84 protein-coding genes, 9 tRNA genes, 3 rRNA genes and 1 pseudogene (2 of these 97 running past the window's edge) are annotated in these 115,343 nt (G+C 57.4%); 29 read left to right on the top strand and 68 right to left on the bottom strand.

What is annotated here, in order from left to right; all coding sequences use genetic code 11:
- The 19 genes from PREDE_RS01100 to PREDE_RS01005 all read right to left on the bottom strand — a co-directional run.
- Nucleotides 1–387, bottom strand: partial view of a DUF6261 family protein gene (locus PREDE_RS01100; protein WP_005844194.1) — the beginning only. The gene continues 570 nt to the left of window position 1, outside the view; only the first 387 of its 957 coding nucleotides appear in the window; the start codon lies at nt 385–387; the stop codon falls past the left edge of the window.
- A gap of 711 nt (nt 388–1,098) precedes the next feature.
- Entirely contained in the window at nt 1,099–5,433 is a 4,335-nt protein-coding gene (gene rpoC, locus PREDE_RS01090; RefSeq protein WP_005844196.1) for a DNA-directed RNA polymerase subunit beta', read from the bottom strand.
- A 24-nt stretch (nt 5,434–5,457) separates the two neighbouring features.
- Nucleotides 5,458–9,267 (bottom strand): DNA-directed RNA polymerase subunit beta, encoded by a 3,810-nt coding sequence (gene rpoB / locus PREDE_RS01085; protein ID WP_005844197.1) that lies wholly within the window; start codon nt 9,265–9,267, stop codon nt 5,458–5,460.
- 139 nt (nt 9,268–9,406) lie between these two features.
- Nucleotides 9,407–9,787 carry a 50S ribosomal protein L7/L12 gene (rplL, locus tag PREDE_RS01080; RefSeq protein ID WP_005844198.1) on the bottom strand — a complete coding sequence of 127 codons (381 nt, stop codon included), beginning with the start codon at nt 9,785–9,787 and terminating at the stop codon, nt 9,407–9,409.
- Nucleotides 9,788–9,841: 54 nt separating this feature from the next.
- Nucleotides 9,842–10,366 carry a 50S ribosomal protein L10 gene (gene rplJ, locus PREDE_RS01075; protein ID WP_005844199.1) on the bottom strand — a complete coding sequence of 175 codons (525 nt, stop codon included), beginning with the start codon at nt 10,364–10,366 and terminating at the stop codon, nt 9,842–9,844.
- Nucleotides 10,367–10,384: 18 nt separating this feature from the next.
- Nucleotides 10,385–11,077 (bottom strand): 50S ribosomal protein L1, encoded by a 693-nt coding sequence (gene rplA, locus PREDE_RS01070; protein ID WP_005844200.1) that lies wholly within the window; start codon nt 11,075–11,077, stop codon nt 10,385–10,387.
- A 27-nt stretch (nt 11,078–11,104) separates the two neighbouring features.
- A complete protein-coding gene (gene rplK / locus PREDE_RS01065) occupies nt 11,105–11,542 on the bottom strand; it encodes a 50S ribosomal protein L11 (RefSeq protein ID WP_005844201.1) in 438 nt (145 codons plus the stop codon).
- Nucleotides 11,543–11,598: 56 nt separating this feature from the next.
- Nucleotides 11,599–12,147: a transcription termination/antitermination protein NusG gene (gene nusG, locus PREDE_RS01060; protein ID WP_005844202.1), complete on the bottom strand. Its 549-nt coding sequence runs from the start codon at nt 12,145–12,147 to the stop codon at nt 11,599–11,601.
- A 12-nt stretch (nt 12,148–12,159) separates the two neighbouring features.
- Nucleotides 12,160–12,351, bottom strand: a complete 192-nt coding sequence (gene secE / locus PREDE_RS01055; protein WP_005844204.1) for a preprotein translocase subunit SecE — start codon at nt 12,349–12,351, stop codon at nt 12,160–12,162.
- Between the two features lie 12 nt (nt 12,352–12,363).
- A tRNA-Trp gene (locus PREDE_RS01050) sits at nt 12,364–12,439 on the bottom strand.
- A 72-nt stretch (nt 12,440–12,511) separates the two neighbouring features.
- Nucleotides 12,512–13,717 (bottom strand): elongation factor Tu, encoded by a 1,206-nt coding sequence (gene tuf / locus PREDE_RS01045; RefSeq protein ID WP_005844206.1) that lies wholly within the window; start codon nt 13,715–13,717, stop codon nt 12,512–12,514.
- A gap of 91 nt (nt 13,718–13,808) precedes the next feature.
- Nucleotides 13,809–13,880 (bottom strand) — tRNA-Thr (locus PREDE_RS01040).
- An 11-nt stretch (nt 13,881–13,891) separates the two neighbouring features.
- Nucleotides 13,892–13,964 (bottom strand) — tRNA-Gly (locus PREDE_RS01035).
- 25 nt (nt 13,965–13,989) lie between these two features.
- Nucleotides 13,990–14,072, bottom strand: a tRNA-Tyr gene (locus PREDE_RS01030).
- 31 nt (nt 14,073–14,103) lie between these two features.
- Nucleotides 14,104–14,177 (bottom strand) — tRNA-Thr (locus PREDE_RS01025).
- Between the two features lie 99 nt (nt 14,178–14,276).
- Nucleotides 14,277–14,579 (bottom strand): ribosome hibernation-promoting factor, HPF/YfiA family, encoded by a 303-nt coding sequence (gene hpf / locus PREDE_RS01020; RefSeq protein ID WP_005844208.1) that lies wholly within the window; start codon nt 14,577–14,579, stop codon nt 14,277–14,279.
- 29 nt (nt 14,580–14,608) lie between these two features.
- Nucleotides 14,609–15,490 (bottom strand): tyrosine recombinase XerC, encoded by an 882-nt coding sequence (locus tag PREDE_RS01015; RefSeq protein WP_044126884.1) that lies wholly within the window; start codon nt 15,488–15,490, stop codon nt 14,609–14,611.
- An 88-nt stretch (nt 15,491–15,578) separates the two neighbouring features.
- Nucleotides 15,579–15,770 (bottom strand): 30S ribosomal protein S21, encoded by a 192-nt coding sequence (gene rpsU / locus PREDE_RS01010; RefSeq protein WP_005844212.1) that lies wholly within the window; start codon nt 15,768–15,770, stop codon nt 15,579–15,581.
- A 220-nt stretch (nt 15,771–15,990) separates the two neighbouring features.
- Nucleotides 15,991–17,793 (bottom strand): aminopeptidase P family protein, encoded by a 1,803-nt coding sequence (locus PREDE_RS01005; protein ID WP_015298347.1) that lies wholly within the window; start codon nt 17,791–17,793, stop codon nt 15,991–15,993.
- A gap of 202 nt (nt 17,794–17,995) precedes the next feature.
- Here PREDE_RS01005 and PREDE_RS01000 point away from each other — a divergent pair, with 202 nt between their 5' ends.
- On the top strand, nt 17,996–18,988 hold the full coding sequence (locus PREDE_RS01000) for a malate dehydrogenase (RefSeq protein ID WP_005844216.1): 993 nt from the start codon (nt 17,996–17,998) through the stop codon (nt 18,986–18,988).
- 127 nt (nt 18,989–19,115) lie between these two features.
- Here the strand turns inward: PREDE_RS01000 and PREDE_RS00995 are convergent, their stop codons facing one another.
- The 4 genes from PREDE_RS00995 to PREDE_RS00980 are packed head-to-tail and all read right to left on the bottom strand — an operon-like array spanning nt 19,116 to nt 23,767.
- Complete coding sequence (locus tag PREDE_RS00995; protein ID WP_235777471.1) at nt 19,116–21,536, bottom strand: TonB-dependent receptor; 2,421 nt, start codon at nt 21,534–21,536, stop codon at nt 19,116–19,118.
- A gap of 55 nt (nt 21,537–21,591) precedes the next feature.
- Entirely contained in the window at nt 21,592–22,539 is a 948-nt protein-coding gene (locus PREDE_RS00990; protein WP_005844219.1) for a FecR family protein, read from the bottom strand.
- Nucleotides 22,536–23,117: an RNA polymerase sigma-70 factor gene (locus PREDE_RS00985; protein WP_005844220.1), complete on the bottom strand. Its 582-nt coding sequence runs from the start codon at nt 23,115–23,117 to the stop codon at nt 22,536–22,538. The genes PREDE_RS00990 and PREDE_RS00985 overlap by 4 nt, the downstream gene beginning before the upstream one ends.
- A 23-nt stretch (nt 23,118–23,140) precedes the next feature.
- Entirely contained in the window at nt 23,141–23,767 is a 627-nt protein-coding gene (locus tag PREDE_RS00980; protein WP_005844222.1) for a hypothetical protein, read from the bottom strand.
- A gap of 250 nt (nt 23,768–24,017) precedes the next feature.
- Here PREDE_RS00980 and PREDE_RS00975 point away from each other — a divergent pair, with 250 nt between their 5' ends.
- The gene (locus PREDE_RS00975) at nt 24,018–24,860 is read left to right on the top strand and encodes a DUF3737 family protein (RefSeq protein WP_044126768.1); all 843 of its coding nucleotides are present in this window, start codon (nt 24,018–24,020) and stop codon (nt 24,858–24,860) included.
- Between the two features lie 4 nt (nt 24,861–24,864).
- Nucleotides 24,865–26,031 carry a MalY/PatB family protein gene (locus PREDE_RS00970; protein WP_005844225.1) on the top strand — a complete coding sequence of 389 codons (1,167 nt, stop codon included), beginning with the start codon at nt 24,865–24,867 and terminating at the stop codon, nt 26,029–26,031.
- Between the two features lie 100 nt (nt 26,032–26,131).
- On the opposite strand, the gene PREDE_RS00965 is transcribed toward PREDE_RS00970, so the two are convergent.
- On the bottom strand, nt 26,132–27,361 hold the full coding sequence (locus tag PREDE_RS00965; RefSeq protein WP_005844226.1) for a 3-deoxy-D-manno-octulosonic acid transferase: 1,230 nt from the start codon (nt 27,359–27,361) through the stop codon (nt 26,132–26,134).
- Between the two features lies 1 nt (nt 27,362).
- Nucleotides 27,363–28,889 carry a glutamate--tRNA ligase gene (gene gltX / locus PREDE_RS00960; RefSeq protein ID WP_005844228.1) on the bottom strand — a complete coding sequence of 509 codons (1,527 nt, stop codon included), beginning with the start codon at nt 28,887–28,889 and terminating at the stop codon, nt 27,363–27,365.
- 98 nt (nt 28,890–28,987) lie between these two features.
- Between gltX and PREDE_RS00955 the strand changes: the two genes are divergently transcribed.
- Together PREDE_RS00955 and PREDE_RS00950 are read left to right on the top strand one after the other, a co-directional pair.
- Nucleotides 28,988–31,063, top strand: coding sequence for an HD family phosphohydrolase (locus tag PREDE_RS00955; RefSeq protein ID WP_005844229.1), 2,076 nt, complete (start codon nt 28,988–28,990; stop codon nt 31,061–31,063).
- A gap of 21 nt (nt 31,064–31,084) precedes the next feature.
- A pseudogene (locus PREDE_RS00950) lies at nt 31,085–32,223 on the top strand (PDDEXK nuclease domain-containing protein).
- A 19-nt stretch (nt 32,224–32,242) separates the two neighbouring features.
- Here PREDE_RS00950 and PREDE_RS00945 read toward each other — a convergent pair.
- On the bottom strand, nt 32,243–33,550 hold the full coding sequence (locus PREDE_RS00945; protein ID WP_015298345.1) for an ATP-binding protein: 1,308 nt from the start codon (nt 33,548–33,550) through the stop codon (nt 32,243–32,245).
- Between the two features lie 327 nt (nt 33,551–33,877).
- On the opposite strand from PREDE_RS00945, the gene PREDE_RS00935 reads away from it, so the two are divergent.
- The gene (locus PREDE_RS00935; RefSeq protein WP_005844236.1) at nt 33,878–35,404 is read left to right on the top strand and encodes an OmpP1/FadL family transporter; all 1,527 of its coding nucleotides are present in this window, start codon (nt 33,878–33,880) and stop codon (nt 35,402–35,404) included.
- A 344-nt stretch (nt 35,405–35,748) separates the two neighbouring features.
- Here PREDE_RS00935 and priA read toward each other — a convergent pair whose 3' ends face one another.
- The 15 genes from priA to PREDE_RS00860 form a co-directional block, all read right to left on the bottom strand.
- Entirely contained in the window at nt 35,749–38,025 is a 2,277-nt protein-coding gene (gene priA, locus PREDE_RS00930) for a replication restart helicase PriA (protein WP_005844237.1), read from the bottom strand.
- Nucleotides 38,026–38,313: 288 nt separating this feature from the next.
- Complete coding sequence (locus PREDE_RS00925) at nt 38,314–38,952, bottom strand: porin family protein (RefSeq protein WP_005844240.1); 639 nt, start codon at nt 38,950–38,952, stop codon at nt 38,314–38,316.
- 35 nt (nt 38,953–38,987) lie between these two features.
- Nucleotides 38,988–40,034, bottom strand: coding sequence for a type IX secretion system ring subunit PorN/GldN (gene porN, locus PREDE_RS00920; protein ID WP_044126885.1), 1,047 nt, complete (start codon nt 40,032–40,034; stop codon nt 38,988–38,990).
- 72 nt (nt 40,035–40,106) lie between these two features.
- Nucleotides 40,107–41,663 (bottom strand): type IX secretion system motor protein PorM/GldM, encoded by a 1,557-nt coding sequence (porM, locus tag PREDE_RS00915; RefSeq protein WP_005844243.1) that lies wholly within the window; start codon nt 41,661–41,663, stop codon nt 40,107–40,109.
- 12 nt (nt 41,664–41,675) lie between these two features.
- Nucleotides 41,676–42,515 carry a type IX secretion system motor protein PorL/GldL gene (gene porL / locus PREDE_RS00910; RefSeq protein WP_005844245.1) on the bottom strand — a complete coding sequence of 280 codons (840 nt, stop codon included), beginning with the start codon at nt 42,513–42,515 and terminating at the stop codon, nt 41,676–41,678.
- Nucleotides 42,516–42,520: 5 nt separating this feature from the next.
- The gene (gene porK / locus PREDE_RS00905; RefSeq protein WP_174264881.1) at nt 42,521–43,966 is read right to left on the bottom strand and encodes a T9SS ring complex lipoprotein PorK/GldK; all 1,446 of its coding nucleotides are present in this window, start codon (nt 43,964–43,966) and stop codon (nt 42,521–42,523) included.
- A 69-nt stretch (nt 43,967–44,035) separates the two neighbouring features.
- Complete coding sequence (locus tag PREDE_RS00900) at nt 44,036–44,968, bottom strand: PorP/SprF family type IX secretion system membrane protein (RefSeq protein WP_015298341.1); 933 nt, start codon at nt 44,966–44,968, stop codon at nt 44,036–44,038.
- Nucleotides 44,969–45,101: 133 nt separating this feature from the next.
- A complete protein-coding gene (locus PREDE_RS00895) occupies nt 45,102–45,323 on the bottom strand; it encodes a DUF2795 domain-containing protein (protein WP_005844250.1) in 222 nt (73 codons plus the stop codon).
- Between the two features lie 171 nt (nt 45,324–45,494).
- Nucleotides 45,495–45,914, bottom strand: a complete 420-nt coding sequence (locus tag PREDE_RS00890) for a hypothetical protein (RefSeq protein WP_005844252.1) — start codon at nt 45,912–45,914, stop codon at nt 45,495–45,497.
- A 464-nt stretch (nt 45,915–46,378) separates the two neighbouring features.
- Nucleotides 46,379–46,491, bottom strand: a 5S ribosomal RNA gene (gene rrf / locus PREDE_RS00885).
- Between the two features lie 111 nt (nt 46,492–46,602).
- Nucleotides 46,603–49,506: ribosomal RNA gene (locus PREDE_RS00880) — 23S ribosomal RNA — on the bottom strand.
- Between the two features lie 222 nt (nt 49,507–49,728).
- A tRNA-Ala gene (locus PREDE_RS00875) sits at nt 49,729–49,805 on the bottom strand.
- Nucleotides 49,806–50,002: 197 nt separating this feature from the next.
- A tRNA-Ile gene (locus tag PREDE_RS00870) sits at nt 50,003–50,076 on the bottom strand.
- A 258-nt stretch (nt 50,077–50,334) separates the two neighbouring features.
- A 16S ribosomal RNA gene (locus PREDE_RS00865) occupies nt 50,335–51,868 on the bottom strand.
- The 16S, 23S and 5S rRNA genes sit together here with 2 tRNA genes alongside, the layout of an rRNA operon.
- Nucleotides 51,869–52,343: 475 nt before the next feature.
- Complete coding sequence (locus tag PREDE_RS00860; RefSeq protein WP_005845859.1) at nt 52,344–55,223, bottom strand: M16 family metallopeptidase; 2,880 nt, start codon at nt 55,221–55,223, stop codon at nt 52,344–52,346.
- A gap of 193 nt (nt 55,224–55,416) precedes the next feature.
- Here PREDE_RS00860 and PREDE_RS00855 point away from each other — a divergent pair, with 193 nt between their 5' ends.
- The 3 genes from PREDE_RS00855 (at nt 55,417) to PREDE_RS00845 (ending at nt 60,348) form a co-directional block, all read left to right on the top strand.
- Entirely contained in the window at nt 55,417–56,376 is a 960-nt protein-coding gene (locus tag PREDE_RS00855; protein ID WP_005845855.1) for a C10 family peptidase, read from the top strand.
- A gap of 156 nt (nt 56,377–56,532) precedes the next feature.
- On the top strand, nt 56,533–57,246 hold the full coding sequence (locus PREDE_RS00850) for a Bax inhibitor-1/YccA family protein (protein ID WP_005845854.1): 714 nt from the start codon (nt 56,533–56,535) through the stop codon (nt 57,244–57,246).
- Between the two features lie 294 nt (nt 57,247–57,540).
- Entirely contained in the window at nt 57,541–60,348 is a 2,808-nt protein-coding gene (locus PREDE_RS00845; RefSeq protein ID WP_005845852.1) for a carboxypeptidase-like regulatory domain-containing protein, read from the top strand.
- Nucleotides 60,349–60,491: 143 nt separating this feature from the next.
- On the opposite strand, the gene PREDE_RS00840 is transcribed toward PREDE_RS00845, so the two are convergent.
- The 5 genes from PREDE_RS00840 to PREDE_RS00820 form a co-directional block, all read right to left on the bottom strand.
- Nucleotides 60,492–63,965 carry a GH92 family glycosyl hydrolase gene (locus PREDE_RS00840; RefSeq protein WP_015298338.1) on the bottom strand — a complete coding sequence of 1,158 codons (3,474 nt, stop codon included), beginning with the start codon at nt 63,963–63,965 and terminating at the stop codon, nt 60,492–60,494.
- Nucleotides 63,966–64,085: 120 nt separating this feature from the next.
- The gene (locus tag PREDE_RS00835; protein ID WP_015298337.1) at nt 64,086–67,409 is read right to left on the bottom strand and encodes a GH92 family glycosyl hydrolase; all 3,324 of its coding nucleotides are present in this window, start codon (nt 67,407–67,409) and stop codon (nt 64,086–64,088) included.
- 93 nt (nt 67,410–67,502) lie between these two features.
- Entirely contained in the window at nt 67,503–69,113 is a 1,611-nt protein-coding gene (locus PREDE_RS00830; protein ID WP_005845842.1) for a RagB/SusD family nutrient uptake outer membrane protein, read from the bottom strand.
- 21 nt (nt 69,114–69,134) lie between these two features.
- Entirely contained in the window at nt 69,135–72,128 is a 2,994-nt protein-coding gene (locus tag PREDE_RS00825) for a SusC/RagA family TonB-linked outer membrane protein (protein WP_005845840.1), read from the bottom strand.
- A gap of 374 nt (nt 72,129–72,502) precedes the next feature.
- Complete coding sequence (locus tag PREDE_RS00820; RefSeq protein ID WP_005845838.1) at nt 72,503–73,825, bottom strand: glycoside hydrolase family 28 protein; 1,323 nt, start codon at nt 73,823–73,825, stop codon at nt 72,503–72,505.
- A gap of 402 nt (nt 73,826–74,227) precedes the next feature.
- Between PREDE_RS00820 and argR the strand changes: the two genes are divergently transcribed.
- The 13 genes from argR to PREDE_RS00755 all read left to right on the top strand — a co-directional run bounded on the left by argR (nt 74,228) and on the right by PREDE_RS00755 (nt 86,856).
- Complete coding sequence (argR, locus tag PREDE_RS00815; RefSeq protein ID WP_005845836.1) at nt 74,228–74,704, top strand: arginine repressor; 477 nt, start codon at nt 74,228–74,230, stop codon at nt 74,702–74,704.
- A gap of 3 nt (nt 74,705–74,707) precedes the next feature.
- On the top strand, nt 74,708–75,310 hold the full coding sequence (locus tag PREDE_RS00810) for a GNAT family N-acetyltransferase (RefSeq protein WP_005845834.1): 603 nt from the start codon (nt 74,708–74,710) through the stop codon (nt 75,308–75,310).
- A 60-nt stretch (nt 75,311–75,370) separates the two neighbouring features.
- A complete protein-coding gene (locus tag PREDE_RS00805) occupies nt 75,371–76,576 on the top strand; it encodes an argininosuccinate synthase (protein WP_005845832.1) in 1,206 nt (401 codons plus the stop codon).
- An 83-nt stretch (nt 76,577–76,659) separates the two neighbouring features.
- Nucleotides 76,660–76,848, top strand: coding sequence for a PspC domain-containing protein (locus tag PREDE_RS00800; RefSeq protein WP_005845830.1), 189 nt, complete (start codon nt 76,660–76,662; stop codon nt 76,846–76,848).
- A gap of 6 nt (nt 76,849–76,854) precedes the next feature.
- Nucleotides 76,855–77,859 (top strand): N-acetyl-gamma-glutamyl-phosphate reductase, encoded by a 1,005-nt coding sequence (gene argC, locus PREDE_RS00795; RefSeq protein ID WP_005845828.1) that lies wholly within the window; start codon nt 76,855–76,857, stop codon nt 77,857–77,859.
- A gap of 12 nt (nt 77,860–77,871) precedes the next feature.
- Entirely contained in the window at nt 77,872–79,011 is a 1,140-nt protein-coding gene (locus tag PREDE_RS00790; protein ID WP_044126940.1) for an aspartate aminotransferase family protein, read from the top strand.
- Between the two features lie 225 nt (nt 79,012–79,236).
- On the top strand, nt 79,237–80,025 hold the full coding sequence (locus tag PREDE_RS00785; RefSeq protein ID WP_005845824.1) for a pyrroline-5-carboxylate reductase family protein: 789 nt from the start codon (nt 79,237–79,239) through the stop codon (nt 80,023–80,025).
- Nucleotides 80,026–80,165: 140 nt separating this feature from the next.
- Nucleotides 80,166–80,720 carry a helix-turn-helix domain-containing protein gene (locus tag PREDE_RS00780; RefSeq protein ID WP_005845822.1) on the top strand — a complete coding sequence of 185 codons (555 nt, stop codon included), beginning with the start codon at nt 80,166–80,168 and terminating at the stop codon, nt 80,718–80,720.
- Nucleotides 80,721–80,731: 11 nt separating this feature from the next.
- Nucleotides 80,732–82,396, top strand: a complete 1,665-nt coding sequence (locus PREDE_RS00775; RefSeq protein ID WP_044126939.1) for an AMP-binding protein — start codon at nt 80,732–80,734, stop codon at nt 82,394–82,396.
- Between the two features lie 34 nt (nt 82,397–82,430).
- A complete protein-coding gene (gene proB, locus PREDE_RS00770; protein WP_174264882.1) occupies nt 82,431–83,504 on the top strand; it encodes a glutamate 5-kinase in 1,074 nt (357 codons plus the stop codon).
- A 7-nt stretch (nt 83,505–83,511) separates the two neighbouring features.
- Nucleotides 83,512–84,762 (top strand): glutamate-5-semialdehyde dehydrogenase, encoded by a 1,251-nt coding sequence (locus tag PREDE_RS00765; protein WP_005845816.1) that lies wholly within the window; start codon nt 83,512–83,514, stop codon nt 84,760–84,762.
- 52 nt (nt 84,763–84,814) lie between these two features.
- Complete coding sequence (locus PREDE_RS00760) at nt 84,815–85,780, top strand: Rossmann-fold NAD(P)-binding domain-containing protein (protein ID WP_005845814.1); 966 nt, start codon at nt 84,815–84,817, stop codon at nt 85,778–85,780.
- A gap of 44 nt (nt 85,781–85,824) precedes the next feature.
- Nucleotides 85,825–86,856, top strand: a complete 1,032-nt coding sequence (locus tag PREDE_RS00755; RefSeq protein ID WP_005845812.1) for a threonine aldolase family protein — start codon at nt 85,825–85,827, stop codon at nt 86,854–86,856.
- Here PREDE_RS00755 and PREDE_RS00750 read toward each other — a convergent pair.
- From PREDE_RS00750 to rpmH, 6 genes are all read right to left on the bottom strand, one after another.
- Nucleotides 86,853–87,530, bottom strand: coding sequence for a NigD1/NigD2 family lipoprotein (locus tag PREDE_RS00750; protein ID WP_015298336.1), 678 nt, complete (start codon nt 87,528–87,530; stop codon nt 86,853–86,855). The genes PREDE_RS00755 and PREDE_RS00750 overlap by 4 nt on opposite strands.
- Nucleotides 87,493–88,644 carry a 1-acyl-sn-glycerol-3-phosphate acyltransferase gene (locus PREDE_RS00745; protein ID WP_005845808.1) on the bottom strand — a complete coding sequence of 384 codons (1,152 nt, stop codon included), beginning with the start codon at nt 88,642–88,644 and terminating at the stop codon, nt 87,493–87,495. Before PREDE_RS00745 ends, PREDE_RS00750 begins: the two co-directional genes overlap by 38 nt.
- A gap of 315 nt (nt 88,645–88,959) precedes the next feature.
- Nucleotides 88,960–89,961 carry a D-alanine--D-alanine ligase gene (locus tag PREDE_RS00740; protein WP_005845805.1) on the bottom strand — a complete coding sequence of 334 codons (1,002 nt, stop codon included), beginning with the start codon at nt 89,959–89,961 and terminating at the stop codon, nt 88,960–88,962.
- 53 nt (nt 89,962–90,014) lie between these two features.
- Nucleotides 90,015–91,118, bottom strand: a complete 1,104-nt coding sequence (locus tag PREDE_RS00735; protein ID WP_005845802.1) for an RluA family pseudouridine synthase — start codon at nt 91,116–91,118, stop codon at nt 90,015–90,017.
- Between the two features lie 22 nt (nt 91,119–91,140).
- Entirely contained in the window at nt 91,141–91,860 is a 720-nt protein-coding gene (locus PREDE_RS00730) for a PASTA domain-containing protein (RefSeq protein ID WP_005845801.1), read from the bottom strand.
- A gap of 434 nt (nt 91,861–92,294) precedes the next feature.
- Entirely contained in the window at nt 92,295–92,450 is a 156-nt protein-coding gene (rpmH, locus tag PREDE_RS00725) for a 50S ribosomal protein L34 (protein WP_004351099.1), read from the bottom strand.
- Between the two features lie 213 nt (nt 92,451–92,663).
- On the opposite strand from rpmH, the gene efp reads away from it, so the two are divergent.
- The 5 genes from efp to PREDE_RS00695 all read left to right on the top strand — a co-directional run bounded on the left by efp (nt 92,664) and on the right by PREDE_RS00695 (nt 96,827).
- A complete protein-coding gene (gene efp / locus PREDE_RS00720; RefSeq protein ID WP_005845791.1) occupies nt 92,664–93,233 on the top strand; it encodes an elongation factor P in 570 nt (189 codons plus the stop codon).
- A 207-nt stretch (nt 93,234–93,440) separates the two neighbouring features.
- Entirely contained in the window at nt 93,441–94,592 is a 1,152-nt protein-coding gene (locus PREDE_RS00710; protein WP_005845787.1) for a glycosyltransferase, read from the top strand.
- Nucleotides 94,593–94,756: 164 nt separating this feature from the next.
- Nucleotides 94,757–95,443 carry a RadC family protein gene (gene radC / locus PREDE_RS00705; protein WP_005845785.1) on the top strand — a complete coding sequence of 229 codons (687 nt, stop codon included), beginning with the start codon at nt 94,757–94,759 and terminating at the stop codon, nt 95,441–95,443.
- Nucleotides 95,444–95,706: 263 nt separating this feature from the next.
- Nucleotides 95,707–96,027 (top strand): metal-sulfur cluster assembly factor, encoded by a 321-nt coding sequence (locus PREDE_RS00700; protein ID WP_005845783.1) that lies wholly within the window; start codon nt 95,707–95,709, stop codon nt 96,025–96,027.
- A 35-nt stretch (nt 96,028–96,062) separates the two neighbouring features.
- Complete coding sequence (locus PREDE_RS00695) at nt 96,063–96,827, top strand: UDP-2,3-diacylglucosamine diphosphatase (protein WP_015298335.1); 765 nt, start codon at nt 96,063–96,065, stop codon at nt 96,825–96,827.
- Nucleotides 96,828–96,848: 21 nt separating this feature from the next.
- Here the strand turns inward: PREDE_RS00695 and PREDE_RS00690 are convergent, their stop codons facing one another.
- The 8 genes from PREDE_RS00690 to PREDE_RS00655 all read right to left on the bottom strand — a co-directional run bounded on the left by PREDE_RS00690 (nt 96,849) and on the right by PREDE_RS00655 (nt 106,147).
- Nucleotides 96,849–98,018 carry an anaerobic sulfatase maturase gene (locus tag PREDE_RS00690; protein ID WP_015298334.1) on the bottom strand — a complete coding sequence of 390 codons (1,170 nt, stop codon included), beginning with the start codon at nt 98,016–98,018 and terminating at the stop codon, nt 96,849–96,851.
- Nucleotides 98,019–98,029: 11 nt separating this feature from the next.
- Nucleotides 98,030–99,046 (bottom strand): sugar kinase, encoded by a 1,017-nt coding sequence (locus tag PREDE_RS00685; protein WP_005845779.1) that lies wholly within the window; start codon nt 99,044–99,046, stop codon nt 98,030–98,032.
- A gap of 73 nt (nt 99,047–99,119) precedes the next feature.
- Nucleotides 99,120–100,328 carry an acetate kinase gene (locus PREDE_RS00680; protein ID WP_005845778.1) on the bottom strand — a complete coding sequence of 403 codons (1,209 nt, stop codon included), beginning with the start codon at nt 100,326–100,328 and terminating at the stop codon, nt 99,120–99,122.
- Nucleotides 100,329–100,358: 30 nt separating this feature from the next.
- Entirely contained in the window at nt 100,359–101,408 is a 1,050-nt protein-coding gene (gene pta, locus PREDE_RS00675) for a phosphate acetyltransferase (RefSeq protein ID WP_005845777.1), read from the bottom strand.
- 114 nt (nt 101,409–101,522) lie between these two features.
- Entirely contained in the window at nt 101,523–102,302 is a 780-nt protein-coding gene (gene cdaA / locus PREDE_RS00670) for a diadenylate cyclase CdaA (protein ID WP_005845776.1), read from the bottom strand.
- A gap of 182 nt (nt 102,303–102,484) precedes the next feature.
- The gene (folP, locus tag PREDE_RS00665; RefSeq protein ID WP_005845775.1) at nt 102,485–103,342 is read right to left on the bottom strand and encodes a dihydropteroate synthase; all 858 of its coding nucleotides are present in this window, start codon (nt 103,340–103,342) and stop codon (nt 102,485–102,487) included.
- A 44-nt stretch (nt 103,343–103,386) separates the two neighbouring features.
- Nucleotides 103,387–104,505 carry an AAA family ATPase gene (locus PREDE_RS00660; RefSeq protein ID WP_005845774.1) on the bottom strand — a complete coding sequence of 373 codons (1,119 nt, stop codon included), beginning with the start codon at nt 104,503–104,505 and terminating at the stop codon, nt 103,387–103,389.
- A gap of 151 nt (nt 104,506–104,656) precedes the next feature.
- A complete protein-coding gene (locus PREDE_RS00655) occupies nt 104,657–106,147 on the bottom strand; it encodes a leucine-rich repeat protein (protein ID WP_005845773.1) in 1,491 nt (496 codons plus the stop codon).
- A gap of 297 nt (nt 106,148–106,444) precedes the next feature.
- Here PREDE_RS00655 and PREDE_RS00650 point away from each other — a divergent pair, with 297 nt between their 5' ends.
- On the top strand, nt 106,445–107,809 hold the full coding sequence (locus PREDE_RS00650) for a UDP-N-acetylmuramoyl-tripeptide--D-alanyl-D-alanine ligase (RefSeq protein ID WP_005845772.1): 1,365 nt from the start codon (nt 106,445–106,447) through the stop codon (nt 107,807–107,809).
- A gap of 390 nt (nt 107,810–108,199) precedes the next feature.
- On the opposite strand, the gene PREDE_RS00645 is transcribed toward PREDE_RS00650, so the two are convergent.
- A tRNA-Phe gene (locus tag PREDE_RS00645) sits at nt 108,200–108,272 on the bottom strand.
- 149 nt (nt 108,273–108,421) lie between these two features.
- Here PREDE_RS00645 and PREDE_RS00640 point away from each other — a divergent pair.
- A tRNA-Pro gene (locus tag PREDE_RS00640) sits at nt 108,422–108,497 on the top strand.
- Between the two features lie 48 nt (nt 108,498–108,545).
- Here PREDE_RS00640 and PREDE_RS00635 read toward each other — a convergent pair.
- The 7 genes from PREDE_RS00635 to PREDE_RS00605 form a co-directional block, all read right to left on the bottom strand.
- Nucleotides 108,546–109,460 (bottom strand): ComEA family DNA-binding protein, encoded by a 915-nt coding sequence (locus PREDE_RS00635; protein ID WP_005845770.1) that lies wholly within the window; start codon nt 109,458–109,460, stop codon nt 108,546–108,548.
- A gap of 26 nt (nt 109,461–109,486) precedes the next feature.
- Nucleotides 109,487–110,830, bottom strand: coding sequence for a sodium-dependent transporter (locus PREDE_RS00630; RefSeq protein WP_005845768.1), 1,344 nt, complete (start codon nt 110,828–110,830; stop codon nt 109,487–109,489).
- Nucleotides 110,831–110,887: 57 nt separating this feature from the next.
- A complete protein-coding gene (locus PREDE_RS00625) occupies nt 110,888–112,246 on the bottom strand; it encodes a sodium-dependent transporter (protein WP_005845766.1) in 1,359 nt (452 codons plus the stop codon).
- 159 nt (nt 112,247–112,405) lie between these two features.
- Nucleotides 112,406–112,906, bottom strand: a complete 501-nt coding sequence (locus PREDE_RS00620) for a CYTH domain-containing protein (protein ID WP_005845763.1) — start codon at nt 112,904–112,906, stop codon at nt 112,406–112,408.
- Complete coding sequence (locus PREDE_RS00615) at nt 112,903–113,094, bottom strand: hypothetical protein (RefSeq protein ID WP_005845762.1); 192 nt, start codon at nt 113,092–113,094, stop codon at nt 112,903–112,905. Before PREDE_RS00615 ends, PREDE_RS00620 begins: the two co-directional genes overlap by 4 nt.
- A 45-nt stretch (nt 113,095–113,139) precedes the next feature.
- Nucleotides 113,140–114,267, bottom strand: a complete 1,128-nt coding sequence (gene prfB, locus PREDE_RS00610; RefSeq protein WP_005845761.1) for a peptide chain release factor 2 — start codon at nt 114,265–114,267, stop codon at nt 113,140–113,142.
- Nucleotides 114,268–114,393: 126 nt separating this feature from the next.
- Nucleotides 114,394–115,343, bottom strand: the 3' portion of a protein-coding gene (locus tag PREDE_RS00605) for an AMP-dependent synthetase/ligase (protein WP_015298333.1). It continues 859 nt past the right edge of the window; only the last 950 of its 1,809 coding nucleotides appear in the window; its start codon lies beyond the right edge, outside the window — the gene reads right to left on this strand; the stop codon is at nt 114,394–114,396.

Raw genomic sequence — 115,343 nt, 5'->3', positions numbered from 1 at the left:
GGTGATGAGACCCGTCTCGCGCTCCAGCTGCATGTCGGGGTCTATCCTGTAGTCTTTCAGGTCTTGTAACAGCTCCTTGGCGGCCTTGGCCATGTCGGGCACGGGCATGTTCAGGAATCCTTTCACCGCCGCGCGGTAGCCCGAGAAGAGCGTGTCGCGCTCGCGGTCGGCAGTAGCGATGTCGTCGGTGAGCAGGCTCTTCTGCGAGAGGGCCAGGCAGCGGTCCTCCTCCTTGATGGCAGCCAGAAAGGCTTCGACCGCTTTCTTGGCCAGGTTGTTGTTGACAATGACATCCTCTTGCTCCACACGCGTGCCCACAGTCTTGACGAACTGGAAATGCGCGCCGTTGTTCATTCTCACCAATTCAATGCTTGCAATTTCTTTCATTTTCTCAGTAGTTTAAGTTATACATTCACCGGCGTTTGCCGATGCTTTCTTCCATTTGTCCGACGTGTCCCTTGTTGTGCCCACGAAAGCCTCTAACCATTCTTTTGGCGTTTAGTGGGGCCCACGAAAGCCTCCCGACTATTCCTTTGGCGTTTAGTGGGGCCCACGAAAGCCTCCCGACTATTCTTTTGGCGTTTAGTGGGGCCCACGAAGGCTTCCCGACCATTCCTTTGGCGTTTAGTGGGGCCCACGAAGGCCTCCCGGACATTCCTTTGGCGTTTAGTGGGGCCCACGAAGGCTTCCCGGACATTCCTTTGGCGTTTAGTGGGGCCCACGAAGGCTTCCCGGACATTCCTTTGGCGTTTAGTGGGCCCCACAAAGGCCTCCCGGCATCTTCCTACACGGTGTTGCGGAACCGCACGCACGCAAGCGGCATCGACACGGCAAATATAGCAAAAAATGTTTGCTTTTCCCCGCATGCTGAAAGAAAAATCGGGTTTTCGGGCCGTTTTCTTATGAACCACGGTCGTGTCCCATGGCCCATGCCTGTCCCAACGCCATGATGGGCAACATCGAGGAGGAGCGCCACGATGCCACCAAGGGCAACATTGGGGGGAGGCGGGCAAGAACGGGGTGCCGCCACGAAAAAACGAGAGGCCGCAACCCTCCACGGGGTTGCGGCCTCTCGCATTGAAATGTATGTCGAATCAATTACTCGGCTGCCACCGGGTCGGCATAGTCGAGCACATTCTTCTTGTTGGCCTCCATGCGCTCGTATTCCTCCTTGGAACCGACGATGAGCCGATCCCACTGGCGCATGCCCGTGCCGGCGGGGACGAGGTGGCCGCAAATCACGTTCTCCTTCATGCCCTCCAGATGGTCTATCTTGCCACGGATGGCAGCCTCGTTGAGCACCTTGGTGGTCTCCTGGAAGGAGGCGGCGCTCATGAAGCTCTTGGTGCCGAGGGCGGCACGCGTGATGCCCTGGAGAATCTGGGTGGACGTGGCGGGCACGGCCTCGCGCACCTGAACGGGCTTGAGGTCGCGGCGCTTCAGGCTGGAGTTCTCGTCGCGCAGCTTGCGGGCCGTCACGATCTGGCCTTTCTGGAGCGTGTCGGAATCGCCGGCGTCGATGACCACTTTCTTGCCCCAGATGCGGTCGTTCTCCTCGCCGAAGTCGAGCTTGTCGACGAGCTGCTGCTCCAGGAAGATGGTGTCGCCCGGGTCGTCGATGCGCACCTTGCGCATCATCTGGCGCACGATGATCTCGAAGTGCTTGTCGTTGATCTTCACACCCTGCAGTCGGTACACGTTCTGCACCTCGTTGACGATGTACTCCTGCACGGCCGTGGGGCCCTGGATGGCCAGGATGTCGCTCGGCGTGACCTCACCGTCGGAGAGTGCGGTGCCGGCCCGCACGGCGTCGTGCTCCTGCACCAGAATCTGGCGCGACAGGGGCACGAGATACTTGCGCTGCTCGGCCGTCTTGGAGGTGACGACAATCTCGCGGTTGCCACGCTTGAGCTTGCCCATGGACACCTCGCCGTCGATCTCGGAAACCACGGCGGGGTTGGACGGGTTGCGGGCCTCGAAGAGCTCGGTGACACGGGGCAGACCGCCGGTGATGCCGCCGGCGCTGAACACCGAACGGGAGATGCGCACCAGCGTGGTGCCGGTGGCGATGGTCTGGCCGTCCTCGATGTTGGCGATATGGCCGCCCACGGGGAAGTTGTAGGTGCCGAGCACCTCGCCCTTGGCATCGAGCACGTCGACCATGGGCACGGCGTTGTGGTCGCGCGACTCGATGATGATGCGCTCGGTCATGCCCGAGGTCTCGTCGGTCTCGGCCTTGTAGGTGGAGCCCTCGACCACGTTGCGGAAACGGAGCGTACCGGCATATTCACTGACAATCACGGCATTGAACGGGTCCCACTTGCACACCACGTCGCCCTTCTTCACCACGTCGTTGTTGCCGAAGAACAGGGAGCTGCCGTAGGGCACGTTGTGGGTGGCCATGGCGATGCCCGTGTTGGGGTCGATGAACTGGACCTCGGCCAGACGGCTCACCACCATCTGACAGTCCACCTCGGTCTCGCCCGACTTGTCCACATAGGGAACGGTGCGCAGACCGTCGAACTTCAGGCGGGCGTCGTACTTGGAACGGATGCTGGCATTGGCCGCGGCATTCTCGGCCACACCGCCGGAGTGGAAAGTGCGGAGCGTGAGCTGCGTGCCCGGCTCGCCGATGGCCTGGGCGGCAATGACGCCGACGGCCTCGCCCATCTGCACCATCTTCGAGGTGGCCAAGTTGCGGCCGTAGCACTTGCGGCAGACGCCTTTCTTGCTCTCGCAGGTGAGCACCGAGCGAATCTCGACCATCTCGATCTGTGCGTCTTCGATGGCCTGGGCCTTGGGCTCGGTAATCTCTTCGCCAGCCTGCACAATCACCTCGTTGGTGTGGGGATTGATCACGTCGTGGACGGAGACACGGCCGAGGATGCGCTCGGACAGCATGGAGATGACCTCGTCGCCATCCTTCAGGGCACGGCACTCCAGGCCACGCAGCGTGCCGCAGTCTTCCTCGTTGATGATGACGTCGTGCGACACGTCGACCAGACGGCGGGTGAGGTATCCGGCGTCGGCCGTCTTCATGGCGGTGTCGGCCAGACCCTTGCGGGCGCCATGAGAGGCGATGAAGTACTCCTGCACGGACATGCCCTCCTTGAGGTTGTTCAGAATGGGGTTCTCAATGATGGAGTTGCCCTCGGCACCGGCTTTCTGCGGCTTGGCCATCAGGCCGCGCATGCCGGCAAGCTGGGCAATCTGGTCGGCAGAGCCTCGGGCACCGGAGTCGAGCATCATGTACACGGCATTGAAGCCCTGGTCGGCCTCGGTCATGTGCTTCATGACGGCCTTCTTCAGCCTGTCGTTGACGTGGGTCCAGGCGTCGATGACCTGGTTGTAACGCTCCTTGTCGGTGATGAGACCCATGTCGAAGTTGGAGGTCACCTCGTCGACCTCGTCCTGACCTTTCTGCACAATCTCCGTCTTTTCTTCAGGCACGATGATGTCGTCGAGGTTGAACGAAAGGCCGGCCACATAAGACATGCGGTAACCCAGGTTCTTGATGCCGTCGAGGAACGAGCAGGCGCGGGCCATGCCCACGGAAGTGATCACACTGGCAATCAGGCCGCGGAGCGACTTCTTGGAGATAACCCCGTTGAAGAATCCTATCTCGGAGGGGATGATGCCGTTGACAATGATGCGGCCCACGGAGGTCTCGACCATGTGGCGGACGGGCTTGCCGTCGATCACGTCGTCGACCATGCACTTCACCTGGGCGTGCTCGTCGCAGCGTCCCTCGTTGTGGGCGATGATGGCTTCTTCGGGGCCGTAGAACGTGAGTCCCTCGCCCTTGGCGCCCGGACGAATCTTGGTGATGTAGTACAGACCGAGCACCATGTCCTGCGAAGGAACGGTGACGGGTGCGCCGTTGGCCGGGTTGAGGATGTTGTGGCTCTGGAGCATCAGCACCTGGGCCTCGAGCACAGCCTCGTTGCTCAAGGGCAGATGGACGGCCATCTGGTCGCCGTCGAAGTCGGCGTTGAACGGCGTGCAGGCCAGCGGATGAAGCTGGATGGCCTTGCCCTCGATGAGCTTGGGCTGGAACGCCATCACCGACAGACGGTGCAGCGTGGGGGCACGGTTGAGAAGCACGGGATGGCCTTTCATCACATTCTCCAGAATGTCCCAGATGACCGGTTCGCGACGGTCCACGATCTTCTTGGCGCTCTTCACGGTCTTCACAATGCCGCGCTCGATGAGCTTGCGGATGATGAACGGCTTGTAGAGCTCGGCTGCCATCAGCTTGGGCAGACCGCACTCGCCCATCTTCAGCTCGGGACCCACGACGATGACCGAACGGGCGGAATAGTCCACACGCTTGCCAAGCAGGTTCTGACGGAAACGTCCCTGCTTGCCCTTGAGAGAATCGGAGAGCGACTTGAGCGGACGGTTGGACTCGCTCTTCACGGCACTGGCCTTGCGGCTGTTGTCGAAGAGGGAATCAACGGCCTCCTGAAGCATGCGCTTCTCGTTGCGGAGAATGACCTCGGGGGCCTTGATCTCCATGAGGCGCTTCAGACGGTTGTTGCGGATGATGACGCGGCGATAGAGGTCGTTCAGGTCGGACGTGGCGAAACGGCCGCCGTCCAGCGGAACGAGCGGACGCAGTTCGGGCGGGATGACCGGAATAATCTTCATAATCATCCACTCGGGCTTGTTCACGGCCGTGGAGCTGCGGAATGCCTCGACCACTTGCAGACGCTTCAAGGCCTCGGTCTTGCGCATCTGGCTGGAGTCGTTGTTGGCGCGGTCGCGAAGCTCATAGCTCAGCGAGTCGAGGTCGAGGTCGCCCAGCAGGTCGAGCACCGCCTCGGCACCCATCTTGGCCACAAACTTGTTGGGGTCGGAATCCTCCAGCAAATCGTTGTTGGGGTCGAGCTTGTTGTCTATGATATCGATGTACTCGTCCTCGGACAGCAGGTCGAACTTGTGGGAACCGTTCAGGTCCTCCACGCCGTCTATATCCTTGGCACCAGCCAGCACACCCGGCCGGATGACGACGTACTTCTCATAATAGATGACGGAATCGAGCTTCTTGGTGGGCAAGCCCAGCAGATAGCCTATCTTGTTGGGCAAAGAACGGAAATACCAGATGTGGGCCACGGGCACGACCAGCTCGATATGTCCGCTGCGCTCGCGACGCACCTTTTTCTCTGTCACCTCCACACCGCAACGGTCGCAGACGATACCCTTGTAACGGATGCGCTTGTACTTGCCACAGGCGCACTCATAGTCCTTGGTGGGACCGAAAATCTTCTCGCAGAAGAGGCCGTCGCGCTCGGGCTTGTAAGTACGGTAGTTGATCGTCTCAGGCTTGGTGACCTCACCAAACGAATTTTCCTTAATCTCTTCCGGAGAGGCAAGAGTAATGGTAATCTTGGTGAAATTAGTCTTTACCTTTGTATCTTTTTTGAAAGCCATATTTCTAACTGTTCAATATTCTTATTAATCCAACTTCACGCTCAGTCCAAGGCCGCGGAGCTCATGGAGAAGCACATTGAGAGATTCGGGGATGCCGGGAGTGGGCATGGGGTCGCCCTTCACGATGGACTCGTAGGCCTTGGAACGGCCGGTCACGTCATCACTCTTGAGGGTGAGCATCTCCTGCAGCACATGGCTGGCACCGAAGCCTTCAAGGGCCCAGACCTCCATCTCTCCGAAACGCTGGCCGCCGAACTGCGCCTTACCGCCGAGCGGCTGCTGCGTGATGAGCGAGTACGGGCCGATGGAACGCGCGTGCATCTTGTCCTCCACCATGTGGCCGAGCTTCAGGAAGTAGGTGACACCCACCGTGGCCGGCTGGTCGAAACGCTCGCCCGTCTCACCATCGTAGATATAGGTGGAACAGAGATTGGGCAGGCCTGCCTTGGTGGTCCATTCTTTCAGGTCGTCGAGCTTGGCACCATCGAAAATCGGAGTGGCAAACTTCTTGCCGAGCCTACGGCCGGCGGCGCCAAGAATAGCCTCGAAGATCTGCCCGAGATTCATACGCGAAGGCACGCCCATGGGGTTAAGCACCAAGTCTACGGGACGGCCATCCTCCAGGAACGGCATGTCCTCCGCACGTACAATCTTGGACACAATGCCCTTGTTGCCATGGCGACCGGCGAGCTTGTCGCCCACCTGAATCTTGCGCTTCTTGGCAATGTACACCTTGGCCATCTTGAGCACGCCGGAGGGCAGCTCGTCGCCGATGGTGATTGCAAACTTGCGACGGTTCAGCTCGGCAGCCTGCTGCTTGGCCTTGTGGATATAGTTCATGATGAGCTTCTGTATCATGCCGTTGGTGTGGTCGTCGTCGGTCCATCCGTTGCTTTGGATGCCGTCGTACTCCAAGTTCTTGAGTGCAGCCACCGTGAATTTGCTGCCCTTGGTGATAATCTCGGCATCGGTGTAGTCCTTGACGCCCTGGCAAGTCTTGTCTTCGGTCAGGGTGAGCAGCTTGTCCACAAGCATGTTCTTCAGCTCGTCGCCCTTGGCCTCATACTCCTCGTCGATCTTCTGAAGCAACACCTTGTCCTGACGCTTCGACTCGCGGGTCTTCTCGGCACGTGCAAAGAGTTTCTTGTCGATAACGACACCGCTCAGTGACGGGTTGGCCTTGAGTGAAGAATCCTTCACGTCGCCGGCCTTGTCGCCGAAGATGGCGCGGAGCAACTTCTCCTCGGGCGAGGGGTCGCTCTCGCCCTTGGGCGAAATCTTGCCAATCATGATGTCGCCCGGTTCGACACGGGCTCCCACACGGATGATACCGTTGTCGTCAAGGTCCTTGGTGGCTTCCTCGCTCACATTGGGAATGTCGCTGGTGAACACTTCCACGCCGCGCTTGGTCTCGCGCACGTCGAGCGAATACTCGTCCACATGCACGGAGGTAAGCACGTCCTCACGTACCATGCGCTCTGAGATAACCACGGCATCCTCATAGTTGTAGCCCTTCCACGGCATGTAGGCCACGAGCAGGTTGCGGCCCAAGGCAAGCTCGCCGTTCTCGGTGGCATAGCCCTCGGTGAGAATGTCGCCCTTCTTCACACGCTGGCCTTTGCTGCAAATCGGACGCAGGTCGATGGTCATGTTCTGGTTGGTGCGACGGAATTTCGGTATGCGGTATTCTTTCAAGGCCGGCTCGAAGCTGACGAATTCATCTTCCTCGGTACGGTCGTACAAGATACGGATGGTTGTGGCGTCCACGTATTCGATGACACCTTCGCCCTCGGCCGTAATCATCGTGCGGCTGTCTTCGCAGACTTGTTTCTCCAGTCCGGTACCCACAATGGGGGCGTCATTGTGCAACAAAGGCACAGCCTGACGCATCATGTTGCATCCCATCAAGGCTCGGTGACCGTCGTCATGCTCCAGGAACGGAATCAAGCTGGCACTGACAGAAGCAATCTGCTGGGGCGACACGTCCATGAGATTCACCTCATCCGGATTCACCACAGGGAAGTCGGCTGCAAAACGGCAATGCACGAAACTACGGATGAAAGTACCGTCGGAATTCAGCGGTGCATTGCCCTGTGCAATCAACTTGCCCTCCTCTTCCTCGGCCGTGAGATAGACCACGTCGTCATTGTTCAAATCAACCGTGGAATCGGCGACTTTGCGGTATGGGGTCTCGATGAAGCCAAGTTCGTTGATGGTGGCATACACACAGAGCGAGGAAATCAAGCCGATGTTCGGGCCTTCGGGCGACTCGATGGGACACAGACGGCCGTAATGGGTGTAGTGCACATCACGCACCTCGAAGCCGGCACGCTCACGAGACAGACCACCGGGGCCCAAGGCGGAAAGACGACGCTTGTGTGTCACCTCTGCCAGCGGGTTGGTCTGATCCATGAACTGACTCAGCGGGTTGGTTCCGAAGAATGAGTTGATAACACTGGAGATGGTCTTGGCATTGATGAGGTCGGTCGGGGTGAACACCTCATTGTCGCGCACGTTCATACGCTCGCGAATGGTGCGGCTCATTCGGGCAAGTCCGATTGAGAACTGGTTGGCCAACTGCTCGCCCACCGTGCGGACACGGCGGTTGGACAGGTGGTCAATATCATCAACCGTTGCATTGGAGTTGATGAGCTTGATGAGATACTTGATAATCTCAATAATATCCTCCTTGGTCAGCACGCGCGTGTCCATGTCGATGTTCTCGCCCAACTTCCTGTTGATGCGATAACGTCCAACCTCACCGAGGTCGTAGCGCTTGTCCGAGAAAAACAGGTTCTGGAACACCTCGCGTGCGCTGGCATCATCTGCCGGGTCGGCATTGCGCAGTTGGCGATAGATGTAGTTCACTGCCTCACGCTCGGAGTTGCTGGTATCTTTCTTCAGAGTCTCGAAGATAATATCGAATTTGCTGGCAGCCTCGGCATCCTTGTGCACAAGCACGGTAGAGGTTCCACTCCCAAGGATTTCCTCGAAATTCTCCTCATTGATTTCCGTCTCACGCTCAAGAATCACCTCATTGCGCTCAACAGTCACCACCTCACCCGTGTCCTCGTCTACGAAATCTTCATTCCAGCTTTTCAGCACGCGTGCAGCAAGTTTGCGGCCGACAAGTTCCTTACGGTTTTTCTTGTTGACCTTAATTTCCTCTGCAAGATCGAAAATCTGAAGAATTTCCTTGTCGCTCTCATAACCGATGGCACGAAGAAGTGTTGTAACCGGCAACTTCTTCTTGCGATCGATGTAAGCATACATCACATTATTAATATCAGTGGCAAACTCTATCCAGGAACCCTTGAACGGAATAATGCGCGCACTGTAGAGCACGGTACCGTTGGCATGAACGCCTTGGCCGAAGAAAACACCCGGCGAGCGATGGAGCTGGGCCACAACGACACGCTCGGCACCATTGATGATAAAGGTGCCGTTGTCCGTCATGTACGGAATCGTTCCCAAGAAAACATCCTGAATGAACGTGCCGAAATCCTCATGCTCTGGATCCGTGCAGTAAAGTTTCATCTTGGCCTTCAAGGGTACGCTGTACGTCAGTCCGCGCTCCAAACACTCGTCGATAGTGTAGCGCGGCGGATCAATATAGTAATCCAAGAACTCAAGAACAAAATTATTACGCGTGTCGGTGATAGGGAAGTTCTCTGCGAACACCTTATACAGACCGTCATTCTTGCGTTCCTCAGGCGGAGTATCTAACTGCAGGAAATCTTTGAACGACTTCAGCTGAACATCCAAAAAATCCGGGTAGGGATACGGATTCTGAACGCTGGCAAAGTTTTCTCTGTTATTAATAATGTTTGACATAAATGATAATTATTGGTATAATACCTACTGCCCCTATCGGGCGTAAAAGAGAAAAAACTATAAAGACACAAAAAAGTTAGGACTTACCGACTGGGCAAATCCTAACTGTTTATGTGTATGAATCAGTACAGAGACTGAATTACTTAAGCTCTACCTTGGCACCAGCCTCTTCAATAGCCTTCTTCAGGCTCTCGGCCTCGTCCTTGGAAACGCCTTCCTTGATGGTAGCGGGAGCACCTTCAACGAGAGCCTTGGCCTCTTTCAGACCGAGACCACAAGCCTCCTTCACGGCTTTAACCACCTGAAGCTTTGTAGCACCGATGTCAGTGAGGACAACATCGAAAGATGTCTTCTCCTCGGCTGCGGCGGCAGCACCACCAGCAGCCGGACCGGCAGCCACAGCAACAGCTGCAGCGGCGGGCTCGATACCATACTCGTCCTTCAGGACTGTTGCCAACTCATTCACTTCCTTAACAGTAAGATTTACTAACTCTTCTGCAATAGCTTTTACGTCTGCCATTTTATTCTAAAATTTTATTATTTGCGTTAAAAACAATTTCGACTTTATAAGGATTTACTCAGGACGCTCGCCTAAAGTCTTCAGCACACCATGAATAGTGTTTGCGCCTGACTGGAGTGCAGAAACCACATTCTTTGTGGGAGACTGCAAGAGGGCAACGATGTCTGCAATGACCTCGTTCTTGCTCTTGATAGAAGCCAGCTCGTCAAGCTTGTCAGCACCCACATAGATGCCTTCTTCTGCATAAGCTGCCTTCAGAGAGGGAACACCAGCCTTTTCAACATCCTTATCTTTCAGCAGCTTGGCAGGCAGATTGGCAGTCTCTGCAAAGAGAACAGCTGTATTGCCCTTAAGCACACTATAAAGATCGGAGAAATCAACATCAGAAGCTTCAAATGCCTTGTGGAGAAGTTTGTTCTTCACAACAACCATCTTGATCTCCTGCTTGAAACACTTGCGGCGAAGTGAACTCGTAGCCTCTGCATTCATTCCAGTAACGTCTACCAGATAAAAATGAGGATACTTCTTCAGCTTCTCACCAAGGTCAACAATAATAGTATCTTTTACTTCTTTCTTCATTTTACCAAACTTTTGGAGTTATTCAACTGATTTAGGATCAATCTTAATACCCTTACTCATCGTACTTGAAATAAAGATACTCTTCAGGTATGTACCCTTGGCTGCGGCCGGCTTCAGGCGAATGATTGTATTGATAAACTCCTTGGCATTGCCATAAATCTGTTCAGTAGTCATAGAGACCTTACCGATAGAAGAATGGATGATACCAGCCTTGTCTACCTTGAAATCAATCTTACCCTGCTTTACCTCCTTGACAGCTTTGGCAACATCCATGGTCACCGTACCGCTCTTGGGGTTAGGCATCAAACCGCGAGGACCGAGGAAACGACCCAACGGACCTACCTTACCCATGCAAGATGGCATCGTAATAATCACGTCAATGTCAAGCCAGCCACCCTTAATCTTGTCGATATATTCATCAAGACCCACGTAATCAGCACCAGCTTCCTTAGCAGCGGCCTCCTGATCAGGGGTACAGAGCGCGAGCACACGTACGGTCTTACCAGTTCCATTGGGCAGAGAAACCACACCACGAACCATCTGGTTAGCCTTGCGCGGATCCACTCCCAAGCGCACATCAATATCAAGAGAAGCATCAAACTTAGTAGTGGTAATTTCCTTCACCAGCTCTGCAGCCTCTTTCAACGTATATGTCTTCCCTGCTTCAACCTTCTCAGCTACTGATTTCTGATTTTTTGTCAGTTTACTCATTTTACTTACTTAAATTGAAGTTTAATATTATTCAGGGAAGTCCCCTTTAACCGTGATACCCATACTACGAGCAGTACCAGCAACAAGTTTCATGGCACTCTCTACAGTAAAGCAGTTCAAATCTGTCATCTTATCCTCGGCTATTGCCTTAACCTGTTCCCAGGTCACAGAGGCAACTTTCTTACGGTTGGGCTGACCAGAACCAGACTTTACCTTAGCGGCTTCTTTCAACTGAATAGCTGCAGGAGGAGTCTTGATTACGAAGCTGAATGACTTGTCTGTGTAGTAAGTGATAACAACTGGCAATACCTTGCCGGCCTTATCCTGGGTACGGGCGTTGAACTCTTTGCAGAATCCCATAATGTTGATACCCTTAGAACCCAATGCAGGGCCTACGGGTGGCGAGGGATTTGCAGCGCCTCCTTTAATCTGTAATTTGATTAATCCAGCAACTTCTTTAGCCATTTCTTTCTAAATATAAATAAATGTAACGTATAAAAAGTACAGAAAGCCCGTAACAACTACTCTGCAACTTTTTCGACTTGCATAAAACCAAGCTCCAACGGAGTCTTACGTCCGAAGATCTTAACCATGACTTTCAGTTTACGCTTCTCCGGATTGACTTCTTCAATCACACCTTCAAAGCCTGAGAACGGACCGTCCATCACCTTCACTGTCTCATCAAGAACGTAAGGAATTGACACTTCGTTATCAATCTCACTTTCTTCCGCAGCACCAATCATACGATTAATCTGCGACTGAGGCACTGGGTTCGGGTTATCCAAGCCACCAAGAAATCCTAAGCAGTTAGGCATAAAACGCAACGTTGCAGCCACGTCACCCACAAGCTCTGCCTGAACAAAAATATAGCCGGGAAGAGAAATCTTCTCTTTCTCAACTCTCTTTCCGTTACGGACAGCAGCATGCTTCTCCATGGGTATCAACACCTGGAAAACATGATCAGCAAGCAACGTGTTATGCTTCAATTCAGCCTCGATGTATTCTTTCAACTTAGCTTCCTTTCCGCTAACTGCACGCATTACGTACCAGTTCTTTCCTGTTTCAGCCATTTTCTTGATGAATTAACCTGGGTAAACGATTCCCATCAGGTTCTTGAACACGAAATCCATTGCGAACACAACCAATGCGATGACAAGGGAAGCAGATAATACAATCATCGCACTATGAGTAAGTTCGGCACGAGTCGGCCAAGTAGTATTATGCGCAAGTTCGTCGTAACTATTCTTGCAATAATTTACTATTTTCTTAAGCATATTATCTTTTTTTGGCACGGGTTGAAAGACTCGAACTCTCGACACCTGGTTTTGGAGACCAGTGCTCTACCAACTGAGCTAAACCCGTAAGAAAGTCTCCGTAACCGCAGTTGCGGAGACCCTTATATTTTGAGCTTTACTTTGCTCTCATATTAGCTTATTAAGCCTCTTTCACATCATCGAGGATTGCCGTAATCTGGCCAGAGCCTACCGTACGACCACCCTCACGAATTGCAAAACGAAGACCCTCATTCAAGGCGACACGATAAATCAGAGTAACTTCAATCTCAACGTTGTCACCAGGCATTACCATGTCTACGCCAGCAGGAAGAGTAATTTCACCTGTGCAGTCCATGGTGCGAAGATAGAACTGAGGACGATACTTGTTGCCGAACGGAGTGTGACGACCGCCTTCTTCTTTCTTCAGAACGTAGATAGAAGCCTTGAAGTGATCGTGAGGAGTGATTGCACCCGGATGCACGACAACCATACCACGCTTTACCTCCTCCTTGTCGATACCGCGGAGAAGAAGACCTACGTTGTCACCAGCCTCACCCTCGGGAAGAGTCTTACGGAACATCTCAACACCTGTGATAACCGATTTCTTGTCTTCACCAAGACCAAGTAGCTGAACCTCATCGCCAATGTGACACTTACCTGTCTCAATACGACCTGTAGCAACCGTACCACGGCCTGTGATAGAGAACACATCCTCAACAGGCATCAAGAAAGGCTTGTCAACCTCACGCACCGGCTCCTGGATCCAATTGTCAACAGTATCCATCAGCTCCATCACGCTATCCTGCCACTTTTGCACACCGTTCAGTGCACCAAGTGCAGAACCTACGATGATAGGAGTATCTTCCTCGTAACCATAAGAGGTAAGCAGGTCGGTAACGTCCATCTTCACGAGGTCGATCATTTCCTCATCAACTTCAGGGTCATCACACTTGTTCAAGAAGACAACCAGACGGGGAACGTTTACCTGACGGGCGAGCAACACGTGCTCACGAGTCTGAGGCATAGGACCATCAGTAGCAGCTACCACAAGAATAGCACCGTCCATCTGGGCAGCACCAGTTACCATGTTCTTCACATAGTCGGCGTGACCCGGACAGTCCACGTGCGCATAGTGACGCTTTGCCGTCTCATACTCAATATGGGCCGTATTAATGGTAATACCACGCTCTTTTTCCTCCGGAGCGTTGTCAATCTGATCGAAAGACTTCACATCCTCACCAGTGCCCAGACGCTCGTGCAGCGTCAGAGAGATGGCAGCAGTCAGAGTAGTCTTACCATGGTCCACATGACCAATTGTACCAATGTTAACATGCGGTTTGGTGCGCACGTACGTCTCTTTAGCCATAGCTTTACTTTTTTATTATAATAAATTAAATAATCAATGAATGATACCAGTTTTTCTTCCGTGCTATTTTATTATAGGACAAGAAGCAAAGAGCTGTAACTGAGAGTTGAACTCAGGACCTCTTCCTTACCAAGGAAGTGCTCTACCACTGAGCTATTACAGCAAAACATTTTGAGCGGAAAACGGGGCTCAAACCCGCGACCCCCAGCTTGGAAGGCTAGTGCTCTATCAACTGAGCTATTTCCGCAATTTCCATCTTCCATAGAAAGAAGTGGGTGGTGATGGATTCGAACCACCGAAGGCAAGAGCCAGCAGATTTACAGTCTGCCCCATTTGGCCACTCTGGTAACCACCCTTTTTTCTCAACAATGTCTCCCATACAGAGGAGCCTCTTGTCGGATTCGAACCAACGACCCCGAGATTACAAATCACGTGCTCTGGCCAACTGAGCTAAAGAGGCGTATCCTGCAGCCACTTGCGACTTGTCTTAGGACTCGTTGTAAAACGGCTGCAAAGATACTACTTATTTTTTTATCCCCAAAACTTTTCGAGGAAAATTTCAATGGCTTCTCAATTTTTCCTTGAATTTCTCAAGTTGCACACGCATCGCGTCGACACACTGGTCGACCCCTTCCTCAAACGTATCACATGTCTTCGCTACAAAGAGCGGGTTCCCGCCTGGTACGGTAACTGACATGCTGGTTTCTTTATTTAATGCAGTGGCAGGCTTGACAACTTTTAATTGCACCTCTACTTTCCGAATGTCTTCAAATGATTTTTCCAACTTGGCGGTCTTCTTCTCGATGAACGCCTGCAATTTCTCAGTAGTGTCGAAGTGAATCGACTGGATCTTAATTTCCATAGTTACCTCCGTTGTTTTAAAGGTTAGACTCACGCCCTCGGATGGGCATCTTGATATACTCGCTTCAACTGCTCAAAGGTGGTATGAGTATATATCTCCGTCGTAGAGACACTCTCATGTCCCAGCAGCCGCTTGACGCTTTCTATAGTTGCACCGTGATTGAGCATTGCCGTGGCAAAAGTATGACGCAACACATGGGGCGACAATTTTTTTAATGTACAAGCCCCCGCAAGCCGTCGTTTGACTTCAGAACGCACCTGGGACTGCGACATTCTCCGGCCTCGACTCGTCAAGAAGAGCGCATCGTCCAATGACTCCACTTCGCTATCTCGCACCTGGATAAAATGAGACAAAGCCTCACTCAATTCTTCTCCAAAAGGTATGATGCGCTGCTTGTTCCCCTTGCCAGTTACCTTTAACTGACGACCAGTCCAGTCAATGTCTCCATCGGTCAAACCTATCAGCTCTGACAACCGAACACCTGTCTCGTAAAACGTCATAATAATAGTACGATCGCGCACATCTACATAATCCGTTCCCCAAGCAGTCTCGTCCAGCAATCTGTCCATGTCGTTCTCTTTCAAGAATAGTGGCAAAGGCTTCTCCCTTTTGGGAGCCTCAATACCATGGGCAGGGTCTTTGTCTATCAAATGGCGAGCCAGCGCAAAATGATACAGAGAACGCAAAGCCGACAGGCGCCGATTGACACTTGCGGCCCGGTTTCCCCGATCCATCATGCTCTCCATCCAATCCCGAATGACATCGCCATCCACAGACTCCCAAGAGATCTGTCCGTTCAAATTCTTGAAGAATCTCTCAAAAGCCCGCAGATCATCCGCGTAGTTTTTCACTGTCAACGGAGAACGACGAAGCTCATACCGCAGATAGTCCAAGAATCCTTCAATCATCATCTGGCGTTGCATCCATCTCGTTTACACGATGTTTCTGGCAACGAAAATACAGAAATTAATTTAAACTACCAAATTTTCCGGGGAAAAATTACTCTTCCTCGCGACGCAGTTTCTGTACGTAGATAGCGTGTTCCATCTTCAAGCGCTTCAAGACAGAAGGCTTGTCGAACTGCTGACGTGCACGGAGTTCTTTCACGACACCAGTCTTTTCAAACTTTCTTTTGAACTTCTTGAGTGCTCTTTCGATGTTCTCACCATCCTTAACGGGTACAATAATCATTTTGTCTTGGTTTTAAAATTTTATGATGTAACTTGGCGAAAGGGTATAACGCCACTATTCGCAACTGCAAAATTACGGCTTATTTTTCTAACAACCAAATATTTAGCGGCTTTTATCATACATCGCGTAACAAGCAGCAGCCGGACACAAGCCACAATATTTGCTTCCAACAAAGACCTACACCTTATTATATATAAGTGAACGACCCTACTCTGTATGACTACATCCCAGATTCACTTCTGCAGATTTTCCGTGTTGCCCCTTTCAGCCATGCCTGTTCCTCAACATCAAGGTGTGGGGCTAGTTCTGCATACACCCGGTCATGGTACCAATTGATCCAATCGATCTCCTCTGGCAACAGTTCGTCCAAATTGATTGGTACAATATCAATAGGGCAAAGTGTAAGCGGTTCAAACTGCAGGAACGAGCCGAATTCCGTCTCTTTAAAGAACGTAACAAGCAGCGTGTTCTCCGTGCGCACGCCAAATCGTCCAGCCAAATAGAGCCCCGGTTCATCGGTCACGGTCATGCCGGGCTGCAAAGGCGTTGGTTTGTATTCCATACGAATCTGGTGAGGACCTTCATGCACATTCAGGTAGGAGCCTACACCATGACCCGTACCATGCAGATAATTCAGCCCCTCGTGCCACATGGCCGCACGTGCCAGCGCGTCCAACTGTGTGCCACAAGCCCCGGCTGGAAACTTGCAGAGTTGCAATTGAATGTGCCCTTTCAGCACCAACGTATAGACATGGCGCTCCTCTGCCGTGAGTGGCCCCAATGCTATGGTGCGGGTAATATCCGTCGTTCCATCTTGGTATTGCGCGCCACTGTCGAGCAGCAGTAGTCCACGAGGGGCCAAAGGCATATCCGTTTCGGGAGTTGCCTCATAATGCACGATAGCGCCATGAGGGCCATACCCTGCAATGGTATCGAAGCTGACACCGCGGAAAAGAGGCTGTTCTGCGCGCAGAGATGTGAGCTTCCGATCTATCGACCGTTCTGTCTGCCCTCCAGCCTCCACAGCCGGCTTGAGCCATTTCAGGAATTTCACCATCGCCACTCCATCACGCAGCATAGCCCGACGAAATCCCTGAATTTCCACCTCGTTCTTCACAGCTTTCATCTCCGGGATGGGTGATGTCCCACGCACCACTTTCGCCCGCCCGCTCACCTGAGAAAGCGTATAGTTAGTTTCTTCTGGATCGAGCAGAATATTATATGCAAAGTAATCTTTCAATCCCTGAACCACCTCCTCATAAGCAGCCGTCTGCACACCCTCTGCTGCCAAATAAGCCTCCACTTTGGGTGTCAGTTTGCTCAATGGACAGTACAAGACGGTTCCTTCTGGGCTGATGAGCAAATAGCTCACCACCACGGGGTTACAATGCACATCGTCACCGCGCACGTTCAGAGTCCAGGCAATATCATCCAATGCCGACACCAGCATACCGTCAATATGCCGTTTGCGCAAAGCCTGGCGAATGCGTGCAAGTTTCGATCGGGCCGATTCCCCAGCATATTCCATGGGTTGTATCTCTATCTTGCCTTTCGGAATCTGAGGACGGTCTTTCCAGATAAAGGACAACGGATCAAAGTTGGTGCGCACCGTGATGCCACCCTGTTGACGCAATTCTTCGGCCAAACTCTCTACGCGCTCTGCCGAATTCACCATACCGTCCATGCCTACCACAGCCCCATTATACTCTTTCAACTGCTGGCCGAGCCAATCAGTAATGGTGGGAGTACCCGGTACTTTCTGTTTCATCAATTGGAACTCTGTTCCCTGGAGCTGTTCGGCAGCAGCAAGAAAATAACGGCTGTCAGTCCACAAAGCTGCAGAACACATGGTCACAACTGCCGTACCAGCCGACCCATTGAACCCACTGATCCACTCGCGTCCTTTCCACCGGTCTGGAACGTACTCACTGTTGTGCGGGTCGGTACTCGGAAACACAAAGGCATCTATTCCTTCACGCTGCATCACCTCCCTCAAATCAGATAATCTTTGCTCTATATTCATTAGACTTTTATTTTGTAAGACAGACATGACAAAGGTAGCGATTTTAAGAATAAACAACAAATTAAACAGGAAATAAATCTCGCTTTTGCTCGATTTTATTGTAACTTTGCATACGTAGCAGATGTGTATAACAACACGTCCACAGCACATTGTCCAGACAATAGCAAAACATCTTTAAAACATTTAAATATACTAAGTAGTTATGAAGTTCTTAACAAACGAGAAGCTCGTCATCGTCGGTGCCGGCGGTATGATTGGTTCCAACATGGTTCAGACTGTCCTCACACTCGGTCTGACTCCCAATGTTTGTCTGTACGACATCTATGAACCGGGGGTTCATGGCGTGTTCGACGAAATGGAGCAGTGTGCCTTTCCGGGTGCCAACTTGTCCTACACCGTTGATGCCGCCGAAGCTTTCACAGGTGCCAAATACATCATTTCTTCCGGTGGTGCTCCCCGTAAGGAGGGTATGACTCGCGAAGATCTGTTGAAAGGCAATTGTAAGATTGCTGCCGACTTCGGTGAGAACATCAAGAAATACTGCCCCGATGTGAAGCACGTGGTAGTGATCTTCAACCCTGCCGACGTGACGGCCCTCACTGCACTGATTCACTCCGGACTGAAGCCCAACCAGCTCACCTCTCTTGCTGCCCTCGACTCTACCCGTCTGCAGCAGGCTCTGGCACACGAATTCGGCGTACAGCAAGACAAAGTGACCGGTGCCCATACCTTTGGTGGCCATGGCGAGCAGATGGCCGTATTCGCTTCTCAGGTAAAGATCGACGGCAAGCCCCTGTCGGAGATGAATCTGTCGGAGGAGCGTTGGGCGGAGATCAAGCACAACACCGTTCAGGGCGGCTCGAACATCATCAAGCTCCGCGGCCGTAGTTCTTTCCAAAGTCCTGCTTACAATGCTGTGAAGATGATCGAAGCAGCCATGGGTGGTGAAAAGTTCACTCTGCCGGCAGGCTGCTATGTGAACGACGACAAGCTCGGCTTCCACAATGTGATGATGGCCATGCCTACTACCATTGATGCCACAGGCGTACACTATACAGAGCCGACAGGCACAGCCGAGGAAATGGTAGAGCTCAAGGCTTCTTACGAACATCTCTGCAAGATGCGCGACGAGATTGTCAGCCTCGACATTGTTCCCGCCGTTGCCGATTGGAAGAAAGATAACGCCAATCTCTAAGTCCGGTTCCACAAGGTTCCACAACTCTAACATTCAGCGGCCGCATGTTTCCCCATAGGAACATGCGGCCGCTCGTTTCTTTTCTATTCTTATCAAAAAATCGTATTCTGCAGACCATCAACCCACATCAGAAACGGAATGTCACTGTACCAAAGGGGACGCAATGGTTTCTGATTTTAACTGAGAAATAGAAGAACATATCTTCTTCCGAGGGATTGCCCACGATATTGTAGAGTCCTGCGCGCAGCAGCAGTTTGGACCGGCGGAACTCCTTACGCCAGGAATAGCTGGCATCAAGACGATACCGCAGAGGGTCACGCAGAGAACGGAAACCGGACAACTGGAAGCCGTCCTCATCCCAACTTTCGCCCAAAATGCGTCCAGAATGCAAGTTGCCGCCTACTGTAACAAGCGATCCCCGTCCTACATTGTAAGACACGGCTCCGTTGAGCACATGTGGAACATCGTAGGCTGCCGGCATGCGTCCCCGTTCACGCAATTCGTCGAACCACTCGCGGCTTTGCGAGAGCATATAGGAGAGCTGCCAGCCCAGCCGCCGCCAATGGTCGTAATAATAGAAACTCGTCCCATAGCTCTCGCCCGTGCCAGCCATGACGTAGTTAGCCCAGTTGCTGTCCTCAATATAGGCATTGGGGCGCAAGGCCAACACATGGGCACGCCGCTTGTAATAGGCCGAGAGCTCCAGGATGCCCCTGGCCGTGTAGTGTTTCCAGCCCAGTTCCACATGAGTGCCCGTAGTGGGACCGAAAGTTCCGATACTGGGCATCACAAAATCAAATGGTGTGACAATCTCGCTCACACGGATGTGATGGAAAAACTGTTCCATACGCGATACGCAGCCGTAAACCAAATCGGTATCGCCCAGCGACGCTTTCAGTGAGAAACGTGGCTGCACACTGTTGTAGCTTCGGTTGTGACGTGGCATGTAACGCACGTAATTGAGCCCCACCTGTGCATAGAGCCATGGGGCAACACGTACACGGTTGTCATAGAAAAGGGCAAGTTGCATCGTGGGTTGCCAGCGGCTGGTATCAACCCGTCCAAAAGACGTGAGCTCATAGCGCTGAAGGTCGCCTTTGAGTCCCCAGCGCATGGTATAGAATGTTCCAGGCATATAGGTAAACTCCGTATTCACATAAATACTTTGGATACGGTTGCGAATATTGCCCCCCGAGGTGGGGTTTTCGTCTTCATCGAAGTAGTCGTTGGTGTTGGCCCGAGTGGTATGGCGCGAATAGGCCACCGAAGCCGTAGTACTCACCTTGCGCATCAGTAGCGTGTTGAAGCGCAGTGCATAGAGCTGATTGTTCCAGTGGAGCATGGAGTTGCGCTGACGCTCACCAGGGGCCCGATAGTCGTCCACCGAGTTGTAAGCCGAAAGGCTGAGCGTGGTCACAGAGTCGAGGTCGCACGAAAGCTTCACATTTTCATCGTGGAAACTGTGGTTCATACGGTCTTCGGAAGATACAGCCTCATCAAAAAAATCGAGCCAACTGTGCCGCCCTGCCACAAGATAGGACAGCCGGTTCTTCAGGATCGGCCCCTCAAGCACGGCCGAGGCCGACGGCATGTCGAGCGAGAGTGTATTGGAAAAGGTCTGCTTGTTGCCATCCCGCAGGTGCACATCGGTCACCGAGGAGAGACGGCCTTCATACTGGGTAGGAATGAAGCCGTTGTAAAACGACACACTTTTCACTGCGTCGCCATTGAAGAGCGTCAGCATGGAATTAATATGACCAGGATTGTAGACCGGAAATCCGTCAAGCAAGAAGAGGTTCTCGTCAGTGGACCCACCAGCCACACTGAAGTCCATATTGGCCGAAGAGGCCGACACGCCGGGCAGAATGCGTATCTGGGAGAAAAGGTCGGCATTGCTGAACGAAACCATGTTCGACGGTGCCACCTCGTCCATTTCCTCCATGCTCTTACGTCGTTTCACATGCACCGCCTTCACCTCGAAAGGAACTGGCTTCAATGTCAAGGAAAGCATACGGTTTCCGTCCACTGTCAACACACGTTCCTCAGGCGCATAGCCCACATAGCTCACCGCCACACGTACTGTGCCGCGTGCCACCCCCACGTTGAAAGTTCCATCGTGATCAGTAACAGCATAGGTTCGACGCCCCCCTGCATCAGTCACCGTCACCGTGGCTCCCATTAGGTGCTCCTGCGTGCCTTGTTCACGCACGGTACCAGTCAGATCGTAGAGGCGAGGGCCGAGCACTTGGATGAGCAGCTTGCGGCCGGGCATGGGCAGCAGCTTGTAATCATAATCGGCCAGCACCATGGACAGCAAACGACCCACGGTGACCATTCCCGTTACCGTACAGCTCATACGTCGATCCATGTCAAGCAATCCGGAGTTGTAGGCCAGCACCATCTTCCCCTCCCGCTCCACACGGGCCAGCCAAGAACGCAACGTAGCCAAGGAGGCCTCCACATGGAGGGTCTCCTCGGCTATGCTGTGCTGGGCCGAGACAGATAGCGGGACAAGCAACAGAAAGAGGAAGAGAATATACTTCCTCAAAGGTCTGTCTGTGTGCGGTCTAAACTCTGTCATTACGAAAAATCATCTATCCGTATCAATGCAGACGGTATCTGAGCGGCGACACTGAGTCGCAACGACATCCGCAAAGCAGGGCAAACTCGCGCAAGGCCTGCATGGGTGTCGTCACCTGCATATGGGTCGTCACCCGATTGACAGCCGACACACTTGGCTCTACCGTGATTTGCACATCGAGTGCACGCGCCACCTCCTCGACAGCATCGCGGATAGGCGTATTGTCAAAGTCGAACACATGGGGGGTATCTTTCCGAGATTCGGCCTGTTGCTTGTGCCTCATGCGACCCTGCTCCATCTGCACCTGCTCACCCCGTGTGAGCACCAATGTCTGCCTGTGGGTTGTCACCTGTACACGGCCTGTTGTCACACTCACATGTGCCCGGTCGGCATCGGTGGCATCCACCGTAAACGATGTACCCAGCACTTCCACTCTCAGCTCACCGGCTTTCACACGGAAGGTCCGCCCACTGTGAACCACATCGAAGAAGGCTCTGCCCCGCAATTTCACTTGTCGGCCGTAGGATTCGGATGTCTCGGCGTATTCGGCCGAAGACGACGGGGCCAGCCTCATCAACGACCCGTCGGGCAGGGTCACCGTGGTGTCGCGCGAGTTTTCATTGACATAGCACAGCCCCTTGTCTGCCGCAATGCTGCGGTAGGCCCAGAAACCCATGCCCACAAACAGCAGCAACGAGGCTGCCACTGCCAGCAACGGATAGAGCCTATGCAACCCGGCACGATGTTCTGCCTCGCCCAGTCGCGACTCCACCTGCTGCCAGGCCCGGTCGGTGTCTACCTGAAGTGTAGGGGCATCGTCGGGCAGGGCCGAGAGCAGGGTGTCTATTTTGTGAAACTCGTCCCCGTTGTCAGCCTTGTAGGCTTCGAGTTCGGCACGCTCATCATTCGTAAGGGCTTCGCCCGAGAAATGGCGGCCCAGAATGGCATCTATGTTCTGTAAAGTATTCATAGGGCAGTAGAGATAAAGAGTAAGGGAAGATTGCTATAAAATAAGGTGGCAAGAAGCATAGCCACGGCATGGGTGGCTGCATAGGCCCGGATGATTTTGAAAGCCTTGCCCATGTGGTTCTCAACGGTCTTTTCCGACACGTTAAGAGTCATGGCTATCTCCCGGTACTTCATCTTTTGCAGTTTACTCATCATGAAGACATCACGACATTTGGGCGGCAGGGCTGCCAGCACCTCATCAAGCAGCAACGCATAATCGGTAGTTTTCGTCTCCATAGGCGACTGTTCAACGGCTTGCTCGGCCATACAGACTGCCCGTTCTTCCATCGATACCGTTTCCATACGCTGGCGGTGGCGCAGCAGCGTAATACAGTTGTTGCGTACGGCTTTGATAAGATAGGCCGCCAGTTCGTCGTCAGGCAGATTGTCTTTTCCGCGGTTCCACACACTGACGAAAAGTTCCTGCACCACATCTTCGCAGTCGGCTGCATCGGCGAGATACCCGTGTGCCGTGCTACACAGCACCGGGTAATATCGCTGAAACAGTTGCTTGAAACGTTCTTTCCGTGGAGTCTCCATGAGCTTGTTTTGTGTTCTACGGCTTAAAACTTCAGACTGACACCGGCCGTCAGGAAGCCTTTGTAGCCCAGTCCGGCCTCGACAAAGCCACCAATGCGATCGTTGCCCACGCGCACGGCAATCGGGTTCACCTGGAAAGCAAAGTCCGCCGAGGTCTTGGCCTTTGTATTGGCATGGGCCTTTCCTGCTTCAGTAAGCCCTTTCTCCTTGGTACTGGTAAAGTCCACGCCGACGGCTGCCGAGCCATAGAGTTCTACGATACCTTTTTTAAAGTACACCATCTCGGCCACAGGCATCACCATGAAGTTGAGCTGCGTCTCCTTGATGTCCTTCTTCTTGCTGCCCGAATAGTCGTACTTGCTGGACACCGATGCAAAACCAAGGTCAAGACCCAAGCGGAACCGACTGAGCTGATAACGGTAACCTAAACCGATAACACCGCTCGACACCTCGTCGGTACGCGTGGTTCCCGTAAGGGCATCGCCCAGTCCGATTCCCCAGAAACTGGCAGTACCAAGGGTAAGTCCGTCGCTGTAACCGATGCGGAACTCGTGACGGTTGTCTGTCGTGTACTTGCCGATCGACTGTGCGCGAACCTGACCCAGCCCTGCTACCAAGCACAAAGATAGTGCAAAAACTTTGATTTTCATGTGATTTACGTTTTATTTCTTGTTGATTATTCTTTAGACACACCCATTCTTAGGGGCATTTCTATCCTAATAACCTCCAATTGGCAAAAACCCCTACGAGGCAACATGCCTATCTGAAAGTTTTTCCAACTTTTTATTCAGCTCACAACGTTTTGGCATCATCTTTGCGCTGTGGTTTGATGAAATGGAGATTATCAATACAAATCATCAAAGAGCCTTCTGTATGGCAGGGGCAAAGCATCAACAAGCAATGGAAATTATCAAAGACAAGAAGTATGGAGGCGAGCGACCTCTGTTTGGCGCCAAGCAGGTGCGTCTGGAGAATATAGAGATTACAGACGGTGAGTCAGGCATCAAATGCTGCGAAGACTTGGAGTGCGACAACTCCCGTTTCTACGGCAAATATCCCTGGTGGCACGTAGACCGCAGCCTCATCACCAACTGTTACTTTGCCGAGGGTAGCCGTTCGGCCATCTGGTACAGCAATGATATGGTGATGAAAGACTCCGTCATCGACGGCCCGAAGTTCTTCCGTGAGATGAAGAACCTCTCGCTGGAGCGGGTCAAAATCAATGATGCTGACGAAACTTTCTGGCGTGTAGACGGACTGAAGCTCAAGGATGTGGAACTTCACGAAGGCACCTATCCTTTCATGTTCTCCAAGAACATCTATGTGGACGGACTGGTGAGCGATGCCAAATATGTATTCCAGTACTGCAAGAACGTAGAGGTTCACCATGCCAAGATTACGACCAAGGACTCGTTCTGGGAGTGCAACAATGTGGCAGTCTACGACTCTGAGCTCAATGGCGAGTATTTGGCTTGGCACAGCAAGAATGTGAAACTCGTGCGCTGTCACATCGGTGGCGAGCAACCGCTCTGCTATATGGATCATGTCGTGCTCGAAGACTGTACTTTCGATGTCGAGTGTGACCGTGCTTTTGAGGACAGCACAAACATCCAAGCCGACATCCGCGGGGCCATCACCAACATCAAGAACCCTGTCTCGGGCACCATTGTGGCCGACGAGATCGGTTCTGTCACCTACGACGAGTATGCCAAAGGGCACGACTGTCACATCCAAACCCGCTGATACCATGGCCACACAACCTTTCGATCAGATCATCAACCGCCGTCACACAGGCTCCTACAAATGGGATTCCATACCCGAGGATGCCCTGCCGCTCTGGGTGGCGGACATGGACTTCCAGGCTGCTCCACCCATTCGCCGGGCTCTGGCCGAGCGTGTGGCCCATGGCGTTTTCGGTTACACCCAGATAGACGAGAGCTACTACGAGGCCATCATCTCGTGGTTCCATCGCCGACACCAGTGGGACATCCGGCGTGACTGGATACTTTATACCAGCGGCGTGGTGCCCGCCATCAGTTGCTGCATCAAGGCGCTTACCCTCCTGGGCGAGCGCGTGCTGGTACAGACTCCGGTCTACAATTGCTTTTTCTCCTGCATTCGCAACCAAGGATGCGAACTGGCAGAAAACGAGTTGCACCGCGAAGGCGACTCCTATTCCATCGACTGGGACGACTTCGAGAGCAAATGTTCCGATGAGAAAACCACCGTGTTTCTGCTCTGCAACCCGCACAATCCCGCCGGACGCGTATGGACGCGCGAAGAATTGGAGCGCATGGGGACAATATGCGCACGCCACCACGTGCACGTCATCAGCGATGAGATTCACTGCGAACTCATCATGCCGGGGCACACGTTCACGCCCTTTGCCGCCGTGAATAGCCGGAACCGCGACATCTGTATCACCCTCAACTCACCCTCCAAGAGTTTCAATACGGCCGGGCTGCAGATAGCCAACATCGTCTGCAGCGACAGCGAGACACGCCGGCGCATCGACCGTGTCATCAACATTTACGAGGTGTGCGACGTGAACCCATTCGGCCCCGTGGCTCTCAAGGCGGCCTACAACGAGAGCGAAGACTGGCTCGACGCTCTCAACGCCTATATCCATGTCAACTACGAGACGCTCAAACACTTCCTGGCCAACCGTCTGCCGCAACTACGGCCGGTTCGCCTCGAAGGCACCTATCTGGCTTGGGTGGACATTTCGGCTCTCGGACTGACAAGCGACGAGGCTGCCAAACGACTGCTCCACGAGGGCAAGGTGCTTGTGAGCAGCGGCACGCTCTACGGGCAAAAGGCCGGCGAGGGCTATCTGCGCATCAACCTGGCCTGCCCCCGCGAACTGCTCCACCAAGGATTGAAGCACATGGCAGAAGTCTTCGCTACAAAATAATCCCGGACATCCGTTCCTACACACGAGCCCCCTTGGACTGAAAGTTCCAAGGGGGCTCGTGTGTAGGGGCGGGCTCTGCACCCACAACCGACTGCATGCCTCAGCACAATGGAGCAATGTGCGAGAGCACTCCAGACGTAGCACCGGCCCTGCTCTTGACAAACTCACCGGCCGCCTCGCCGCTACGCTGCAGACTACCGGAATCGGCGTCAAACCGATTCATCAACCTAACAAAGTCGTCCCCACCCTGTATCTCAAAGCCTCCACCCGTCCGAATCAGGTCCTGGGCCTCCTGGAAATGTTTGTTGTTGGGCCCGAAAATCACGGGAATACCCCATACGGCGGCCTCCAACACATTGTGAATACCCACGCCGAAACCGCCACCCACATACGACACGCTGCCATAATGATAGATGCTCGATAACAGGCCGAAGCAGTCGATAATCAGGCAGTCGGCCTCACGCACGTCGGCTTCCGTGGCTTCCGAGTAGCGCACGGCCTTGCCGTTGAACCGCGCCAGAATCTGCCGAAGGTGGTCTTCGCCTATCACATGGGGAGCAATGATGAGCTTCCAGTCTCGGTGAGCATTGAAGTAATCTATGAATATCTCCTCGTCGGGCGGCCACGACGACCCCGCCACAAACACCATGGGGGCGTCCTTGCCTACGAAAGCCTCGACCATCGGTAGCCGCTTGCTGGCCTCCTTGATTTGCAGGACACGGTCGAAGCGCGTGTCCCCGGCCACCGTAACCTCGTCAATGCCTATCTTGTGGAGCAGCACGCGGCTCTCCTCATTCTGCACGAAGAAATGGGTAAAGCAGTGAAGCACCCGGCCATAACGGCGGCCATACCAGCGAAAGAATATCTGGTCGGGCCGGAATATGCTCGACACGCTATAGACGGGCACGCCACGATGACGCAGGATGTGCAGATAGTTGTACCAAAACTCGTACTTGATAAAGAAAGCCATCTCCGGGCGCACCAGCCGCAGGAAGCGGCGGGCATTGGCTATGGTGTCGAGCGGCAGGTAGCAACAGATGTCGGCCGCCTCGTAATTCTTGCGCACTTCGTAGCCCGATGGCGAGAAGAAAGTGAGCAACACCTTGTACTCCGGATGCTCTCGACGAATTTGCTCGATGAGCGGACGGCCCTGCTCGAACTCGCCGAGCGAGGCAGCATGGAACCATACATACCGCGCCTGCGGGTCAACACGCTGCTGCAAGATACGGAAAGCCTCGTGTTCGCCCCTCCACATCTTTCGCACTTTTCGGCTGAACAGGCTGGCCACCCATACGCCAAACGTATAGAGACAGATGAAAACCTGATACATATTACTCGCCTTTGGGCAAAGCCTCGATAGCACGCTTCAACCGACAGATGGTCTCCTCCTTTCCGAGGAAAGCAGAAATGTCGAACATGCCGGGCCCTTTGCCGACACCCACAAGGGCCAGCCGGAAAGCATTCATCACGTCGCCGAGCTTATAGCCTTTGTCCTCGACCCATTTCATCACCACGGGCTCCTGCCCTTCAATGGAGAAGTCATCGATGCCCTGTAGCACGTCGGCCAGTTCGGCCATCTGCTGTCCAGAGAAAGCTTTCCAGCGTTTCTTCACTGTCTTCTCGTCGTAGTCGGTGGGGGCTATGAAGAAGAACGAACACAGGGGCCACAGTTCCTTGACAAAGCTCACACGGTCTTTCATCAGATGCACCACGAGCTTTACGCGCTCGAACGTCTCGTCCACACCATTGTTGGCCACGATGGCGGCAAACTCACGAGCTATCTCGTCGTCCGACTTGCGCAGCATATATTCATGGTTGAACCATATCCCTTTCTGATAATCAAACTTGGCACCGCTCTTGGAGCACTTGGTGATGTCGAAAGTCTCGACCAGTTCGTCCAGGCTGAACAACTCCTGCTCGGTGCCGGGATTCCAGCCCAGCAGAGCCAGGAAGTTGACCACAGCCTCGGGAAAATAGCCGCTCTCGCGATAGCCCGAGCTCACCTCGCCTGTCTTGGGGTCGTGCCATTCCAGCGGAAACACCGGGAAACCCAGCCGGTCGCCGTCGCGTTTGGAGAGCTTGCCCTTGCCCTCCGGCTTCAGCAGCAAGGGCAGATGGGCAAACCGCGGCATCGTGTCGTCCCAGCCGAAAGCCTGGTAGAGCAGTACGTGGAGCGGTGCGCTGGGCAGCCATTCCTCACCACGAATCACGTGGGTAATCTCCATCAGATGGTCGTCCACGATGTTGGCCAGGTGGTAGGTGGGCAGTTCGTCGGCACTTTTGTAGAGCACTTTGTCGTCCAGAATGTCGCTCTTCACACGCACGTCGCCGCGAATCATGTCGTTCACGTGGATTTCCTGCCCGGGCTCCACCTTGAAGCGCACGGTGAACTGCGCACCGTCGGCAATCAGAGCCTCCCATTCGCTGCGCTCCATGGTGAGCGAGTTGCGCATCTGCTGGCGGGTCGAGGCATCGTATTGGAAGTTCTGCACCTCGGTGCGCTTCCGCTCCAGCTCCTCGGGTGTGTCGAAAGCGTAGTAGGCCTTGCCGGCATCCAGTAGCTGCTTCACATACTCCTTATAGATGTCCCGGCGCTCGCTCTGGCGGTAAGGACCGTGGCTGCCGCCGAAGCTGACACCCTCGTCGAACTGGATGCCCAGCCAGCGGAATGACTCCAGAATATATTCTTCGGCCCCGGGCACAAAGCGATGAGAGTCGGTGTCTTCAATGCGGAACACCAGTTCACCGCCATGCTGACGGGCAAAAAGATAATTGTAAAGCGCAGTACGCACGCCGCCAATGTGCAAAGCACCAGTCGGGCTGGGTGCAAAACGCACCCTGACTTTTCTTTCTGACATGCTTATAAAAACTTATTTTGTGCAAAATTAATACATTTTTTCGGCTTTGCCGTATTTTTTTAGTATTTTCGCAAGGTAAACCAGAAGATAAGACGGAAATGAGATTTATCGAACAGTTCAGCCACAGCAGGGAGCACTATTGGCGCAATCTCTTCACGCGCGGCACCCTCGTACTGGTCACCACGCTGCTCATTGTGTGGTTCCTGCCCCGCAGCGAGGGCCGTCAGTTCACCTACGAAGTGGGCGAACCTTGGCACTACAACACCATCATTGCCAAATACGACTTCCCCATCTACAAGACCGAGGAGGCTCTGGCCAAGGAGAAAGACTCGTTGCTGCGTCAGTTCCAGCCTTACTACAACTACGACAATCAGGTGGAGACGAACGAAATCAACAAGTTCCGCCATGACTTCGCAGACGGCATCCCCAACGTGCCGGCCGGCCTTGCCGCCATCATCATAGACCGACTGCACCGCCTCTACCAGGCCGGCATCATGGAGACGCCCAATTACAACAGCATCATCCGCAACGACACGACGAGCCTGGTACGTGTCATCTTCGGCAAAAATGCCGAGAGCATCCAAATCAACTGCATCTACTCCACCATGTCGGCTTATGAGCAACTGCTCTCTGATCCCGACTTGGCCTCCGAGCGCACGGCCCTGCAGCGAATCAATCTGAACAATTACATCGAGCCCAACCTGATTTACGACAAGCCCATCTCCGAGACAGCCAAGAACGATTTGCTCAGCGGCATATCGCCTGCAAGCGGCATGGTGATGAGCGGACAGAAGATTATCGGCATGGGCGAGATGGTAACCGACTACAATTACCGCGTGCTCAACTCCTTTGAAAAGGAGATGCAGCGGCGCAGCGCCTCCCAGGCGCAGCTCACCAACAACTTCATCGGCAACACCATCTACGTGTTGCTCTTCGTACTGCTCTTCACCATTTATCTGGCTCTTTTCCGCAAAGACTACTTCGACAAGCCGCGCAGCATCACCATGGTCTACACGCTCATCACCGTGTTCCCCATTCTGGTATCGCTCATGATGCAGCACAGCTACTTCAACTTCAGCGTCTACATCCTGCCCTTTGCCTTTGTCCCTGTGTTCGTGCGCGTGTTCCTCGACTCGCGCACCTCGTTCATCACCCACATGACCACCGTGCTCATCAGTGCGGCCGCCGTGCGCTTCCAGTTCGAGTTCATCGTCATGCAGACGGTGGCAGGGCTCGTAGCCATCTACTCGCTGCGCGAAATGTCGTCGCGCGCGCAGGTGTTTCGCACCGCCCTCATGGTGTTTCTGGCCATGAGTCTCACCTATTTCACGCTGAAACTCATGCAGAGCGTCGAAGAATTTACACTCGACACCAGCATGTACTACCACTTCCTCATCAACGGCGTACTGCTGTTGCTGGCCTATCCGCTGATGTTTCTCATCGAAAAAGCCTTTGGTTTCGTGTCGGCCATCACGCTCATCGAACTATCCAACACCAACAAGGGGCTGCTGCGCAACCTCAGCGAGGTGGCCCCCGGCACCTTTCAGCACTCCATCACCGTGGGCAACCTGGCCTCAGAAATTGCCAACAAGATTGGGGCCAACAGCACCCTTGTGCGCACGGGCGCCCTGTACCACGACATCGGCAAGATGGTCAACCCGGCCTTTTTCACCGAGAACCAGCAGGGCGGCGTCAACCCGCACGACAACCTCACCGACAAGGAGAGTGCGCGTATCATCATCAGTCATGTGGCCAACGGCGTGAAACTGGCCGAGGAGGCCAACCTGCCGGTCATCATCCGCGACTTCATTCTCACCCATCACGGGCACGGACTGGCCAAGTATTTCTACATCAAGTATCAGAACGAGCACCCCGACGAAATTGTCGACAAGGAGCTGTTCACCTATCCCGGCCCCAACCCCTACACGCGTGAACAGGCCATTCTCATGATGGCCGACACGTGCGAGGCCGCGTCGCACTCGCTCAAGGAGTACACCGAGGAGAACATCAGCTCCCTCGTGAACAAGCTCATCGACCAGCAAGTGGCCGACGGCAACTTCAAGGAATGCAAGATCACGTTCTACGACATTGCCGTGGCCAAGCAGGTGCTCATCGACCGTCTTAAAGCCATCTACCACACCCGCATCCAATATCCGGCCAGCCGCAAGGCGTAAGCTGCCGGCGGGCAAATCACAATGAAACAACAAAAATATATGAATAAATCTATCAACATTGTAGATAAAGAATATCAACTATGGATAAGGAGACTGTGCAAGCGTTACCGTCAGAGCCAAATCAAGGCTGCTATCAAAGTTAACGAAGAGATGCTTCGTTTCTATTGGGAACTGGGCAGAGACATTGTGGCCTTACGCATAGAGAAACGCTGGGGTGAGAAAGTAATAAGTCGCTTGGCCGTCGACTTGAAAGATTCCATGCCTGATATGAGCGGACTGACACAGCGCAATATCTACTATTGCAAGCAGTTCTTCCTGCTCTATCATCCGATAATGACAAGTTTGCCCCAAGCTGGGGCAAAAACAACCAAGGGCAATATGCCCCAAGCTGGGGCAAAACTTCAAGAAGGCATTTTCTGCGTGCCTTGGGGGCATCACAAAATACTGATAGACAAGTGTTCTGACAATCCTGAAAAGGCCGTTTTCTATGTATTGCAAACAGTAGAAAAGGGTTGGAGTCGTTCTCTGTTACTCAACGCCATATCGTCCAATCTCTACGAGCGACAGGGCAAAGCATTGACCAATTTCAAGAATACACTGCCCTCTACCGACAGCAATTTGGCGCAGGAACTCACCAAAGACCCTTACAACTTTGCATTTACAGGAGTTGCCAAGCCTTACAACGAGCGAATACTCAAAGATGCTTTGCTGAACAATATCACTCGGTTTCTCACAGAGTTGGGTACAGGATTCGCCTATGTGGGCAAGGAATATCAGTTGGAAATAGGCAACACAGAGAATTTCGTTGACTTACTTTTCTACAATCTTAAACTGTCTTGCTATGTAGTTATAGAGGTCAAAATCGGCAAGTTCTCTTTCCCTGACATCGGACAGTTGGGAGGATATGTCGTTGCATGCAATCACATTCTACGCAGGGAGGGGCGCGACAATCCAACCATAGGTTTCTCATCTGCAAGGAAAAAGACAAAATACAAGCACAATTCGCCTTGGAATCAAGCAGCCAACCGATAGCCATATCCGAGTACGACCTTGAGAAATTCTATCCTGAGACATTAGAGGGAACAATGCCTACCATCGAAGAAATTGAGGCAAAATTGATTGAAAGAACAAAAAATGAAGATTGCGTTAATACATTATAGATATACCACCATACTATTATCAGCCTTTCACAAAGGCGTACTTGAGCATGCCATACAGGGGTACGTTCTCCATCCAACCCTGGTCAACGTATCCTTTCATCGAGAGACGGAGGCCCTTCAAACGGGCATCGGGATGATTGTCGATATAAGTTTTCATGGAGCGTGCACGGACGTTCTCTTCTGCCTTAACCTCAATCGGGATAACTCTTTCCGCGGTTTGGACAACAAAATCTATTTCCGCAGGGCTTGTATCATTGCTCCAATAATAAGCGGTCAACCCCATTGAGACCATCTGCTGCAAGACAAACTGCTCGGAAAAAGAGCCTTTGAACTCTCTAAAGACGTTGCTTCCTATCAGCATTTCTCTGGCAGGAACATCCGCCATACAGCCAAACAGGCCGCAATCGAGCAGAAAAACCTTGAAAGCACTCGGATCTTCATAGAACTTCACAGGCGACAGAATCTCTTTCACGCGGCTTACTTTGTGAATGATCCCTGCATCAATGAGCCATTGTATGGCCAGTTCATAGTCTTTCGCGCGTGCTCCCTGCCTGACAACTCCATAGACAAACTTCTTGTTTTCCTTGGCCAACTGCGAGGGAAGGCTGGCCAGCACTTGCCCGATACGGACATTCTCCGTTTTGGAACTATGCTTGGATATATCGTTGCGATAGGCTTCCAGAATGTTTTGCTGAAGTCGTCGCACCTCTGCCAAATCATGATGCTCGACGAAGCGTGAGACAACCTCGGGCATTCCACCCACAAAATAATAGTAGCGAAGCTGCTCTATGAACTTGGAGGCAAACATATCCATCATTTTCCAGTCGCCTTGACGAAGAATCTGCAACAATGCTTCTTCGCCGTTTGCCTCCAAAAACTCCTCAAAGTCCATGGGATGGACGGACATCATATCCACCTTGCCGACAGGAAACGAGTCGCCCTGGTGAAGCGTAATGCCCAGCAGGGAACCTGCGGCCATTACATGATATTCGGGCGCATTCTCCTGAAAATACTTCAAGCTGTGCAGTCCACGTGGCACCTCCTGTATCTCATCGAAGACCACCAGCGTTTTGCCCGGCTCCGGTTTGACTCCCGATATAGCCTGTACGGCAAACAGAATGCGCTCAATGCTATAATCGTCGGTGAACAAACCCTTGGCCAAAGGCTCTGCATCGCAGTTGATATAGGCAACCGATTCGTAGCACTCCCTGCCAAACTCCCTCATGAGCCACGTCTTTCCTACCTGGCGTGCACCAAGGAGAATGAGCGGTTTCCGCCCCGCACTCGCTTTCCATGCCCGTAGTTGTTCCAATGCTTTCCGCTTCATGTTCAGCTGATTTTGAGGCAAAATTACATTTTTTCGAGGATAAAAACAAGGAAAAATCACACTTTTTAGAGGATATAAATGCTATTTTTCTACATTTTTCCGAGGATAGCAAAGAACGTAAGGACCGCCGGTGCTTCCCCGAAAAGGAGAAAAACGGGGAGCGTGCAGCCCCCGCCAACCGTTCATGCCCCAACGATAACAAGGTGCATGGACGCTCGTTTGAAGGCCTACACATCGTGTTAACGTATTATAAATATAGCCACAAACTATCCGACATTTAGAACAATCGGTGTACCTTTGCAACCAATATATTTAAATGTTTTTAAGATGAAAAGATTAAAATTAGCTGTTATGGCCGTTGCCTTAACGGCTTCACAGGCTGCTGTGGCCGGCGGTCTGCTCACCAACACCAACCAAAACGTGGCTTTCAACCGCCATTTTTCGCGTGACGCAGCCATCGGCATCGACGGCGTCTACTCCAACCCCGCCGGCGTGGCTTTCATGAATCCCGGAGCCCATCTCTCCATCAACTGGCAGCTGGTGTTCCAGACCCGTACCATCCAAAACGAATATCCCCTCTTTGCCAACAACACAGCCAACGCCTCCACCCGCCGCAAGTTCCAAGGCAAGGCCTTTGCACCCGTGCTTCCCTCGTTCCAGTTTGCCTACAACTGGAAGAAATTCTCGTTCCAGAGCAACTTTGCCGTGGGCGGCGGCGGCGGCAAGTGCACCTTCGACGACGGCCTGGGCTCGTTCGAGAAGATTGTAGGCGAGACTGCCGTGGGGGCCTGCGCCCTGGCCGGAGCCATCGACCAGACCATGGGGGCCCGCCTGTTCACGGACGACGCCCACTTCGGCAGCAAGGGCAGCTACAGCTTCGACAGCTACATGCGCGGCCGCCAGTACTACTACGGCCTCTCGCTCGGCGCAGCCTACCGCTTCAATCCCTCGCTGAGCGTCTTTGCAGGCGTGCGCGGCGTGTATGCGATGAGCAACTACTACGGCTACGTGAGAAATATCAAGGTGGGCCGGGTGCCCCTCTACCGCATGCTCGATCCCACGAAAACCAACTCGGCCGACATCGAACTCAACAGCGACCAGACGGGCGTGGGCTTCACCCCCATCCTAAGCGTGGACTACAAACTGGGCCGTTGGAACTTCGCCGCCAAGTATGAATTCAAGACGCGCATGCGCCTGAAGACGGAGTCGGTGAACCAGGCTCCGAGCATCGGCAACCTGCCGGCCAACCTGATGGCCGCCTTCAAGGAGGCCGGTGTGTCCGAGGCTGCGGCCGCGGCCGTGCTGAACGCGCCCGCCGTGGCCAACACCATGATGGCCCTGAAAACGCAGTTCGACACCAAGCTGGGCGAGTCGATCGGCGAGTATGAGGACGGCAAGAAGATTGCAGCAGACATTCCCGCCCTGCTCACGGCCGGCGTGGGCTACAGCCCCATCGACCCCCTGCGCCTCAATGTAGGCTTCCATTACTTCTGGGACAAGCAGGCCACGGCCTACGGCCACCGGGAGGACAAGCTCTCTCGAGGCACCATGGAGTGGAACGCCGGGGCAGAATTCGACGCCAACAAGAAGCTGACGGTGAGCGTGGGATGGCAGAACACCAGCTACGGACTCACGCCGGAGTACATGGCCGACAGGTCGTTTGTGACCAGTTCCAACTCCATCGGCGGCGGCGTCCGGCTGCACATCTCCAAGAAAATGAGTGTCAACGCAGCCTATTTCTGCACGCTCTACGGACACGAGAAGACCAGCGAAACCACAGTCGTAGGCAACTACACGGCCGACTATACCCGCACGAACCACGTGTTTGGCGTGGGCCTGGACATCGACTTCTAAGGCCATGACACGTGGCCGGCGGTCCACAACACAACAAACTCCAACCTTGTTACCCTCCCATTGCGACAGGCGGCAACAGACCATGCGCCTCTGTCGCAATCTTTTTTTGAGCTTCTCCCTGCGGATTCCAAAGGAGAGAGAAGCCCTGCAAGGGCCGGGCCGACGGCCGGCAAGGTCGGCACCCCCCGACAAAAACCCCGTAAACGCCATGCGAAAAAGCCGTGGACGCATCGCGAAAACACCGTAAACGCCACGCGAAAAAGCCGCCGCCGCACGACAAAAAAGCCGTGGAGGCGCGGCGGCAAAACTGCCAAGGGCAGACCGACAAAAAGCGGGGGAAGGGATTAAAGCGGGTCGACGTCGTAATAAATGGTGAGCGACTTGTAACCGGGCTGCTGCATCATCTGCTGCTGCACCTGCCGCAGGGCGGCGCGCGCCTGGGTCTGGCTGACGCCGTTTTCCAGCTTGATGACTATCTTGCGGATGCTCATGGCCTTCACCCGGGCCACGGCCGGCTTGTCGGGCCCCAGCACCCGCTCGCCGAAGTGGCGGCGCAACAGGGCGCCCATCTCCTGTGCCGCCGCCTCGACCAGCCCCTCCTGCTTGTGCTTCAGGTAGACATAGACCAGATGGCAGAACGGCGGATAGCGGAAGAGCTCGCGCTCGGCCAGCAGGTCACGGTAGAGGGCGGCATAGTCGTTGTGCACCACTTGCTGCACCACAGGCAGCTGTGGGCTCCGCGTCTGCAAGATGACGAGGCCGCGACTGTCCTTGCGGCCGGCGCGGCCGCTCACCTGACTCATCATCATGAACGCATGCTCGTAGGCCCGGAAGTCGGGATAGTTGAGCATGGAGTCGGCATCGAGAATGCCCACCACGGCCACCCGGTCGAAGTCGAGGCCCTTGGTCACCATCTGCGTGCCGATGAGCACGTTGGTCTTGCCCCTGCCAAAGTCGGCGATGATGCGCTCGTAGGCCCCGCGCGTGTGGGTGGTGTCGAGGTCCATACGCCCCACACGGGCCTCGGGAAACAGAGCCTCCACCTGGTCTTCTATCTTTTCCGTGCCGTAGCCCCGCCCGGTAAGGTCGGGGTTGCCGCAGTTGGGGCACACCGTAGGCACGGCATAGGTGAAGCCGCAATAGTGGCAGGTGAGCAGGTTGAGCCGTTTGTGGAAGGTGAGCGACACGTCGCAGTTCTTGCACTTCGGCACCCAGCCGCACACCTTGCACTCTATCATCGGGGCAAAGCCACGTCGGTTTTGGAAGAGGATGACCTGCCGGCCGGCGGCCAGGGCCTCGCGCATAGCGCGGAGCAGCGCGGGCGAAAAGGGGCCGCTCATCATGCGGCGGCGGCGCAGGTCCTTGATGTCGACCACCCGTACCTCGGGCAGGGCAAGGCCCTGATAACGCGTGGCGAGGGTCACAAGACCATATTTTCCCGTCTGTGCATTGTAGTAGCTCTCCATCGACGGCGTGGCCGTACCCAGCAGTGTTTTGGCCCCATACATGGCGGCCAACACGATGGCGGCGCTGCGTGCATGGTATCGGGGTGCAGGGTCCTGCTGCTTGAAGCTGGTCTCGTGCTCCTCGTCGATGATGACAAGGCCCAGCCGCTGAAAGGGCAGGAACACGGCCGAGCGGGCCCCGAGAACCACGTCGTAGGGCTGGGCCGAGAGCTGCTTGTTCCAAATTTCCACACGCTCGGCGTCACTGTACCGGGAATGGTAGATGCCCAGACGGCGGCCGAACACGTGCTGCAGCCGCTGCATGATTTGCACCGTGAGGGCTATCTCGGGCAGCAGATAGAGCACTTGTTTGCCCTCGGCAAGGGCGCGGCTGATGAGATGGATGTAGATTTCGGTCTTGCCGCTGGAGGTGACGCCGTGGAGCAACACCACGTCTTTCTGCCGCCACTGGTCGAGCAACCGGCCATAGGCCTCGCCCTGGGCGGCGCTCAGCGGCTTCACATGCTCGGGATGTGGGTCGCCGGCATCGTTGAGGCGCCCCACATCCTGGTCGTAGAGCCGGAGCAAGCCGTGGTCTACAAGCTGCCGAACGATGGCCGAAGTGCAGTGCGTAACGTTCATCAGCTCCTCGCGCGTACAGGGTTTCACGGATGCGGGCGCATCGGCAAACGCCGTGTCCCAGTGCGACAACTGCAAGTAGGCCATGAACACTTCCTGCTGGCGGCGGGCCCTGCGCAGCATGCCGAGGGCGGCATGCAGGGCGGCCTCGGTGCGAAACTTGGGGCCAAGGGTGACGCAGGTCTCGGTCTTGGGCCGGTAGCCGGTATCGGCCTTGAGGCCCGAAGGCAGGGCGGCCTTGAAGATGTCGCCCAACGGAGCCATGTAATAAGCGGAGAGCCACTGCCACAGGCGCAGCTGTCGGGGCAGCAAGATGGGGGCGTCGTCGAGCACGGCCAGCACCGATTTCAGCTTGTCGGCAGCCATCTGGGGGGCTTCGGAGTGTACGCGGACAATCAGTGCAGCGTAAGTCTTGCTCTTGCCAAAGGGCACAAGCACGCGCACACCCACGGCGCAACGACCCGCCAGAGCGTCGCTGACGGCATAGGTGAACGTGCCTTCCAAAGGCAGGGGCAAAATAATGTCTGCGTAATTCATAATTCAAAATTCATAATTCAAAATTACCATCCGGGACGATTTCTGCGTGTTCGACTTACGAGACAAGACCTATTATCCAAGTTTCTACATTTCCATCTTAAGAAATTCCTGCACGATGCTTTCACGAGACAAGGCCCAACAGCCAAGTTTCAACATTGCCTTCTGAGACGAATCACCGCTCACGGCACTGCAATACAAGGCTCAATATCAAAAATTGCCGCCCGGAATCACGGCTGAACAGCGAGTCCGGACGGCAATTTTGAATTTTAAATTCTGAATTTTGAATTGCTAAAAGTAATATGCCACCGCCACCTGCCACGAGTTGGTATGGCCTTTATAGACCGACGTAACGGTGTTTGTAACGGTGTTGAGCACCTTGGCCTCACCCGTCTTGCTGCAGGCAATGTTGTAGTTGGCCGAGAACTGGAGGTGGCTGCGCAGCGTGACACCCAAGCCGACGTTGACACTTAGGTTCGACTTCTGGAACTGGAAAGTGTTCTTGTAGCTACCCATGCTGGTCCAAGAAAACTCCTCATCGCCCACATTGAACCCGAACTGCGGGCCGGCAAAGAGGAAGATGTTGGCCAGAGAGCCCAGTCCTACGCCATAGCGCAGGTTGACGGGAATGTTGATTTCCTGCTGCTTCACCGTGGTCTCGCCTCCGGCAGCATCCGTGTTCTGCACCTTGGACGAACGCTGGTCGTAGAGGGCCGAAGCGTCGAAGCTAAGGCCAACGACGGGCAATGTGAACTTAACCGTGGGACCAACAAACCAGCCGGCACGGTTGTTGCCGTCGAACACGTCCTGACTGAAGCTCATCTTGGACACGTTGAGACCGCCCTTGAGACCGAACTTGACTTGGGCGTCGGCCGACCGGGACACCATCAGCGCCACGGCCAGAAAGAGGAGGGATAGATACTTTTTCATGATTGTAGTTATGGGTATTGGTGAAAAAATAATGGTTAATGCCGCTGCCGACGTACGGTGACACGGGCATTGCTGCTACCCGACGGCGTGCTCCCACGACGGGTGAGGGGCTTGACGGTCTTGGCGGTTGAGGTGCGGCGACCTTTCTTCATGGCCTTGAGGTCGCGGGGCGTGAGCCGTGCGATGGAGTCGAGCGAGTCCTTGCGGGCCTGGTCGCCCCAGATGCCTTTCTCGAAAGCAGCGATCTCGCGTTCGATGCGCTGCTGCTCACGCGAGAGCTTCACGCTGTCGCTACCGGCCACTTGGGCCAGCGTCTGGCCGAGCATGTTGGTGGTCTTGTAGATTTTGCCCTTGTAGGCATTCATGGTGAAGTAGTCGTCGATGCTCATCGTGGCGGCATTGTTGAGGTTGCTCGTCATGATGGTCTGCTTGGAAAGGAAAGGAGCCAGGTCGGCATAGCGCACCCAAAACAAGGGATACTTGGTGACGCCGTCGCCAAAGTCGTCTTCACGATACATCACGGGGCAGAGCGCCTGCACCTTGGTATGGAAAGTGGCTGTGGCCTGGTCGTAGTAAGTGCTCTCCTTGATGAAGTAGCCCTTGACTTGCGCCGAGGGAATGTCGCTGTCGTCGATGTGCACGCCGCGGTCGGTGCGCTCGTAATAGACGTGATAGTCGTCGAGGAACTTCAGCGGACTCACGCGCAGCGACTCATCGAACCGCTCGTTGCCCGTGTTCACGTCGTAGCTGTAGGCCGCAATGCCACCGTGGCGCGGCCCAGCCATGATGAGCTTGAACATATAGGTGAACAGGTTCATCTGCGTACCCAGCGGCTCCACGGGATAGTAAAGGCCGGCATTGGCATCGTCGTTGAGGCTGAGTTCGCGGTAGACGTCGCGCCGCCACACCACGTCTTCGCTCATCCGGGCCTCGGTGGGGAACGAAATCTGGGCGCGCAGGGTCATGTTGTCCCTGTTCGACTTCTGGGCGGTTGCCTGCTGCTGCTCACGCCGGGCCTTGGGCTGCGCCGTGGCAGCCAGCGCAAGGCCGACGGCAAGAAGCATCAAAAATATTCTTTTCATGTTGTTTCTAAATTCTTCTATCATGGTTTGACTCCGTGGCCCACTTCCCGTCTGCAGGGAAGCGGGCACTCCCTACTTCACTTTCACCTCCATCGCACCAGGCAGTGTACGGCTGATGCCGTCGGGGCCCACGGCCTTCACCTCGGTGATGTAGAACCGGCGGCCATGGGAGAGCCGACGGAACTGCTCCCGCATGCGGTCGGTGAAACCAGCGCCCGACGAGGCCATTTGCACGGCATTGCCCATGTTGTCGTAGAACACGGCGGAGAAGCTGCTGACCTGGAACTGTATGTCGAGGATGCCGTCGTCGATGGCCGCGCTGAGCGTCGAGGCACCCATGAGACTGGCCTTGGCGAGACTGCCGCCCTTGAAACGGTCGGTGCCCAACGCTATGTAGGGCGTGGGATCGGGCAGCCGGCGCACCTTGAACGTGAACGGCGGGAACGACCGCAGCTTGCCGCCGTCGCGGGCAGAAACGTGGAATGTGACGTCGTGGCCCACGGCCGAGGGCACCGCCACGTAGCGGCCGGCACCGGCTGCAGAGAGGCTTCCGCCCGACATTGATACCGAAACGGCATTCTGGGGCACGCCCGGCACACTGACGCTGATGGGATTGCGGTATCCGGCATAGAGCACATTCATGAGGTCGGCAGCCACGGTGGCGCCACCGGGTACGGGAATGACACTGTATTTCTGCAGGAAGTCGCGGCGCAGCACGTCGCCGTTGGCATTGCGCATGAGGATGTAACCGCTGAACTGATGGTCGCCCACGCCGCCGGCTGTGAAGCTGTACTGCCCTGCTGCGGTGTTCACCCGCGAGCCGTTGACATAGATTTCGGGCTGCTTGGTGGTGTCGATGGCTGCCATGACAATGTTGGCTGTAAAGCGCTCGCCAGGATAAAGGGTAGTCTTCTCGGGCACAACAAAGGCCGAAAGTTTGTTCACACGAATGTCTTTGAGGTCGATGTTGGAGACGAGTGTATGGAGCACGTCGCCCTCGGCATGGCGCACATCATTCTGCAATTTGGACAGCAAGGTGACGGCGGCAGCCACCGGCATATTCTCGAACATGTACTCCTGCCAGTTCTTGCCCAGCGTGTTGGCCTTGCGGGGAACTGCGGTAGAGAGGTTGCTGCTGATGATACGACGCTGCTGAGGGTCGGTGATGTATTGCAGAATGCGCTCACGATAGCTGTTGATGGCCCGGTAGAGCCTGCCGCCCCGCCCAGTGACGGGAGCCAGCATCACCGTGCCGGCGGCATCGACATTGTCGATGTTTTCAATGTTGTGTACGTCGGCGTCGGCACCATCGGCCTCCCTGACGATAGCCACCTTCAGTTCTTGGGCGAAATTGAAGAGCGAATCGCTCATGGCCTTCACGGCGGTGGCCTTCTCAAACCAAGCCCGCACCTTGGCAGGGTTGGCGGCCATTTGGTCCTTGAAGTCGCCGTAGAGCGCTTCGTTCTCCGACGAGGCATTGTTCGTTGTGCGGTTCAGACTCTCCTCGACCACGGCAAAGCCGTTGAGCACCTCGGTGGAGATGTTCAGTGCAAGCATGGCCAGTAAGACGATGTACATCAGGTTGATCATCTTCTGGCGAGGGCTGACCGGTCTTTTCTTGATTGCCATGTCGTCTGTCGTTTATTCGTCCGTGTGGGCGGCACCGGGAGCCGCCACGTGCATGTTCACCGTCATGGCCTCTATCATGCGGGCGTAGATCTGGTTGAGTTGCTCTATCTGCTGGGCCATCTTGCGGGTCTGGTCGTTAATCTGGTCGATGGTTCCTATCTGCTGGCTGGCTCCTTTAAGCTGCATCTCGTAGACCTTGCTGATGCCGGTAAGCGTGCGGTTAAGGTTCTCCATCTCCTCGCTGTCGCGCGTGAGTCGGGCACTCTGCTCATTGACTTTCTTCAGCGTTTCCACCAATTCCTTGAGCTCGTCGACGTAGTTGCCCTGGGCCTCGTTGAGGGCGGCAGCCTCTTCGGCCGACATCTGGGGCACGTAGTTGGGCTGGACGGCAGCCTCTTCGGCCGACATCCGGGGCACGTAGTTGGGCTGGATGGCGGCTCCGGACGAAGCAGGTGCAGCCGTCTGTGCGGAACCGACAGGCTGGGCAACCTGCACGGCCACTGCGGCAGGGGCGGGCTGTTCGTCGGGAGCAGCGGGCGTTTCACCCTTGCCATAAGAGACGATGCCACTGGCCAGGAACTCCTCCGTGACGCGAGTGGGCATCTCGCGCCCGTCGGCCGTCTTGTCGAAAGGACGGTCGAAAGCAGAGATGAAGAACACCAACACCTCTGTGCCCATGCCAAGGAAGAGCATGATATTGGCCCCGGCCAGATGCGTGAGCTTGAACAATGCACCCAGAATCACGACCGAAGCACCCCAGCTATAGGCATAGTTGAGGAAAGTTTGGCCGGCAACGGTGTCCATCCACTTCTGCAGACGGTACACCAAATTGTACTTGCTATAATTTGACATGATGGTTATCTCTTTTTCTGTTTACTGGTGATGGAGTTGGCCAGCGAGCGCGCACAGCGGAATCCGATGTAAGAACGGGGCTGGTTCTGATACTCCCACGTGCGCCAAGCCGAGCGGATGTAGCTCTCGGGGTCTTTCCAAGAGCCGCCGCGAACGCTCTTCTTCTTGAGCTTATAAGGGTCTTCGCGGGCTGCCTTGTAGTCCAGCTGGGGGTTGAGATCGTTCATGGCATCGACGCCCGCCTCGGTATAGATGGTGCTCGTCCACTCGGCCACGTTGCCGGCCATGTCGTAGAGGCCATTGGTGTTGGGCGAATAGCTGGCCACCTTACTGGAAATGAGGTTGCCGTCCTTGGTGTAATTGCCGCGGTCTGGCTTGAAGTTGGCATAGAAGCAACCATTGCCATTGGCCACGTCGGCATTCTCCCACGGGAACTCCGTCTGGTCTTTGCCACGGGCGGCATACTCCCACTCTGCCTCGGTGGGCAGTCGGTAACGCTGAATGTAACGGGCTTCGGCTCCCAGTCCTTTCAGCAGATAATCGGTGCGCCAGGCACAGAACGCGTTGGCCTGTTCCCAAGTAACGCCCACGACAGGATAGTCGTTGTAGGCTGGATTGGTGAAGTAGTTGCGAAGATAGGTCTCGTTTTCCGAGTTTTGGAAATCGTTAACCCAGCATGTGGTGTCGGGATAGATGTTGACAATGTACGTATTGAGAAAGTCCCACGGGCCGGACAGGGGGCGGTTGATGGTCTCGCTGACAATGCGTCCGTTATCGTCGATATAGGCGGTGTCCTTGCTAATCATGACCGTCTCATCGGGATCGGCCGCCATATCGGTATTGAGATTGCGCTCCTCGGGGTTGAGACGGTTGCGGCGCAGTGCAGCCGTCACGTAGTCGTACACCTCGTATCGGTAGTTCATCTGGCTGTAGTCGAGGAGTTTTTCGCCTGTCACGGGATTGGTGACATAGAGGCTTTCGATGGCGCGCTGCTCGTCCTCGGTGGGCTTGCGGGGCAAACGCTTGTTCCAGTTGAGGTGAGGCTTCACAGGATCGCCATGCTTGTCTTCGGTAATCATGTACGACTCGTCGCCGCCGTAAGAGGGATCGGCCAGCCGGGTACGCAGGATACTGTCGCGCACCCACATCACAAACTGCTTGTATTGTGAATTGGTCACTTCGGTTTCATCCATCCAGAAACCGTCCACGGAGATGTCTTTCACGGGAGTCTTCTTGCCCCAAAGGCTGTCCTGTCCTTGCAGACCCATCTTCAGATAGCCGCGATTGATGCGGGTCATGCCGTAAGGTGTGGGTTCGGTAAAGGTTTTGCCACTCACGCCCACCACTTCGCCGCCTCGACCGGAGGCAGAGGCCGACTTGGCACTGAAACAGCCTGTCAGCGTCGTTGCGACGGCGGCCAGGCAGAGGGCCACAATAGTTTTCTTTCCCATATAGCTTGAAAGGTTCGTCATTTCAATTTTCTGTCTTTGCTTCGCTCCCGCATTCTTCTGCACAAAAGCCTATAAGATGCGGACGCTCTTGTGCAGGTTGCGGCCTTTCTTCGTTAAATTGATGTCGTGTTGGTAGCCCACGAAAAGCTCGTGACTGCCGTTGCCCGGATTGATGCCCGAGGTATAGGCCTCGTAACTGTAGCCCAGCATGATGCCGTGGAAACTGCCACCCACCATCACGGTGACGGAATTGGTGGGGCTGTAACCCACACCACCATACATCACCCTGTCTCCATTGGTGTAGATCAGCCGGGCGTTGACATTCGCACGATAGACCACAAGGTCCGTTTGCACCAGAAACGAAGGCTTTATTGTTAGAAACGGGTTGCGCAACTTTATATTGTATCCCCCTGTTAAATAATAAGTACGGTCGATCTGCAACTCGTTGGTCTCGCCAAGATGCACGAGAGGGGCGTTGGCATGCAACACGGAGACACCGGCATACCAGGCCTTGTGTGTGTAATACAATCCGGCACTCAAATCAAGCGAGTTGCCCGATGCCGTGGAGAAAGCGGGGTCACTGGAGTCTTCTACATCGAGTTTGTTCGCATCAAAACTCTCATTGAGCATGCCGACCTGTAGCCCCACGCTCATCTGTCCACCCATCAACTTGAACTTCAACGCATACTGTAAGGCAAGTTTTTGATGGGTGAAGAGACCCAGCTTGTCATTCATGAACTGTAGTCCCACGCCGTGATACGTCTTCAAGGCATAAAGGGGCATGTCGGCTGAAGCATAAGCTGTTTGCGGATTATGCTCAAAACCGGCCAGATCGAGAGCGTAAGCAAAGGTGGCGTTGAGCTTCGGCTGCTTGCCAGCCGCTGCGGGATTATAAGAAGTCTCCATGTCAAAATAATGACTGAAAGACGGGTCATACTGCGCCCACATCCTCTGTGAGGATGCTGCTACCAAGAGTATTATAATCCAAAAGCGTTTAAACACGATTCAATAACGGCCTTACGGTGACTTTATTGCATGAAAAAGGCTGTACGCCGGTATCTTCATCCAAGTCGGAACATTCCGACTACAGCATGAAAAGACCGACGTACAGCCTGTGTATCTCAACCACAAGACCTTAATATTCGTCTTCGTTCCAGAGAAAATCGTCCTTGGTGGGATAATCGGGCCAGATGTCCTCAATGCTCTCATAGACATCGCCCTCGTCTTCTATCTCCTGTAAGTTCTCCAAAACTTCAGCCGGGGCACCAGAACGTACTGCGTAATCTATCAACTCTTCTTTAGTTGCAGGCCAAGGAGCATCCTCGAGCTTCGAAGCCAAATCCAATGTCCAATACATAGTTTTCTCGTTTTACATATTACTGAATAGTTGCGCAAAAATAAATAAATTATTTGTATTTGCAAATAATTTGTGGTTTTTTTTAGCCGCTTCTACAGACAAAGCATCATTTTCCAGCCGTTTCTGCAAACATGTGCAAGCACTCCTCCAACAACCCCAGTAGCTGCATCCTCAGAAATTGACTATATAATCCTGCTTGATCAAACGATGGTCAAAGAATATCAAACCGCAATAATACAAGTCGAAAGTGATGCCGCTTCGCTTATCATCCCTCATATTCCGCCAACGTCGTAGTGCTTGCTTATTGTCATGGATGTCGAGAACGATAAGCAGAGAACCCTCGTGGGCACGACTTGCATAACGATCATACACTGTTTTTCCCGCTTCATCCGCGTCGATCACCACCACATTTCCGTGAAAATCTTTTTCCAACTCACCAATATACGGAGTCCATTGCTCATCTATCACTGTAACAGCAGCATGACTGCATGCAGTTCGCACATAGTCCTCCCAACATGCCGGAACCCCGCCATAGAAATACCAATGACGTGCCTGTCTGTCATTGGCTATACGAAAAAGCAGCTCAGCCATCTTCCGACTCAGCACATCTATCCTGAACCACCGCAACCTCAAATCTTCATAAGAATAATATGGATAGTGCTCATTAATCACATAACGAATAAAACGATAGGCCCATGGTGACTGCACACCAAATCCCCTCGTGTGCTTCCAACGCCTGATCCAAACGATACTTCTTCTCAATCTACCCATATATCAGGAACGCCAATTTCCCCATTTTAATATATCCTTATCTAAAAACACATCCATATCGCCCCCTATAAGTTCCTATCGCCCCCTATCATAGCTTATCACCTCTATAATTACCTATCATCTCCTATCATAGCCTATAATTGCCTATCACCTCCTATCATTACCTATCACCTCCTATCATTGCCTATCCCCGCCTATCCTCTTCTCTCCCCTTTCTCTTTCCCCAACCTCCCCCACCCCAAAAAAGTCCCCCGCCCACACTTCCTGTGGACGGGGAACCAAAAAGCAGGCAGCTCCCTACTCTCCCGCATTGCATTGCAGTACCATCGGCGCAGACGGGCTTAACTTCTCTGTTCGGAATGGGAAGAGGTGGGACACCGCCGCAACAGCCACCAAAAATAACGAATGACCATCGGCACAAGGCAGGACTGAAAAAGAAAAACAAAGACATGCGCCCGGACACCGCATCAAAGCGGGACAGGGAACGCCACGGCTGAAAAAATGGGGCCCGAAGAAAGCGCTCGGGCAATTAGTAGCGCTCGGCTTTGACGTCGCCGTCTTTACACCTGCGCCCTATCTACGTCGTCGTCTGCAACGACCCTCTACGGAGTTCTCATCTTGCGGAGGGCTTCGCACTTAGATGCTTTCAGCGCTTATCCCGACCAGACGCGGATACCCGGCGGTGCACCTGGCGGCACAACCGGCAAACCGGAGGTCTGTCCGTCACGGTCCTCTCGTACTAGTGACGGCACCACGCAAAACTCCTGCGCCCACGATAGATAGAGACCGAACTGTCTCACGACGTTCTGAACCCAGCTCGCGTGCCACTTTAATGGGCGAACAGCCCAACCCTTGGGACCTTCTCCAGCCCCAGGATGTGACGAGCCGACATCGAGGTGCCAAACCACCCCGTCGATATGAGCTCTTGGGGGGGATCAGCCTGTTATCCCCGGAGTACCTTTTATCCTTTGAGCGACGGAGTTTCCATACACGTCCGCCGGATCACTATGCCCCAGTTTCCTGCCTGCTCGGCATGTCTGCCTCCCAGTCAAGCGCCCTTATGCCATTGCACTCCATAAGGCCGGTTACCAATCGGCCGGAGGGCACCTTTGGAAGCCTCCGTTACGCTTTTGGAGGCGACCACCCCAGTCAAACTACCCGCCAAGCGGTGTCCGCGCATACGCGCGTTAGACCTCAGACAGCCGAAGGGCCGTATTTCAAGGAGGGCTCCACATGCACTGGCGTGCACGCCTCAAAGCCTCCGGCCTATCCTACACATCGGATGACCAAGGTCAGCGCTAAGCTGTAGTAAAGGTTCACGGGGTCTTTTCGTCCCATCGCGGGTAATCGGCATCTTCACCGATACTACAATTTCACTGAGCTCATGGTTGAGACAGCGTCCGGATCATTACACCATTCGTGCAGGTCGGAACTTACCCGACAAGGAATTTCGCTACCTTAGGACCGTTATAGTTACGGCCGCCGTTTACCGGGGCTTCAATTCAACGCGGCACCTTGCGGATGACGTCTCCTCTTAACCTTCCGGCACCGGGCAGGTGTCAGGCTGTATACGTCCACTTGCGTGTTGGCACAGCCCTGTGTTTTTGTTAAACAGTTGCCTGGACCTATTCTCTGCGCCTCCCAAAAAAGGGAGGACCCTTTATCCCGAAGTTACAGGGTCAGTTTGCCTAGTTCCTTAACCATGAATCTCTCAACGCCTGAGTATGTTCTACCCGTCTACCTGTGTCGGTTTGCGGTACGGGTACCACAAGGGTTGAGCTTAGCGGATTTTCTCGGGAGTATGATTACCAGCGCTGTTACCCCTCCCCGAAAGGAGGGGCATACTGTCAGGGTCGGCTCGGAGGGTGGATTTGCCTGCCCTCCTCGGCGCCTACGCCCTTCAACGGGGATTTCCGTCACCCCGCGGCTGTGTCACTGCTCCGTCCCCGCGTCGCCCCATGTGGTAGTAACGGAATGTTGACCGTTTCTGCCATCGCCATCGCCTGTCGGCTGAGGCTTAGGACCCGACTTACCCCGGGATGACTGGCATTGCCCGGGAAACCTTGGACTTGCGGCGGGGGGGGATCTCACCCCCCTTGTCGTTACTTATACCTACATTTGCTTTGCCGTACGCTCCAGGATCAGTCATCTTCACCATTCTGCGCATACGGCATGCTCCCCTACCGATACTTTATTCAATGCTATCCTGCGTCTTCGGCGTCCGCCTTATACCCGATTATTATCCACGCCCGGACCCTCGACCAGTGAGCTGTTACGCACTCTTTGAATGAATGGCTGCTTCCAAGCCAACATCCTGGCTGTCACAGGGACAGGACTTCGTTAGACTAACTCAGGCGGAACTTCGGGGCCTTAGACGGCAGTCTGGATTCTTCTCCTCTCGGGGACGGACCTTAGCACCCGCCCCCTTACTGCACGGCTGCGGCGCATGAGCATTCGGAGTTCGTCAGGTCTCGATAGGCGGTGAAGCCCTCTCGACCTATCGGTCGCTCTACCTCTCATGCGGAACACCGCACGCGGCACCTAAATGCCTTTCGGGGAGTACGAGCTATCTCCAAGTTTGATTGGCCTTTCACTCCTACACACACCTCATCCAGAAGCTTTTCAACGCTTATTGGTGCGGACCTCCATCCGGTGTTACCCGGACTTCATCCTGGACATGTGTAGATCACTTGGTTTCGCGTCTGCCACCACCGACTGAAACGCCCTATTCAGGCTCGCTTTCACTGCGGCTCACGCGTCTCATGACGCTTAACCTCGCCGGTGACGGCAACTCGTAGGTTCATTATGCAAAAGGCACGCCGTCACTGCTATAAGCAGCTCCGACCGCTTGTAGGCGCATGGTTTCAGGAACTATTTCACTCTTCTCATGGAAGTGCTTTTCACCTTTCCCTCACGGTACTCGTTCGCTATCGGTCTCATCCGAGTATTTAGCCTTGCCGGATGGTCCCGGCGGATTCACGCAGGATTACTCGTGGCCCGCGCTACTCAGGATACCACTATGCCGACAAATGCTTCGGGTACGGGGCTATCACCCCCTGCGGCACCGCTTTCCAGCGGATTCCCCTCGCAACTGCCGTGCAACGACGTGGTCCTACAACCCCCAAGCCGCGTTGCCACGGCGTGGGTTTGGGCTCTTCCCCGGTCGCTCGCCACTACTGGGGGAATCATTATCTTATTTTCTTTTCCTGGAGGTACTAAGATGTTTCAGTTCCCTCCGTTAGCCCCCGGAAAAAACACCGGGTGACAGTCCTTCAGACTGACGGGTTGTCCCATTCGGATATCCGCGGGTCAGGGGTCATTTGCACCTCACCGCAGCTTTTCGCAGCTTATCACGTCCTTCCTCGCCTGGATGAGCCAAGGCATCCGCCATGCGCCCTTTCCTACTTTCTTCGACTTTCCCCCATGACAGCTTATCTGCCAGGGGGACGCCCATACTTTCAGCTGTATCGTCCCGCACGTGGACACGCACCTCTAAAAAGGCGCGCCACGAGCGGCAAGTCTTCACTTTTTCTTCTTATACAGTCTTGCTTGTGTCAATATGTCAAAGATCGGAGACCGGGTACACATTCAGGACGCACGAACCCATGTTCGTGCTCCGTGAACGGAACGGTCGTGGTGGAGAATAACGGATTCGAACCGTTGACCCCCTGCTTGCAAAGCAGGTGCTCTAGCCAGCTGAGCTAATCCCCCTTGTCCAATTCATAATTCAAAATGCAAAATTCAAAATTACAGACCTGCACCGACGGATGTCAATGTCAAGCCGGCGGCATTCCGAACCGGGAACCACAGGGAGCGTACAATACAAAAAACATCGTCATCTTCCCAACCGCACGCCCTCGCCGGACGGCAATCTTGAATTTTGAATCCTGAATCCTGAATTGCAAAAGTAGTCCCAGGCAGACTTGAACTGCCGACCTCCACATTATCAGTGTGGCGCTCTGACCAACTGAGCTATAGGACTCTCTAGCGCCCCACCGGCCCTTGTCAAAAAACGGGGACCGGAGGCAGCCCGGCTTCCTTCTTCCCTTGCTTGTCAAAAACAGGGCAGCAGCAGCAAGAAGATTGGGAACGGCTGGACGAACCGTCACTGCCATACGGCCACACGGGCCGGACGGCATCATCCTTTCAGAAACACAAGGCATACACGCCCCAGAGGGGCACACATGCCTTAAGGCAATACCTTTCATCACAACGCACACCTCACAGGCGACAGCTCCAGAAAGGAGGTGTTCCAGCCGCACCTTCCGGTACGGCTACCTTGTTACGACTTAGCCCCAATCACCAGTTTTGCCCTAGGCCGATCCTTCCGGTCACGGACTTCAGGCACCCCCGGCTTTCATGGCTTGACGGGCGGTGTGTACAAGGCCCGGGAACGTATTCACCGCGCCATGGCTGATGCGCGATTACTAGCGAATCCAGCTTCGTGGGGTCGGGTTGCAGACCCCAGTCCGAACTGAGGGGGGATTTCAGGATTGGACCGCGTTTGCACGCGGCCGGCTTGCTGTGCCCCCCATTGTAACACGTGTGTAGCCCCGGACGTAAGGGCCGTGCTGATTTGACGTCATCCCCACCTTCCTCACACCTTGCGGCGGCAGTGTCCACAGAGTGCCCGGCATGACCCGATGGCAACTGCGGAGAGGGGTTGCGCTCGTTATGGCACTTGAGCCGACACCTCACGGCACGAGCTGACGACAACCATGCAGCACCTTCGCAGAAGCCCCGAAGGGCCTCACCATCTCTGGATCGTTCCTCTGCAATTCAAGCCCGGGTAAGGTTCCTCGCGTATCATCGAATTAAACCACATGTTCCTCCGCTTGTGCGGGCCCCCGTCAATTCCTTTGAGTTTCACCGTTGCCGGCGTACTCCCCAGGTGGGATGCTTAATGCTTTCGCTTGGCCACACGCCCAATAAAAGGGCGGACGGCGGGCATCCATCGTTTACCGTGCGGACTACCAGGGTATCTAATCCTGTTCGATACCCGCACCTTCGAGCTTCAGCGTCAGTTATGCTCCCGTCAGCTGCCTTCGCAATCGGGGTTCCTCGTCATATCTAAGCATTTCACCGCTACACGACGAATTCCGCCAACGTTGCGCACACTCAAGCACGACAGTTCGCGCTGCAATCCAGGTGTTGAGCACCTGCATTTCACAACACGCTTGACATGCGGCCTACGCTCCCTTTAAACCCAATAAATCCGGATAACGCCCGGACCTTCCGTATTACCGCGGCTGCTGGCACGGAATTAGCCGGTCCTTATTCATACGGTACCTGCAAAACACCACACGTGGCGCACTTTATCCCCGTATAAAAGCAGTTTACAACCCATAGGGCCGTCATCCTGCACGCTACTTGGCTGGTTCAGGCTTACGCCCATTGACCAATATTCCTCACTGCTGCCTCCCGTAGGAGTCTGGACCGTGTCTCAGTTCCAGTGTGGGGGACCTTCCTCTCAGAACCCCTACCGATCGTTGCCTTGGTGGGCCGTTGCCCCGCCAACAAGCTAATCGGACGCATCCCCATCAACAAGCGGATAAACCTTTCTTCCAACACGGAGGACCTCGTTGGAATACATAGGGTATCAGACCGCATTTCTACGGATTGTCCCCTGCTTGAAGGTAGGTTGGATACGCGTTACTCACCCGTGCGCCGGTCGCCATCGGCAGATGCAAGCATCCGCCATGCTGCCCCTCGACTTGCATGTGTTAAGCCTGTAGCCAGCGTTCATCCTGAGCCAGGATCAAACTCTCCATGGTAAAATATAACATTGTACGTGCCAACAATCACCACAAGGCCAATGCCCCACGGCAAACGAAAGCACGACGTCTTGCCTGTCACAGAACGCCTGAAAATGTATCGAAGTTCAAGTAAAACCTGTGAATCTCATCCAAAATGAATCGGACGGTTCTCATTCATACCCAATTCCCCGTAACCCAATAAAAACAGGAACGGGGACTTGCTTCTTGTACTACTACTCTGTCTATGTAAATACTTTCAAAGAACTCTTTCTGCATCGCAAACCGCCACACAGGCGGAAAGCGAGTGCAAAGGTAGACATTGAACCGGAAACAACCAAACAATCAAGCAAAAAAATACAGATGAAAAACGAATTTTTCGCTTTAACGGACAAATGGAGGACTCTAAAAACGGGAACACATTATTATATATAAGCGAGAGAGCAAAGGATGGCACGAACGAGAAGAAGCGGTGGACGAAACGATATTTCCTGCACTATCGTCGATAAACATCCTTGGCACGCAATTCGATCACCTTGCCCAATTTCCTGATTTGGGCCATATCCAACTTCCGTTTGTCTCCTACTATCATGGTCACCCGAGGACATTTCTGTATTTCGTCCTCATAGAAACGGACTATCTCGTCCATTCCCAGATTGCCCAAAGCACCCACTACAGCCCGGGCCGGGTCGTCCGTATATCCGGCCAGACGGCAATTGGCCACCGACCATCCTACCTGCCGGAATGACGGATAGCCATTGTTGACGACATTAACCATGTGTTGCTTGGCTGCGGCAACATTGGCTTCCCGGAGTGGCATGGCCCCAAACAGAGAGTCCAGCACTCCCAAAGCGCGCATCGTCTTGTCGGCCTGGGTTCCCATTCGGGTAAAGTAGGCACAAGGATATGCAGGAGCTTGCAGCAGGTCGGGCATCTGCCCCCAGCCTCTTGCATAGTAAGCATAGGCCCTAAATTCCCGAATATCCTGAAAGAGCACAGAAGACATGCCGCCCCCAAAATAGTTGCTCCACAACATGAAGCGTGCCCGTTGATCGGCCGTGCCCAGTGGGGAAACCGTCTGATAAGTCCCCACGATGGTCTGACGGGCTTTCGGATTGTCATAAATATAGACCACAGGCGAGCCATAGCTCCGCACGCTCACGGGCTTGTATTCCCACTTCCGACTGACCTCACCTATGGGAACATACTCGCTAACGGCTGCAGCCACTTCGGTTTCTGCCAGCCGTCCGCTGTACACCACATCCAACTGTTGTCGCTGCAAATCCTTAAACACCTCCACCAGTTGCCCTGCCGACATGCGTTTCAGCTCCCGTGCCGGCCAGCGCATGAGGTATTCAGAGCTGTCTCCAGACTCCGCCATGCCATAAACGGCATCGGCAACATGCGTGTTATCTTTCAGGAAAGTCTTCTCTTCCAGCCTGACGGCTTTCACCAACTCTGCATATTTTCGTTTGTCCGCCTTTGGCCTTGTCAGAAATTCTCTCAGCAATTTGACCGACGGCAACCAGTTACTGTCGAAACCCGTCAACGTCAACATCACCTGCTGCGGCTCCACCGAGAACTCCAGCGAAGCACCCAGCCGCTGCATTTCCCTGCCCAGCTGCTGTTTGGTGTGCCTTTCCGTCCCTATCCTTTCCAAATAACCGGCCATGGCCTCCAGTCTGCTGTCACTCCGAGAACCTTTCCGATAAATCAGCTGAAGGCTGAAAATATCGTTCGTCGGGTTCTTTACCTGATAGAGATTCACCAATGGACGCAGCTGCCGGTGCGAGGCATCGCGCTCTACATCCAAGAATTTAGGCCCTGTCTGCACCGTGGGCATTCGGGCCATCTGTTCGGCATAGGCCGACCGTTTTCCTGCATTCGGCGGCGTCACCGGCCTGTAGCCGGGCTGCGAAATGCGCTCTTTGGCATAATGGCCAAACACCTTTTTCACCCTCAACGAGTCGTCGTTCAAATAAGTGCGTGCCACTCTGGCCACATCCTCACGCGTCACCTTGTCTATCTTCTCCCTCTCTGCCAGCACGTCGTCCCATTGCAATCCATGCGAGAAAGCATTAATCATGGCCTTGCTCCGGCTCCCGATGGTTTCGAGATCCAGTTCCTGCGCCCTGGCCAGCGACAGTTTTTCGGCTTGCAACACATCGTCCGAGAACGCGCCACGCCGCAATTTATCCACCTGTTCCCAGCACAACCGATCAGCCCGTTTCGCCGAACCAAACGGCAGATTGGGCACAAAACCGAAACCAAAGATACTGAAATCCTTGAAATCATAGCCCCCGGCCATACCCTCCATGATTCTGTTTTCATGGGTCAGCGAGTCGAACAGCCCCGTCTGCGTATCATTGGACAGCATGGACATCATCACTTTAAAGGGCAGATAATCGGCGCTGTGCTCAGACGGAGCCTTGAATCCATACCCCCGTGCCTTCACCAAAGGCACCGGCAGCTTGAGCCGCAGCTCCCTGCGCCCGCGCCAGCTCCCCACACTTGCCGCAGCCGTCCGTGGAGCCTCACCCGCCCGAATGCGGCCGAACGTGCGCTCCAACAACCCCACGACATCATCTGTCCGGATGTCGCCGCACAGTATCAGGCCCATGTTTCCGGCCACATAATACTGGTCGTAAAACTTTCGCATCTCCGACAGCCGCGGGTTCTTCAGGTTTTCCGTCGACCCAATGATGGGATAGGCATAGGGCGTTCCGGCCAAGGCCTCACGCTGGGCCGCCTCCGCCGCCTGCACAACCATCTGGTCGGCATACATGTTTTTTTCCTCGTACACAGTCTCCAGCTCTCCCTGAAAAAGCCTGAACACGGGATGAATGAGCCTTTCGGAGTTGAGTTCGCACCACTGAGCCAGATACTGGGGGGCAAAACTGTTGTGATACACCGTCTCGTCAAAAGAGGTGTAAGCATTCAGCCCCGTACCGCCATACATGGAGATCAGGCTCTCGAACTCGTTGGGAATGGCATATTCGGCCGCCCGGACAGACAACTCGTTGATGTGCCGCTGTATCTTCATGCGTGCCGTCGGGTCTGTCGTGCCGGCCAGCAAGTCGTATTGCGCCGAGATACTGTCCAGCCACGGCTTCTCGGCGGCATAGTCCACAGTGCCTATCCGGTCTGTCCCCTTAAACAGCAAGTGCTCGAAATAGTGCGCGATGCCCGTATTGGGACAGTCCTTGGCCCCGGCCTTCACCACCACAGCTCCGAAGACCCGCGGCTGCGCATGGTCTTCGTTGAGCCATACGGTGAAGCCGTTGGAGAGGCGCAGGGTCTTGACTTGCAGCGGCGTTTCGGCACGAAAGGATGCGGCAACGAGGAGGATGCAGAGCAAAAGAAACAGTCTTTTCATAAGATTCGGATGTTGAAATCAATGTGCAGAGGGGGCGGCAAAGGCCCCTTGCAAAATTACTTTTTTTGTGATTCACGGCAAAACAAATTCTCGTTTTTCCCCAATTGATTCTTTCTTTTTCTTGCTTGGACAGCTACAAGCATTGGATTTTTTTGCCTAATTTTGCACGTAAACCCAAAAAACATCCGTATTTATGAAGAAAAAGACATTGCTGTTCGTGGCGATACTTGCTGCAGCCACTGCTGCCCGGAGTCAGGAAAAGACGGCCAAGGACTGGTATCTGTCCCTGCTTCCCAAGATCAAGACGGAGGTCAAGCCCATGCTTTCCACCCGATGGGGACAGAACGCACCTTATCACAACGACTGCCCCACGGCGCCCGGCAAGAGCGTGCACTGCAAGACGGGGTGCGTGGCCACGGCCATGGCCCAGGTGATGAGGTACTACCGCTACCCCGCGCAGGGCAAGGGCACAGTGAGCTATTCCTATCAGGACGATGCCGGCCAACTGCAAGCCATCGAAGCCGACCTTGGAAAGAGCAGCTATTCATGGGATTTGATGAGGGACTCCTACCTGCCGACCGACTCCCGCACGGCCGCCGAGCAGGAGGCCGTGGCCCGGCTGATGGCCGACTGCGGGGCCGCGGTGCAGATGGATTACGGGCAGTACGACAGCGGAGCGTTCGACATGGACGTGCCCCAAGCAATGGTCAACCACTTCGGCTACGACCCGGCCATCGTACACATGAGCGCTTACGAGGAGTTCTCGGACAGTCTGTGGTTCTGCACGCTCTACGAGCAGCTGTCTGCAGGAATGCCTGTTCTGTATGGCGGCGTGACCGAAAGCTACGGCGCCCACAGCTTCGTGGTCGACGGTTACAATGCCGAAGGCAAGTTCCACGTGGTCTACGGGCTGGGCGGCGGCGACGGCTTTTACGACCTGAAACAGATTCCTTACCGCTACGGCAGGTCCATGACCATCAACATCCGGCCGCCCAAGCCCACGGGCATCGGTGCCAAAATGGCGAACAACAGCCGCCATTCCGCCGCCGCCGAGTACTTCCTGATGGACGGGACACGGACAAAAGCCCCCCGCAAGGGCATCAACATTGTACGGACGCAAGGCGGAAAGACACGGAAAATAGCCGTCAGATAACGGCACGACGCCCCCTCGCCTTTCCACCCAAAAGTCATCGTCCACAGGCCGCGAAGCCAATTTTGGTTAAGAATGGCATGCTTCTTGCGGTAAAGTGACAAAAGGATTATATATTTGCAAGCATTCCAATCAGAAACAATTAAAAACAAAAAGAGAATGGAAATACAAGAATTAGAAAGAATGGTGCAGCAGCGCGAGGCCACCCTCTCGTCGGCCTTTCCGGCCCTGATGCGCAAAGTGTATGTATGGATGACGCTGGCCCTGGCCATCACGGGCATCTGCGCCTACGGCGTGGCTACGAGCCCCAGCATTCTCCAACTGATTTACAGCGGCGGGGCCACCATCTGGGTGCTGTTCCTCCTCGAGCTTGGACTGGTGTTCTATACCACTGCCCGCATCGACCGCCTGTCGCTTTCCACAGCCACTTCGCTGTTCGTGCTCTACTCTGCACTCAATGGTGTGACCCTCTCGAGCATCTTCATCGTCTACAGCATGGCCTCCATCGCCAAGGTGTTCTTCATCACAGCCGGCACCTTCGCCGCCATGGCGGCCTACGGCTACTTCACCAAGACCGACCTTTCGCGCTTTGGCAGCATCCTCTTCATGGCCCTCATCGGCCTCATCATCGCCTCCGTGGTCAATGTGTTCATGCGCAGTGCCATGTTCGATTTCATCCTGAGCTACGTCGGTGTGGCCATCTTCGTGGGCCTCACCGCCTGGGATTCGCAGAAGATCAAGGAGATGCTCGCACGGCAAGCAGACCTGAGCGAGGGGGCACAAAAGCTGGCCCTCATGGGCGCACTGAGCCTCTATCTCGACTTCATCAACCTGTTCCTCTATCTGCTCCGGATATTCGGCAACAGAGACTAAACCGCAGGAGGGTGTAGCAAAAACCCCGAATGACGGGCACATTGTAGGGACATACGCCTTGTATGTCCGAAAATCGAACGACATGAACAGACACACACGGTGTGCGTCCCTACAATTCAGCCTCGGTGATTCGTTTTAGCACACCCCTGTTATCTCCCCATTTCATTCTACCTTATCCAACTCAAAGCCTCGTGACCATGCTTTTTTCACACCACCATCCGGCACTGACAACCTGTGCCAAAAACCTAAATCAGAAATTACCCCCCCCTTAAAAAACTTAAACGAAAGCTAACAATGCCTAACTTTCGCAGCCTCATCATAGTCCTATGGCTGCTCGCTGTGCCGGCCATTCACGCACAGACCCAACCCAAGGAGCGCAAAATGGCACTCTGGGGACACGTGTTCGACAGCTTCACCCGCGCGCCCCTCGCGGCCCATATCACGCTCATGCGCCCCGACAGCAGCGTGGTGGACACCACCACCTGCCGCACCAACGGCACCGGGACGGGCGGCGATTCGTGGTGGCGCATCAACATTCCGCGGCGCGAGGCCCACTACATCATCCGGGCCGAACTGCCCGGCTACGAGCCGTGCTACGTCAATTTCCACGCCCACCACATCGGCCGCAACGCCTATCTTGACGCCGAATGGCACTACATGAAGCGGCGGCCGCGCAGCCAGCCCCGCCTCGACGGCGACCACCAGCTGGGCGAAGTGGTGGTGACGGGCACCAAGATACGCATGGTACAACGGGGCGACACTCTCGTGTTCAACGCCGAAGCCTTCAACCTGCCCGAGGGCAGCATGCTCGACGCCCTCGTCCGACAGCTGCCCGGCGCCAAGCTCATGGACAACGGCGACATCTATATCAACGGCGAAAAAATAGACTATCTGACGCTCAACGGCAGCGATTTCTTCAAGGGCAAGAACAAAGTGATGCTCGACAACCTGCCTTATTACACCGTGAAAAACCTGCAGATCTACCACAAGAGCACCGAGCGTAGCCGCTTTCTGGGCTACGACGTGGAGAAGAAAGACTACGTGATGGACGTGTCGCTCAAGCGCGAGTACAGCCGGGGAGCCATGGCCAATGCCGAGGCCGGCGGCGGAAGCAGCAACCGCTTCATGGCGCGGCTCTTCTCGCTGCTCTACAGCGACCGCACGCGCTACAGCTTTTTTGCCAACGCCAACAACGTGAACGAAGACCGACGGCCGGGCGGCGACGGCTCGTGGACACCCGCCAACAGCCCCAAGGGACTCAAAAACACCCGCGAGGCAGGCTTCAACATGCAGACCGAGAACAAGGCCAAGAGCCTCTCCAACCGCCTCGACGTCACTGCCGGCAGAACCTCGCTCAGCGAAGAGCGGCGCGGCCACAGCCAGACCTATGCCGGCGACGGCGACATCTACAGCCAGAGCCGGTTCGCCCGGCAGGGCAAAGTCACCAACCTCAACCTCAGCAACATCTTCACCATGCGCTCGCTGATTCACGTGCCTTTCAACCTCCAATCGTCCGTCCACATGGACTATCAGCGTGCCAACAACCACAAATCCTCCACCGACTCCACGCACCGGGGCGGGCGGCCCATGCTCTCTTCGGCAGCCAACGGGCGCGGCCGGGGCGAATACTTCCACGTCGACGCCTATGCAGACTTCGACAAAAAGCTGCCCTGGGGCGACAACCTGGAGTTCCAGGCCTCGTTCATGTATGAAACATCAAGGCCCGACCAGGACGAGAACGAGAGCCGCACGCGCTACCATGCCCTCGACAGCACCGACCGACGGCACCTCCTGCGGGACCTGCACTACCGCAATTACAACTACCGGGGCAACCTCGACTACGTGTTCAACTTCCCTTCCGGCTGGCGGTTGCGCACCTGGATCAACTACTTCCAGAGCTGGACGAGCCGGCACAACGACCACTATCGGCTCGACTGGCTGCCCACCGCCGGCAGCAACGACCTGCAGCTGGCCGTAGACCGGGACAACACCCGCAACTACACTATCCTCTCGCGCGACCACCCCGTGGGGTTCTGGCTCGGCTGGCAGACCGACAAAGACGGCTACGAGAGCTTCTCCATGCTGCTCAATGCCCACAATCAGCACGACCGCATGCACTACCACGGCGGCACCCTCGACACCGTGGCACGCCGCCACGGCTTCTGGCTGGACCCCGAAATACGCTACAGCTACAACAAGGGCGGCAAGCGCTTGTTCGTCCGATACACCGCGCAATACAAGCTTCCCGACTTTACCGACCTCATGCCGCGCCGCGAAACGAGCTCGGCCAGCCATACGCGCATCAGCAATCCGGGGCTGAAAAGCCAAAGCTCGCACACGCTGGCAGGGAGCTTCTCCATCAAAACCAAGAAGGCAGGATGGTGGGGCATAGACACGGGCGTGCGCCTGACGCACAACGCCTGGGGCACGCAGACCTGGTATGACCGGCTGACCGGCACCTACACCTACCGCCAGGCCAACGTCGACGGCCACAGGGCGGTGCAGTGCCGGGTGGACAACACCAGCACGCTCGACCGTAAACAGCGGCTCACCCTGACCGCGAGCCTGACCGAATTGTACGACCACAGCGTGGATTTCGACCTGGGCTACAACCTCGACAAGACACCCGACCTGCGCAAGGTAGACAACTACAGGACCATCGGCGAGGCCCGGCTGACCTACGCCCTGGGCAGCGTCACGGCCGCGGTTCTGGGCAATGCCACCTGGTACAGGGCCTCGAGCCGCAGCCAGAACTTCCAGGCCATCAACGCATGGGACTATACTTGCGGGGCCACGCTCAACTGCACGCTACCCTGGCACCTCACGCTCGGCACCGACATCAAGCTGTTTTCGCGCCGCGGCTATCAGAGCAGCGAGATGAACACCAGCGACCTGGTGTGGAACGCACAGCTCTCGCGCACGTTCGCCAAGGGGCGGCTCACGGCCAAGGTGCAGGCCTTCGACCTGCTGCAACAGCTCTCTTCGACCACCTACACCGTCACCGCGCAGGGCCGCACCGAGGTGTGGGAGAAGAGCCTGCCCCACTATGTAATGGGCACCGTGGCCTGGCGATGGCAGAAAAGTCCGAAGAAGCAACCCTGACCTCGCCACCCCGCCCCAACGTTTACGGGCCCATCGCCGTGCGACAAGCCCGTAAACGCCAAACGTTCAGGCCGTAATCGCGTCGCGATTACGGCCTGTTCTTTGTGCGATGACGGCGCAATGGGCAGAGGACCGCCCGGCGGTCACTGCATCACGTCGGGCGGACAGTCCTCGGGCCGGCTGCCCCACGCCTTGTTGGGACGCGGCCCCATGTCGAGCCGCAACGTGCCGCCGCCGGCCAGCATGTCGTGGGAGATGTAGTTGCGGGTATAGGGACGGCCGTTCCAGGTGGCGCGCTGGATGTAGATGTTCTCGGCCGACGCGTCGGGGGCTTCCATCACCAGGCGGCCGATGCGCGCCCGGCGGAACGTGGGCGAACCCAAAATATAATAAGGTGTGGCCGGACAAACGGGATAGAATCCCAGGGCCGAGAAGATGTACCAGGCCGACATCTGCCCGGCATCGTCGTTGCCCGAGAGGCCGCCCGGCAGGTCGAGGTACTCGGTCTGGAGGATGCGGCGCACCAGCTGCTGCGTCTTCCAGGGCTGGCCGGCCCAGGCATACATGTAGGGAATCTGGTGGCAAGGCTCGTTGCCGTGCCAGTAGAAAGCCTCACCCGAAGCACTGCTCAAAGCTCCATCCGAAGCCTCTCCGGCCCCGTCCCGGCCCTCCCCGGTGGAGGATGGGGAAGAAATGCCGAACAACGTGTCGAGCTTTTGGATGAACTTCTCCCGTCCGCCCATCGCCTCCATGAGGCCGTAGATGTCGTGGGGCACGTAGAACGAGTAGTGAATCACGGCCCCCTCGGTGATGAACGGCACACGATTGGTGAGGTCGCGGTTGCCCAGCCAGCGGCCGTTGCGGTGACGGCCGTCGGCCCAGCCCGTGTGCGGATTGATGACGTTGCGCCAGTTGCGGGCCCGCTTCATCAGGGCCTCGTAGTCGGCCGTGCGGCCCAAGGCCTTGGCCAGCTGGGCGTCACAGAAGTCGTCGTAGGCATATTCCAGCGTGCGGCTCACCTGCTCGTGGGTGTGGAAAGCCTCCTGCACTGAGTCCTCCATCGGGATATAGCCGTAGCGCAGATAGCTCTCGAGGGCGCGTCGGCCCATGCCGTCCTTGTACTCCGCAAAGGTGGCGGGACGCTCGAAAGCGTTGCGCCGCAGCCCGGCATAGGCCCCGGCGAGATCGAAGCCGCGCGTGCCCCGCACCCAGCTGTCGGCCAGCGCGGCCGCGGCGTGGTCGCCAATCATGGCCGCCGTGTACGAGTTCCAGCAGGGAAAGATGGGCATCCAGCCGCCCTCGCGGTACATCTGCACCAAGCTCTGCATCATCAGGGGCATGCGCTCGGGAGCCACAAGGCTGAGCAGGGGCAGCTGGGCGCGGTAGATGTCCCACATGGAGAAGTCGCCGTAGGCCGTGGCCCCGCTCACGGGGCGGCCCGTGGCAAAGGCTGGGCGGCGGCCGTCCACGTCGCTCATCTCGTGGGGCAGGAAGCTGGCGCGGTAGAGCGTGCCGTAGAACTGGCTGGCGGCGGCCTCGTCGGCAGCCTCCACCGGGAGGGTTTGCAGCCGCTGCTGCCAGATGCTGTCGAGGGCAAGGCGCGTGCCGAGGAAGTCCCACGCGGGCAGCTCGGCCCGCAGGTTGGCCCACGCCCCGTCCACATCGACAAAGCTCGAGGCCGCCCGCACCAGCACGGGCTCGCCGGCCCGCGCGTCGAGGGTGACGTAGGCCACGGTGTCGCGCACGCCAAAGGCCTTGACGGGCTGCTGGAACTCCACCACGAACCAGCCGCTGAAGCCGGCCCGTTCGCCCCATCCCTGATAGATGCGGTGCACGGGATTGTAGCCCCAGATGCAGCGGCGGGCAGTGTCTACGGCCACGAAGCCCTCGCGCTCGTCGCTGTTGGGATGCACGGCCACGTGCATTTCGCCCGAGCGGCCGGGCGTGAAGCGGAAGAGGGCCGAGTGGCTGCGCGCCGTCATTTCGGCCAGCAGCTGCTCGGCCGGCAGGTTGGCGGCATAGTAATAAGGATGGGCCGTCTCGCCGGTGTGGCTGAAAGGCGTGGCCCGCTCTGCGGGGCACAGCCGTAGGCGGCCCGTCATGGGCATGAGCGTGAACGAGCCGTAGTCCTGCGTGCAGCCGCCCACGAGCCAATGGCTGGCACGGAAGCCCTGAAACAGCGAGTCGCGATAGTAGTAGGGCGCCACGCACTTCTGCTCGGTGTCCTGCGTCTGCGGCGTCCAGAACGTGTGGCCGTGGGGCTCGAGCACGGCCGGCAACGTCTGCCCGTGCTCCTCGGAGCCCTTGCCGTAACGGCCGGCCGCCTGGGTCACGGCATAGTCGGTGCCCACCAAAGTGTTGATGCCCTGCGTGCGGTCTTTCCACAACTGGCGGTCCAGCCACGGGCGGGCGGCCCGCTTCACGGCCGTCCAGCTGTAATAGTCCACGCCGTCCTGCCGGGCCACGGGCTGCAAGGCGGTGAGCGTGGCGGGCAGCTCGTTCAGCCAGAAGCCCACCAGCACGTCGTCGTTGCCCTGCCCGGCCGCGGCAGTGGAGGCGGCGCCGGCCCGCCGGCAGAAGAGCATCTGCAGATTGGCAGCCATCGGCACAATGCGGTCGAGCTCGCCGCGGCCCTCCGAGGGGTCGGCCACACCGAGCAGGCTGAGCAGCCGGTAGAGGGCCGTGTCGTGGCCAAAGCGCAGCGTGGCCGCCGGCCGGCCCGTGGCGAGGGCGGCGTCGGCCTCGGCCGAAATGTGCCGCCACAGGCGTGCGGCACACAGGGCGGGAATGTCGTGGTTGCCGGGCACGCGCCCGTTCTGCCACTTCATGCGCGTGCAGTTCTGCCGGTAGAGGGCCTCCATCTCCTCACGGGTGAAGAGGTCGAAGAGCGAGACGCGCAGCCCGTCCACGTCCTGCATGTCGGTGGCGATGGTGAACACCTCGGAGAAAAGCCGCTCGGCGTCGGCCACGCGGGCCGGTTCTCGAAACACCGCGGCGGCCCACCGCTGGGGCGAGACGCCGAGGGGCACACGGGTGTCGCGTTGCAGCAGCAGTTCGTCGGGCGAGTCGTAGCTCATCCAGCGCATGTCGGCCGAGTCGGTCACGGCGGTCAGACCGATCCCCGGGCAGCGGCGGCCCAGCTCCGTGCAGAAAGCCTCCATGCTGCGGCGGCACCGGCCCACCACGCTCGACCGCGCCTCCACGCGCGCCCCCGACTGCATGAGCAGGGGGAAGCGGGCCGCCATCCTGACGGCCAGGCCCTGCTGCTGACGCTCGCCCACGGGCGTGAGCTCGCCGCCGTGGCCGCGCGCATGGTTCCACACGCGGAGCATGCGGCGGCGCAAACTGCGGCCGCGGCGGGTGAGGTTGGCCTCGTCGGCCAGCTGGGCCACGACCCATTCGTAGCGGCTGTCGCTGGGCAACCAGCGCGAACCGTGGCGGCCATAGTGGCTCACATAGCAGGGCACGTAGCCCTGCGGGGCCGCGGCCGCGGCGGGAACGGGCACGGCAGGATAGGCGTAATATACGCCCCCCAGCTGCTCGGGCGACTTCTGGGCCGGGGCCGCAACGGCCAGCAACAGGGAGAGGAGGAGGGGAAAGAGGCGTTTCTGCTTCATGGAAAAGGGTTGGATAAGGCGGACGGCGGGGCCCGCAACATCAGTTTGTTGGATTCAAAATAAGCCAAAATATCCCGAATGCCGCGTGGACATTAAGGATATTTAAGGAAAAAGGGCGTTTCAGCGCAGCCCATCGGTGGGGGTGCGGGGAGTCGGCGGGATGCGGTTGAGCCGCCAGTCGATGCCCAAGGGATTGCCGGCCATGCGCACCACCCAGGGCAGCGGCCCGCGCCGGGCTATCCACATCTCCGTGCCGTCCACGTCGGCCCGAAGGTGTATCAGGCTGTCCGTGCGCCCCTGCTCGCGCCAGGTGATGCCGTCGTAGACCATTTTTCGCGTGCGCAGGAGGGTGCGCCGGGCCCGTCGCGACACCATGAGGAACGTGCCCCGGCAGTCGTAGCGCTTGCCCGGCCGATAGGCACTGTCCCAGCAGAAGCCGCTCCCCTGCTCCACCTCGCGGCGCGGCATGCGGTAGAGGCAGCCGTTGCAGGTCAGCCGCAGCGTGTCGCCCTGCCAGCGGGCATCGAGCGGCCAGGTGCGGAACTGCCGGTTGAGGGTGAAGAACACCTCGCCCGCCGCCGCTGCAAGTCCCTGCTCCGGCGAGGCTTTCCCTTTCGGATTCGGCTTGGCAGGAGAGGAAGACGTGTCATTCCAAGCAGCGTCTTCCTGTATTCTGACCGGAGGAATCGTCAGGTAGTGCGCCCCGCATCGTTCTCCCCCTCCCACTGGAACGGGCTGGGGAGAGGCCGGATACTTCCCCAACATCGCCCACACGAGCCAGCTCGACATGGCCCCGCTGTCGTCGTTGCCGGGCAGTCCGTCGGGGCGGTCGGAGAAATGGCGGTTCACAATCTGCGTCACACGGCGCGCACTCAGGTCGGGACGGCCGATGTAATGATATAAATAAGGTGTGAGAAACGAGGGCTCGTTGCCCACGTTGTAGTGTCCCCGGTCGAAGAATGTGTCGAGCCGGCGGCGGAATGCCGAGTCGCCGCCGCAGAGGCTGACGAGCTCCGGCACGTCGTGGGGCACGCAGAGCGAGTATTCCGCCGACAGTGCCTCGTAGAAAAAAGTGTTCCACCAAGGCAGGTTCCACGGGGCCGCGCTGGTGTCGGGACGGTAGGGAATGTGCGGGTGGAACAGCTGCGAGCGGCCCCAGGGCACGGAGTCGAGCCAGCGGCCCCGGGCGTCGCGCGGCATGATGAAGCCGCGCATGCCCTGCCACTCGTAGTCGGCCCGCCACAGGTTGCGCCAGTTGCGCGAGCGCGCCATGTACTTGGCATGGAGGTCTTCGCGGCCCAATCCGCTGGCCAGCAGGGCGATGCACCAGTCGTCGTAGCTGTATTCCACGGTGCGTGTGCCGGCCCGCGGCGTGCCGTAGGGGATGTAGCCCAGCCGGTTGTACTCGGCCAGGCCGCCGCGTCCCTCCTTCTCATCGTCGGCGGGCGGCACCTCGGCGTCCTTCACCATGGCCTCCAAGGCCAGGCCGTAGTCTATGCCTTTCAGGCCCCGCGCATAGGCGTCGGCCAGCACCACCTCGGCATTCGACCCGCCCTGCGTGCGTCCGTTGCAGTCGCCGCTGCGGGCGTCGGGCAGGTAACCGTCGTGCTTGTAGATCTCGAGCAGGGCCTGAACCATCGGCGCGGCCCGCTCGGGATAGTAGTCCATGAGCAGCGGAAACGACGTGCGGTAGGTGTCCCACAGGGCGTAGTAGTCGTCAAAGTAGGGGCCGCCCTCCCATCGCGGGTTCTCGTTGGTCTTGTCTGTGGGCATGAGCAGCGTGTGATAGAGAGCCGTGTAGAACATGCGCATCTCCTTGCGCGTGCCCTGATAGGGGATGCGCGCCAGCATGCCGGCCCACGTGCGGCGGGTCTCGGCCAGCTGTTCGTCGAAACTACGTGACACGATGTTGCGGCGCGCCTGGTCGGTGGAGACGTAGGAGATGCCCACTTTGACATTGGCCACGGCGGCCGTCCACCGCACGAGGGCATAGAAAGACCCGTTGCAGACGGCCGTGTCGGCAGGCAGCGCAGGATCCGTGCCCACGGGCAGCTCGGGCGTGAGGGGCGTGTCACTCTGCAGCCAAAAGTACACGGTGTAGGGCCCGCCATTATTCCATCCGCCCCGAATGGTGGTGGAGCCGCAGATGTCGCGGTCGCCCCGCAGCTCGATGCGCGAGTCCACGTACTGCTGTGCCTCCCGTTTGTCGGGTATGGTATCCATGCCGAGGAACGACGCTGCGTCCACCAACAGCCCATCGGCACCGTGGAAACGATAGAGAGCGCAGCGGTCGGCGGCCGTCACTTCCGTGCGGATTCCGTTCTCGTAGGTGCAGTCATAACAGGCCAACGCCACCCGCTCGTGCTGGCGTCGGCTGGCATAAACCGGCACCGGTGCCCGGCGGCCGTCGGACAGCAGCAGTTCCTTCATCGCGGGACGGTCGGTCTGCCGTATCGGCTGAATGAGAATATTGCCATATTTCTGTCCGCCGCCCGTGCCGCTCACATGGGTCTGCGAGAATCCCTTCACCGCCTCGGGCATCGGGGCCCATCCGGCGTTGGGCATCGAAACAGCATCGGGCCCAGGCTTGGCCATGCCGAAAGGCATGCACGGCCCCACAAACACCCGCCCCTCTCCCTCGCTGCCAATGAGCGGGTCTACATGGCCGGCACACGACTCTGCCTCGCTCAACAAGCGGGCAAAAACCTCCGGACGGTCCAGATTCACCAAGTCGACCCCACTGCCAATAACCTGTCGGAACTGGGAAACATCGTCTTCCTGGCACGCCGCCATGACCCGGATGCCCTGCCCATGACAGTAATCCAACAACTCTTGTGTGATGTTTTGAGGAGCCGTCTCCACGTAGGACAGACAGCATCGAGCCTGCCAATACTTCACCCGCGCCACGTCATTGGCATTGACTTTCACCTTCATTTCCGGGGCAAGACGCACGAATTCGTGCAGCATCCGCTCGTCGGCAAACCAGAAAAAACTGCTGTCGGCATAACCTTGGGCACGCACCAGAGCTACCAGCCGAGGGATGGGTGTGCCACGCTTCACGTCAAAAAACACACGGGCACGCCCACGCAGATGGTCGAGCATCTGGGCAATGGTGGGTACGCGCATGCCTCGACACGCCGGCGAAAACCAGTTGCCGGCATCCAGCCGCCTCACAGCGGCGGCGGTCATGCGGGCAATCGGGCCATGCCCGTTGGTGGTGCGGTCGAGCGTTTCGTCGTGCAGATTGAAGAGAACGCCGTCCCGGCTCGGTCTCACATCCACCTCAATCCAATCGGCGCCATACTTCAACGCCGAGTCGGCCGAGGCAATTGTATTTTCCGGAGCCAGTGCATTGGCTCCGCGATGCACCACCACCTCCATCCTTTGGGCCGAGACTCCCAGCGAGACCAACGTCACGTACAGAAAGAAAATCGGCCTCACCATCTGCAAATATATTCTTAACATCAGGTTCACAGCATGAAAGCGGGCTGGCCGGAAAGGCCAGCCCGCAGATTGAAAAGATTGATTTCGTCAGAATTAATAGCCCTCGTTCTGCTTCCAGCGGGGGTTGGAATTCAGCATGTCTCTATGGATGGGGAACACGCGGCACGTCTTGTCGAAGCGGGCCGTGGGGAAATCCTTGTAGTGAGGAAAGTATTCATCCTCGAAGTGTCCGAAGCGAATCATGTCGTTGCGCCGCCAGTTCTCATCGAAAAACTCGCGTCCACGCTCCTCGTAGATTTCTTCGAGCGAGGGGTTGTGGTCGAGCAACGGGGCATGCACATAGGCACGAATCTGGTTGAACAGCTTGCGGGCCTCGGCCTGGTCGCCGTTGCTGCGCACGAGTGCCTCGGCTTTTGTGAGGAGGATGTCGGCGTAACGGAAGATGGGCAAGTCGTTGCTTTGGTTACGCCCGTTCTTGTAATCATCGTTGATGACAAACCACTTCACCGAGCGGTAACCCTGTGACCAGCCGGTCAGATTGTCGCCCACGTCGATCGTAGACTTGTCAAACATCGGATCGAGAGTAATGTCTTGATGGAGCACCAACGGTTTTCCACTGCGGTCGAGACATACCTGACTCGTGGGTAACAGCGTCTCGGGGTCGTACACATGCACCGTATCGCCGATGATGCAAAGGTTTCGCTCGTCGCCCGGCAGGTTGAAGAGCCTGACAAATTCAGGCGTCAACGTCATGTAAGCACCACCCGAATTGGCGAGGTTCATGCCGTAATAGCTGGGCTTCAACGACTTTACATCCTTGTAAGACTTGGCTCGACCGTACTGCATGCCCGTGGCATCGTAGGTGTCGTAAGGCATCACATAGATGAAGTCTTCCACGTTGAGGGCCGTGTTGTTGGGGCCGAACTTGAAGCGATAAGCCATGGAACCCAGGTTGAACTTACCCGAATTGATGATGTCGTTGCACACGTTGATGCAGGCTTGGAGCTTCTCATTCCGGGCCGTGGCGGCATCATAGTTCTGCACAGAGTCGGCCGTATAGACGGGCCAATTGATGTAAAGCTTGGCGAGCAGGGCCTGGGCCATGTACTTGGTGGGCTTGCCGTAGGTGTCGCTATTGAGTTCTGTAGGCAGCTTCGGGACAATATCCAACAGCTCACTCTCGATGTACTTGGCCACTTCGGCACGTGGCTGACGCAGCTCGATGTCCAAATCCTTGCGGCTGTGGTCCACAATGGGCACATCGCCCCAGCAGTCCATCATGATGAACTCGAAGAAAGCGCGCATGGCCCGGGCCGAAACCTTGTACTTTTCATCGGCCGTCTCGCTGTCGATGACCTCGTTGGCCTTGACGATTCCTTTGCCAAGCTCGCCCATCCAGTCTATCGTTGCATCCTCTTTGGAATAGGCATGCAACGATGGATGGGCGTAGGCACCACCGTCAACCCAGCCTCCACCGTAGGCCACGGAAGTCCACTCGTCGCTGGAGAGAGCCATGGCCTCCATATAGCGGCGGCCAAACGGACCGCGCATTTGGAAGTAAATATCCGCCATATTGGCCTCGACGGCAGCCTCACTACCCGGTGCAGTCGTGTAAAGCGAGTCTACTTTAACATCCAAATCGGTGCAGCCGGTAGCCAGCACCGCGAGGCCGGCTGCAACAAAAGTCTTTATATTCTTCTTCATTACCGTATCATCATTAAAGAATTAGAAAATCACCTTGACACCCACAAGGAATGAACGCGTGTGGGGATAGTTGCTCCAGCGATACTCTACGCCCGGCGAGGTGCCGCCCATATTGACTTCCGGGTCGATGCCCTTATAGCCGGTGATGGTGAACAGGTTGTTGCAGGTGGCGTAAATCTGGAGACTTTGCAGCCAGTCGTCGAAGTGTTTGAAGGTGTAGCCCACCGTCATCGTGGCCAGGCGCAGGTAAGAACCATTCTCGATGAAGCGTGTCGAGGGGATGTTGTTCAGGTTGTCGGTGACCGGACGGTCGGTGATATACTCTTTCAACACGTTCTTGCCGCCCGAGAAGAAGTCGGGAGCGGTGTAGTGGGCACGCGTTCCATTGTAGATCTTGTTGCCGAACACGCCGGTGAAGAACACGGTGGCCGAGAAATCCTTGTACGCCAAAGTGTTGTTCCAGCCGAGGTTCAGCTTGGGCTGTGCACAGCCCGTGATGGTGCGATCCTTGTACTCAGGCTTGCTGGTTGTCTTGCCGGTGCGCTCACCTGTCTCGGCATCGCGTTCGTAATAAGCGGGCACACCTTTCTCGTCGTAGCCGGCAAACTCATAGGTATAGAACGTGCCGAGAGGCTGTCCCTCGATAATACGCTGGGTGTAACCCTGCGACGACACGCCGGCAACCATGGGATCGCCCTGGTCGAAAGTGCCCACTTGGTACTTGTCGTTCGACAAACGGTCCACGCAGTTCTTGTTGTGGGCCAGGTTAAGCGTGGTCGTCCAGTTGAAGTTCTTGGTGCGCACGGCATTGATGTTGACGGTGAACTCCACGCCTTTGTTGGTAATTTCGCCCACGTTGGCCGCAATACTGCCGAATGAATAGATGATTTGCGACACCGGGTAGTCCCAGATAAGGTCTTTCGTTTTCTTGTGATAGAACTCAAGACTACCATTGATTCGATTGTGCCAGAACGCATAGTCGATACCCACATTGAACATTCCCGTCGTCTCCCATTTCAGGTCGGGGTTGGCCAATTTGGTGGTACCCAGGATAGGCCAACTATTGCCTTTATAGCTGAACACCGAGCCTTTGCCGCCGTAAGTGCTCAAGGCCGTATAGGCTCCAAAGCCCAGCGCATTGCCACTGACACCGTAGCCCACGCGCAGCTTCAGGTTGTCGAAGACATGTTGGTTCTTCATAAATTCCTCCTCCGTGATGTTCCAGGCTGCCGACACCGAGGGGAAGTAGCCCCAACGATGGCCTTTGCCAAACACCGACGAGCCGTCGCGGCGTAGCGTGGCCTGCAGCATGTACTTGCCATTATAGGAATAACTGGCACGGCCATAGAACGAAATGTTGCGCACCGTCTCCTTGGTGCCGCTCTGTACAGCCGGCATACCGTCGATGGCTCCGGCGTAGGTGAGCTGGTTCCACTTCAGATAGTCGTCGAAGAAATTGTGCACCGTCAGGCCAAATCCATCGTTAGAGGTCTTCTCCTCCCATGAATAACCGGCCATGAGCTGGAGCTTGTGCACCTTGGCAAACGTCTTGTCGAAGTTGAGATAGCTCTCGAACGTCTGCTCGTGACCCAGGAAAGTGGAGCGCGTGGCGCGACCGTTATAGTCGCTGATACCCTCCAACTGGGTGTTGTGCGTATCATAGGCGCTGTGGGTGTGCTGATAGTGATTGTAGGAATAGTTGGCATTCCAGAGGAGTCCGTCTATCAATTTCAGCGTGCCCTTGGCGATAAACTGCGTGCGCTTCCAGACATTCTCCGAAGTGTCCTCGTGGATAAGCGACAGCGGATTGTAGTTTTTCGAGCCCGACCCCTTGGACCACGTGCCGTCTTCGTTGGTTACAGGATTCAGCGGCAGGAAGTAGTTCATGGCGTCGAGCACCGAGCCGCCCTCGTTGTTCATGGGTACACCCACGTGCTTGCCGTACATGGAGTTGACACCCATCGACAGATCGAGCCTGTCTTTGAGCACTTTGGTCGAGATGAGCGAGCGCAGATTCAAGCGGTTCATATAGGAGCCCTTGATGACTCCCTCCCTGTTCATGTAGTCGACGCTGGCCATATACTTGGTCTTTGACGAGCCGCCGTTGATGGCAACATTGTGGTTATGGCTCACGGCCGTGCGCAGCACCTCGTCCTGCCAGTCCACATTGCCGCCCTTGTCGTACTCGTATTTGAGGTTGTTTTTCGCCACATAGTTGCGGATGTCCTCGGCCGAGGCCATGTCGAGGGTCTTGGAAATGTGGTCAAAGGCCACGTAGCCGTTGTAGCTCACGTTGGTGCGCTCGGTCTTTCCACCGCTTTTGGTGGTGATGATGATGACGCCATTGGCGGCCTTGGAACCATAGATGGCTGTGGCTGTGGCGTCGCGCAGCACGTCGATGCTCTCAATATCGTCGGGCGACACCATCGAGATGTCGACGCCGGGAATGCCGTCAATGACGTAGTAGGGCGACATGGCGGCCCCCGACCGCAGCGAGGAAGCACCACGAAGGGTGATGCTCGACGAGCCGTTGGGGTCGCCGTTCGACGTCACTACGAGGCCGGCCACCTTGCCTTGCAGCATCTGTGCAGGGTCGGTGAACACTCCTTGGTTCAGGTCTTCGGCCTTGATGGTGGTGATGGACGAGGTGACGTCCTTGCGGCGCATGGTTCCGTAGCCCACCACGACCACCTCGTTGAGCATGGCGTTGTCTTCTTTCAGGCTCACGCTCTGGCCTGGCGTGATGACCTGGTCGGCGTAGCCCACATAGGACACCTTGAGGCGGGCGTTGGGTTTGGTGGTTTTCAGCGTGTAGCGGCCGTTGGCATCGGTCACCGTGCCGTTGTTGGTGCCCTGCTCCATGACGGTCACACCGATGAGCGGTTCGCCGTTGGCATCACTGATGACACCGGTCTTCTGGCTCTGTGCCATCGCCACTGTGCTGCAAAGCAACAGGCCGGCGGGGAGCAAGGTCCGCCACAAGGCTGTCTTCACGGGGTTTTGTACATCTTGCATAATTGCTGGTTTAAAGGTTGTATAAATGTTGTTGGATAGGCGGGGAGGGGGTGAAGGTGAGGCTGGGACTGGCCATGACAGGAGGGGAGGGGCCGGGGGCGAGGCTGGGACAGGCCATGATAGGAGGGGATAGGTGGTGATAAGAGGTTATAGGCTATGATAGGGCAAGGACGACAGACAAGCCCAAGCAGGGCGGCGGACTGACCCAAGGAAAGCGCCAAGCAAGCTCAAGCGGAGCGGCGGGCTGGCGGGCCAGGGCGATGGAGCGGCCACAAGCGGGGCAGCCGGGGCGCGGGGCGAGCCGATAGAGCGGGTCCAGGCGGGGCGGCAGCCCGGCTGTGCGGGACCAACGGGCGGCGGGCCACGGGGCCGGCTCAGCGCACGAGCTTCACCTCGAGCTCGCAGTCGGTGGCCTTCGACGACCACGAGTCCATGCCGCGAGTCTTGACAAAGCCGTCGCCGCGGCGGGGCCGCAGGTCGAAGAAGCTGTTGTCATAGGAAGTGACACGCACGCGGCGCAGGCGCACATTATTGAAATACACGCGGTTCACCTTGCCCATCACGTCGCCGCCCACGAAACATCCGTTCTCGGAGGTGGCGAAGATGTTGGTGAAGTAGATGCGGCTCACCTCGCCGCAACGCCCTTGTGTCTCGCCCTTGGGGAAGCGCCAGTTGGCGTCTTTATAGTTTCCGTCGGCGCGGGGATAGGAAGTAACGTAGATGGGTTCGGCCTTGCCCCACCACACATCACTCCACAGCCGCAGGTCCATGACGATGTTGGAGAACGACACATCGATCACCGTGCCCTCGTCTCTGTTCTGTATTCCCAGGCCGCGGTTGCTGCCGGTGATGACGCAATTGTCGATGGTGACGTTGCAAATGGAGTCTACATTTTCCGACCCTATCTTGATGGCGCACGAGCGCGACGACATGGTGCAGTTGGTTACAGTGATGTCACGGCAGGGCCCGTAGGCTGCAAACTCACGCCGGTTCTTCAGGCAGATGCAGTCGTCGCCCGAGGTGATGTGGCAGTTGGCTATGCGCACGTTGCGCGAGTGGTCGATGTCGATGCCGTCGCCATTGCGTATCTTCAGGTTGTTGAGCAGGTTGACGCCGTCGATCACCACGTCGTTGCAACCCACGAGATGCACCGTCCAGTAGGCCCCCTCGCGGATGGTGACGCCGTGAATCTGCAGGTTTTCCACCCCGATGAGCGTGAGCACGTGGGGCCGCGGGTCGAAGGTGGTGGTGGGTTTCAGCTCGTAGGAGTCGGCCAACTCGCGGCCCATGAAGCGGATGCCGTTGCCATGGATGGTGCCGCGGCCGCTGATGCGCAGGTTGCGCACGTCCTTGGCCCAGAGCCACATCATGCCCTCGCCCTCGTTTTCACCGAATGCACTCTTGTGGTAGACGGCCTCGTCGGGGTTGGCCAACAGCGTGGCATCGACGTCAAGATGGAGCTCCACGTTGGTCTTGAGCTCCACGGGGCCGGCCAAAAACGTGCGGCCCGTGGGGAAGTAGACCTGGCCGCCGCCCGCCGCCGAACAGGCGTCCACGGCACGCTGAATGGCCGCCGCATCGTCTGTGCGGCCGTCGCCGAGGGCGCCGTAGGCCGTCACGTCGAACACTTTCACCTGCCCCGAGACCGAAAGCAGAGGCAGCAAGAGGGTGATTAAAGTTAGTAAAAGTTGTCGCATCAGAGATTGGTTTTGCTTGCAAAAATAAGAAAAAGATATGGTCCTGCAAAGTTTTCGGCCGCTTTTTTCCCGGCCCTGGGCATTGCGCCACGCCGTCGCGTCCCTGCGACGAAGCCACAAATGCCTTGCGACGAAGCCGTAAACGCGACGCGACAACGGCGTAAACGCCCTGCGATTGCGGTGCAAACGCGACGCGATGACGGCGCAATCGCAAGGCCGCAACGTCCCCTTCACAGGACCGCCATTCGGTCACGGCGCAGCCGTGGCCGAATAATTATGCCCCATAAAAATGCAATTCGCTCACAAATTATCCGCTAAACGCGCAAAAATATACCGTTTCGTTTGGAAGATTCCCCCATATTTTGTAATTTTGCAAGCAGATAAAGCATAAAAATACGACGCATGAAGATCAAAGACCGACGGCTGGAAGCCATCAAGATGATTATATCGAGCAAAGAGCTGGGCAGCCAGGAGGAGGTGCTGCGCGAGCTGAAACGCGAGGGTTTCCAGCTGACACAGGCCACGCTGAGCCGCGACCTGAAACAGCTCAAGGTGGCCAAGGCGGCCAGCATGAACGGCCAGTACGTCTACGTGCTGCCCAACGAAACGATGTACCGGCGCGTGCGCAAGCCCCTCTCGGTGGCCGAAATGATGCAGACGCCCGGATTCCAGTCGATCAATTTCTCGGGCAACATCGGCGTGATACGCACGCGGCCGGGCTATGCCAGCAGCATCGCCTACAACATAGACAACAGCAACGTGCCCGAGATACTGGGCACCATCGCCGGAGACGACACCATCTTCATCGTCCTCAAAGAGGGCGTAGACCATGAGGCCCTCATCCAGGGAATCAACGACATCGTAGACATTCAGAGCTGACAAATGGAAGAAGTGAAGGTGATGGTGGCCGACGAGTCTCACGTGAGATACGTCGACACCATCCTGACAACCATAGCCGAGGCCGCCAAAGTGCGGGGCACGGGCATTGCCAAGCGGTCGCCGGAGTACGTAGCCACGAAGATTCGCGAGGCCAAGGCCGTCATCGCCCTGCAGGGAGAGAAGTTTGCAGGCTTCAGTTATATCGAGACTTGGGGCAACAAAACCTACGTCACCACCTCGGGTCTCATCGTCCATCCCGACTTCAGGGGGCTGGGACTGGCCAAGCGCATCAAGAACCTGACGTTCACGCTGGCGCGCATGCGCTGGCCCCACGCCAAGATATTCTCGCTCACGAGCGGGTCGGCCGTGATGAAAATGAACACCCAACTGGGCTACCACCCCGTGACCTTCAACGACCTGACCGACGACGAGGCCTTCTGGCGGGGCTGCGAAGGCTGCATCAACAAGGACGTGCTGCACCGCACGGGCCGCAAGTTCTGCATCTGCACGGCCATGCTCTTCGACCCCGAAGAGCACCTGCCGGCCAAGCTGCCCGAGGAGGTGATGCAGCGGATAAGGCGCATCGACGGAAAGGCAACCCCCTGAAAGCCGGAAAAGACCGGGCAGCAAACAACGAAAAGAGCAAACAACGAAACAACAAAAGATATGGAACAGAAAAAGAAAGTGGTCGTGGCCTTCTCGGGAGGACTGGACACATCGTACACCGTGATGAAACTCGCGCAGGACGGCTGGGAGGTCTACGCCGCCTGTGCCAACACCGGCGGATTCAGCGACGAGCAGCTGAAGCAGAACGAGGAGAACGCCTACCGCCTGGGAGCCACCCGCTACGCCACGCTCGACGTGACGCAGGAGTACTACGAGAAGTCGCTGAAATACATGATTTTCGGCAACGTGCTGCGCAACAACTGCTACCCCATCTCGGTGAGTTCGGAGCGCATCTTCCAGGCCATAGCCATTGCACGCTACGCCAAGGAGGTGGGGGCCGACGCCATTGCCCACGGCTCCACGGGGGCGGGCAACGACCAGATACGCTTCGACATGACGTTCCTGGTGATGGCCCCAGGCGTGGAAATCATCACCCTCACCCGCGACCACGCCCTCTCGCGGCAGGAGGAGGTGGACTATCTGAACCGGCACGGCTTCGAGGCCGACTTCACAAAGCTGAAGTATTCGTACAACGTGGGCATCTGGGGCACCAGCATCTGTGGCGGCGAACTGCTCGACCCCACGCAGGGACTGCCCGAGGAAGCCTATCTGAAACACGTGACGGCCACGGACCCGGAGGCCGAGCTGCGCATCGGATTCAAGGAGGGCGAGATCGTGAGCGTGAACGGAGAGCCGTTCAGCGACAAGGTGAAGGCCATCCAACGCATTGAGGAAATAGGCGCCAGCTACGCCATCGGGCGCGACTGCAACGTGGGCGACACCATCATTGGCATCAAGGGACGCGTGGGCTTCGAGGCCGCCGCGCCCATGCTCATCATCGAGGCCCACCGGCTGCTGGAGAAGTCGGTGCTCTCCAAGTGGCAGCAATACTGGAAAGACCAGCTGGGCAACTGGTACGGCATGTTCCTGCACGAGAGCCAGTATCTGGAGCCCGTGATGCCCGACATGGAGGCCTTCCTGCAGAGTTCGCAGCGCCACGTCAACGGCACAGCCATCCTGAAGCTACGCCCCTACGGCTTCCAGACGGTGGGCGTGGACTCCGACGACGACCTCACCAAGTCGAAACTGGGCGAGTATGGCGAGATGCAGCACGGCTGGACGGCCGAGGACGCCAAGGGCTTCATCAAGCTCACGGCCACGCCGCTGCGCGTGTTCTACGGCATGCACCCCGACGAAGAACGGTAGGGCGCGGCCGTTTGGCCCCCGGGCTGCAACTTCCCGAGAGTGCCGCGCGTCAAAAGCCAAACAACCACTAACAAGCAAATAAAATGACAGGAAAGAAATTAGTACGTTCAAACGACAAGTGGATAGCAGGCGTCTGCGGCGGCATCGCCGAGTATTTCGACTGGGATCCGGCCGTGGTGAGGCTGGCCTGGGTGCTGCTCACGCTCTGCACCACCGGCTTTCCGGGCTTCATTGGCTACATCATCCTGTGGATGTGCATGCCTAAACAATGACACGACATGATTAGAATAGGTATATTAGGCGCAGCCGGCTACACGGGCGGAGAGCTCATCCGGTTGCTCATCCACCATCCCGAGGCCGAGATTGTGTTTGCCAACTCAGAGAGCAATGCGGGCAACCGCGTGGCCGACGTGCACGAAGGACTCTATGGCGAGACCGACTTGCAGTTTACGGCCGACATGCCTTTCGACCAGGTGGACGTGGTGTTCTTCTGTTTCGGGCACGGCAAGAGCGAGGCTTTCCTCAAGGAACACCAGCTGCCCGAACGGGTGAAAATCATCGACCTGGCCCAAGACTTCCGCCTCGCGCCGCAGACGGCAGCGGGCGGCCACGACTTCGTCTACGGTCTGCCCGAAATACACAAGGCCGCCATCGCCCGTGCCCGCCACGTGGCCAACCCCGGCTGCTTCGCCACCTGCATCCAGCTGGGTCTGCTGCCCTTGGCCCAGGCCGGCCTGATTGCTCACGACGTGAGCGTGAATGCCATCACGGGCAGCACCGGCGCGGGGCAGAAACCGGGTGCCACCACCCACTTCTCGTGGCGCACGGGCAACATGAGCGTCTACAAAGTGTTCACCCACCAGCACCTGGCCGAGATACGCCAGAGCCTGGCCGAGCTGCAGGGCAGCCTGGAGGCCAGCATCGACTTCATCCCCTACCGCGGCGACTTTGCCCGCGGCATCTTCTGCACCGAGGTGGTGACGTTCGACGGCGACGAGGGCTCGCCCACCAATCCCACGGCCGAACAGCTGGCCGCGATGTACGAGACGTTCTACCGCGACGCACCTTTCACCTATTATATATATAAGGCCCTCGACCTGAAGCAGGTGGTGAACACCAACAAGGCACTGGTCCACATCGACAAGTTCGGGCGTAAGGCCGTCATCACCTGCGCCGTCGACAACCTGCTCAAAGGTGCCGTGGGCCAGGCCGTGCAGAACATGAACCTCATGTTCGGCCTCGACGAGACGGCAGGACTGGGGCTCAAAGCCATGGCTTTTTAACAGCAATACATGATGAAACTATTCGACGTTTATCCTCTCTTCGACATCAATATCGTCAAGGGAAAGGGCTGCCGGGTCTGGGACGATAAGGGGCAGGAGTATCTGGATCTCTATGGAGGCCACGCCGTCATCAGCGTGGGGCACTGCCATCCGCACTATGTGGAGGCCATCGCCAGGCAGTCGGCGCAGTTGGGTTTCTACTCCAACAGCGTCGTCAACACCCTGCAACAGCAGTTCGCCGAGCGGCTGGGACGCATCAGCGGCTATGAAGACTACAGGCTGTTTCTGGTCAACAGCGGGGCCGAAGCCAACGAAAACGCACTGAAGCTGGCCAGCTTCACCAACGGCCGCAAGCGTGTGCTCTCGGCGGAACACGCCTTTCACGGCCGCACGTCGCTGGCTGTCGAGACGACGGACAACCGCAAAATCGTGGCCCCCATCAACGACAACGGGCACGTGACTTTCCTGCCCATGAACGACCTCGAGGCATGGGAGCGCGAGCTGGCCAAGGGCGACGTGTGTGCCTGCATGCTGGAGTGCATCCAGGGCATCGGCGGATGCGTCGTGGCCACACCCGAATTTGCACAGGGCCTGGCCGCCGTCTGCAAGCGTCACGGGGCCGTGCTCGTGTGCGATGAGATACAGTGCGGCTACGGGCGCAGCGGCAATTTCTTCGCCCATCAGTGGCTCGGCATACGCCCGGACCTCATCACCGTGGCCAAGGGCATCGCCAACGGCTACCCCATGAGCGGGCTGCTCGTCTCGCCGGCGTTCCAGCCGGTGTACGGCCAGCTGGGCACCACGTTTGGCGGCAACCACCTGGGATGCGCGGCTGCACTGGCTGTGCTCGACATCTTCGAGCAGGAACAGCTGGTGGACAATGCCCGCAACGTGGGCGAATACCTCATCGCCCGACTCAAGGAACTGCAGCTGTCGGCACCCCACATCACCGAGGTGCGAGGCCGGGGACTGATGGTCGGGGTGGTGCTCGACGTGCCCCACAAGGACGTGCGCTCAAGCCTCATCCACGAGAGACACGTCTTTACCGGCTGCGCGGGCACCAACATCCTGCGCATTCTCCCACCCCTCTGCCTCACACGGGCCGACGTGGACGACTTCGTGTTCCGGCTCGGGAAAGTGCTGCGGGAGTGAATTTAATATGGAGTTAGGGAGTGAAGGAGTTATGGAGTGAAGACATCACGGACAAGAAAACTGGTTTCAACTCCATGCCTCCCCCCTGATTGGCAGAACAATTCCCAGCCATTCGTCTTCACTCCATACCCCCAACCATTTGTCTTAACTCCATAACTCCCTCACTCCATAACTCCATGTCCTTAACTCCATCACTCCTTCACTCCCCAACTCCTATATAAACCCATGAAGATAACCATTATCGGGGCCGGTGCCATGGGCGGCGCACTGGCCGAAGGACTGCTCAAGGCCGAGACCATCAAGCCCTCAGACATCACCGTGGCCAACCCGCATGCCGGGAAGCTCGCCCGTTTTGCCCAGATGGGAGCCGGTGTCACCACCGACAATACCGTGGCCGTCGAGGGGGCCGACCTCGTGGCCATCGTCGTGAAACCATGGCTGACAGAGCAGGTTGTGCGCGAAATCGCACCCCATCTGGACTACGACCACCAGATGGTGCTCAACCTGGCCGCAAGCGTCAAGGCCGAGCAGCTCGACCGTTGGCTCGACCGCGGCGACGGCCGGTTGCCCGCCCTGTTCCAAGTGATTCCCAACATCGCCATCGCCGTGCGGGCTTCCATGACTTTCATGGTGCCCTGCCGGGCCACAGAGGAGCAGACGGCCGCGGTGCAAGCGGTGTTCGACGGGCTGGGCCAAACCTGTCTCACCGACGAGCAGCACCTCGCAGCCGGCACCATGCTGGCCAGTTGCGGCATTGCCTACGCCATGCGCTATTTCCGCGCGGCGGCCGAGGGCGGCGTGGAGCTGGGCTTCAAGGCCGACGCGGCCAAGGACATCGTGCTGCAAACTGTCAAGGGTGCCGTAGAGCTGTTACAGGCCAACGGCAACCACCCCGAGGCCGAAATCGACAAGGTGACCACGCCCGGCGGACTCACTATCAGGGGGCTGAACGAAATGGAGCACGCCGGATTCACCAGTGCTGTGATACGCGGACTCAAAGCGGGGCTGCGGTAGCACGGCTTTGCACACCGCCCACAGGGGTGTGCAATTTGGTTCGGTAATTTGGCCTCCACCGCCCAAAAAAGGTTAAAAGAGAACAGAAAAAAGGGAATATTGAGTAACTTTGGCGCGATAAAACTTCAAAAATACAAGACATGGAAGAAGCTATCAAGCAAATCGGCGAGCGGCTGAGAGGCCTGCGCGAAGTGCTCAACATTCCGGCTGAAGAGGTGGCAGAACTCTGCAACATCAGTCTGGAACACTATCTGAAGATAGAAAACGGAGAGGCAGATCCCTCCGTCTATCGTTTGTCCAAGATTTCAAAACGCTACGGCATCGACCTCGACGTGCTCCTGTTCGGCGAAGAACCCCGCATGAGCACCTACTACCTCACCCGCCATGGACAGGGTCCAGAGATCGATCGCGGCGACAAATACAAGTACCAAAGTCTGGCCGGCGGCTTCCGTGGACGCAAGGCAGATCCTTTCCTTGCCGAGGTGGACCCACTGCCGGGAGACAAGAATTACAGCAAGAACACCCACAACGGACAGGAGTTCGACGTGGTGATCGAAGGCACTCTGGAGGTGACCATAGACAACAAAGTGCTCGTGCTGGAGAAAGGAGACAGCATCTATTTCGACGGGCGGCACCCGCACTGCATGCGCGCCCTGCACGGCAAACCTGCCAAATTTCTCTGTGTTGTCATTTAATGCACGCCGCCATGATTGAAAGATTTCTGACACAAACACATTTCTCTTCAGAGGAAGACTACAACCGGAACCTGCACTTCAAGGTGCCCGAAAACTTTAATTTCGCCTACGATGTGATGGATGCGTGGGCACAGGAAGCCCCCGACAAGACGGCCTTGCTCTGGACAAGCGACCGCGGCGAGGAGCAGCGCTTCTCGTTTCGAGACCTGAAAGAGCAGAGCGACCAGACGGCAGCCTACTACCAGCAACTGGGCATCGGCCGGGGAAACAAGGTGATGCTCATCTTGAAACGCCACTACCAGTGGTGGCTCAGCATGCTGGCCCTGCACAAACTGGGGGCTGTTGCCATCCCCGCAACCCACATGCTCACCAAGCACGACATCGTTTACCGCAACAATAGTGCCAGTGTCAAGGCCATCATCTGCGCCGGAGACGACTACGTGGTGCACCAAATCCTTGAGGCCATGCCCGAGAGCCCCACGGTGAAAATCCTCGTGAGCGTGGGCCCCAACGTACCCGAGGAATTCCATGACTGGAACAAAGAGTGGCGCACGGCCCCGGCTTTCAAGCGGCCCGAGCACGTGAACAACAACGAAGACACCATGCTCATGTACTTCACCAGCGGTACCAGCGGCGAGCCGAAGATGGTGGCCCACGACTATCTCTATGCCCTGGGACATCTCACGACGGGGGTGTTCTGGCACCATCTGCACGAAAACAGCATCCATCTCACCGTCGCCGACACGGGTTGGGGCAAGGCCGTGTGGGGCAAATTGTACGGTCAATGGTTTGCCGGAGCAACGGTATTCGTGTACGACCACGAGAAGTTCACGGCCGAAAAGATTATGCGGCAGATGGAGAAATACCGCATCACGTCGTTCTGTGCCCCGCCCACCATCTACCGGTTCATGATACACGAGGACTTCTCGAAGTACGACTTGAGCAGCCTCGAATACTGCACCACGGCCGGCGAAGCCCTCAACCCCTCGGTGGCCGACAAGTTCTACAAACTCACCGGCGTGAAGCTGATGGAAGGATTCGGGCAGACCGAGACTACCATGACGATAGGCACCTTCCCCTGGAACAAGCCCAAGCCCGGCTCGATGGGCAAGCCCAACGGACAGTACGACGTGCGGCTGCTGCGCAACGACGGTACGGAGTGCGAAGATGGAGAGAAAGGTGAGATATGTATTAAGGTGGGCGACAAGAAGCCCATCGGCCTCTTCAAGGGCTATTACCGCGACGAGGCACGCACCAAGGAGGTGTGGCACGGCGGCGTCTACCACACCGGCGACATGGCTTGGCGCGACGAAGACGGCTATTATTGGTTCGTGGGACGCACCGACGACGTCATCAAGAGCAGCGGTTACCGCATCGGACCGTTCGAGATTGAGAATGCTCTGATGACCCATCCGGCCGTCATGGAGTGCGCTATCACCGGCGTACCCGACCCCATCCGCGGCATGATTGTCAAGGCTACCGTGGTGTTGGCCGAGGCCTGGAAAGCCAAACAGGGCGAGGAACTCGTCAAGGAGTTGCAGGCTCACGTGAAGCACGAGACGGCGCCTTACAAGTATCCGCGTCTCATTGAGTTCGTGGACGAGCTGCCCAAAACCATCTCCGGTAAGATACGCCGCGTGGAAATCCGCGAGAACGACTTCAAAAAGAAATCATAACAACCCCTCCCACATGGGAAACGAACGGCAAAAGATGAAAAGAATCGCAGTCAAAGTGGGCAGCAACGTGCTCACACGCGACAACGGCAAGCTCGACGTGACACGTATGTCGGCCATTGTAGACCAGATCGCCTGGCTGCGGCGTAACGGATATGAGGTGATTCTCATATCTTCGGGTGCCGTGGCCTGCGGACGCAATGAGCTGCCAGTGAGCCACAAACTCGACGGCGTGGAGCAGCGACAACTCTTTTCAGCCATCGGCCAAGTGAAGCTCATCGGCCTCTATTACGACCTCTTTCGCGAGGCCGGACTCCATGTGGGGCAGGTGCTTACCATGAAAGAGAGCTTCGCTACACGCGGTGAATACCTCAATCAGAGGGCGTGCATGAGTGTGATGCTGGCCAACGGCGTCATCCCGATAGTCAATGAAAACGACACGGTGAGCGTCACGGAGCTGATGTTTACCGACAACGACGAGTTGTCTGGACTCATTGCAGCCATGATGGACTGCAACACATTGGTCATCCTGACCAACGTGGACGGCATCTTTAACGGCGACCCTCGCGAAGCAAACACCCGTGTCATCCCGTCCGTGAACTACGACCGCGACCTGCGGGAATACATTCAAGACGAGAAGAGCGGCTTCGGACGGGGCGGCATGATTACGAAAGCTCGCATTGCCGGAAAGGTTGCCGACGAAGGCATCAAGGTGATGATTGCCAACGGCAAGACCGACAACATCCTCGTAGACCTGGCCACACGTCCCATGGAGACCATGCACACGGAGTTCCGTCCCAACCCCAACCCCACCTCGACGGTGAAGAAATGGATTGCTCACAGCGAGAGCTTTGCCAAGGGTGTGGTGCGAATCAATGCCAAGGCCACCGAGGCTCTGCGCGGCAACAAGGCCGTGAGCCTGCTGCTGGTGGGTGTCGTCGGCATCGAGGGAGACTTTGAAGAGGGCGACATCATCAGCATCATGGACGAGGATGGACGGCTGGTGGCCGTGGGGCGCAGCGGCTACAGCTCCGCCGAGGCCGCGCGCCACATCGGAGCCCACGGCATGAAACCGCTCGTGCACTACGACTATATGGTGATGGAAACTTAAGAAAGATATGGCTTTAGAACAGATATTCAAGCGGGTGAAGGCGGCCAGCAAGCCACTTGCCCTAATGGAAGACGAGCGGCGCAACGAGATACTGCGCCTGGTGGCTCGGGCTATCATCGAACGGCAGGACGAGATTCTGGCGGCCAACGCCCACGACTTGAGCCGCATGGACGCAGCCAACCCAATGTACGACCGGCTGCAACTCACGCCCAGCCGACTGCAATCCATTGCCGCCGACATGTGCAACGTGGCCTCTCTGCCCTCTCCCCTGGGGCGGGTGTTGCGCCATCGCGTGCTCGACAACGGGCTGGAGCTGCGCCGTGTAAGCGTGCCCTACGGCGTGATCGGCATGATTTACGAGGCACGTCCCAACGTGACGTTCGACGTTTTCTCGCTCTGCTTCAAGAGCGGCAATGCCTGCGTGCTCAAGGGCGGACGCGATGCCGACGAGACCAATCGCGCCGAAACGGCCCTCATCCACGACGTGCTGCGCCGGCAAGGAGTGGACACGGCCATCGTGGAACTGCTGCCCGCCACCCATGAAGCCACAGCCGAGATGCTCAGTGCCGTGGGCTACATCGACCTCTGCATCCCCCGAGGCGGCAAGCAACTCATTGACTTTGTGCGCAATACAGCCAGGATTCCCGTCATCGAGACGGGGGCGGGGGTGGTGCACTGCTACTTCGACGCTGCCGGCGACACGGCTATGGGCAGCCGCATCATCGAGAATGCCAAGACGCGACGGTGCAGTGTTTGCAACACGCTCGATACGCTGCTCATCCACCGCAGCCGGCTGGCCGACCTACCGGCACTCTGCCGCCCGCTCGCCAACCACGGCGTGAGGCTCCACGCCGACCCCGAGGCCCTCGCTGTCCTGACGGGCCAATACCCTGCCGCCCTGCTCCTGCCCGCCACCGACGACGACTGGGATACCGAATGGCTCAGCCTGCAAATGGGCATCTGCACCGTGGGTTCCACCGCCGAAGCCATCGCCCACATCGACGCGCATGGCAGTGGTCACAGCGAGTGCATCGTCACGGGGGACGACGAAGCCGCCCAAGACTTCCGCACAAGGGTCGATGCCGCCTGTGTCTACGTGAACGCACCCACCAGCTTCACCGACGGAGCACAGTTCGGACTCGGGGCCGAAATAGGTATCAGCACGCAGAAGCTCGGGGCTCGAGGGCCCATGGCCCTCGAAGAAATGACCACCTACAAGTGGCTCATCGACGGCCGGGGGCAGCTGCGGGACGCATAGGAACGGGCACCATGGACACGACACACATGATGCAAAACATAAACTACAGAACATGAGAACTTTCTTCCACGCCAACGACCTGGGCGACCTCGGCCAGGCTCTTCAGGAGGCCCGGCAAGTCAAGGCCGACCGCTACGCCTATCAGCACCTTGGCAAGAACAAGACGCTGCTGATGATTTTCTTCAACAACTCCCTGCGCACGCGCCTCTCCACCCAGAAAGCGGCCATGAATCTGGGCATGAATGTCATCGTGCTCGACGTGAATGCCGGCGCATGGAAACTGGAGACCGAGCGGGGTGTCATCATGGACGGCGACAAGAGCGAGCACTTGCTGGAGGCCATTCCCGTCATGGGCAGCTACTGTGACATCATTGCCGTGCGCTCGTTTGCCGGTCTCGCCGACCGCGAATTCGACTATGCCGAGACCATCGTCCATCAGTTTGTAGAGCACTCGGGCCGTCCCGTCGTGGCCATGGAAACGGCCACCGTGCACCCGCTGCAGGCTTTTGCCGACCTCATCACCATCGAGGAGCACCGCCAGGCCGCCGTCCGCCCCAAGGTTGTACTCACTTGGGCACCCCACTGCCGCGCTTTGCCGCAAGCCGTGCCCAACTCGTTTGCCGAGTGGATGAACGCCGCCGACGTGGATTTTGTGATTACCCACCCCGAAGGCTACGAGCTCGACCCGCGCTTTGTGGGCCCGGCCCGCGTGGAGTACGACCAGTGCAAGGCCCTCGAGGGAGCCGACTTCGTGTATGCCAAGAACTGGAGCTGCCCCGGCGTAACGCGCCCGGCCGACTACGGCCAGATACTCTCCAAGGACATGTCGTGGACCATCGACGCGGAGCACATGTCGTGGACCAACGACGGCCACTTCATGCACTGTCTGCCCGTGCGCCGTGGCCTCATCGTGACAGACGACGTCATCGAGAGTCCGCGCTCGCTCGTCATCCCCGAAGCAGCCAACAGGGAAATATCGGCCCAAGTGGTATTGAAACGCGTGCTCGAGGCTTTGTAAGCTGTTTCTTTTTTGTAACTTTGCAGTTACAAACCAAGAACACAATGATTACATTAGAGTCTGACTACAACAACGGGTGTCATCCCCAAGTGCTCCAGCACCTCATGGAGACCAACAACTGCAAGAGCATGACCTACGGCTACGACGAATGGTCGGAGCGTGCCAAGCAGAAAATCAAGGCGCTCTGCGAAGCCCCCGAGGCCCAGATATGGTTCCTCGTGGGCGGAACGCAGACCAATGCCACCGTCATCGACTCGATGCTGCACACCTATGAGGGCGTGGTGGCCGTGGGTTCGGCCCACATCAACACCCACGAAGCCGGTGCCATCGAGTTCACAGAACACAAGATTATCACCATCGAGGGGCGGCAGGGCAAGATGGATGCCGCCGATCTGGACCACTACATGGACGAGTTCCTGCACGACGGCAACGCCGACCACTGCGTGTTTCCAGGCATGGCCTACATCACTTTCCCCACGGAATACGGCACGCTCTACACGGCCGCCGAGCTGGATGCTCTCTACCAAGTGTGCCGCAAATACGACATGCCGCTCTACGTGGACGGGGCCCGACTGGGCTACGGCCTCATGGCGCCGGGCAACGACATCACTCTGCCCTACCTGGCCCGCCACTGCGACGCGTTCTACATTGGCGGCACCAAGGTGGGCGCACTCTGCGGCGAAGCCGTGGTTTTTACCCATGCCAACGCCCATCCCCACTTCTTCAGCATCATCAAACAGCACGGAGCGCTCGTGGCCAAAGGCCGCGTGACAGGCGTGCAGTTCGATGCTCTCTTCACCGACAACCTCTACTTCGACATCTCGCGCCGGGCCATCGACCGGGCGATGGAGATGAAACGCATCTTCGAGCAACGGGGCTACCCCTTCTATATCGACTCGCCCACCAATCAGCAGTTCGTTGTTCTCGATAACGACGAGGTGGAACGGCTGGGCCGGCACGTGAGGTTCACCGTGTGGGGCAAGTACGACGAGCACCACACCATCTGCCGTTTCGTCACCAGCTGGGCGACGACCGAAGAAGAAATCGAAGCTTTGCGCACGGCCGTGCTGGGCTAAAGCTCCACCGTGTAAGTCTTGCGGCCGGCATAGGTATTTGCCGAAAGCCGCACCGTGCATGCCCGTAGGCCTTTGTCTACGGGCATGCTCATATATCCCCGCGTGGTGTAATACTGGGGCACACCGTTCTGGGCGTGGGTCAGCAACAGGGTCACATAGCGATGACCGTCGGCCGAAACAGTCACCGTGTCGAGCACAAGGCCCAGCTGTTGCCGGGCATCCAGCCCCTCGGCACGCCCTGTTTTCAGGGCGAACCCTATGTTCAGGAATCCTCCTCCCACCCACAGCGACTCGATGGTCAACGGATCATCGGGCAGGCTGCCGGCCGTCTTTTTCGGCAGAGGCTCGGCCACCACAACCGGTGTGGCCGAGAAAACGGTACGCGCCTGGCTGTCGTAATAGACCAGGGCACGGTAGAAAGTATCGGCCTTGGCGGCCCAGCCCACCCTCACCGGCGAGGCAAAGCGCACGGAGTCGCCCCCGTCGGTGAGCAGCCAGTCGGCCCGGACCGAGTCGGCCGTGTGCACCAGTCCGAAGTCGGCCCGCAGGTAGGAGTAGCGGCCGTCGCCCGACTGGTAGGTGTCGGTGGTGCATGCCGCCAGCGTCGCGGCCAGCAGCCCGGCGAGCCACAGCCGCCTACTGCGCACGCAAGAAGTTGATGGCAGGATTGGCATACATCGTAAGAATGCGCTCGCGCAGGTAGGGCTCATCCTTGGCGGGCAGTTCCACCTTGGCCAGCTGCCCGGCCAGATACTTGTCGAAGAAAGCCTTGTCGGCCTCGGTGTAGCGGTCGGCATGGGCCCGTTCGCCCCGCAACTCGTCGAGAGCAACGTAGTTGCAGGGGTAGAGCCGGTAGCGGCGGTGAATCTCGCGGTCGATATGGTCGGCCACCACACGGTAAAAATCGGCCTTGGGCAGGTCGGCGGGCAGCTGCGTCAGGAAGTCGTCGATGCACGGTGCACAGTGGTAATGCACGTGGCCCTTATAGCCAAAGATGCCGGTCTGCATGGACACGAGGTCGTCCTGCGGCCCCTTTTTCCAGTCCTTGTTGTCGCGCCGCAGCTGGAACTCGCGTGCCTTGAGCCAGTCGCAGGGGTCGTATTCATACGAGATGGCCAGCGGCACGATGTGCAGCTGCCGCAGCCTCTCGGCGGGCGAACCCGTTCCGCCCATGGTGAGCATCTTGAGCACGCCGTCGGACGTGCGGTCGTCGGAATCCTTGGCACGGCCCGAACGCTGGGCCACCCACACGTTCTCGTGCTTCTCTGCCACGGCATAGTGCATGTATTCGGACAGCAGCCGGCCAGCCTCCAGCATCTCCCGCATGGGCAAGCCACGCTTCACGATGAAGCTCTTGTTCACCCGCACGAAGTCTTTCACCCACGGCAGTCCCAGCAGGTTGTCGCCGATGGCAATCTCGCAAGTGGTGGTGAAGCCCGCGTCCATGAGCAGTACGTCGAGGATGGCCGAGTCGAGCACGATGTCGCGGTGGTTGCTCACAAAGGTGTAACGGCGCGAGGTGTCCACGGCCGCGACGTCCATCTCGCAGCCTCGGGCGGCCTTGGCCAGCACTCCTTTGATGAAATCGTAGCAGAATGCTTTCTGGAAGTCGAGGTTTGTGCGGCAAGCCCGCATCTTTCGGGCCACCATTTCCAGCGGCACCTCGGGGTACAGATACTTCAATACAGCCTGAAACTGCTCATTGGCCAGCAGACTATCGTACACCTCGGGCAGTTCTTCCGGCTCAAAGGGACGAATGCCATCAAACTTTTTTAATTCAAAATTCATAATTCAAAATTAGCTGCGCAATCAAAACAAAATTAACCGCAAGACCAGACTAAATTAACTGCGAGAACAAACTTAAATTAACTGAGAGACCAAGCGACATCAACTGCACCACTGGGTGAAATTAACCGTGTGACAGGAACATTATCTTGCTACGAGCGGGAGACAGACATGATTTTAATTCAAAATTCAAAATTCAAAATTCAAAATGGGCTACACACAACACTTTCTTTCCCCGTCGTTTCCTCCCTCATCACAAGGCATCGTTCCGCGCAGCCAATTTTGAATTATGAATTTTGAATTATGAATTGCCCCCCGCTATCCCAGCTGATTCTCCACAATATCGGTCAAGACATCCTTGATGTCGAGGCCGGCAGCGCGCACTTGCTGCGGGATGAAGCTGGTGACGGTCATGCCCGGAGTGGTGTTAATCTCCAGCATGTTCACCTGGTCGCGTCCCTCGGCGTCCTTGGAGATGATGTAATCAATGCGAATCATGCCGTTGCAGTGCAGGATGTCGTAGATGCGGCTCGTCTCCTCGGCCACGCGACGGGCCGTCTCCGGATCCAGCCGGGCAGGCGTAATCTCCTGCACCTGACCGTTGTACTTCGCGTCGTAGTCGAAGAATTCACGGCTCGTCACCACCTCGGTGGCGGGCAGCACCACGGTCTTCGTCTGCGTTTTGTAGCATCCAATAGAGATCTCCGTGCCCTGAATGTAACGCTCTATCATCACCTCGTCGCTCTCCATAAAGGCCATACGCAGGGCGGGAGCCAGCTGGTCGGCGCACTTCACCTTGGACACACCGAAGCTGGAACCGTCGGCAACCGGCTTCACAAACACGGGCATGCCCAGCCGTTCCTCGACAGCCTGCTCGTCGTAAGCCTCGCCGCGGCGCAACAGCATGCTGTCGGCCACGTTCACACCAAACGAGCGCAGGTAGTTGTTGAGCACATACTTGTTGAAGGTCATGGCCTCGACCAGCACGCCACTCGTGGAGTAAGGCAGGTGAATCAGGTCGAAATAGCCCTGCATCAAGCCGTTCTCGCCCGGTGTGCCATGGATGGTAATGTAGGCATAGTCGAAGACAACGGCCTTGCCGTCCTGGCCTACAAACGAGAAGTCGTTGCGGTCGATGGTGGCCACCTCGCCGTTGTCGAAGTTCACATGCCAGTTCTGTCCCCTCACGTCGACAATGTAGACATTGTAACGCTCCTTGTCGAAGAAGGAGTAGAGTCCCTGTGCCGAGCGCATGGACACATCGTGCTCGGACGAGTCGCCGCCGCAGACGATGGCGATATTTCTCTTTAAATTTTTCATCAGTTATGTTGCATTGAATGGTTAATCATTGTTCACGGGGTGCTGCCGGCGCATCAGCCGGCAAAGGTGTCCTGCGTGGTGCCTTGGACAAAGGCGCGCCATTTTTCCACGAGCAGCGTCAGATCCTCGGGCCATTCGGAGTCGAAATCCATCTGCCGGCCCGTGCGCGGATGGCGGAACCCGAGGGTCTTGGCGTGCAACGCCTGCCGGGGACAGAGCCCGAAGCAGTTCTGGATGAAAGCCTTGTAGCTGGAGCTGCGCTGGCCGCGCAGTATCTCCGTGCCGCCATACCGCTCGTCGCCGAAGAGCGGGTGGCCGATGGCCTTCATGTGGGTGCGTATCTGATGGGTACGTCCCGTCTCGAGAATGCACTGCAGCAGTGTGACGTAGCCGAAGCGTTCGAGCACCCGATAATGGGTCACGGCGGGCTTGCCGACACCCGACTGCGGGTCGAACACCTTCATGCGCAGCCGGTCCTTGGGATCGCGCCCGATGTTGCCCTCGACACGTCCCTCGTCGTCCACGAGGTTGCCCCACACCAGGGCGTGGTACGAGCGGTGGGTGGTCTTCTCGAAAAACTGCCGTCCCAGGCCCGTCTTGGCCTCGGGCGTCTTGGCCACCACAAGGAGGCCGCTGGTGTCTTTGTCTATCCGATGCACCAGCCCCACCTCGGGATCGTTGGGGTCGAAGCTCTCCAGATGGCGCAGATGCCAGGCCACGGCATTGATGAGCGTGCCGCTGAAGTTGCCCGCGCCGGGGTGTACCACCATGCCGGCTTCCTTGTTCACGACCATCAGATCGTCGTCTTCGTAGACCACGCGCAGCGGAATCTCCTCCGGCTGTATCGACGACTCGTGGCGCGGGCGGTCAAGCATCAGCGTGATGACATCGAGGGGCCGCACCTTGTAGTTGCTTTTCACGGCGCGTCCGTTCACGTGGATGCAACCCGCGTCGGCCGCCGTCTGTATGCGGTTGCGGCTGGAGTGCTGCATCTTGTCGGCCAGATACTTGTCTATGCGCACGGGCGCCTGGCCGGCGTCCACCTCCACCCGCCAGTGCTCGTAGAGCTGGCCGTCAGCCTCGGTAGCGGCCGGAGGGGTGGCGGGCAGCAGGTCGTCGTCGCCCAGCAGGTCTGCATCTTCGGGATATGTCGTCATGTTTTTTCTGTCTTGCAAGGGTTCATTCGGTCTTGGGCGCGGGCTCAGCCGGCGGTGTGCCGCCGGGCTCAGCATGGTCGGCGGAGGGTGCCGGCACCTCCTCGAACACGTCCATGTCTTCCGATTCGTCGAAGTCGCCGCCCCGGGGATATTCCGGATCCACGTAGTTCACCGAGTCGCCGCTGTCGCGCTGGCCGTTGCCCGCCTGGATAATGAGCCGGGCGTCCACGGGTATCTTGTCGCCATAGGCCACGTGGCGGCCGTTCACCAAAATGCCGTACACCCAGTCTTTCTCGCCCGGCACAAACTCCGGCGCAGCCAGCTTGAAGCCCATGGCTGTGAGTTTGGCCATGGCCTCGCGCAGCGAGGAGTTGTCGATCACGTCAGGAAGGGTGATCGTTGGTGAGTGCAGGGCGTTGATGGTGACGTAGATGACGTGCCCCGACTTCACGCGTTCGCCGGGTGCAGGGGTCTGCTCCAGGATGCAGTCGGGCGGCAGGGTCTTCACGTAGCCCGTGTCGCTCACCACGATTTGCAGTCCCAGATTGTCGAGAATCTCCTCGGCATCGGCGTATTTCTTGTGAACCAGGTCGGGTATGGGTATCGACTCGCCGTGGTGGGTGTAGATGGCCAAGCCGTATTTCACGCCCATGGTCAGCCCGACAGCCACGACGGCCATGGCCGCCAGGTTGCCCCAAAGATAGCTGCTCTTGAACTTGCCCATGAATTCTGAAATGGTCATCCGCGCCGTAATTTTTCTACAAAGATAGTGTAAATCGCCCGATGGACAAAGGATTGCAGCCTGTTTTTTGTGCTCTTTTTTTCGGCTGTACCCGTGCGGATGCACACGGGCAGCCGCAAGCCGCACGGCCACCGCGCCGTCATCGCATGGCCGTCACGCCGTAATCGCACCGCCGTTACGGCGTAAACGCGTGGCCGTTACACCGTAAACGCGTGGCCGTTACACCGTAAACGCGTGGCCGTTACACCGTAAACGCGTGGCCGTTACACCGTAAACGCGTGGCCGTTACACCGTAAACGCGCGGCGATTGTGCCGTCATCGCACGGCCCCTGCACGGCCGCCGCAGACGCACCGGCCGGTATAAAAGCAAAGGAGGGCGCGCCATCCTTGGATGACACACCCTCCTTCTGCTGCCGCGTTGCGGTGGCAACGGGTTACTTTCCGTGGTGCTCGTCAGACACGGTCAACTTCTTGCGGCCATGGGCGCGGCGCGAAGCCAGCACGCGACGACCGTTCTTGGTTGCCATTCTCTCGCGGAAACCGTGCTTGTTCACGCGGCGGCGGTTGTGAGGCTGAAATGTTCTTTTCATCTTATTTGTCCTTATTTTAATTTATTGTAGTTGCAAAACCGTGTGGCGACACCAGCTACCGGTACCCCCATTCGAGCTGCAAAATTACTCAAAAAAATCCGAATGGCAAAGAATCGAGCGATTTTTCGTGGCCGTTTCGGCGTTTTTTTCTAAATTTATAGTAACTTTGCAGCTGCAAAATCGACAATAACAAGTTTAATAATAAGACACAAAATGATTAACTCTCAGGAAATCAAGATTGGGACATGTATCCGTATGGACGGTGGCATTTGGAAGTGCGTGGACTTCCAACACCGCAAGCCGGGCAAAGGAAACACCGTGATGAACACCAAGTTGAAGAACGTGGCCGACGGCCGTGTGCTGGAGCGCACGTTCCAGGTGGGCTTCAAACTCGACGACGTCCGCGTGGAGCACCGCCCCTATCAATACCTCTATGAGGACGGTACGGGCTGCATTTTCATGAACCAGGAGACCTTTGAACAGATCCCCATCGCCAAGGATATGATTACCGGCGTGGAGTTCATGAAGGAGGGCGACGTGGTGGACGTGGTGACCGACACCTCTGACGGCACCATCCTCTCGGCCGAAATGCCGGTGAAGACCAACCTCGTCATCACCCACAGCGAGCCGGGCGTGAAGGGAAACACCGCCACCAACGCCACCAAGCCGGCCACACTGGAGACGGGTGCCGAGGTGCGCGTGCCGCTCTTCATCAACGAGGGCGAGACCATTACCGTCGACACGCGCGACGGCAGCTATGTGGGCCGCGTGACGGAGAAGTAAGACCGCCCCGCCCCCTTCACCCCGGGGGAAGCCCCGCACACCCCTTTCGAGTCTCCCCAAGCCCCTCCGAGCAAGGGGATGGTCCCGCCCGCCATCGGGCAACGGCCGTCCCTCCTCTTCGTGGAAAGGCTTGGGGAGGCTTGCTTCCCGACGGCAGCCTTGCCGCCCGACACAACCCCTAACGCCTGACCATCCACCGTTTCTATCATGAACAACGCCTGCGACACCACCCATTCCCCCGCCACTCCTGACACTTTGGGGAAAACACCCACCTACTCTTTCATCATTCCCGTCTACAACCGCCCCGACGAGGTGGACGAACTGCTCGACAGCCTCACCCGGCAGACCGTCCGCAACTTCGAGGTGATTGTCGTCGAGGACGGCTCGCAGCAACCCTGCCGCGAGGTGTGCGACCGCTACGCCGGGAGCCTCGACCTGAAGTATTTCTGGAAATCCAACAGCGGACCCGGCCAGAGCCGCAACTACGGCGTGGAGCGGGCACGGGGCGAATACATGATTGTGCTCGACTCCGACGTGGTGCTGCCCCCGGGCTACCTGCACGCCGTGGCCGAGGAGCTGCGGCGTGAGCCCAGCGATGCCTTCGGCGGCCCCGACCGGGCGCACGACTCCTTCACGTCCACACAGAAAGCCATATCCTATGCCATGACCTCGTTCTTCACCACGGGCGGCATCCGCGGCGGCAAGAAGAAGCTCGACAAGTTCTATCCACGCTCGTTCAACATGGGCATTCGCCGCGACGTGTACCTGCAGCTGGGCGGATTCAGCAGGATGCGTTTCGGCGAGGACATCGACTTTTCCATCCGCATCTTCAAGGCAGGATGCCGGTGCCGGCTGTTCCCCGGCGCGTGGGTCTACCACAAGCGGCGCACCGACTTCCGCAAGTTCTGGCGGCAAGTCTACAACAGCGGCATCGCCCGCATCAACCTTTACAAGAAGTATCCCGATAGCCTCAAGCTGGTTCACCTGCTTCCCATGGCGTTCACCGTGGGGGTGGGGCTGCTCGCCGCCGTGATGCTCGTGGGGCTGCTGCTCGTGCTCGTCGGGCTCATGGCCGTCTCGTCCGCCGGGCATCAGGCCTGCCTGTCGGGCCCCATGGCTTCCGTCATCTCGGGCATGGCCCTCATGGCTTTGGGCGTGTGCCCGCTCCTGCTCTATGCCCTGCTCATCTTTCTGGATGCGTCGGTCGTGTGCAAGAGCCCGCTTGTCGGGTTGCTCAGCATCCGTGCCGCCTTCACCCAGCTCATGGGCTACGGCTGCGGCTTCATCGAGGCTTGGTGGAAACGCTGCGTCAGAAGAAAAGACGAATTTTCCGCCTACGAAAAAAACTTCTACCAATAAGTCCCCTCCCACACCTCCATCCTCTCTCCTATCACCCCCTATAACCTCCCATCCCCTCCTATAACTTCCTACAACTCCCATCCTCCCTCCCCTCCCATCACCCCCTATAACCTCCTATCACCTCTTATAACTTCCTATCCCCTCCTACAACTTCCCATCACTCCATGGACAAGCTCCCCATCAACACCTGGTCAGAATCCGACCGCCCTCGCGAAAAACTGGAGCGGTTGGGGGCCGCCGCCCTCAGCGACGCCGAGCTTCTGGCCATCCTCATCGGTTCGGGGTCGGCCCGGGAGAGCGCCGTCGACCTGATGCGGCGCGTGCTGGCCGACTGCCACAACAACCTCAACACCCTGGGCAAACGCACCGTCCGCGAGCTGGAGCAGTACCACGGCATGGGCCCTGCCAAGGCCATCACCATCCTTGCGGCCTGCGAACTGGGCAAACGGCGCAAGGACACAGCACGCGAAGAACGCCCCGACATCGGGTCGGCCACAGCCGTGTACAACTTCATGCACCCCATTTTGCAGGATCTCGACGTGGAGGAATTCCACATTCTGCTGATCAATCAGGCCTTCCGCCTCATCCGTGAAGTGCGTATCAGCCACGGCGGCATCACCGAGACCGCTGTCGACATCCGCATCATCATGAAAGAAGCCCTGCTCTCCGGGGCTACCGTACTGGCCGTGTGCCACAACCATCCCAGTGGCAACACGCAGCCCAGTCCCCGCGACGACCAGCTCACCCAGCAAATCAAGAAAGCCTGTGAACTGATGCGCCTCCACTTTCTCGACCATGTCATCATCACCGACGGCCGCTACTACAGCTACAACGAGGAGGGCCGCCTCTAACCGTCCTCGGACAGAACAACACGATTGGGATAGGGCTGCGCGGTGGATTTTTAGACAGAACCACATATTATTCACCGCGCGAGCCATATATTTAATATGTAGTTCTGTCTAAAAACCCGCTGCGCAGCTATATGCCCTATATGTAGTTTTGTCTAAAAAACCATAGCAGCCTCCCACCCTTTCCACCGTTATTCTGTCCCCAACTCGTTGGCCATCTCGAAATAATTGCTTAAATTCGCAGCATCAATCATAATACGAACACCATGACACAAGAAGAGAAGACCCGGATAGAAGAGCGCATCGTCGATGTGCTCAAGACCGTCTACGACCCGGAAATCCCGGTCAACATCTACGACCTGGGCATGATTTACAAGATAGACATGCAGGACAACGGCACGCTCGACATGGACATGACCTTCACTGCACCCTCTTGTCCCGCCGCCGACTTCATCCTCGAGGACGTGCGCACCAAGGTGGAAAGCGTGGAAGGAGTGAAAAATGCCAACGTCAACCTCGTCTTCGAGCCAGCCTGGGACCAGAGCATGATGAGCGAGGAAGCCCGTGTGGAGCTGGGATTTGAGTGAGGAAAAAAGCAATTGGAACAAAAAAATACATGGACATGAAGAACGTCTACTTCTTATCCGACGCCCACCTGGGGTCGCTGGCACTGGAACACAAGCGGACGCAGGAACGCCGCTTGGTGCGGTTTCTCGACAGCATCAAGCACAAGGCAGCCGCCATCTATCTGCTGGGCGACATGTTCGACTTCTGGAACGAATACCGCTTTGTGGTGCCCAAGGGCTTCACCCGCTTCCTGGGCAAGCTCTCCGAACTGACCGACATGGGGGTGGAGGTGCACTTCTTCACGGGCAACCACGACATCTGGACCTACGGCTATCTGGAGGAAGAGTGCGGACTCATCGTCCATCGCAAGCCCCTCACCACAGAAATCTACGGCAAAGAGTTCTACTTGGCCCACGGCGACGGGCTCGGCGACCCCGACAACAAGTTCAAAATACTGCGTCGCCTCTTTCACAATCGCACGTGCCAGCGACTGCTCAACTTCGTCCACCCCTGGTGGGGCATGCAACTCGGACTGAACTGGGCCAAGCACAGCCGGCTGAAACGCGCCGACGGCAAGGAAGCTCCCTACATGGGTGAGGAGAGAGAATACCTGGTATGCTGGACCAAGGAGTACATGAAGACACACCCCAACATCGACTATTTCATCTACGGGCACCGGCACATCGAGCTCGACCTCACGCTGGAACGCAAGGCCCGCATGCTCATTTTGGGCGACTGGATATGGCAGTTCACCTATGCTGTCTTCGATGGCGCCCACCTCTTCCTGGAGCAATACATAGAGGGCGAGAGCCGTCCGTAAACAAGAAAAAACGGGGAAAGCTCACGTTGGGAAGACTCCAGCCTGCATGATGCCCGCCGGCGGACGACCGGCCTGCCACTCGTCGCGCATGAAATTCATGGCCGGGGCCACATGCTTCAGATAGGCAAGGTTGCCCCGACACAAGTAATTGACACCCGCATGCGTGCGGTTCCGCGACCCCGAGGGGCCGGTCTCGAAGCGGTCTTTAGGGCAGCCTCCGTTACACGCAAACCGATAGGTGCACTGCTTGCACTGTAATGGAAGCAGTGCGCCTTTGGCTTGTCCGAAGATCTGCTGGCGGGGACTGAAAGCCAGCGTGGCCAGCGGCGTGTGGCGAAGATTGCCCAAACGGTAGGCGGGCGACACAAAATGGTCGCAACTATAGACCTCGCCGTCGGGCTGCAAGGCCATCGACAGCCCGCAAGCAGGGGCAAACGAGCAGATGCCCGGCTCCACACCGCACCAGCAAGCCAGTGTGGCATCGAAGTGTTCCACGAAGACGGTGCCCACGTCGCACCGCACCCAATCGTCGAAAAGCGTGCAAAGAAAGCAGCCCCACTGCTCGGGCAGCACCGTTTCGGGCGTCATTCGGCCGTCGGGGGCCTGCTCCACAATGGGTGTGAACTGGAGATAGCGACAGCCTATCTCCTTGAAAAAGCGATAGAATGCCAAGGGATGGTCGGCATTGAGGCGGTTGATTGTGGCCATGGCATTCCATTCTACATCGTACTTTTGCAGCAGATCGATGCCCCGCATCACCTGGTCCCACGTGGCTCCGCCCTGCCGCGTGCGGCGAAAGGCATCGTGTAGGGGCTGCGGGCCGTCGATGCTGATGCCTACAAGAAACCCGTGTTCGCGCAGAAACTCGGCTGTCTCGGCCGTGAGCAACGTGCCGTTGGTTTGCAGGGCATTGTCTATATGCCGGCCGTGCCCGTACTGCCGCTGCAGCCGAATGACGCGCTTGAAGAAGTCGAGGCCCATGAGCAACGGTTCGCCACCGTGCCAAATGAAAAGCACTTCCTCCGTGGGCTGGCTGCCAATGTAGTCGCGAATGAACTGTTCCAGCAGCGCATCGCTCATGCGTCCCGAGGCCTTGTCGAGAAAATAGCAGTAACTGCACCGCAGGTTGCAGGCCGAACCGCATGGCTTGGCCAGCATGTAATAAGGACGGACAAGGGGAAACGTAGACATGGCGGGCGGTATTAGCAGAGACCGGCTATGATTTCTGCCTCGGTGACCAGGTTCTGATCGCCGGGCACCGTGTTCTTCAACGCAGAGGCTGCAACCGAGAAATCGAGGCACCGCTGGTCGTCGTCGGGCCAGCGGCGACGGGCATGGATGAAGGCGGCCACCCAGGCGTCGCCCACGCCCATCTGGTCGACGATGGGCTGGATGTCGTAGATACGCGAGGTGTAGATGCGTCCCTCAGCCCAGAGCACTCCGGCATTGACGTGGTGATTGAAGGAAAGCTGGTTGCGGTGGGCGATGAGCATGCGACGGCATCGGGGGAAAAGCGCATGCAAATGATCGAAATAACGGCGGTAGGCATCCCGGTCGAACCGGTAGCTTTCATCGAGTGCAGTAAAGGGGATGGGCTCGAGGCCGCTGGCCACGTACCACTCGTTCTGGTCGCCAAAGATGAACGAACTGTACTGCATCAGCTCGTCGAGCGACCGACGTGCATCGGCGCCGGGATACCGCCACAGGTTTCCACGGTAGTTGATGTCGCAGGTGAGTTCGATGCCCGAAGCGTCGGCGCGGCGCACAGCATCCATCGTTGTGTCGAGGGCCGCCCGGCTGGTGGCGCAGGTTATGCCAGAGCAGTGGAACAGTCCGGCCCCTGCAAAGACGGGCTCCCAGTCGATGTCGCCATGCTCGAGCGTATTGAACGAGGAGTCGTCGCGGTCGTAAACTACCCGCGAGGAGCGCATGGCGGCCGACGGCTCAAAGTAGTAGGTGCCCAGCCGCTTGCCTCCACGCACTGCGTGCCCCACGTTGAGTCCGAGCGAGCGCAGGTGCATGAGGGCGGCCTCACCGATGGAATTGTCGGGAATGCGGGTGACAAACTCCACGTCGTCGCCCAGTTGCGCCAGACTTACAGCCACATTTGCTTCCGATCCGCCATAGTCGGCGCCGAACGTGCTGCCCTGAAACAGTCGCCGGCTGCCCGGCTTGGACAGCCGCAGGAGTATCTCTCCAAACGTAATTATCTTCTTCATCCTGTCAAGTATAAAGGGGACGCTGCCTGCGGCAACATCCCCCTCACGTTATGGTTTGTGCGTTCTTTCGGGTTTATTCGAGGGTCTTGCCCGTGGCCAGAGCGAGTGTATCGCGGGCGATGACAATCTCCTCGTCGGTGGGAATCAGCACCACCTTGACCTTGGAATCGTCTGAAGAAATGACGCGCTCCTCGCCACGCACGTTGTTGCGCTCGGCATCCATCTTCACTCCAAGGTAACCAAGTCCCGCGCAGCTGTCAAGACGCATGCCCGTCTGGTTCTCGCCCACGCCGGCTGTCCAGACAATAACATCCACGCCGTCCATGGCAGCAGCGTAGGCTCCAATGTATTTCTTGATGCGATAAGCGTACATCTTGAGGGCCAGGACAGCCTTCTCGTTGCCCTCGTTGGCCGCATTCTCCACGTCGCGCATGTCGCTTGAGATGCCGGTCATGCCAAGCACGCCGCTCTTCTTGTTGAGATATTCGGACATTTCGTGGGGTGTCATGCCGCTCTTCTCCATCATGAACGTCACGGCCGAGGGGTCGATGTCGCCGCAACGACTGCCCATCATCAGTCCGGCCAGCGGGGTGAGGCCCATCGAGGTGTCGATCACCTTGCCGTTCTTGACGGCTGCAATGGAGGCGCCGTTGCCGATATGGCAGGTGATGACCTTGGTCTTCTTGTAGTCGAGATCCAGAAATTCACAGGCGCGCTTCGACACATAGCGGTGCGACGTACCGTGGAAACCGTAGCGGCGAACGTGGTATTTGGTGTACCATTCATAGGGCACGGCGTAGAGATAAGCGTAGTCCGGCATCGTGCTATGGAAAGCATTGTCGAACACTGTCACCTGCGGCACGTCGGGCATAAGCTCGTCTACAGCCTTGATGCCGGCCAGATGGCCCTTGTTGTGCACGGGGGCCAGTTCGATCAGGCTCTCTATTCCTTGCTCCACCTCGGGGGTCACGAGGCAACTCTTCTCGAAGAGGTCGCCGCCTTGCACCACGCGATGCCCCACGGCCCCTATCTCGTCGAGGCTCTTGATGGAGCCCATCTCGGGATCGAGCAGGCATTTGAACACCAGTTGCACGCCCTCCTTGTGGGTGGGCAACTCGGCCATGATTTGCTTTTTGTCGCCATTTGCGAGCTTCACCTTGATGAAAGCCTCGTCCAATCCGATACGCTCCACGCCGCCTTGAGCCAGCACACGCTCGTCGGTCATGTCGTACAGCTTGTATTTAATAGAACTGCTTCCACAGTTCAGAACCAATATTTTCATAGTCTTGAATTGTAAATGATGAATCGTGAATTAAGAATTCGCCTTGGCATCCTGGGCCTGACAGGCCGTGATGGCCACCATATAATAGATGTCGTCCACGGAGCAGCCGCGGCTCAGGTCGTTCACCGGGCGGGCGATGCCCTGAATAATGGGGCCGATGGCAAGGGCGTTGCCCAGACGCTGAACGAGCTTATAGCTGATGTTGCCCACCTCGAGATTGGGCACCACCAGCACGTTGGCCTTGCCGGCAATGTCGCTTCCTGGGGCTTTCTTGGAACCCACGGCAGGCACCAGGGCGGCATCGGCCTGCAGTTCGCCGTCCACTTTCAGCTCGGGATACTTCTCATGGGCAATCCTTGTAGCGTCGAGCACCTTGTCGATGATGTAAACACTCTTGCCCGTCTCCTTGTCCTTGGCATCCTGAGCAGAGCCTTTAGTCGAGAAGCTGAGCATGGCCACGCGCGGATCGGAGAAGCCAGCCACGGAGTGTGCGGTTTGTGCAGTGGTGTAGGCTATCTGGGCAAGCTGGTCGGCCGTGGGGTTCGGGGTGACGGCTACGTCGCCCATCACCACGATGCCGTCCTCGCCATACTCTTTCTGATGGGTGATAATCAGCATGGCACCACTCACGCAACTGACACCGGGGGCGCACTTAATGATTTGCAGGGCGGGGCGCAACGTGTCGCCCGTGGTGCTGAGCGCACCCGAGATCTGGCCGTCGGCGTCGCCGGTCTTGATAATCATGCAACCCAGATAAAGATTGTTTTTGGTCACCAGCTCGCGGGCTTGGTCCACGGTCATGCCCTTTTTCTTGCGCAGTTCGGCCAGCACTGCGGCATACTCCTCCGTCTTCTCGCAGTGCCGCGGATCCACGATGGTGGCCTTGTCAAGATGGGTCAGGCCCCAAGCCTCGGCCTCTTTCCTGATATTCTCAGGGTTGCCGATGAGAATCAGGTCGGCCAAATCGTCGGCCAATACCTTATCCGCTGCCTTCAATGTGCGTTCTTCCTCTGCTTCGGGAAGCACGATGCGCTGCTTGTCAGCCTTAGCACGCGCCACAATCTGTTCTAATAAACCCATAGTTTGATTCTTATTCCATTAATTGTCTGTTGTATGCTACAAAGTTAGGCAAAGTTTCCGAGGTGGACAAACACAAGGCGTAGAAATTAGGCGTAAACGGTCATAAAAACGCCCTTATACGCTTGCCATCTCACGGGCAAGGATGCTCTCCAGCTCCTCTGCCGAGAGCCGTAGGCGGAACTGCCCCCTGATGGCCACGCTGATGCGCCCGGTCTCCTCAGACACCACCACGGCGATGGCGTCCGAATCCTGGCTGATGCCCATGGCAGCACGGTGGCGCAGACCCAGTTCCTTGGGAATGTCGAGGCTGTGGCTCACGGGCAGGATGCAGCCGGCAGCCTTGATTCGCTTCTTCGAGACTATCATGGCGCCGTCGTGCAAGGGCGAGTTCTTGAAGAAAATGTTCTCTATGAGCAGTTTGTTCACACTGGCATCGATGGTCTCTCCCGTCTGCACGATGTCGTCGAGCGGCGTTGCCCGCTCCACCACGAGGAGTGCACCCACCTTGGCTTTGGCCATATCCATGCACGCCCACACGATGGGCATGATGGTGGCTTTGTCCTCCGTCTGCCCGGCATCTTTCTTTTGCGAGAAGAAGCGCAGCACGTTGCGCACCCGCTCGTGGGCACCCAACTGATAGAGAAACTTGCGTATCTCTTCCTTGAACAGCACGATGAGGCCGATGACACCCACGCTCACCAGCTTGTCAAGAATGCTTCCCATGAGGCGCATCTCCAGCACTTGCGAGACGAAAAGCCACACCAACACGAAGAACATGATGCCGATAAAGATGTTGAGCGACCGGCTCTCCTTCATCAACCGATAGATATAATAGAGCATCAGAGCGACCAAAAAGATGTCGATGATGTCTTTAATGCCGAATTCAAAAAACATAATATCCTTTGTTTGGAGGAGTTAAAGAGTTATGGAGTTAAGGAGTTATGACAGCGGGTCTGCGGTTGAATGAGCCCCAAGAACCATTTGTCTTAACTCCTTAACTCCATCACTCCTCTAACTCCACACGTTAAACCATCCCCAAGAACCTGTTGTCTCAACTCCGTCACTCCTTCACTCCATCACTCCATACCCATGGTTCGTCCCACGAGCTTCACCGCCTGCACCGCCTCGCGCACGTCGTGCACACGCAGGATGGAGGCTCCCCGCATCAGGGCAACGGTGTTGAGCACGGTCGTTCCGTTGAGCGACTCGTCGGCCGTGATGCCCAACACCTGGTGAATCATGCGCTTGCGCGAGATGCCGGCCAGCACAGGCAACCCCAGAACAGACAGCCGATCCATCGTGTCGAGCACGCGGAAGTTCTCGTCCATGGCCTTGCCGAAGCCGAAACCAGGGTCGAGAATGATGTCTTTCACACCGAGGTCGTGCAGCTGCTGCACCTCGCGGGCAAAGCCAACAAGCATGTCGTGCAGCGTGCCCTGCACCGACATGAGGATGTAGGGCACCCGCAACCGTCCCATCATACGGAAGATGGCGGGGCAGTCGGCGGCGGTCTGCTCCAGCGGCGTGTCCACAATGCCTGTGAGTCCGCCCTCCGACACGTCGTTGATGATGTCGGCCCCATACTCCTCCACCGCCATGCGCGCCACCTCGGGCCGGTAGGTATCTACGGAGACGACGGCGTCGGGCTGCTCGCGGCGCACGATGGGCAGGGCGCGACGCAGCCGTTCCATCTCCTCCTCCTGCGTCACCTCGTGGGCGCCGGGACGCGTGGAGAAGGCCCCCACATCGATGATTGTGCCACCCTCGGCCACGATCTGGTTGGCCCGGTCGGCTATTTCGGCCTCGGTCTGCTTGCGGCTTCCGGCAAAGAAACTGTCGGGCGTGCAGTTCAGTATGCCCATCACCTGCGGGCGTTTCAGGCTGAACAGCCGGCCGCGCACGTTGATGGTATAGTCCGTGCTTGTATTTGTCATTGCTTCTTTCGTCTTCAAAACTTACTATAATAATAGGTGGACGTTCAGCCTCGGGCCAGCCAAATGCCGAAAAATCGGTCGTAGACCTGGTAGGCATCGTCCGTCTGCAGCAGCAGTTCCTTGTCCACCAACACCTTGGCTGCCGACTTCACCGTGCTGGCTGCACCCAGCTGATGGGCCGCGACAAAGGCCTTGCCGAGTATCTCGCGCACCGTCCCCTCCCGGGCCACGGCCCGCAGCAGCCGCCCCTGAGCCGGGGTGACGAGGCGCAGAAAGGTGTGATAGGTGGGGGCGTTCTCCTCTACGATGTCGGCCAGCACACGGTCTACGGCATCGGCCGTGATGTCGGTCGCGCCCGTTTCATAGAGCCGGTTGAGCGTCATCTGCACGTACCACGTGTGCCCGGAAAGCCGCTCGTAGAGCCCGCCGAACACGCCGGGCAGCAGCCTCCGCCCGGCATCGGCCAGCCTGGCCTGGACAAAGGCCTCGTAGGCAGCCGGGGCAATGCTCCCCAAATTCATCATCTGCGCACTCTGATAGAACGGGCGGGCGGCCGAAACAAACATGTTTTCCAACACGTGGCGCTGGCTGCCGGAGAAGATGAAGCGCACCGAGGTGAGGTGTTGGATGTGGGCACGCAGCAGGGCCTCCACCTGTTTGTCAGCATAAGTGGTGACGGTCTGGAACTCGTCAAAGGCTACATAGCAGCGTTTGCCCGACTGCTGCATGTAGTCGAATATCTCGGCCAGCGACCGTTCGGCCAGGTCGGGCTGCACGTCTATCGTGAGCGAGGGCTTCCCCGTCATGGGGTCGATGGTGATAACGGGGCGCAGCGACCTGAAGAAAGTGGCCACCCGCTTCACCAGCCGGGCCTCGGTGGTGTCGAGCGTGCCCAGCACAGCGTCGCCCAGCTTCTTGACGAGCGAGGCCAAACTGTCCGTCTGGTACAGGTCTACATAGTAGCACGCAGCCTCCCCGGCCTGTTCCACTTGGTGGAACACGTGCCTGATGAGCCCCGTTTTGCCCATGCGACGGGGACTGACGAGGGTCACATTGCGGCCGTTTCGCAGGGCGGAGGCCAGCTTGTCTGTCTCCTGCTCACGGTCGCAGAAATAGGCCGGCGACACATAACCGGACAGCAGAAAGGGATTGACAACGTCCATAAACACAAATCTTCAAGTCGTTGCGAAGCGTCGTTGCGAACTTCTCGTTACGAACTTTTCGCAATGCAAAGATAGGCAATTCCGGCTTATCCCGCAAGCACGGCGGGCAAAAATCGCTCCGCCGGGGCTGCATACAGACTTTCGGGGCCTCTCACTCCTCCACAATTTCGCTGGCCCGGTTCCAGCCCGGAGCCGCGCGATAGAGGGCGGCCGTGCCGCGAGGCACGCAGAGCACCGACGTCTTGTTCACGCCAAAGCGGCCCAATGCAGGCGGCACCAGCCACTTCACGTGGATGCGGCGGGCCATGAAGTTGCCCTTGAATCCCTGGTCGGGGCCCGTCTGCAACGTGGCCGGATAGCTGATTTCGTCCAGCCGCGCGCCCGTGTGGAAAGCCTCGTCGCCGAGCGTCTCCAGCTGCGAGTCGGCAGGAATATGGATTTGCGAGAGCTTAGGGCAGTTGAAGAAGGCATAGCTGCCCACACTGCGCACGGAGGCGGGGAAGCCCACCTCGCTGAGCTCCAGACAGAGATGGAAGGCGCGATGGCCGATGGCCGTGAGCCCGCGGGGCAGCACCACGCGCTGCAAGGGCGTGCGGGTGATGCTGAATGCGCCGTCAGCCAGCGCGTCGGGCTTGCGGCTGACGTAGGCGTCGAGCGTGGTGCCGATGGCCTTTTCGGCGTATGTGCCGCAGGTCACGAGGCTACACTCGCCCAAGTCCACCTGCTGCAAGTTCAGGGGAATGCCGTGGTGCGTCGACACGACATTACCCTCAGCGTTGGTCCATCGCCACGACACCTCGGGGCAAAGCAGCGTGCGCAGTGCCTGCATGTCGGCGTCGTTGAGCTGCCCCGAGAGCTTCAGGCTCCGCAGTTCACGCCACTTTCGTGGGTCGCTGCCCAGCAGCGTGCCCAGCTCTCCGGGCTTGTCCACCCGCATTTCCTCCTGCCCGCGCAGCGTGCGGGGGCCTTGGTGCACGGTCACCGACACCGGCACGGCCCCCGGGGCCGCAATCGTCAGCTCGGCCGCACGGCCCAGTCCGCGGTTGGGCTCGCACCGGAGGCGGTAGATGAATGTGGCGTAGGGCCGTGTCGGGCCTCCCCACTTTTCCGCCATCCTCGACTCCACCTTGAGCCATGAGGCCTCGGCGGGCACGGTGACGGTGTGCTCCTGGTTGGCCGTGACGAAGACATAGGCATTGGTGCTGTCGGTCGCCACGTCGATGTGCGTGCTGCGGAGGCGCAGCTGCGGGGCGAAGTGCTGGCGCAGGGTCACCACGTAGTGCCACTCGCCCTGCGTCAGCGTGAGCTGTGCCCGCCGCCACCCCATCTCCGGGTTGCGTGTCACGTGTATCTGTACGGTGCTTGTTTCGCCGGTGTTGGCCACGGTAGCAGTGCACCAGGGGCTCTCGCCCTCGGCTGTTTCACCATTGTCCACCGTTGCCTGCCAAGGCTCGTCGCCCGACCGCAACACCAAGGCAAAGGTGGTGTCGGCCGCGCCCGTGAGTACCTCCTGCTGTTCCAGTATCTGCCGCGTGGCCGGATCGGTGGTGGGTTGCGGCTGCTCGCTGTCGCTGCCACAGGCCGCAAGCAGCAGCAAGGCGCACGTGGCCAGCCAGGCGTTTACAAGTCTCAATCGTTTCATGCGTGTTTCAAGTTTACAGTCCTGCCGGTTTGCCGGCTCTCGCAAAGTTAAGCAAAATCTGCCAACCCGCGCGGTTCGGAGTGCAAAGGAGTGGCTTTTTTCGTATATCTTAACAGTAGCGGCAGCCTCCGGCTACACCTTATTATATAAGGGGCACTCGGCACAGGCTCCACCGCGGCGGGCCGCACATTCTGCCACGGCGGCCCACATTTCCGCCCAAAACATTTGGAGGTTTAGCCCGAAACCGCTATTTTTGCGCGCGGACAGGGGGCTCTCCCTCCACGTCCGTCAAGAATCATGAACAGCAAAGCACTATACCAGCTTTACCTGCAACACCCGCAGGTAACCACCGACAGCCGCAACTGTCCGGCCGGAAGCATCTTCATCGCCCTGAAAGGGGCTTCGTTCAATGGCAACAAGTTTGCCCGCGCCGCCCTCGAGCAGGGTTGCAGCCACGCCATCGTCGACGAAGCGGACTGTGCCGACCCCGCCGACCCGCGCATCATCCTCGTGGACGACTGCCTCACCGCCTTCAAAGAGCTGGCCCGCGAGCACCGCCGCCAGTTCCGCATCCCCGTCATCGGCATCACCGGCACCAACGGCAAGACCACGACCAAGGAGCTCGTCTCGGCCGTGCTGGCCGAGAAATACCGCGTGATGCACACCGAGGGCAACTTCAACAACGACGTGGGCGTGCCCAAAACACTGCTGCGCCTCGCCCCCGAACACGAGATTGCGGTGGTGGAAATGGGGGCCTCGCACCCCGGCGACATCCGTAAACTCGTGGACTATGTGGAGCCCACCTGCGGCCTCATCACCAATGTGGGCCGTGCCCACCTGCAGGGATTCGGCTCGTTCGAGGGCGTGAAGCAGACCAAGGGCGAGCTCTACGACTATCTCAAGGCCCACGGTTGCCTCGCCTTTCTCAACACCGGCAACGACCATCTGGTGGAGATGGCCCGCCAGCGCGGCCTCGACCGCGTGCTGAGCTACGGTCAGGACAACCAGGCCCGTGTGCAGGGCCGCGTCACGGGCTGCACTCCGTTCCTGGGGCTCGAGTGGTGGCAGGACGACGCCCAGACCGACGGCGATGCCGCCACCGACGACCCTACCAGCCCGCAGCCCGGCATGCAGATGCCGAGGCATGCCGTCCGGACGCGGCTCATCGGCGCCTACAACCTCGACAACGTGCTGGCCGCCGTCGCCATAGGCCTCCACTTCGGCGTGACGCCCGGGCAGATAGGGCACGCCCTGGAGCACTATGTGCCCAGCAACAACCGCTCGCAACTGGAGCAGACGGCCCACAACTGGCTCATCATGGATGCCTACAACGCCAACCCCACAAGCATGGCAGCCGCCATTGACAACTTTGAGCGCACCGAGGTTTCCATGCCCAAGATGGCCATTCTGGGCGACATGCGCGAGCTGGGCGACGTGAGCAACGAGGAGCACCAGCGCGTGGCCGACATGCTCACCACGGCCCGCTTCGACTGCGTGTGGCTCGTGGGCGAGGAGTTTGCCAAGACCCGTTGCAGCTTCCGCAAGTTCAGAAACATCGACGAGGTCAAGGCCGCCATAGCCGCCAACCGCCCCGAAGGCCACTGCATCCTCGTCAAGGGGTCCAACGGCATCCGCCTGTTCGAGCTGCCCGCCCTGCTCTAAGGGCGGAGCGTGCGGCGGCCGGGGCCACGCCGCCATGCGGCCATGGCTGCGCCTTGACGGCCCGAACGAAAAACAATAACGGTGCAAACGCCCGGCGATTGCGGCGTAGACGCACTGCGTTTACAGCGTAATCGCCGGGCGTTTGCGGCATAAAAGACGGGCGGGCACGCGATGGCGGCAGGGCCAAGGGCCCGTCGCCGCCCGTGCCCCACGGCGTGGCGGCCCCTGCCCCACCCGCCGACGGTACAGACACGGAAGAGTGGCGGTGCATATACAGAGGGATAGCGGTGCATATACGGAGGGATGGCGGTGCGCGCGCGGACGGGCGACGGCAACGAAAAAGTCCGGCACCGCACGAATGCAGTAACCGGACCGAATGAAAGGAGGAAGTGGTACCACCAGGAATCGAACCGGGGACACAAGGATTTTCAGTCCTTTGCTCTACCAACTGAGCTATGGCACCTTAGGCTTGTTTGCGGGTGCAAAGGTAGTGGTTTTTTGGCGAATGCCCAAATTTTTCCCTGCAAAAATGCGTGCGTTTCGGAAAAAAGGCGTACCTTTGCACCGTCAAAAGAGGAACGCCCCCAGGGGTGCCGACTCTTGAGATGGCAGCGGGATGTAGCGCAGTTGGTAGCGCACTACGTTCGGGACGTAGGGGTCGGGCGTTCGAGTCGCCTCATCCCGACCAGCCAAGAGGGTTGCTTCGTGCAGAAGCAACCCCTTTTTGTTTCCTCTTTCAAAATTCCACATAGGGCCGCAGCCGGTCAATGTCGGCCGCGGTGAAGTCGTCGAGCAGCCGCAACTGGTCCAGACTGGTGAGCGGGCCGTGCAGCCGTCGGTAGTCGACGATGGCCTTGGCCTGATAGTAATTGATGTAGGGGTGGCGGCGCAGCTCCCCCAGCCGCAGGCGGTTCACCTTGAGCCGCTGCACGCCGCCGCCCGTCACGAAGTAGCCGAGGGCCTGTTCGGGAAAGTCGTCTATCTCGCGCAGCTGTTCCGTGTGGGCGTAGCCGCCCAGCCGCTGCCGGTAGTTCACGATGCGGGCGGCAAAATACGGGCCGATGCCAGGCACCCGCATGAGCAGCGTGGTGTCGGCCGCGTTCAGGTCCACACGCTCCGTGGGGCCCAGCTTGGCCGGGTGGCGGCGGACGGTGTCGGCCGTAACGGGAGTGGCGGTGGCGTAGCGCGTGGCGGCGGGCAGGTAGTCGTCGGAGATGCGGATGTAGGGCTCGAGCTCGCGGTACTGCCGGCGCGTGAGTCCGTAGAGTCGGGCAAAGTCGGCCGGCCGGCGGTAGATGCCACCGGCGGCACGGTAGCGGTAGATGTTGCGCACCTGCCAGGGCTGCAGCCCGAGCCGCAGCAACTGGCTGCTGTCGGCCGTGTTCGGGTCAAAGGGGAAGCGTTCGGGGACATGGGCCGGAGCCACGGCATAGGGCTCGTAGTCCTTGGACGGGTGCGCTTCGTCCGTGTCGGCGAAACGCGGCTGCGGCCGGTCGGTCGCAGCTGTGGAGTCTACAGAACCGGCGGTGCCGCGGCCCCCGCCTCCGCCCAGCCAGCCCATCAGGGCGAGACCACCCACCAGCAGCAGCAGGAAGAAGAGGAGCACGCCGCGGTCGGAACGGTTGAAGAAAAGCAGGTCTTGGGGTTTCATGGCAAAAGAAAGGATATGGGGGCCGGCTAAATAACACCCAGCTGATGCAGGAACACGGCGACGATGCAGAGCGGCGAGACGTAGCGGATGAGGAAAATCCACACGGCAAAGAGCACGCCGGGCAGGGTGCCCCAATTGGTAAACTCGTCGCGCACCACGCGCCGGGGCACCACCCATCCCAGCAGGATGCAGGTGAGGAACGAGCCCAAGGGCAGCAGGATGTTGGAAGTGAGGTAGTCACAGCAGTCGAGGAAGCTCTTGCCCAGGATACTGATGTCCGCCGCACCGCACGAAAGCGAGCATGCCACGCCGATGGCGACGGCGCAGAGCGTCTCCAAAACTGCACCGCGCGGCCGCGAAATGTGGAGTTGCTCGTAGAACATGGCCGTGCCAATCTCGTGCATGGAAATGGTGGACGTGAGGGCCGCCAGGGACAGCAGGGCATAGAACAGGATACCGACGATGTAGCCCAGCGTAGGCGTGAAGGCCTGTTGGAACACTGTGGGCAGGGTGATGAAGATGAGCGAAGGCCCGCTGTCGGGGTTCACGCCTACGGAGAAAGCCGCCGGAAAGATCATCAGTCCGGCCAGGATGGCTATCAAAGTGTCGATGCCGGCAATCTGTCCGGCCGAGCGCAGCAGGTTGGCCTGACGGCTGAAGTAGGAGGCATAGGTGCACAGACAGGCCGTGCCCAGCGAGAGCGAGAAGAAAGCCTGGCCCAGCGCGTCGAGCAGGACACCGCGCGAAATCTTCGTGAAGTCGGGCTTGAAGAGGAACGCCACCCCACGCCCGGCGCCGGGCTGCAGGCACGAAGCCACCACGACGATGAGCAGCAGCACGAAGAGTGTGGGCATGAGCAGGTTGCTGAACCGCTCGATTCCCCTGCGTACGCCGCGGATAACGACGAGGTGGGTCAGCAGGATGAAGGCCACTGTCCAGAGCAACGGCTTCACGGGATGCGACGAAAACTCCTGGAAGTAGCGGGCCACGTAGGCGGCATCGCCGTTCAGTCCGCCCAGCAGCGAGGCCATGAGGTACTGCAGGCACCAGCCCGCCACGACCGAGTAGAAGCCGAGAATGATGATCGATGTCACGGATCCCATGTAGCCTACGGCCGCCCACCACTTGCCGCCCAGCAGGTGATAGGCCCGCGCTGCATTGGATGCACCGTGGCGGCCCACGATGAATTCGCCCACCATGCCCGGGATGCCCAGCAGCAGAATGCACACCAAATAGAGCACGATAAAGGCCGCGCCGCCGTCCTGTCCCGTCATGTAGGGGAAGCGCCAGATATTGCCAAGTCCCACGGCCGAGCCGGCCGTGGCCAGAATAACGCCTATCTTGGTTCCGAAATTTCCGCGTTCGCTCATGGTCTTGGGGTATTGATGGTGCGGCGGCGACAGGGTGCAGGGCCGCCGCGTTGTGTTTTAAATAATGCCGAATTGGTGCAGGAAGATGCAGAGAATGGCCAGCGGACACACGTAACGCACCAAAAAAAGGTATGCGCCGAAGAAGCGGCCGCTCAGCGTTCCCCAGTTGGTAAACTCGTCGCGCACCAGCCGGCGCGGCACAAACCAGCCCAGAAACAGGCAGGTGAGGAAGCCGCCGACAGGCAGAAACACCTGTCCGGTCACAAAGTCGAAGAGGTCGAAGAGCGACCGGCCGGCCACCTGCAGCCCGTCCACAGCCCCCAGCGAGAGCGAGCAGAAGCCGCCAATGACGACGGTGGTGGCGGTGACGAGCATGGCTCCGCGCCGGCGGGTGATGTGCAGCTCCTCGTAGAAGAACGAGGTACTCACCTCGTGCAACGAAATAAGCGACGTGAGCGCTGCCATGGAGAGCAGGGCATAGAACAGCAATGAGACGATCCAACCCAGCAGAGGCATGCCTGCAAAGGCCTGGTTAAACACGTTGGGCAGGGTGATGAAGATGAGCGAGGGGCCGCTGTCGGGGTTCACACCCACGGAGAAAGCCGCCGGAAAAATCATCAGTCCGGCCAGCACGGCCACGGCCGTATCGACCAGCGACACCTGCAGGGCCGAGTTGAGCAGGTTGGTTTGGCGGCTGTAATAGGAGGCATAGGTGCAGATGCAGCCCATGGCAATGCTCAGCGAGTAGAACGACTGGCCCAGCGCACCGAGGAAAACGCCCTTGTCCACCTTGGTGAAATCGGGCCTGAAAAGGAACTCCACACCCCGCGAGGCATCGGGCAACAGGCATGAAGCTACCACGATGACCAGCAGCAACACGAAGAGTGTGGGCATCATCAGCTTGGATGCACGCTCTATTCCGCCCCGCACGCCATGGATAATGACGAAGTGTGCAAAGAGCAAGATGGCCGCTGTCCAGAAGATGGGGCGCACGGGATCGGTGGAGAATGCCTCGAAATAGGTCTTCACAAAGACGGGGTCGCCCCGCATCTCACCCATCACCGAGGCGTAAACGTATTGCAGACACCAGCCCGAAACCACAGCATAATAGCCTGTAATGAGGAAGCCCGTAAGCACGCCGAGCAGCCCTACGTACTTCCACGCGCTGCCGTCCGACACCTTGGCATAGGCCCGGAACGTGTTGGACGCACCATGACGACCGATGATAAACTCCGAGATCATGCAGGGAATGCCCAACACCAACACGCAGCACACATAGATAAGAATGAAAGCAGCACCACCGTTCTCGCCGGTCATGTAGGGGAAACGCCACACATTTCCCAGGCCCACGGCCCCGCCGGCCGTGGCCAATATCATGCCCATCTTGCTCCCAAAATTGGATCTTTCTTCTGACATAAGCGTCCTTTCTTGTTGCTTCGGCTTGCAAAATTATAAAAAATATCCGCTTTTACGGGTACGATGAAAGCAAAAATCAGGAAATTCTTCGATTTATAAAGCAACAGACAGGCATGTTCTCGGCAAGCCTCCACGGCCCCGCCGCCATGCGGCCACCTGTCAGCGGTAATCCTCCGGCACATTTTCTTTCCAGCGTTCGTAGGGATTGGACAGCAGGTGGGAGTTGTAGAAATGCTTGTCGCCCGTCACTTCGGGCCCGATGAAATCGGGCTTTTCGTAAGCCTCGGCCTCGTTGCCAAGTTCCACCTCGGCCATCACCAGCCCGTCGTTGGCCCCGTGAAACTCATCGATCTCGAAGACATGCGCCCCGCTCCGCACCAAGTAGCGGTGCTTATCTATCACTCCTCCCCGGCAAAGCTGCATCAAATGGGCGGCCTCGTCGAGGGTAATCTCCTTCTCAAATTCGTAGCGAGTCATGCCGCCATTGACGCTGCGGCCCTTGATGGTCAGGAAAGCGCGGTCGTCGCGGACACGGATACGCACCGTGGCGCCGTCGGCAGGGATATAGCCCTGCTGGATATGGCTGCACGAAAAGGCGGCGCGCCTGTACGCGCCGCCCCTCTTGACGAGAAACTTTCTCTCTATTTCCAGTCCGCTCATCCTACGAGATACATACTCCAAATCATGTAAATGATGGCCAGTGCGACAAGGATGCCGAAGATCCATTTCACCACACTGTCGCCCTGGTTTTTCTGTTTCTCGTCGCGCTTTTCACGAACCACTTTCTTCTCTGCAGCGTTCACTTCGCGTACGGGGATGTGGGCGCCGTTCTTCTTTTTATTGCTCATACCATTTCAATTTTATAGGTTTAACGATTAGATTACAGATTGCTGTCATGCCTCTTCCCCGTCGGTCACGGGAAATTCCATGAGGTAAGCCTTGATGAATCCGTCGAGTTTGCCGTCCATCACACCGTCCACATCAGAAGTTTGGAAGTTGGTACGATGGTCTTTCACCCGGCGGTCGTCGAACACGTAGCTCCTGATCTGGCTGCCCCACTCTATCTTTTTCTTGCCGGCTTCTATCTTGGCCTGGGCCTCTATACGCTTTTTCATGGCCCGGTCGTATAGCTGACTCTTGAGCAGCAGCATGGCCTTGGCCCTGTTTTTAGGCTGGTCTCGGGTCTCGGTGTTCTCAATAAGTATCTCCTCTTTCTCGCCCGTATCGGGGTCTTCGTACTGATAACGCAGCCGCACGCCCGACTCAACCTTGTTCACATTCTGGCCTCCTGCACCGCTGGAACGGAACGTATCCCAGCTCACTTTGGCCGGATCGACATACACTTCAATGGTATCATCGACCAGCGGCGACACGAAAACGCTGGCGAAACTCGTCATGCGCTTGCCCTGTGCATTATAGGGAGACACGCGCACCAGGCGGTGCACGCCGTTCTCGCTCTTCAAGAAGCCATAGGCATATTCGCCTCCTTCGATGGTCATGGTGACGCTTTTGATGCCCGCCTCGTCGCCCTCCTGGATGTCGGAGACGGTTACCCGGTAGCCGTGGGCGTCGCACCAGCGCATGTACATACGCATCAACATCTGTGCCCAATCCTGACTTTCTGTGCCGCCAGCACCCGAATTGATCTTCATCACGGCCTCCATCGGGTCTTCAGTCTGCCGCAGCATGTTCTTCAGCTCCAGTTCCTCGATGGCCCCGATGGCCTTGGCATAGTCGGCATCGACCTCTTCTTCGGTCACCAGCTCCTCCTTGTAATAGTCGAAAGCCAGCTGCAACTCATCGGCGTACTGCTTCACTTCGTTGTAGCCCGACAGCCATTTGCCGATGCCTTTAACCTTTTTCATCTGGGCCTCGGCCCGCTTGGGGTCGTCCCAAAAATCGGGAGCTTGCGTGCGCAATTGCTCCTCTTCGTATTCCACTTTCTTCTGGTCGATATTCAGATAATGGTGTAGCTTCTCTGTGCGCTCCGCCACATCTTTCAATTGATCTGCTGTTATCATTTCATCATTGTTTTGGGGGGAGTGAGGGCGTTAAGGAGTGATGGAGTTATGACACATGGGAAATTCACATGGCAGCCGTCCGCAAACCACTGGGCTTAACCCCATCACCTCTTGACTCCACGCCTCCTATTCCTCATACATGCGGTCGATTTCCTCCTTGTAATTCTTGTATATCACGGGGCGTCGCATCTTGAGAGTATTGGTGAGTTCGCCCGATTCCATCGAGAAATGATGGGGCAACAAGGCGATGCGCTTGATTTGTTCATAGTGGGCCAACCCCTGCTGCAAGGTCTCTATGCGGTCCATCATCATGTCGTGCACACGCTGGTTGGCACACAAATCCTCGCGCGACTCGAAGGCAATGCCGTTGTCGCGTGCCCACTCCTCGACCAGTCGGAACTCCGGCACCACGAGAGCCGAGACAAATTTACGCTGGTCTGCAATCACGGCCACCTGGTCGACGAACTTGTCTACAAGCAGCATCGACTCCACCATCTGCGGAGCAATATACTTGCCGTTGCTGGTCTTGAAGAGGTCTTTGATGCGCTCCTTGAGGTAGAGCTCGCCGTCTTTCATGTAGCCCGAGTCTCCCGTATGGAAGAATCCATCGGCATCGAAGACCTGTCCGTTGAGTCCGTCGCGCTTGTAGTAGCCCTTGGTGATGGTGGGCCCCTTGAGTAGCACCTCGTCGTTGGCTCCAATCTTGATTTCCAGCCCCGGCACGGGACGACCCACTGAACCCACGGTAAACGGCTTTCCCAGGCGGTCGCACGACACCGTGGCCAGACTCTCGGTGAGCCCATAGCCCACAATCATGTTGATGCCGATGGAATGGACGAATTCCTCCACCTCGGGCGAGACGTAGGCACCGGCCGTCGGAAAGATGTGCTGGTTCTCGAGACCCAGCTGCTTGCGCACCAGGCTCAACACCGAAGCATTCACCATTTTATATTCCAGCGCCAGCGTGAGCGGCGGCCGCCGGCCGTTGGCCAGGTACTCGATGTTGTGCCGTCGGCCCACACGGAGCGCATGGCGGAATATCTTCTGCTGCACGCTGCCGGCCCGGTCTATCCTGT

This window comes from Prevotella dentalis DSM 3688 (assembly GCF_000242335.1).
Classification (GTDB): Bacteria; Bacteroidota; Bacteroidia; order Bacteroidales; family Bacteroidaceae; genus Prevotella; species Prevotella seregens.
This window is presented reverse-complemented; position numbering and strand designations above follow the sequence as displayed.

What these genes read in the sequence shown, in the direction of transcription:
- PREDE_RS00820 (WP_005845838.1), bottom strand. Translation starts at nt 73,825, where the DNA reads ATGCGACAACTTTTACTAACTTTAATCACCCTCTTGCTGCCTCTGCTT.
- PREDE_RS00660 (WP_005845774.1), bottom strand. Translation starts at nt 104,505, where the DNA reads ATGGACGTTGTCAATCCCTTTCTGCTGTCCGGTTATGTGTCGCCGGCC.
- rplK (WP_005844201.1), bottom strand. Translation starts at nt 11,542, where the DNA reads ATGGCTAAAGAAGTTGCTGGATTAATCAAATTACAGATTAAAGGAGGC.
- PREDE_RS00690 (WP_015298334.1), bottom strand. Translation starts at nt 98,018, where the DNA reads ATGTCTACGTTTCCCCTTGTCCGTCCTTATTACATGCTGGCCAAGCCA.
- PREDE_RS00620 (WP_005845763.1), bottom strand. Translation starts at nt 112,906, where the DNA reads ATGAGCGGACTGGAAATAGAGAGAAAGTTTCTCGTCAAGAGGGGCGGC.
- PREDE_RS00790 (WP_044126940.1), top strand. Translation starts at nt 77,872, where the DNA reads ATGAAACTATTCGACGTTTATCCTCTCTTCGACATCAATATCGTCAAG.
- PREDE_RS00830 (WP_005845842.1), bottom strand. Translation starts at nt 69,113, where the DNA reads ATGAAGAAGAATATAAAGACTTTTGTTGCAGCCGGCCTCGCGGTGCTG.
- PREDE_RS00630 (WP_005845768.1), bottom strand. Translation starts at nt 110,830, where the DNA reads ATGAGCGAACGCGGAAATTTCGGAACCAAGATAGGCGTTATTCTGGCC.
- PREDE_RS00765 (WP_005845816.1), top strand. Translation starts at nt 83,512, where the DNA reads ATGGCTTTAGAACAGATATTCAAGCGGGTGAAGGCGGCCAGCAAGCCA.
- PREDE_RS00890 (WP_005844252.1), bottom strand. Translation starts at nt 45,914, where the DNA reads ATGGCTGAGCTGCTTTTTCGTATAGCCAATGACAGACAGGCACGTCAT.
- PREDE_RS00990 (WP_005844219.1), bottom strand. Translation starts at nt 22,539, where the DNA reads ATGAATACTTTACAGAACATAGATGCCATTCTGGGCCGCCATTTCTCG.
- PREDE_RS00835 (WP_015298337.1), bottom strand. Translation starts at nt 67,409, where the DNA reads ATGGTGAGGCCGATTTTCTTTCTGTACGTGACGTTGGTCTCGCTGGGA.
- PREDE_RS00695 (WP_015298335.1), top strand. Translation starts at nt 96,063, where the DNA reads ATGAAGAACGTCTACTTCTTATCCGACGCCCACCTGGGGTCGCTGGCA.
- PREDE_RS01015 (WP_044126884.1), bottom strand. Translation starts at nt 15,490, where the DNA reads ATGATGATTGAAGGATTCTTGGACTATCTGCGGTATGAGCTTCGTCGT.
- rplA (WP_005844200.1), bottom strand. Translation starts at nt 11,077, where the DNA reads ATGAGTAAACTGACAAAAAATCAGAAATCAGTAGCTGAGAAGGTTGAA.
- porL (WP_005844245.1), bottom strand. Translation starts at nt 42,515, where the DNA reads ATGTCAAATTATAGCAAGTACAATTTGGTGTACCGTCTGCAGAAGTGG.
- PREDE_RS00845 (WP_005845852.1), top strand. Translation starts at nt 57,541, where the DNA reads ATGCCTAACTTTCGCAGCCTCATCATAGTCCTATGGCTGCTCGCTGTG.
- PREDE_RS00685 (WP_005845779.1), bottom strand. Translation starts at nt 99,046, where the DNA reads ATGAAGAAGATAATTACGTTTGGAGAGATACTCCTGCGGCTGTCCAAG.
- PREDE_RS00805 (WP_005845832.1), top strand. Translation starts at nt 75,371, where the DNA reads ATGGAACAGAAAAAGAAAGTGGTCGTGGCCTTCTCGGGAGGACTGGAC.
- radC (WP_005845785.1), top strand. Translation starts at nt 94,757, where the DNA reads ATGGACAAGCTCCCCATCAACACCTGGTCAGAATCCGACCGCCCTCGC.
- cdaA (WP_005845776.1), bottom strand. Translation starts at nt 102,302, where the DNA reads ATGTTTTTTGAATTCGGCATTAAAGACATCATCGACATCTTTTTGGTC.
- folP (WP_005845775.1), bottom strand. Translation starts at nt 103,342, where the DNA reads ATGACAAATACAAGCACGGACTATACCATCAACGTGCGCGGCCGGCTG.
- PREDE_RS00895 (WP_005844250.1), bottom strand. Translation starts at nt 45,323, where the DNA reads ATGTATTGGACATTGGATTTGGCTTCGAAGCTCGAGGATGCTCCTTGG.
- PREDE_RS00680 (WP_005845778.1), bottom strand. Translation starts at nt 100,328, where the DNA reads ATGAAAATATTGGTTCTGAACTGTGGAAGCAGTTCTATTAAATACAAG.
- PREDE_RS00980 (WP_005844222.1), bottom strand. Translation starts at nt 23,767, where the DNA reads ATGAAAATCAAAGTTTTTGCACTATCTTTGTGCTTGGTAGCAGGGCTG.
- priA (WP_005844237.1), bottom strand. Translation starts at nt 38,025, where the DNA reads ATGAATTACGCAGACATTATTTTGCCCCTGCCTTTGGAAGGCACGTTC.
- rpoC (WP_005844196.1), bottom strand. Translation starts at nt 5,433, where the DNA reads ATGGCTTTCAAAAAAGATACAAAGGTAAAGACTAATTTCACCAAGATT.
- PREDE_RS00970 (WP_005844225.1), top strand. Translation starts at nt 24,865, where the DNA reads ATGGCCACACAACCTTTCGATCAGATCATCAACCGCCGTCACACAGGC.
- PREDE_RS00735 (WP_005845802.1), bottom strand. Translation starts at nt 91,118, where the DNA reads ATGACGACATATCCCGAAGATGCAGACCTGCTGGGCGACGACGACCTG.
- PREDE_RS00755 (WP_005845812.1), top strand. Translation starts at nt 85,825, where the DNA reads ATGATTACATTAGAGTCTGACTACAACAACGGGTGTCATCCCCAAGTG.
- prfB (WP_005845761.1), bottom strand. Translation starts at nt 114,267, where the DNA reads ATGATAACAGCAGATCAATTGAAAGATGTGGCGGAGCGCACAGAGAAG.
- hpf (WP_005844208.1), bottom strand. Translation starts at nt 14,579, where the DNA reads ATGGAAATTAAGATCCAGTCGATTCACTTCGACACTACTGAGAAATTG.
- PREDE_RS00650 (WP_005845772.1), top strand. Translation starts at nt 106,445, where the DNA reads ATGAACAGCAAAGCACTATACCAGCTTTACCTGCAACACCCGCAGGTA.
- rplJ (WP_005844199.1), bottom strand. Translation starts at nt 10,366, where the DNA reads ATGAAGAAAGAAGTAAAAGATACTATTATTGTTGACCTTGGTGAGAAG.
- PREDE_RS00985 (WP_005844220.1), bottom strand. Translation starts at nt 23,117, where the DNA reads ATGGAGACTCCACGGAAAGAACGTTTCAAGCAACTGTTTCAGCGATAT.
- PREDE_RS00775 (WP_044126939.1), top strand. Translation starts at nt 80,732, where the DNA reads ATGATTGAAAGATTTCTGACACAAACACATTTCTCTTCAGAGGAAGAC.
- rpoB (WP_005844197.1), bottom strand. Translation starts at nt 9,267, where the DNA reads ATGTCAAACATTATTAATAACAGAGAAAACTTTGCCAGCGTTCAGAAT.
- pta (WP_005845777.1), bottom strand. Translation starts at nt 101,408, where the DNA reads ATGGGTTTATTAGAACAGATTGTGGCGCGTGCTAAGGCTGACAAGCAG.
- porM (WP_005844243.1), bottom strand. Translation starts at nt 41,663, where the DNA reads ATGGCAATCAAGAAAAGACCGGTCAGCCCTCGCCAGAAGATGATCAAC.
- proB (WP_174264882.1), top strand. Translation starts at nt 82,431, where the DNA reads ATGAAAAGAATCGCAGTCAAAGTGGGCAGCAACGTGCTCACACGCGAC.
- PREDE_RS00780 (WP_005845822.1), top strand. Translation starts at nt 80,166, where the DNA reads ATGGAAGAAGCTATCAAGCAAATCGGCGAGCGGCTGAGAGGCCTGCGC.
- secE (WP_005844204.1), bottom strand. Translation starts at nt 12,351, where the DNA reads ATGCTTAAGAAAATAGTAAATTATTGCAAGAATAGTTACGACGAACTT.
- argC (WP_005845828.1), top strand. Translation starts at nt 76,855, where the DNA reads ATGATTAGAATAGGTATATTAGGCGCAGCCGGCTACACGGGCGGAGAG.
- porK (WP_174264881.1), bottom strand. Translation starts at nt 43,966, where the DNA reads ATGGGAAAGAAAACTATTGTGGCCCTCTGCCTGGCCGCCGTCGCAACG.
- PREDE_RS00785 (WP_005845824.1), top strand. Translation starts at nt 79,237, where the DNA reads ATGAAGATAACCATTATCGGGGCCGGTGCCATGGGCGGCGCACTGGCC.
- PREDE_RS01005 (WP_015298347.1), bottom strand. Translation starts at nt 17,793, where the DNA reads ATGAATATAGAGCAAAGATTATCTGATTTGAGGGAGGTGATGCAGCGT.
- PREDE_RS00625 (WP_005845766.1), bottom strand. Translation starts at nt 112,246, where the DNA reads ATGTCAGAAGAAAGATCCAATTTTGGGAGCAAGATGGGCATGATATTG.
- PREDE_RS00925 (WP_005844240.1), bottom strand. Translation starts at nt 38,952, where the DNA reads ATGAAAAAGTATCTATCCCTCCTCTTTCTGGCCGTGGCGCTGATGGTG.
- PREDE_RS00955 (WP_005844229.1), top strand. Translation starts at nt 28,988, where the DNA reads ATGAGATTTATCGAACAGTTCAGCCACAGCAGGGAGCACTATTGGCGC.
- PREDE_RS00855 (WP_005845855.1), top strand. Translation starts at nt 55,417, where the DNA reads ATGAAGAAAAAGACATTGCTGTTCGTGGCGATACTTGCTGCAGCCACT.
- PREDE_RS00760 (WP_005845814.1), top strand. Translation starts at nt 84,815, where the DNA reads ATGAGAACTTTCTTCCACGCCAACGACCTGGGCGACCTCGGCCAGGCT.
- gltX (WP_005844228.1), bottom strand. Translation starts at nt 28,889, where the DNA reads ATGTCAGAAAGAAAAGTCAGGGTGCGTTTTGCACCCAGCCCGACTGGT.
- PREDE_RS00655 (WP_005845773.1), bottom strand. Translation starts at nt 106,147, where the DNA reads ATGAAACGATTGAGACTTGTAAACGCCTGGCTGGCCACGTGCGCCTTG.
- PREDE_RS00935 (WP_005844236.1), top strand. Translation starts at nt 33,878, where the DNA reads ATGAAAAGATTAAAATTAGCTGTTATGGCCGTTGCCTTAACGGCTTCA.
- PREDE_RS01000 (WP_005844216.1), top strand. Translation starts at nt 17,996, where the DNA reads ATGAAGTTCTTAACAAACGAGAAGCTCGTCATCGTCGGTGCCGGCGGT.
- tuf (WP_005844206.1), bottom strand. Translation starts at nt 13,717, where the DNA reads ATGGCTAAAGAGACGTACGTGCGCACCAAACCGCATGTTAACATTGGT.
- PREDE_RS00740 (WP_005845805.1), bottom strand. Translation starts at nt 89,961, where the DNA reads ATGAAAAATTTAAAGAGAAATATCGCCATCGTCTGCGGCGGCGACTCG.
- argR (WP_005845836.1), top strand. Translation starts at nt 74,228, where the DNA reads ATGAAGATCAAAGACCGACGGCTGGAAGCCATCAAGATGATTATATCG.
- PREDE_RS00730 (WP_005845801.1), bottom strand. Translation starts at nt 91,860, where the DNA reads ATGACCATTTCAGAATTCATGGGCAAGTTCAAGAGCAGCTATCTTTGG.
- PREDE_RS00710 (WP_005845787.1), top strand. Translation starts at nt 93,441, where the DNA reads ATGAACAACGCCTGCGACACCACCCATTCCCCCGCCACTCCTGACACT.
- PREDE_RS00745 (WP_005845808.1), bottom strand. Translation starts at nt 88,644, where the DNA reads ATGAATTTTGAATTAAAAAAGTTTGATGGCATTCGTCCCTTTGAGCCG.
- rpmH (WP_004351099.1), bottom strand. Translation starts at nt 92,450, where the DNA reads ATGAAAAGAACATTTCAGCCTCACAACCGCCGCCGCGTGAACAAGCAC.
- PREDE_RS00945 (WP_015298345.1), bottom strand. Translation starts at nt 33,550, where the DNA reads ATGAAGCGGAAAGCATTGGAACAACTACGGGCATGGAAAGCGAGTGCG.
- PREDE_RS00825 (WP_005845840.1), bottom strand. Translation starts at nt 72,128, where the DNA reads ATGCAAGATGTACAAAACCCCGTGAAGACAGCCTTGTGGCGGACCTTG.
- PREDE_RS00700 (WP_005845783.1), top strand. Translation starts at nt 95,707, where the DNA reads ATGACACAAGAAGAGAAGACCCGGATAGAAGAGCGCATCGTCGATGTG.
- PREDE_RS00965 (WP_005844226.1), bottom strand. Translation starts at nt 27,361, where the DNA reads ATGTATCAGGTTTTCATCTGTCTCTATACGTTTGGCGTATGGGTGGCC.
- rpsU (WP_005844212.1), bottom strand. Translation starts at nt 15,770, where the DNA reads ATGATTATTGTACCCGTTAAGGATGGTGAGAACATCGAAAGAGCACTC.
- nusG (WP_005844202.1), bottom strand. Translation starts at nt 12,147, where the DNA reads ATGGCTGAAACAGGAAAGAACTGGTACGTAATGCGTGCAGTTAGCGGA.
- PREDE_RS00850 (WP_005845854.1), top strand. Translation starts at nt 56,533, where the DNA reads ATGGAAATACAAGAATTAGAAAGAATGGTGCAGCAGCGCGAGGCCACC.
- porN (WP_044126885.1), bottom strand. Translation starts at nt 40,034, where the DNA reads ATGAAAAGAATATTTTTGATGCTTCTTGCCGTCGGCCTTGCGCTGGCT.
- PREDE_RS00615 (WP_005845762.1), bottom strand. Translation starts at nt 113,094, where the DNA reads ATGAGCAATAAAAAGAAGAACGGCGCCCACATCCCCGTACGCGAAGTG.
- efp (WP_005845791.1), top strand. Translation starts at nt 92,664, where the DNA reads ATGATTAACTCTCAGGAAATCAAGATTGGGACATGTATCCGTATGGAC.
- PREDE_RS00840 (WP_015298338.1), bottom strand. Translation starts at nt 63,965, where the DNA reads ATGAAGCAGAAACGCCTCTTTCCCCTCCTCCTCTCCCTGTTGCTGGCC.
- PREDE_RS00810 (WP_005845834.1), top strand. Translation starts at nt 74,708, where the DNA reads ATGGAAGAAGTGAAGGTGATGGTGGCCGACGAGTCTCACGTGAGATAC.
- PREDE_RS00750 (WP_015298336.1), bottom strand. Translation starts at nt 87,530, where the DNA reads ATGCCAATCCTGCCATCAACTTCTTGCGTGCGCAGTAGGCGGCTGTGG.
- PREDE_RS00975 (WP_044126768.1), top strand. Translation starts at nt 24,018, where the DNA reads ATGGAAATTATCAAAGACAAGAAGTATGGAGGCGAGCGACCTCTGTTT.
- PREDE_RS00800 (WP_005845830.1), top strand. Translation starts at nt 76,660, where the DNA reads ATGACAGGAAAGAAATTAGTACGTTCAAACGACAAGTGGATAGCAGGC.
- rplL (WP_005844198.1), bottom strand. Translation starts at nt 9,787, where the DNA reads ATGGCAGACGTAAAAGCTATTGCAGAAGAGTTAGTAAATCTTACTGTT.
- PREDE_RS00860 (WP_005845859.1), bottom strand. Translation starts at nt 55,223, where the DNA reads ATGAAAAGACTGTTTCTTTTGCTCTGCATCCTCCTCGTTGCCGCATCC.
- PREDE_RS00635 (WP_005845770.1), bottom strand. Translation starts at nt 109,460, where the DNA reads ATGAAACCCCAAGACCTGCTTTTCTTCAACCGTTCCGACCGCGGCGTG.